The sequence below is a fragment of the Maricaulis sp. genome (genome assembly GCF_048270265.1).
Classification (GTDB): domain Bacteria; phylum Pseudomonadota; class Alphaproteobacteria; order Caulobacterales; family Maricaulaceae; genus Maricaulis.
On the sequence record NZ_JBLWTD010000002.1, the window covers coordinates 1 to 97,528 of the forward strand.

Consider the following 97,528-nt stretch of genomic DNA (forward strand, 5'->3'; position numbering starts at 1 on the left):
CGAAGTCCTGACCCAGGCGTTTGCCGACGGGGCTCCGGCTGACAATCCGCTCGATTTCTGGACCCATGCGCTCAAGCATGGTGGCGAGGATTTCAAGACCGACCTGCAGCGCCTGCTCCAGCGTCACCGTTTCTCATCCTTTGCGCGTGTGCTTGCGCGCCGGGTTCCCTGATCCAACATTTTCCCTGAAGGCAGTAGCATCTCATGACAAAAGGCAAGATCCTCATTGGACCCTCGAGCTATGGCGAGGCGAGCCCGGCGCCCGTGGAGCTGTTGCGTTCGGCCGGATATGAAGTCATCGACAATCCGTTCAAGCGGCGCCTGACCCGCGAGGAATTGCTCGACCTCCTGCCCGGGATCACAGGCCTGATCGCCGGCCTCGAGCCGCTCGACCGGCCGGTGCTGGAAAAGTCCGACCTCAAGGCGCTGGCCCGCGTCGGCTCGGGCATGTCAAATGTGGATATGCCGGCAGCGGAAAGCCTGGGCATCCATGTCTCCAACACGCCGGACGGTCCGGTTCTCGCTGTCGCCGAGCTGACCGTCGGCTGCCTGATGAACCTGCTGCGCCAGACCTCTGCCATGGATCGCGCCATGCGCGCCGGCGGATGGGACAAGCGGATGGGGCGCCAGTTGCGCGACCTGACCATCGCCATTGTCGGCTATGGCCGCATTGGCCGCAAAACCGGCGAGCTGTTCACGGCGCTCGGCGCCAAAATCCAGATCGTCGATCCCTTCGTTGATCCGGCGACCGTGTCAGCGCCGGTGGTCACGCTCGAGCAGGCCCTGGCCAGCGCCGATGCCATCTCCCTGCATGCCAGCGGCGAGACCTGCATCATCGACGCGGCGGCCTTCGTGGCCATGAAGCCGGGCATGTACCTGCTCAATGCCGCCCGTGGCGAGCTGGTTGACTATGATGCGCTGTTCGCGGCGCTGGACGATGGCCGCCTCGCCGGCATCTGGGCCGACGCCCACCCGCAGGAGCCCTACAAGGGCGATCTGCTGAAATACGATCAGGCCCTGCTGACGCCGCATGTCGGTTCCTACTCCCTGGAGGGGCGGATCAAGATGGAAATGGATGCGGCGGAGAACCTGCTCGCCGATCTCGGCAAGGCCTCCTGATGGCGGATCTCGCCGAACTGCGCGCCGTTCTGGCGGCGGCCGAAGATGCGGCCCGCGCGGCCGGTCAGGCCCTGCGCGATGGTGGCGGTGATTTCGAGGGCGTGGAGCGCTCGGAAGGGCGTGACATCAAGCTCAATGCCGACCGCGCGGCCGAACGCATCATTATCGACCGGCTCACCGCGCTGGTGCCGGCGCCGATCCTGTCCGAGGAAACCGGCTGGACCGCGGCGGCGGGCGACAAGGTCTGGGTCGTCGATCCGCTGGACGGCTCGGCCAATTACAATCGCGATATCGCCCTGTGCAGCGTCTCGATCGCCTGGGTCGAGAATGGACGCCCGGTCGCCGGTGTCATCTATGAATTCCTCAGCGACCGCCTCTATAGCGGCGCCGTCGGGCTGGGGGCCTGGTTGAACGGCAAGCCGATGAGCGTTGCCGACCACGCGCGGACCGAGGATTCGATCCTGTTTACCGGCCTGGCGATCAATCGCGATTTCAGTGCCCAGGCGCTGGGTGATTTCGCGGCCGGCTTTGCCCGCTGGAAGAAGGTGCGGATGATCGGTTCGGCCGCAACATCGCTGGCCTATGTCGCGCGCGGCGCTGCCGATGCCTATTTCGAGGACTCGATCATGTTCTGGGACGTCGCGGCCGGCTGCGCCCTGGTCGAGGCCGCTGGTGGCCGGTTCTCCATCGCCGGAGATTCAATGGACATGCCCGTTTGTGTGCATGCGGACAATGGCAAGCTCTGGACGCTCTGACCCTGATGGCATCGCGCAGGCGCTGGGTGCAGCGCGGGCCGAAGGCCGTGCGTTTGATCCGCTGCCGCGCTTCGGACCGCTGAGTCTGGAAGCCGGTTATGCGATCGCCGCCCGCCGCTGCGATCCCGGCCAGGCTGCGGCCTACAAGCTGGGCGGCACGACCGAGGCAACGCGGGAAGCCTTTGCGGTTTCCCGGGCCTATGCCGGGGCGCTTTGCGCCGGTCAATTGATCGAGGCCGGGCAGGACCTGCCACACGGATTGATCAATCCGGTGGTGGAGCCGGAAATCCTGCTCGCCTTCACACAGTCCTTCGCGCCGCAGCGGGCCCCGCGCAGCGAGCAGAGCCTGCGGGACGCGCTGGCCTGGGTGGGTATCGCCCTGGAAGTGCCGGCAACACCCGTCAGCGGCCTGCCGCAAACCGGGGTTGGCTGGCTGCTCGCCGATTGCTGTGCCGCCGGCGCCCTGGTCATGGGCGAACGCCTGCCGCCGGATCGCCTCGATGCCTTGTCGCAGGCCCGGGTGACGCTGCAGGTCGGCACGCGAACATCGCAGGGCGCCGCCTCGCGGCTGGTCGATGGCGCGCTCGGTGCGGTGTCGGATATCCTGGCTGTGTTCGGGGAACTGGACTGGGCCGTCCCGGCGGGCATTCCTTTTGCAACCGGCGGGCTTGCCCCGGCGCTGCCGATCGGCGCGGGCGAGACGGTGCTTGCCGGCTTTGCCGGTCCGGGGATTGAGTTGTCGATATCGACCCGCCTGTGCCAAGAAGGCTGAACGAGGCGGATCTGAACTGGTCAGGAGACACGGTGCATGTGCGGAATTGTTGGCGTAACCGGTAACCCCGATGCCCTGGATATCCTGATGGAAGGCCTCCATCGGCTGGAATACCGGGGCTATGACTCCGCCGGTGTGGCGATGATGGACGCTGCCGGCACGGTGCGGCGCGCCCGAGCTGCCGGCAAGGTGTCCAATCTGGCTGCTGAGCTCACCGGCGAGATCGTCGGCTGCACCGGGATCGCCCACACGCGCTGGGCCACCCATGGCGCGGCGACCCGCGACAATGCCCACCCGCACACCGCAGGCCGGGTGACGCTGGTGCACAATGGCATCATCGAGAATTACAAGACACTGCGAGCGGACCTGGCAGCCCAAGGCCGGGTTTTCGCAAGCGAGACGGATACCGAGGTGCTTGCCCATCTGCTCGACGCGGCCCTGGCCGGTGGCGCAGATCCGCAAACCGCCCTGCTGTCGACGGTGGCGAAGCTGGAGGGTGCCTTTGCCTTTGCGGCCATCATCGATGGCGAGCCCGACCTTCTGCTCGGCGCCTGCCGCGGCGCGCCGCTCATCGCGGCCCTCGGCCCGTCCAGTGGCTTCCTCGCCTCCGACATCATGGCGATCACCGGTGCCGCGCACTCGGTGATCTATCTGAATGTCGGCGATGCGGTCATCGTTCGTCCGAACCATGTCGAAGTCTTCGATGTGTCGGGCAAGCCGGTCCAGCGGCCGGCGACTGTGGCACCAACCTCGCTCGTCCTGGCCGAGAAGGGCAATTACCGCCACTTCATGCAGAAGGAAATCTACGAGCAGCCGGAAGTCGTCGGCCATACGCTCAGTGCGTATCTGGATCCGGTCGCCGGCGAGATACGCCCCCGTGACGGGGTTGATTTCGCGGCTGCCTCGCGCCTGCTGATCGTCGGCTGTGGCACCGCCTCCTATGCGGGGCAGATCGCCGAATACTGGTTCGAGGCCCTCTCCGGCCTCCCGGTCGAGGTCGATATCGCCTCGGAATTCCGCTATCGCAAACCGGCTTTCATGCCCAATGACATGGCGCTCTTCATCTCCCAGTCCGGCGAGACTGCCGATACGCTCGAGGCGATGCGGATGTGCAAGGCCGCCGGCCTGAAGACCGTGGTTCTGGTCAACTCGCCGCTGTCCACCATGGCGCGCGAAGCCGATATCGTGGCGCCGACCATGGCCGGTCCGGAAATCGGTGTCGCATCGACCAAGGCCTTCACCTGCCAGCTGGCCTCGCTCGCGGCCCTCGCCGTACTGGCCGGTGTCCAGCGCGGCCGTATCGATGCGGCTGACCAGGCCAGCCATGTCAGCCGCCTGATGGGCGTGCCCGGCCTGATGGCCCAGGCGCTGCGGATCGAGGACCAGATCAACCATCTCGCCGGCGAGCTCGCCCAGGCGTCGATCGTGCTCTATCTCGGCCGCAACGAATTCTTCCCGATGGCGCTGGAAGGCGCCCTGAAGCTCAAGGAAATCAGCTATATCCACGCCGAAGGCTATGCCGCCGGCGAACTCAAGCATGGTCCCATCGCCCTGATCGAGGACGATGTCGCCGTGATCGTAATCGCACCCTATGACGAGCTCTTCATCAAGACCCGCTCCTCAATCCAGGAAGTGCGTGCGCGCGGTGCCCGTGTCATCGCCATCACCGATCCGCGCGGTGCGGCCGAACTCGAGGGCGAGGCGAGCTCCATCATCACCCTGCCGCGGGCCGAAGGACTGGCAGCGCCACTGGTTGCGGCGGTCGCCGTGCAATTGCTGGCCTATTACGTCGCCGTCCATAAAGGCACCGATGTCGACCAGCCGCGCAATCTGGCGAAATCGGTGACGGTCGAGTAGGCGAAACCGGGGAATAGCGAAATCTTTCGTGACTTTGTCGGCGCTGTGCCCCGGTCTATAGGGCGAACAGTTTCAATGGCGTGGTGCGTTTGTGGCCCGCGCGTCTTTCAAATTGGGAAGCCCCATGACCGATATGATCCCCTTCATCGACCTCAAGGCCCAGCGCGGACGCATTGGCGCGAAAATCGATGCAGCCGTCGCCAAGGTGCTGGATGAAGGCCGTTATATTCTCGGGCCGGAAGTGGCGCAGCTGGAAGAGGATCTGGCGGCGTTCAACGGCGAGGGGCGGGCGCTGTCCTGTGCCAATGGTACCGACGCGATCCTGATCCCGCTGATGGCCTGGGAAATCGGGCCGGGCGATGCGGTCTTCGTGCCAAGCTTCACCTTCGCCTCGACCGCCGAAGTCGTGGTGTTGGCCGGGGCCTCGCCGGTCTATGTCGATATCGATCCGGATACCTACAACATGTCGCCGGCCAGCCTGGCCGCTGCGATCGACGCCGTGAAGGTCAAGGGTGAGCTGACGCCGCGCGCGGTCATCGCCGTCGACCTGTTCGGTCAGCCGGCCGATTATCCCGCGATCAACAAGATCACCCGCGCCCACGGCATGAAACTCATCGCCGACGGGGCCCAGGGCTTCGGCTGCACCCTCAATGGCCAGTCCTCCCTGCACTGGGCCGATGTGCTCACCATCAGCTTCTACCCGGCCAAGCCGCTCGGCTGTTACGGCGATGGCGGCGCGGTGATGTGCAAGGATGACGCGCTGTACGATCTGATGAAGTCGGTGCGCGTGCATGGTGAGGGCAAGGAGCGCTATGAGTATGCGCGCATCGGCCTCAACTCCCGCCTCGACACCATCCAGGCTGCTGTCCTGCTCGAGAAACTCCGCGTCTTCCGCGAGGAAATCGACATGCGCCAGCGTGTCGCTGATCGCTATGCTGCGGGCTTCGGCAACCAGGTCAAATACCCCCGCGTGCCGGACAATGCCCAGTCGACCTGGGCGCAATACACGATCGAGGTGGCTGATCGCGACGGTTTCCGTGCCCATCTGGCGGCGAAGGGTGTGCCGAGCGCGATCTATTATCCGATCCCGCTGCACCTGCATGAACCTTACGCGCCTTACCCTGCCGCGCCGGGCGGATTGCCGGTCACCGAGGCCGCGGCGAAGCGTGTGGTCTCCCTGCCGATGCATCCGGACATGTCCGATGCACATATCGACCAGGTGATCGAGGCGGTCTTGAGCTATCCGGAAGCCCATGTCTGAGCGGCTTATCTGAATCGATTGGGATTTGATGGCGCTTACGGGTGGTATTTGCGCGCTACCTGTCCTAAATCGCGCTGATGCGGTGCGCGCCCGGCTTTTTTCCTGCATTTGAAGCGTATCGGCCAGTGAGGACATGATGAGTACGATCCAGGAGAGCGTCCGCGCCTACGCGAAACGATTTCAGAGCGCCCGTCACCGGGAACGCCCGCTTTCGGCTCACCTCAAAGCCCTTGAATCCGAGAGCATGCACATCATGCGCGAGGTCGCGGCCGAGTTTGATCGCCCGGTCATGCTCTACTCCGTCGGCAAGGATTCGGCGGTCATGCTGCATCTGGCGATGAAGGCCTTCTATCCGTCCCTGCCGCCTTTCCCGCTGCAGCATGTCGACAGCACGTTCAAGTTCCGCGACATGATCACTTTCCGCGATGCGATTGCCGCCGAACTGGGCCTGGAAATCCGGGTCGAGGTCAATCAGGAGGGCGTCGAGCGCGGCATCAATCCGTTCGATCATGGCTCCAACCTGCACACCCAGGTGATGAAGACCGAGGCGCTGCGCGCTGCCATGACCCGGCACAAATATGATGCGGCCTTTGGCGGCGCCCGCCGCGACGAGGAAAAATCGCGCGCCAAGGAACGGATTTTCTCCTTCCGCGACGGCAATCATGGCTGGGACCCGAAGAACCAGCGGCCCGAGCTGTGGCGCAACTACAATACCAAGATCAAGCAGGGGGAATCGATCCGCGTCTTCCCGCTGTCCAACTGGACCGAGCTCGATATCTGGCAGTACATCCTCGAGGAAGAGATCCCGATCGTGCCGCTCTATTTCGCGGCTCACCGCCCGGTCGTCGAACGCGATGGCCAGCTGATCATGGTCGATGATGAGCGCCTGCCGCTCGCCGAGGGCGAGACCCCCGATCTGCGGCTCGTGCGGTTCCGCACGCTGGGGTGCTACCCGCTCACCGGCGCCGTTGAATCCGGTGCCACGACGCTTGAGGAAATCGTGATCGAAATGCTCACAGCCCGCACCTCCGAACGGTCAGGCCGTCTGATCGATCATGACGAGTCCGGGTCGATGGAGAAGAAGAAGCGGGAGGGCTATTTCTGATGGACGATCTCGATCCACAAGCCGCCGTCATGGAACGCCTGACCCAGTCTGGCGGACACGGTGTCCTGCGCTTTCTCACCTGCGGTTCCGTCGATGACGGCAAGTCGACCCTGATCGGCCGGCTGCTCTATGATTCCAAGCTCCTGTTCGAAGACCAGCTCAGTGTGCTCGCGCGCGACAGCCGCAAGCACGGCACGGTCGGCGAGGAGATTGATTTCGCATTATTGCTCGACGGTCTGGAAGCCGAGCGCGAGCAAGGCATCACCATTGATGTCGCCTATCGCTATTTCGCGACCGAGAAGCGCAAATTCGTCGTCGCCGACACGCCGGGCCACGAACAGTACACGCGCAATATGGCGACCGGTGCCTCGACCGCCGATGTCGCCGTGATGATGATCGATGCCCGCAAGGGCGTGCTGATCCAGACCCTGCGCCATACCTATATCGCGCGCATGATGGGCATTCGCCACATCGTGCTGGCGGTCAACAAGATGGATCTGGTCGAGCATTCGCGCGGCCGTTTCCATGAGATCGTTGCCGAATATCTCAAGAGCGCCGAGAGCCTGGGCTTCGAAACCATCACACCGATCCCGATGTCGGCACGCTTTGGCGAGAACGTCACCTCGCGCAGCGAGACCATGTCCTGGCACACCGGTCCGACCCTGATCGAACACCTCGAAGGGCTCGACGTCTCGTCCGATATCCAGAACGAGCCCTTCCGCATGCCGGTGCAGTGGGTCAATCGCCCCAATCTCAATTTCCGCGGCTATTCGGGCATTGTTGTTTCCGGCTCGATCAAGCCGGGCGATGCGATTGTCGTTGCCAAGTCGGGCACCGCCGCCAATGTCAGCCGTATCGTGACCGCCGATGGCGATCTTGACGAGGCGGTGGCCGGCGATTCCGTGACCCTGGTGCTCAATCACGAGATCGACATTTCGCGCGGTGACGTGATTTCCGCGGCCGAGGAACGGCCGGAAGTCAGTGACCAGTTCGCGGCCGAGATCCTGTGGATGAACCAGGAAGACCTGCTGCCGGGCCGCTCCTACCTGCTCAAGATCGGCACTGCGACCACGCCGGCGACCATTTCCTCGCTGCGCCACCGCGTCGACGTCAACACCTATGAGAAACAGCCCTGCCGCAAGCTGGAAATGAACGGCATCGGCATGTGCAATGTCTCGACCGCGCAACCGATCGCCTTCGACCCCTATCACAAGATCCGTGACATGGGCGCCTTCATCCTGATCGACCGCTTCACCAACCAGACGGTGGGTGCGGGCATGATCGAATTCGGTCTGCGCCGGGCGTCCAATATCCACCATCACGCCATGACGGTGACGAAGACCGAGCGTGCCCAGATCAAGGCACAAAAGCCTGCTGTGCTCTGGTTCACCGGATTGTCGGGTGCCGGCAAGTCGACGGTGGCCAATCTGGTCGAACAGAAACTGGCCCGCGCCGGTCACCACACCTATTCGCTCGATGGCGACAATGTGCGCCACGGCCTCAATCGCGATCTCGGTTTCACCGATGAGGACCGGGTCGAGAATATCCGCCGCATCGGCGAGGTCGGGCGGCTTTTCGTTGATGCCGGCCTGCTGGTGACCTGTTCCTTCATCTCGCCCTTCCGTTCGGAACGCCGGATGGTGCGCGAGCTGGTCGCCGAGGACGAGTTCATCGAGGTCTTTGTCGATACCCCGCTCGAGGTCTGCATGCAGCGCGACCCGAAAGGTCTCTACAAGAAGGTCAAGGCTGGCGAGATCAAGAATTTCACCGGTTTCGACAGCCCCTATGAAGCGCCGGAAAATCCGGAATTGCGCATCGATACCACCGAGATCTCGGCGGATGATGCGGCCGACCAGGTTATCGCCTATCTGCGCGAGACCGGACGTCTCGGCTGATCCGGGCTGACAGGCAGACACAAAAAGGCCGGGCATTTGCGCCCGGCCTTTTTCATGTCCGGTGATGGTCTAGGGGCGCTGGCCCCAGGCCACGAAGGCGCCGTTGAGGAATTCGGTTTCCGTCTTGGCGTAGAGGAAGGGCTCGCCATCGGGCATCAGCACAGCACCGCCGGCGGCATTGAGCACGGCGTGGCCGGCGCCGGTATCCCATTCGCGGGTCGGGCCGAAGCGGGGATAGACATCGGCCAGGCCTTCCGCGACCAGGCAGAATTTCAGCGAGGAGCCCGCCGAGGTGCGGTCGGTGACACCGACGGAATCGGCGAAGGCGAGGGTCGCCGCATCGGCGTGCGAACGGCTCATCACGCCGGTCAGACCGCCGGCCGGCCGCGCACGGGTGGTGATCGGGTCCAGCTGGTCGGGTTCGATCGCATCGCCGGCCTTCAATGCCCCGGCCCAGGCCTCGGTGCCGCCGATATAGACGCGTTCGCGCGCCGGTGCGTAGACACAGCCGGCCGTCGGGATCCGGTCTTCCACCAGGGCGATATTGACCGTGAATTCGCCATTCTTGTTGATGAATTCCTTGGTGCCATCGACCGGGTCGACGAGGATGAAGGTCTGGCCGACATCGGGCCGGAAGCCGGCCGAGAAGCTTTCCTCGGCGAGGACGGGAATGCCCGGCAGCAGTTTCTCCAGCCCGGCGAGGATGATTTTTTCGGCGAGCTCGTCGGCGTCGGTCACCGGGGAGGCATCATCCTTGGCGCGCGATGCGAAGTCGGAATTGTAGATTTCCATGATGGCGGATCCGGCTTCGCTGCACAGGCGGGCGAATTCGAAGGCGAGGGCATTCTTGTCATTGATCAGGGACATGAGAACTCCAGACGGGGTCAGAAATGCAGGATTGCCAGTGTGGCAATGGCGGCAATGGCGTAGGCGATGAGCACCACACTTCCCAGGCGCAGGAAATGGGAGAGGCGATATTGCCCCGGCGTCAGCACCATCAGGTGGGTCTGATAGCCGAAGGGCAGGAGAAAACTGGCACTGGCACCGAAGGCGGTCGCCAGCACGAAGGCATCTGCGGGCAGGGCCAGCTGGACCGCGGTTCCCAGGGCGACGGGCAGGGTGATCAGCGCGGCGCTGGCGTTGGAAAACAATTCGGTCATGCACCAGGCGAGCAGGAAAATCGAGGCCAGGGCGGCCCAGTCGGGCAGGCCATTGACCTGGTGGGCAATGAAGTCGGCCAATACATCGGAGGCGCCCGATTGCTGGATCAGCTGGCTCAGCAGCACCGCTCCCCACAGGATGATCACCAGCTCGAAGGGAAAGACCCGTTTGGTTTCACGCGGGGATATCCAGCCGCTCAGGACGCAGGTCGCGGCCATCAGGAAGGCGGCCAGGGCAAAGGGGAGAAGCTGAAACACGGCCACGATGAGAAAGACGGCAAAGCCGGCACACAGCAGAAGGCTGTTGCGGCGGCTGAGCGGGACCTGGCCGGGCTCCTCGACATCGAGGATATGCAGGTTGGTGCGCAGATTCCCGCGCGAGCGGAAATCGGGGCCCGCCGCCAGGATCAGGATATCGCCCGTCTTGAGCCGGATTTCGCCGAGTTTCCCCGACAGGCTCTCATCGCCGCGGCGCACCGCGACCACAGAGGCGTCGAAACGGGCGCGAAAATCGGCTTCCTTCAATGTGCGGCCGTCGAGGACGGAGTTGTTGGCGATGACCGCATGGAACAGCGTGCCCAGCCGCTCCGGCTGTGAGGGGCCGTCGATCGAGATGCCATTGATCGCATGCAGTTCGTCGACATGAACGAAATCGCCCACGAAGATCAACCGGTCACCTTCCTCGATCGCATGGCTCGGATTGACCGGGGAAATGATCCGCTCCTGCCGCACGATTTCGGCGAGGAAGAAGCTCTGCAAATGCCGCAGCTGGTTCTCGCCGATATTCCTGCCGATCAGTTTCGAGCCCGGCTGGACCCGGGCCTCGATGTAGTAGACCGCGCTGTCCGGACCGGTCGCGCCCTCGGGGCGCCGCAAGATGATCGGGGCGAACAGGACCAGCGCACCAAACACGGCCAGCGCGGCCATGGCGCCGGGCATGGCGAAATCGAGCACGGTCAGTTGCAATCCGCCGCGAGCCGCCTCGCCGACCACCATCAGGCTGGCGCTGGTCCCGAAAGGGGTCAGCATGCCCCCGGCGAGCGCCATGTAGGAGAGGGGCAGCAGCAGGGCGTGTGGCGGGATGGTCGGGTGGCGCGCCGCCGGTCCCATGAAGGCCCCGACCACCGCCGTATTGGGCGTGAAGGCGGAGACCAGGCCGGTCAGGCCGAGAAAGCGGATGAGGCTGGCGCGCATGCCGAGCCTGGCGCGTCCGAACAGGGCTTGTCCGATGCCGGGGATCTTGGTCAGGGCGGCGGCGACGATCACCAGGCTGGTGACGGCGATGATGGCCGGAGAGGTGATGGCGGTGACGGCGTCGGTGAATCCGATCTGCCCGGTGATGATGACGCCGATGATGAAGCCGGCAAAGGCGCGCGTTGTCCCGACCCGGCCCGACAGGAGCGCCGCGGCCAGCAGTGTAATCAGCACAAAATCGATGATCGTCGCGCTCAATCTTCCCCCCGGAATCCGTCTGCCCTTGCGGGCGAGCAAGTGGTAGCGTATCGCGAGCACAATCCAAATCCCTGCCTGCATTTACAGGACCGGTTTCCGCTCTGAAGCTGGGCGGGAACCCGCAAGGATGGTAACGGTGCGGCAGATTGGCTTCGATCCACGGCGCGGACCCCTCAATGACCGTCGACAACACACCCCGGCCACGTCCCCAGGCGCCGCAATCGCCGACGGCGGATATCGCCGTCCTGATCGTGGCCTATCGCAGCCGCGACACGCTGGGCCAGTGTATCGAGACGCTGGGTGCACAGACGGTGCGGCCGCGCCAGGTCCTGGTGCTGGAGAATGGTTCGCCCGAGGGCGAGCGGATCGATGCCGCGACGCTGCCCGACTGGGTCGAATTCATCGAGAGCGGGGAAAATCTCGGCTTTGCCGGCGGCAATAACCGGCTGGCCGCCCTGGCGAGGTGCGAATGGCTGGCCCTGCTCAATCCCGATGCCTTTCCCCGGCCGGACTGGCTGGAGCAATTGCTTGAGGGCGTGGCGCGCTATCCGGAGATTTCCCTGTTCGGATCGACGCAATACGCAGCCGGCTATCCCGGACAGCTTGATGGTGTCGGCGATGTCTATCATGCGACCGGGCTGGCCTACCGGGCCGGCTATGGACGCTCCGTCGACCTGCTGCCGCCCGATGGCGAGGTTTTCGCGGTGTGCGGCGCGGCCACCTTTGTCCGCCGCTCCCTGTTTGAAGCCCTGGGCGGGTTTGACGAGCGCTTCTTCTGTTACAACGAGGATGTCGACCTGGCCTATCGGGCCAGGCTGGCCGGACACAGGGCGATGCAGCTGCGCGATGCCGCCGTCGAGCATCTTGGCTATGCCTCTTCGGGGCGGCGTTCGGAATTTGCCACCTATTACGGTGTGCGCAACCGGCTCTGGGTGTTTCTCAAGAATACGCCCGGCTGGCTGTTCTGGCTGTTGATACCGGTCCATGCCGCCATCACCGCCCTGCTGTGGCTGTCAGCGGCGCGCTTTGGCCAGTTCACCGTGTTCGGCCGCGCCTTGCGCGATGCGCTCGGGCGGCGCGGGGAGATGATGCAGTCGCGGCGGGAGATCCAGGCCGGGCGCGTCGCCACGTCCTGGCAGATTGCACGCGCGATGAGCTGGAACCCCCTGCGGCTGCTGACCCGGGCACCGGATGTCCGGCCGCCCGGACGAAACTAGCAATCAGGAAGCTGGTCCAGCGGTGTCAGTTCGACGCGTTCGAGATCAATTGTGTTGCGCTCGAAAGCCCAGTCCGGCCACATGCCGATAAAGGCGAAATCCCAGCTGCAGGTCGGCGCGGCGACTTCGATGGTGAAGGCCTCGAACTCGCCGCTGACCTCGACATGTTCGCCGGCATTCTGCCCGACACCGGGAACGAAGAAATTGAGCCGGACACCTTCCGCGCCATGTTCCGGTGCGCTGCGCACGGTGAAGCTGAGCCGCACGCGCCGGCCCTGGATGGCCGCAACCTCGGCCGGTGACAGGGTGAAGAAAGCCCCGGCCGACTGGATCCCCTCGAAGGGGCCGCGCACCGCATCGATGCGGGCGAACATCTCATCGCCTTCGCTGAGGAATTGCGCTGTGAGGCCATTGCCGGTGGTCAGGGCGTTGAGGCTGTCGCCCTCGAACACGATGCCCTCGGAGAGGATTTCCTCGCGCGATCGCACGGCATTGTCGCCATAGCTCAGCGCACCGGCCACCATTCCGGCGGTGACGAGGGCGGCGATCGGGTAAAAGGCCCAGTCGGGCAGGCTGTACATCGTAGTTTTCGACCTGGACAAGCGATGGATGACGAAGGAAGTGTTTGGCGCGGATGCCGGGCCGGGTCAACGGCGGCAGCGCGGAATGCGCGCCATGAATTGTCACGGATATCGGCCTCGCTTTTGCCCTGATCCGGTGCGAGAAAACCCGGTATTGACCACGGGAGTCAAGGCGCGGGGCGGCAATCTTGAGAGAGTACTTGAACTTTGACGCAACGCAGCGGATTTTAGGACGATGACGGAACGACCCAATTCCGCTGACGATCCCCTTCTGGCGGCCGTAACCCGGTTGAACGGGGCGTTGGCGCGCATTGAGGGGCAGACCAAGAAGCTGCGCGGCCGCGTCGAACGCGCCGAGTCGGCGGCGATCGGTGCCCGTGATGCCGATGACGACAGGGCCCGGCTGGCCGATGCGCTCGATACGGCGCAGGCGCGTGAACAGGCCCTGCAACAGGTTGCGCAGGAAACATCGGACGCGCTCGACCGGGCGATTGGCGAATTGCGGCAGTATATGGATGAGGGGGGCTAGATCGGCATGTCGAAGGTAGCGGTCACACTCAATGGACGGGTCTATTCGATCGGCTGCGAGGAGGGGCAGGAAGCCTATCTGCGCGAGCTCGCCGGCTATCTCGACGGCAAGGTCTCCATCATGGCCAGCCAGGTCGGCCAGATCGGTGATCTGCGTCTGGCGGTGATGGCGTCCCTGATCGTTGTCGACGAGCTCAAGGATGCTGAGCGCCGTATCGCGACGCTTGAAGCCGAGCTGGAGGAATTGCGGTCCCGGGCCCAGGGCTCTGACAGTGAGTATGGCGAGGAGCGCCAGCATCTCGCGGAACACCTGCTCAAGGCGGCCCAGCGTCTGGAACAGCTCGCTGCCAGTCTCGACTTTCCCGAGCCTGATCTCGACGCCGAAACCAGGCCGGTCACTGAGCCGAAGATCAAATTCGCAGACGCGCGCACTTGAGCTGGGACCCGTTAGGCCTCACATAGGGACTGGCGGTTTCTGCAGCGTGCGATGGGGCATAAATCCCACGGACCGTACATCACCACGAGGGAGCTGCCTCTGCTAGGGACCCTGGTCCTCTGTATGCGGCGCCCACCTGCACCGTCGGGTCAGTGGGGATTTACATGTCTTGCCGGCGCAGGTGGAGCCGCCACATGAATTTGAATGCGCTCAAGGATGAGCTCCGGCGGCGCGCCCTCGCGGCGCGCCAGACCGCCCACGAGGCGGCGCCCGATGCCGGCGAGCGGCTGGTTGACCACTTCCCCTTTGAACTTCTGACGCCCGGCATGGTGGTCTCGGCCTATTGGCCGCTGCCCGGCGAGATCGATCCGCGCCCCTTGATGGCGGCGCTGGAGGCGCGGGGTGCCTGCCTCGCCCTTCCTGTCGTCATTGGCCCCGGCCACCCCCTGAAGTTCCGCGAGTGGCGCGCCGGCGATCCGCTGCAGCGCCGGGCCTTTGGCCTGATGGAGCCGCAGGAGACCGCCCCGGAACTTGTCCCGGATGTCCTCCTGGTGCCTCTGCTGGCGGTCGATCCCGACGGCAACCGCCTCGGCTTCGGCAAGGGCTATTATGATCGCACGCTGGCCGGGCTGCGCGCCAAAGGCGCGCCGCTGGCAATCGGGCTCGCCTATGAGGCGCAAATGGTGGCGGCGGTGCCGGTCGACGAGTTTGACCAGCCGCTGGAATGGGTGCTGACGGAGAAACGGGGCACCCCCTTATCCCCGCCCTCAGCCCATTATCCCACGTCATCCTGACGCAAGTCAGGACCCAGACGGGACAGGTGCGGAGCCCGGTCTATCGAGGTCCCGACTTGCGTCGGGATGACGGTAAATCATCAAACTTATCCCCGCCCCCCAAACCTGACGCATAATCCCCCCGTTCCGGTCGCACGGGAGGCGTGAGCTCAGTCACTTGCGGCGGCCGGGAGCGTGGAGCCCATCCGCACAAAGGCGTGACAGCCCGAGTTCCGGTGGGGCCATGATCGGGGAAGTGAGGCATTAGGGCTCGACCAATCTTCCACGGTCATTTCGAGGCAGGGCCCGCGAGGGACCTGAGTAAATCTCCACGTGCGGGACGTCTCGAATGTCTCAACTCATTATTGCGCTAAACGGCATTCGCCGCGTCCCGCACACCTCCCATTCCGGGGAGGAACCACTCAAACCTCCAGCCGCAAAGCGGCGTGGAGATATTCCTGCATCCACCAAAAAAAACGCCCCCGGCAAAACCGGGAGCGCTTTTCCATACGGTACGGGGCGTTGAGCCTAGTAGCGGTAATGATCGGCCTTGAACGGGCCGGTCTTTGGCAGTTCGAGATATTCGGCCTGCTCGCTCGACAGCTTGGTCAGCTTGGCGCCGAGCTTGGGCAGGTGCAGGGCGGCGACCTTCTCGTCGAGATGCTTGGGCAGGATGTAGACATTGTTTTCGTACTGGTCGCCCTTGGTCCAGAGTTCGATCTGGGCCAGCGTCTGATTGGTGAAGCTGGCGGACATCACGAAGCTCGGATGGCCGGTGGCATTGCCGAGATTGACCAGACGGCCTTCCGACAGCAGCACGATGCGATTGCCCTCGGGGAAGTTCACGATGTCGACCTGGGGTTTCACATTGGTCCACTCGAAATTCTGCAGGGCCTCGACCTGAATCTCATTGTCGAAATGGCCGATATTGCAGACGATCGCCATGTCCTTCATCGCCCGCATATGGTCGATGGTGATGATGTCCTTGTTGCCGGTCGCGGTGACGAAGATATCCATATCGCCGATCACGTCCTCGATCGTGACAACCGTGAAACCGTCCATGCAGGCCTGCAGGGCGCAGATCGGGTCGATCTCGGTGACGAAGACGCGGGCACCGGCGCCGCGCAGGGATTCCGCGGAACCCTTGCCGACATCGCCATAGCCGCAGACCAGGGCGGTCTTGCCGGCCATCATCACATCGGTGCCGCGACGGATCGCGTCGACCAGGCTTTCGCGGCAGCCATAACGATTATCGAATTTCGACTTGGTGACGCTGTCATTGACGTTGATGGCGGGGAAGGGAAGCTCGCCGCGCTTGTGCATCTGGTAGAGACGCATCACGCCGGTGGTGGTCTCTTCGGACACGCCCTGGATGGCGGCCTTGGCCTTGGCGAACCAGCCCGGGGTCGCCGCGATACGCTTCTTGATCTGGGCGAAGAGGGCGGTTTCCTCTTCCGATTTCGGATGGTCGAGCACGGACGGATCGGCTTCGGCCTTTTCGCCGAGGATCAGATACATGGTGGCATCGCCGCCATCATCGAGGATCATGTTGGCGGTTTCGCCATTGCCCCAATGGAAGATGGCGTCGGCGAAGTCCCAGTATTCCGCCAGTGTCTCGCCCTTGTGGGCAAAGACGGGCACGCCGGTGTCGGCGATGGCCGCAGCGGCATGGTCCTGGGTCGAGAAGATGTTGCACGAGGCCCAGCGCACTTCGGCGCCGAGGGCGGTGAGGGTCTCGATCAGGATAGCGGTCTGGATCGTCATGTGGAGCGAGCCGGCGATGCGGGCGCCCTTGAGGGGCTGTGCCTTGCCGAATTCGGCGCGCAGGGCCATCAGGCCCGGCATTTCGATCTCGGCCATGTCCATTTCGATCCGGCCCCATTTGGCCAGCGACATGTCTTTTACGAGATAGGGTTTGTCCGCAGCAAATTGCGTCATGACCATCAGGTCCTTCCATTGGGTATGTGTGTCTTGAAACAGTTGGGCAAACGGGCCGGTCGTGCCGGCCCGCTTGTATCAGATTTACGCCAGTTTGCGCAGTTCGTCGGCGAGGTCGGTCTTCTCCCAGGAGAAGCCGCCTTCATCGTCGGGCTTGCGCCCAAAATGACCATAGGCCGCGGTGCGGGCATAGATCGGGCGGTTGAGCTGGAGCCGGGTGCGGATGCCGCGCGGCGACAGGTCGGCCATCTGCCGCAGGGCGTCCTCGAGACGGGTTTCGTCGATCTGACCGGTGCCGTGCAGGTCAACATAGAGCGAAAGCGGCTTGGAGACGCCGATCGCATAGGAGACCTGGATGGTGCAGCGTTCCGACAGGCCGGCAGCGACAACATTCTTGGCCAGCCAGCGGCAGGCATAGGCGGCCGAGCGGTCGACCTTGGTCGGGTCCTTGCCGGAGAAGGCACCGCCGCCATGGGGCGCGGCGCCGCCATAGGTGTCGACGATGATCTTGCGTCCGGTCAGGCCGGCATCGCCATCGGGGCCGCCGATGACGAAGGTCCCTGTCGGATTGACGTAGAATTCGGCTTCCGGCGGGAACCAGCCCTCGGGCAGGACTTCGGAAACGATCGGGCGAACCAGTTCGCGGATCTGCTCCTGGCTGACGCCATCCTTGTGCTGGGTCGAGACCACGACGGATTCAACGCCGGCCGGCTGGCCGTCGACATAGCGCAGCGTGACCTGGGATTTCGCGTCCGGCTCGAATTCGGGACGTGCGCCGGACTTGCGCAGGAGCGCCATGCGCTTGAGGATCTGGTGCGAATACTGGATCGGGGCCGGCATCAGCTCTGGCGTCTCATTGGTGGCATAGCCAAACATGATGCCCTGGTCGCCGGCGCCTTCATCCTTGCCATCGCCGGAATCGACACCCTGGGCGATGTGTTCCGACTGGCCATGCAGGAAGTTCTGGAAGTTGGAATTCTTCCAGTGGAAGCCTTCCTGCTCATAGCCGATATCGCGCACGGCTTCGCGCGCGGCGGCTTCGATCTCTTCCGGCTCGACATCGACGGCGCAGCGGATTTCGCCGGCCAGGATGATCTGATTGGTGGTGGTGAGGGTTTCGCAGGCGACGCGCGCCTCGGAATCCTTGGCAAGAAGAAGGTCGACGACGGTATCGGAAATCCGGTCGCAGACCTTGTCGGGATGACCTTCCGACACGCTCTCGCTGGTGAAAATGTAGGATGAGCGGCTCAAGGACGACTCCTCATATAACGATTGCCTTATGTGATTTGGACACAAGCAGATTAGCGGTTGCGGCGCAAGGCAGCTGAGCTGCCGCGACGCGACCGCTTTGCCAGGGTCAGCTCCGTATCGCGGCCGATGGTGACCGCTGCAAGAAACAGGTAGCATCTCAGATCATATAAAGATATGTTTATGTCTTAGTATGAGTGTGGATGGCCGTGGCGGCGGGGCGAAGAGCCTGCAGTGCCAGGCCGGTCGGGATGCGAAATCATGAGTGCAGGCACGGCTTCCAGCGACGAACTCTCCGTCTCCTTCGAGTTTTTTCCGCCCAAGACGGAAGCGATGGAGGCGACGCTCTGGGACTCTATCCGCCGCCTTGAGCCGCTCGATCCGGCCTTTGTCTCGGTCACCTATGGTGCCGGCGGTTCGACCCGCGAACGCACCCACCGTACCGTCCACCGCATTGTCGACGAGACGGATATCCGGCCCGCGGCGCATCTGACCTGCGTCTCGGCGAGCCGCAGCGAGGTTGATGGTGTGATCCGCGACTACTGGTCCGCCGGCGTGCGTCACATCGTGGCGCTGCGCGGTGATCCGCCCCAGGGGCTGGGCGAGGCCTATGTCCCGACCGAGGGCGGCTATGCCAATGCGGCCGAGCTGGCGGCGGGCATCCGGGCCATCGGCGATTTCGAGATTTCGGTCGGCTGCTATCCGGAACAGCACCCCGAAAGCCCCAGCCTCGAGCATGATCTCGACCTGCTCAAGGCCAAGATCGATGCCGGGGCGACGCGCGCCATCACGCAATTCTTTTTCGAACCGGAGACCTTCCTGCGCTTCCGGGATCGCGCCGTGCGGGCCGGGATCTCCATCCCGATCGTTCCGGGCATCATGCTGCAGCCCAATTTCAAGGGGCTGACCCGCATCGCCGCCCTGTGCAACACCCATATCCCCAACCAGATGCACCAGCATTTCGAAGGGCTCGATGACGATGCGGCGACGCGGCAATTGGTGACCGCGCACCTGGCAGCGCAGCTGTGTTCGGATCTGCGCGAGGCCGGAGTCGAGGATTTCCATTTCTACACCCTCAACCGCGCCGAACTCGCGCTGTCGACCTGCCATCTGCTTGGCGTCAAGCCGCGGCCCGCGCTGACGGAGGCGGCGGCATGAGTGGGCGCAGCAACCGGCTCGCAGCCCTGGAACAGATCGCCCGCGAGCGCATCCTGATCCTTGATGGCGCCATGGGCACCCAGATCCAGGACCTCAGGCTCGACGAGGCCGGTTATCGCGGCGCGCGCTTTGCCGACTGGCCGGTGCTGATCAAGGGGAATAACGATATCCTCAACCTCACGGCCCCCGCGGCGGTGAAGGCGATCCATCACGCCTATTTCGAGGCCGGCGCCGATATCGCCGAGACCAATACCTTCTCCTCGACCTCGATCGCCCAGGCCGATTACCGGATGCAGGACCTGGCACCGGAAATCGCCCGCGAGGGTGCCCGGCTGGCGCGCGAGAGTGCTGACGAGCAGGAGGCACTGACCGGTGCGCCCAAGGCTGTGGCCGGCGCCATCGGTCCGACCAACAAGACCCTGTCGATCTCGCCCCAGGTCAATGATCCCGGCTTTCGCGAGGTCGATTTCGACCAACTCCGCACCAGCTATGCCGAACAGGCGCGGGCGATGGCGGATCATGTCGATTTCTTCCTCGTCGAGACCATCTTCGACACGCTCAATGCCAAGGTCGCGATCAAGGCGTTGATCGATTTGCGTGCCGATGAGGGCATTGACCGGCCCATCATGCTTTCGGGCACGATCACTGACCGGTCAGGCCGAACCCTGTCCGGCCAGACGGCGACGGCCTTCTGGTATTCGGTCCGTCACGTCCGGCCCTGGTCCGTCGGGCTCAATTGTGCGCTGGGGGCGGACGAGTTGCGGCCCTACATCGCCGAGCTGTCGCGTATCGTTGATACGCGCATTCTCGCCTACCCCAATGCCGGCCTGCCCAATGATATGGGCGAGTATGACGAGACGCCGGACCAGACGGCGGCGCATCTGGGCGAATGGGCCCGTTCAGGCCTGGTCAATATCCTGGGTGGTTGTTGCGGCACGACCCCGGCGCATATCCGCGCCATCGCCACCGCCGCCAAAGGCGCCCCGCCGCACCGGCCTGAGCCCCGCGAGCGCGCCATGCACCTCGCCGGCCTCGAGCCGTTCGAACTGTCAGCCTGAGATCGTTTCCCCATGACCACTCCCGTCTCCACCTTCGTCAATGTCGGCGAACGCACCAATGTGACCGGCTCGGCGGTGTTCCGCCGCCTGATCACAGCGGGCGATTACGCCGCCGCAGTCGCGGTCGCGCGGCAGCAGGTGGAGAATGGCGCCCAGATCATCGACATCAATATGGATGAAGGTCTGCTCGACAGCGTCGAGGCGATGACGACCTTCATGCGTCTGATCGCGGTCGAGCCCGATGTGGCGCGGGTGCCGGTGATGATCGACAGCTCCAAATGGGAGGTGATCGAGGCCGGGCTGAAGAACACGCAGGGCAAGCCGATCGTCAATTCGATCAGCCTGAAGGAAGGCGAGGAGATCTTCCTCAAACAGGCGCGTCTGTGCCAGGCCTATGGTGCCGCCGTCGTCGTGATGGCTTTCGATGAGCAGGGTCAGGCCGACACCGCCGACCGCAAGGTCGCGATCTGCAAGCGGGCCTATGATCTCCTGGTCAATACGGTCGGTTTCGCGCCGGAAGACATCATCTTCGACCCCAATATCTTCGCCGTCGCGACCGGGATCGAGGAGCATAATGACTATGCGGTCGCCTTCATCGAGGCGACGCGCCGCATCCGCAAGGAATTGCCCGGCTGCCATGTCTCCGGCGGGCTCTCGAATGTGTCCTTCTCATTCCGGGGCAATGAACCGGTGCGCCGGGCGATGCATACGGTTTTCCTCTACCACGCCATTCATGCCGGCATGGATATGGGTATCGTCAATGCGGGCCAGCTCGACATCTATGACGATATCGAACCAAGGCTGCGTGATCTGGTCGAGGACGTCATTCTCAACCGCCGGCCCGATGCCACCGACCGTCTGCTCACCGAGGCCGAGACCTATCGCGACAGCGGTGGCTCAAGGGCCAAGGAGCGCGATCTCGCCTGGCGCGAGGCGCCGGTGAATGAGCGCATCAAGCATGCGCTGGTCCACGGCCTCAATGAGTTCATCGTCGAGGATGCCGAGGAAGCACGCCAGCAGGCAGAGCGCCCGCTGCACGTCATTGAAGGCCCGTTGATGGACGGGATGAATGTCGTCGGCGACCTGTTTGGCGATGGCCGCATGTTCCTGCCGCAGGTGGTGAAATCGGCGCGCGTGATGAAACAGGCCGTCGCCCATCTCATCCCCTTCATGGAAGCCGAGAAGGAGGCCGCCGGCGAGGCGCAATCCTCGGCCGGCAAGATCGTGATGGCGACGGTGAAGGGCGATGTCCACGATATCGGCAAGAATATCGTCGGCGTCGTGCTGCAATGTAATGGTTATGAGGTGATCGATCTCGGTGTGATGGTGACCTGTGAGACCATTATCGAGACCGCCCTGCGCGAAAAGGCCGATGTCATCGGCCTGTCCGGACTGATCACGCCTTCACTCGACGAGATGGTCTTCGTCGCCTCCGAGATGGAGCGGCGCAATATCACCCTGCCGCTGATGATTGGCGGCGCCACCACCAGCCCGGCCCACACCGCCGTCAAGATTGATCCGGCGATCTCCGTCGCCCCGGTGATCCATGTCCTTGATGCCAGCCGCGCCGTCGGCGTTGTCTCCAAACTGCTGGGCGCTGACCGCGATGCCTATGCGCAGGGGGTGCGTGAAGACCTGGCCAAGATCCGAGAACGCCGTCTCGCGGCCCGCTCCAAGAAGGCGCGTCTGCCGCTGGAGAAGGCAAGGGCGAATGCCTGGGATTGCGACTGGTCGGCCTATACCCCGCCCAGGCCGGCCTTCACCGGCACGAAGAGTTTCTCGCCTTCGGTCGAGACGCTGATCGACTATATCGACTGGACGCCCTTCTTCTTCACCTGGGAGCTCAAGGGCAGTTATCCGGCGATTTTCGACGATCCCAAACGGGGGGCTGTTGCGCGCGACCTGTTTGCCGACGCCCAGGCCATGCTCAAGCGCATCGTTGCCGAGGAGCTGCTTGCGCCGAAAGCTGTCTGCGGCTTCTGGCCCGCCAATCGCGTCGGCGATGATGCCGTCCTCTACGCGGATGAGACGCGGGCGACGAAGCTCCAGACCTTCCATGGCCTGCGCCAGCAGGCGGCCAAGGATAATGACCGGCCGCACCTGTCACAATTCGACTTCATCGCGCCGCCCGGCCATGCCGACTATCTCGGCGGCTTTGTCGTTACAGCCGGCGACAATGAGGCGATCCACGCCCGCTTTGCCGCCGATAAGGACGATTATTCCTCGATCATGTTCAAGGCCCTCTCGGACCGGCTCGCCGAGGCCTGTGCCGAATGGCTGCACGAACAGGTGCGGCGAGAGCACTGGGGCTATGCGCCCGGCGAGGCCCTGTCACGCGAGGAGCTGATCGCGGAAACCTATGCCGGCATCCGGCCCGCAGCGGGCTATCCCTCCCAGCCGGACCATTCGGAAAAACGCACGCTTTTCGCCCTGCTCGATGCCACGGAAGCGACCGGCGTCAGCCTGACCAATTCCTTCGCCATGACGCCGGCCTCGTCGGTTTCCGGCCTGTATCTCTCCCACCCGGACAGTTGCTATTTCGCCGTCGGCCGCATCCTGCGTGACCAGGTCGAGGACTACGCCGCGCGCAGGGGCTGGTTGCTCGAGGATGCCGAACGGGCGCTGGCGCCGATCCTGGATTATGTTCCGGCATCGCCGGTTCCGGCCTGAGGCCGCGGCCACGATCATCAGCGATGATTTGGACTTTGCCGCCGATATGCGCCATATCCCGCGGCTTGATCTGGCCTGGAGCTCTGCATGCGTTTCGCTTTTTTCGGTGATATTGTCGGCAAGACCGGACGGCGGGCGCTCGAGGCACACCTGCCGGACCTGCGTGAGCGCCTGGCGCTCGACTTCGTCGTCGTCAATGCGGAGAACGCGGCGGCCGGTTTCGGCGTCACCGAGAAGATCTGCGAAGGCCTGTTCGATCTCGGTGTCGATGCGCTCACCCTGGGCAATCATGCCTGGGACCAGCGCGAGACCCTGACCTATATCGATCGCGAGCCGCGCCTGCTGCGTCCGGCGAACTATCCGGCCGGGTCGACCCCGGGCAAGGGTGCCAACCTCATCGAGGCGGCCAATGGTTCGCGTGTGCTGGTGGTCAATCTGATGGGGGCCCTGTTCATGGAAACCCTCGACGACCCCTTCGCGACGATCGAGCGCGAACTGGCGGCCGCACCGCTGGGGCAGGTTGCCGATGCGATCATCATCGATTTTCACGCCGAGGCGACCAGCGAGAAAATGGGCATGGGCGTCTATTGTGACGGCCGTGCCAGCCTGGTTGTCGGCACCCACACCCATGTCCCGACCGCCGATACCCGCATCCTGCCCGGCGGCACCGCCTATCAGACCGATGCCGGCATGTGCGGCGATTACGACTCCATTATCGGCATGGACAAGGAAGAGCCGCTGCGCCGCTTCACCACCCGGATGCGCACCGGCCGTTTCGAGCCGGCGACCGGTGAGGCCACGGCCTGCGGCGTCTTTGTCGAAACCGACGATGCGACGGGGCTGGCGGTCCGCTGTGAGCCAATCCGGATTGGTGGCCAGTTGAGCGAGCTGATTCCGCAAGTCTGAGCGGACCATTTTCAGTTGTGTCGTCCGGCACCTGCAAGCCTTTTGCGGTGCGGGCTGACTCTCGCCCCTTGAAAAATTACGCATTTGTCATGATCCTGATCACGGGAGACATGCCGCCGCATTTGCAAGAATGGCGAAACAGGCGCTGGCGTGATCGAGGACAGAAAGTCGTGGCCGAGACGAGCCGGACATCTGTCAGGCGCACCGAAAGGGAATGCCGTACACCCACTCGCGCGTGGGGTGCCGGTGCTTCGTTCAACGTGGCGCGCGTGGTATGCATCGACCATCGGGGGACGGTATGTTCAAGCAGACGATCCGGTTCGAAAAGGCGCAGGATGCCCTTGTTTTTGATCAGTATCTGGTCGATTTCCTGAGAACTTGCGAGGAAGACGGTACCGATAACCAGGCCTGTGTGTTCACCACCAGCCTGCAGGAATCCGAGTCCTATATTCGTGTCGTACAGACCGACAGCGCGAGCATGCTGGGGCAGTTTCTCAACTTCCTCACCATCCGCAATTTCCCGCCCGCCACACGCGCGGCGAGCGAAGGCAAGGTCGCCAATCTCTGACCAGCGCCGCGCCGCGCGGGGCCCCGGCCATCAATCGGTGGCCGCGTCTGCACCTGCCCGCATTTCGGGCTGGGTGAAATAGCCGATCACATCCTCGGTCAGCGAGCCGATCCAAAGGCCGCCATCCCCATCCGGCACGACATTGGCGATCAGTCCGAACCGCCCGTCCGGGTCGTGGAAGCTGTCCAGGTAATTGCCGTCTTCATCCATCACCAGGACAAAGCCCTGCGGTGTGCCGGCGCGCAGCCAGACCCAGTCGGGCAGTTTGGTGATCATCCGGGTCAGAACCGGATTGCGGTGCAGGAAGCGCAGCAGCGGAACGCGTTGCGTGTCCATGGCAATATAGAGCCGGCCCGCGCCGTCGCCCATCAGGCCATCGGGAATGCCCGGCAGATTGTCATCGACCACCTCCCAGCTCCCGGCCTGCGGTCCGTCCAGCCAGTAGCGGCTGAGCCGGAAGCGGTAGGTCTCCAGCACGAAGACAGACTGTCCGTCGGCCGCCATCGCGACTCCATTGGCGAAATAGAGATCATCCATCAGGACGCGCGTCTCGCCGCTGACGGGGTCCAGCGCGGCCAGGGCGCCATAGGGGCGGTTCTCGGCCATGTCATACTGGTAGGACGGGTGGTCGGCGGTATTGGCCCATTTCCAGCTCGCCTCGGTGAAATAGATCGTGCCGTCCGGTCCGACATCAAGATCGTCCGCAAATCCGAGCGGACGTCCAGCCAGCTGTGTCGCCAGCGTCTCCGTTGCGCCTGTCGCGACATTGACGGCATAGATTCCGTCCGATGCGGCGGCGATCAGCCGGCCATCGGCGCTCCATTGCAGGCCGAGCACGGGCAGATGGGTGAGCCGGGCAATCGTCTCGACCTGCCAGACGCCATCATGGCGCCAGAGCCGGACCAGCGAGCCATCATGCTGGCCGGTATAGATCGAACCATCGGCCGCCAGCGCGACGTCCTCGGCGCTGTCGAGCAGGCCTCGCCCGATCTCGACGGCCTGGGCCAGCCGGCCACGCGGCTCGAGCACGCCGGTCAGGGCCGGGGCCTCGGGCTCATCCCAGAAGGCCGGGTCCAGCCGCGCGGGCCACAGGATCCAGACGAGCGCCAGGGCGGCGATGCCGCCGAATGTCGCGAACAGAGGTGTCTTCATGCCAATCTCCCGGCTTGTCATGGTCCGGCCCGATGTTACAGGCCCGGATGGTGGCCGAACAGGATTAACCTGCGGGCAGGCCTGTGCATTGGCGGCGTGCAATTGTAGAGTTGCGTGCAGGCACGGCTGACCGGCAGGGGGCAGCTCAATGAGGGCGGGCGAATGGTAGTGCGTATTGTTCCAGTGATCATGTCGGGCGGGTCGGGGACACGCCTCTGGCCGCTCTCCCGCGCCGCCCATCCCAAGCAATTGCATCCGCTCGTGACCGAGCTGAGCATGGTGCAGGAAACCGCACGCCGCGTCGCCGCGACCTCGAAGGATTTCGAGTTCGAGCCACCGATCATCGTCCTCAATGAGTGTCAGTATGAGCGGGCCCGGGCGCAACTCGATGAGCTCGGCTGTGCGCCCTCCTGCTATGTTGTCGAGCCGGTTGGCCGCAATACGGCGCCCGTCGCGGCAGTGGCGGCCGAGCTGGTCCGGCGCGATCTGGGCGATGATGTGCTCATCCTGCTGCTGCCCGCCGACCATCATATTCGCGACATTGACGGTTTCCACCAGGCGATCGCGCACGGGGCAGCCCTGGCGGCCCAGGGGCAGCTGGTCACCTTCGGGATCGAACCGGACGCGCCGGAGACCGGCTATGGCTATATCCGCCGCGGTGCACCGGTCCTGTCAGGCTTTCACGTCCGCACCTTCACCGAAAAGCCGGATGCCGAGACGGCTGCGGATTTTCTCGCCAGTGGCGAATACTACTGGAATGCCGGAATTTTCCTGTTTGGTGCCGGCGCGCTGATCCGTGAGCTGGATGCGCATTGCGCCGAAGTCGCACGCTGCAGCCGCGCCGCCGTTGATCACGCCGCGATGGCCGGGACCAAGCTGACGCTCGATGCGGCAGCCTTCGGGGCCTGCCCGTCTATCTCCTTCGACTATGCGGTGATGGAAAAAACCAGCCAGGCGGTTGTCGTTCCTGCCGATATCGGCTGGTCGGATGTCGGATCCTGGGATGCGCTCTGGGCGATTTCCGACAAGGACGAAAACGGCAATGCCTCGCGCGGCAATGTCAGCATTCACGCCAGCGAGAATTCCTTCGTCATTTCCAATGGCGCCAAGGTGGCCATTCACGGGGTCAAGGACCTGATTATCGTCGCCACCGGCGACGCAGTTCTGGTCGTTCATCGCGACGATGCCCAGAGCGTCAAGAAAATCGTCGATGCGCTCAAGGATGGCGGACATCACGACCTGTTATGATCCGCCACACCCGTATGTGGCTAATCGAGTGGCCTTTCACGGTCATTCTGGGTAAGGAAAACCCCTCGAATTTGCAGGCATAGGGAAGCCAAACATGGCCGGACATTCCAAATGGGCGAACATCCAGCACCGCAAGGGGCGGCAGGACAAGCTTCGCTCCAAGCTGTTCTCCAAACTGTCCAAGGACATCACGATCGCGGCGAAGCTGGGTGGTGGTGATATTGATGCCAATCCGCGGCTGCGCCTCGCGGTCTCGATCGCCAAGGGCCAGTCGGTGCCAAAGGACAATATCCAGCGCGCCATCGACAAGGCCGCCGGCGGCGATGCCGACAGCTATGAAGACATTCGCTATGAGGGCTTCGGTCCCGGCGGTGTCGGCGTGATCGTCGAAGTCTCGACCGATAACCGCAACCGCGCAGCGGCGGATGTCCGCACCGCCTTCGCCAAGAATGGCGGCAATATGGGCGAGACCGGTTCGGTCGCCTTCATGTTCGACAATGTCGGCGAAATCCGCTTCCCGCTTTCGGTGGCCGATGAGGACACCATGATGGAAGCCGCCATCGAGGCCGGTGCCGAGGACGTCGCGGCCGAGGAGGGCGATGACGATAATGAAGGCCAGCACATCGTCTACACCGCACGTGAAGACATGATGGAGGTGGTCGGGGTGCTATCGGAGAAATTCGGCGATCCGGTCTCGGTCAATCTGATCTGGAAGCCGCAGAACCTGATTCCGGTGCCCAGCGATAAGGTTCCCGGCCTGATGAAGATGATGGATGCCCTCGACGACAGCGATGACGTCCAGAATGTGTATGCCAATTTCGATATCTCCGACGAGGACATGGCCGCGCTGGGTTGATAGATTGCCGTAAGCCAATTGATCGGGGTTCCGCGTGGACGGGGTAGGCAGAATTGCACATTGGGGGTTGCAGACGGCGCTGCCCTTCTGGGCCGCGCACGGCTGGGACGATGTGCATGGCGGATTCCGTGAATCTGTGGCGCTGGACGGCTCGGCGATCGCTGGCGAGCGCCGGCGGGTGCGGGTGCAGGCGCGGCAGATTTACGTCTTTGCCCGTGCACACCATGAAGGCTGGTTCGACGGTCTCGAGCGGGCCGAGGAGGCCGCGACCCTGCTGCGGCAACGCGCCTGGCAGGTCGACGGCAGTCCCGGCTGGGTCCACCAGCTCACCGAGACTGGTGATGTCGCCAGTTCGGTCCGCGACCTCTATGACCACGCTTTCATCCTGCTCGCCCTGGCCTGGCTCGGCCGCGCCAGTGGCGACGCGAGCTGGTACGAGCTCGCCGCCGAGACACTCGACTTCCTGAACACCACACTCGCCGACCCGGCCGGTGGCTATCGTGAATCGATTGCCGGACCACAATGGCCGCGGCGGCAGAACCCGCACATGCACCTGTTCGAAGCCCTGATGGCGCTGCACGAGGCGAGCGGCAGCCGGGAGGCGCTTGCCGGAGCTCACGCGATCAAGGCGTTGTTCGACCGGGTTTTCTACGATCCGGCGACCTCCATGGTGCATGAATTCTTCAATGCGGACTGGGAGCGGGCGACCGGCGATCTGGGCAAGGTCGTCGAGCCAGGACATTTGTGCGAATGGGCTTGGTTGCTGCACGAATACCAACGCATCGGGGGCGAGCCGATCGACCCGGCGGCCAACGCCATGTTCGAGACGGCAATGCGCGTTGGTATCAATCCGCGCACCGGACTTTTGAACGCCGCGATCAACCCGCTTGGCGAGGTGCTGGACGGCTCATCGCGGACCTGGATGCAGACCGAGTGGCTGCGCACGGCGGTGCTGTTGTGCCGGGCCGGCCGCCGTGAAAGCTGCGACCATGTCGAGCGCGCCGGGGCCGGTCTGCTGGGCTATCACCTTGGAGATATTGTCGCCGGCGGATGGATCGATCAGTTTGACGGAAATGGCCGGCCGCGTTCCGACCGGATACCTGCGAGCACGCTCTATCACGCCTTTGGTGGTGTCGCCGAATGTATCCGTTTCGCGCCGGCTCCGGCCGGCGTGTCCGGCGGGGCGAAATGAGCCCGCGACCCGGCTTCGCAGCGCCGGGCATTTCCTTGTGTTCCGGCATGGCGGGTTCTAGTTCCCCCTGGCCGCTATTGATGAGGACGAAATCGTGCTTCCTCCAGAACTGACAGCGCATGCGGCGCGCCTCGGCGAGGTCCGTCTGAGGGAGTTGATGGGCGCCGATCCCGGGCGCGCAGCTTCCCTGCTCATGGCGCATGCCGGTATTGAACTGGATTTTTCCAAACAGCGGCTCGACCCGTCGAGCCTGGCGGCGCTTGTGGCCCATCTCGAGGGATTGGGGTTTGCGGCCCGGCGCGACGCTTTGCTTTCGGGCGGGATCGTCAATGCCAGCGAAGGCCGGCCGGCGCTGCACACGGCTTATCGTCATGGCGCAAGGGTTCAGGGTTCGGACGCGGAACACCTCGTCGATGAGACCCAGGCCCAGACCCGCGCCTTTGCCACCCGGGTGCGTGGCGGGGATTTCCGGCCCGCGGGCAAGCCGGTCAGCCGGGTGATCAATATCGGGATCGGCGGATCCGATCTCGGTCCGCGTCTGGTTGCGGACGCGCTGGCCGACCATGCCGGGGCCGGGCCGGAACTGCGCTTTGTCGCCAGCCTCGACCCGACCGATCTGCAACACGCGGTCGCCGGTGCCGATCCGGAGACGCTTCTCTTCATCATTGCCTCCAAGTCCTTCTCGACCCAGGAGACCCTGATGAACGGGCAGGCGGCGCGCGACTGGCTGGCGGGCCATGTCGGAGCGGCCCAGGCCGGGCGCCATTTCGCGGCCGCCTCTGCCGCCCGGGACAAGGCCGTCGCCTTCGGGATCGCTTCTGACAATGTCTTCGACTTCCCCGACTGGGTCGGTGGCCGCTATTCGGTCTGGAGCGCCGTCGGGTTGAGCCTGGAGATCGGTCTCGGGCCGGATGTGTTTGCCGCATTCCGTGATGGCGCGCGCTCGATGGATGCGCATTTCGCGATCGCACCGCTGGCGCGGAACCTGCCGGTCGTGAAGGCCTTGGTGGATTTCTGGAATCGCAACCTGCTCGGCCATCCCAGCCGCTGTGTCGCCGCCTATTCGGCGCGCCTCGGCCTGCTGCCCGGCTATCTGCAACAGCTCGAGATGGAATCGCTTGGTAAATCGGTCACCGCCAATGGCGAACCGGCTCCCCTGCCGGGTGGCGCCCTTGTCTGGGGTGGCTGCGGTACCGAGGTCCAGCACTCCTTCTTCCAGTGGCTGCACCAGGGCGGTGATGTAACGCCGGTCGACTTCATCGGTATCGCGAGCCATTTCGCCAGTGACGACCCGCGCGAACGCGTGCTGGCCGCGAATATGGCGGCGCAGGGCGCTGCCTTGCTTGACGGGGTGCAGCTGCCTGCCGGAGATGATCCGGCGCTCGCCGCGCAACGCTCGATGCCGGGAGGGCGTATCTCGTCGGTGCTCCTGCTTGACGCGCTCACCCCCGGAACGCTGGGCGCCCTGCTGGCGCTGCACGAACACAAGGTTTTCGTCGAGAGTGTGCTTTACGGCATCAATCCGTTTGACCAATGGGGCGTCGAACTGGGAAAGGTGCTGACGAAGGGTATTCTGGACGGCGAATTAAGCCGCTATGACGCTTCGACCCGGGCAATGCTTGCCAGGACAGGCTTTGTATCGGATTGACAAGCAGGCAGGGCCGGGCGATCCGACCGTGACCATGACGCCAAGAGAGAGACAGATATGAACGCAATTCCCCGGACCCGTCTCGCTCAAATGGCCAATGCCATCCGGGCCCTTTCCATGGATGCGGTGCAGGCCGCCAATTCCGGCCATCCGGGCATGCCGATGGGCATGGCTGATGTTGCGACCGTGTTGTGGGCCAAACACATGAAATTCGATCCGGCGGCACCGGGCTGGGCCGATCGCGATCGCTTCATCCTCTCCGCCGGTCACGGCTCCATGTTGCTCTATTCGCTGCTGCACCTGACCGGTTTCGAGGATATGACGCTCGACCAGATCAAGCAGTTCCGCCAGCTCGACTCGCTCACGCCCGGACACCCCGAATACGGTCACACCGTTGGCGTTGAGGCGACGACCGGGCCGCTGGGGCAGGGCATCTCGATGTCGGTCGGTTTCGCGCTGGCCGAACGCATGCTCAATGCCCGCTATGGCGATGCGCTGGTCGATCACCGTACCTGGGTGATCGCATCGGACGGTGATCTGCAGGAAGGCATCAGCCACGAGGCCATCTCGCTGGCGGGGCATCTGAAGCTCAACCGTCTGTGCGTGATGTGGGATGACAATGAAATCTCGATCGACGGGCCGACCAGCCTCTCGGAGTCGACCGATACGCTGAAGCGCTTTGAAGCAGCTGGCTGGGCGACCAGCCGGGTTGATGGCCATGATATCGACGCGGTTGATGCCGCGATCGAGGCAGCCAAGACCAGCGACCGGCCGGTCCTGATCGCCTGCCGCACCACGATCGGTTTCGGCGCCCCGACCAAGGCCGGGACGGCCGGCAGCCACGGTGCGCCTCTGGGCGCCGAGGAAATTGCCGGAACCCGCAAGGCGTTGAACTGGCCCTATGGTCCGTTCGAAATTCCCGAAGACATCTATTCGGACTGGCGGGCCACGGCCTCGAGTGAGGCCCACGCCGCCTGGTGTGACCGTCTTTCGGCCTCGGAGCTGGCCGGCGAATTTGTGTCCCAGATTTCCGGCGATGCCGGCGAAGCCGAACGCGCTGCACTGACAGCCTGGCGCCGCAAGGTCGCCGAGGAGCGCCCCGACCTGGCCTCGCGTGTTGCCTCCAGCAAGGCCCTCGCGGCGATCATCGGCGACTGGCCGGGCCTTGTCGGCGGCTCCGCTGATCTGACCGGTTCCAATCTGACCAAAGCCCCCGGCATGGATGTCGTTTCAGCCGACTCCTATGCGGGCCAGTACATTCATTTTGGCGTGCGCGAGCACGGCATGGCCGCTTGCGCCAATGGCATCACCCTGCATGGCGGTTTCCGCGCCCATGTCGCGACCTTCCTCGTCTTTGCCGATTATTGCCGGCCGGCGATGCGGTTGTCCTCGCTGATGCAACAGCCGGTCATCTATGTGCTGACCCATGATTCAATCGGGCTTGGCGAAGACGGTCCGACCCACCAGCCGGTCGAGACACTCGCCTCGCTGCGGGCGATTCCGAACATGCATGTCTACCGTCCGGCCGATGCGCTCGAGACGGCAGAGGCCTGGGAGCTGGCATTGATGCGGCTCGAGGGACCGAGCGTGCTCGCCCTCTCGCGTCAGACCTTGCCATTCCTGCGTGATGATGATGGCCAGGAAAACCGGTCAGCGCGCGGGGCCTATATCCTCCGTGACACGGCTGGCGATCCCGATATCATTCTGGTCGCGACCGGCTCGGAAGTCGCTCTTGCGGTCGATGCCGCTGCGCAATTGGCTGAAACGGGCATCGCCGCGCGGGTCGTATCGGCTCCGTGTATTGATCTCTTCCTGGATCAGGGCCGGCGCTATCGCGACGAGATCATGGTGCCGGGCGTGCCCTGCATCGGGATCGAGGCAGCGTTGCGCTATGGCTGGGATGCCCTGATCGGGTCCGATGGTGATTTCGTCGGCATGACCGGTTTCGGTGCCAGCGCACCGGCCGGGCAGCTCTACAAGCTGTTCGGGATTACCGTCGAGGCGATTGTCGAGAAGGCCCGCACGCGTCTGGGCCGCTAGCCGGCAAAGGCGTGTAGGCGGGCGTGTCGCTCAGGGATCGACGGGCTGCTGCGTGTATTCGGGCGGAGTGAAGCGGCCGACGACGCCGCCGAAGGCGGAGCCGAACCACAACACGCCGCCTGGGCCAAGCGTGATGCTGGAGAGGTAATTGATCGCACTGTCCGGGTCGTGGAAGGTGTCGCGGATCTGCCCATTGGTCTCATCCAGACGCAGGATGAAACCCTGTGGTCTCGCCTCGTTCGGGCGGAGCCATTGCGGCAGCTTGATCAGGATACGTGTCAGGCCGGGATGGCGGTGTGCGTTGGTCAGAAGCCGCGAACGCCTGGTGGCCATGGCCACAACCACATGCCCCTTGCCATCAAGCGTGATGCCCGTTGGAATCCCCGGCAAATTCTTGGCGAAGATCTCGACCTCACCACTGCGCGGTCCGGCGATCCAGATGCGTCTGATCGTGTAGCGGAAGCTTTCGCTGACGAGCAATGACTGGCCGTCAGACGCGATGGCAATTCCGTTAGGATAGTAGAGACGGTCGCGCACGGGAGCCGCCTCGCCCGTGCGCGGGTTCCAGGCGTAGACGGTGCCATTGGGGCGGTTTTCCAGCATGTCGTAGAAATAGCCGGGGCGCGGCGAGGTGTGATCCCAGCGGGCCGATGAATCGGTGAAATAGACGGTTCCGTCATCGGCGACAGCGACATGGGTCAGATTGCCAAAAGGTGCCGCGGTGCTGCCCGCGCTGAGTGTCTCGACGGTCCGGCTCGTCAGGTTCAAGGCGTAGAGGCGGTCGGGGGTTGTGACCGCGAGTGTCGATTCATCGATCCAGCCGAGGCCGTAAATCGAGGCGTCGGCGATGTGGGCGACGCGCTCCGGCCTGACGCTGTCATCGGCGATGCCGGCCCTCAGGCGCATGATGTCGCCGAACGGCGTGCCGAAATAGACCATGCCGTCGGGCGAAACAGCGATGCCGCGCGCCACACCGGCGCCGCCGACCGGGTAGATGTCTGCAGCGCGCAGGGCGTCATTCGGCTCTGTGGCAGCGGTCAGTGGCGGCGTGGGCGCTTCATCCCAGCGGACAGGATCGATCGGCGAGGGCCACATCAGCCAAAGGATGAGAAATGTGACCAGGATGCCGAAGGGGATGGCGAGGTATCTGAAAATCATGAGCGGTCAGTTTTCCCCACATCGTAAGGGCTCAATGGCCCGTCAATGCATTATCCAGCCGCCATCTGGCGGTTGCGCGATTGAATAATGCATCGATTAGGGTAGCGAAATACTTACTGAAATCAGCGGACCGGCGTGCTGAGGCCGTAGGCGAAGAGTTTTTTCAGCGTATCTTGCACCTGATCCTCCGGCAGATCCGGGAAGCTGCTGTCAGAGATGTCTCCGCCATCGAGCAGTATCTGCAGTCCGGGCTCGGCTGCAGCCGGGAACCGGACCTCGCCGCCTGCGGTGATGATGACGATCTCGTCGCCATCCTCGGCCAGACGCCAGGGCACGAGCGGCCGCAGGCGGTAGCGTTGTCCCGCCTTGGTCGGCGTGTCGAAATTCACGATGGTTCCGCGCGTATTCGGCGTCCGGGACCGGATGAAGTTGTCGACGAACAGGTCGAAGGACGAATCGAGATCCGCCTCACTGGCGAGGGCTGCGACCAGGCTCTTGAACTGGGCCTCGGCATGGCTGCGGTCGTACTCGGGTTGGGCGAAGCCGACGGGCAGGGCGCGCCGGAACTCCGGACGCCGCAGGGCGACCTCGGAGACGACCTCAAGCATCAGGTCGGCCCAGGTCTTGACGATCAGGCCGACGGTGATGTGCAGAGAGACATCATGGCCGTGGGTTGAGGCATCATGCATCAGCCCGCGTGGCACGTAGGCACATTCCCCGGCGTGCAGGACAAATTCCTGTACCGGTTCGCCCACTTCATGGGCGCCGGGCTGAAAGCCTTCACCGCGATATGGGTTCTCGACCGGCGTGTCGTACAGACGCCAGGATTTGGATCCCTCCACCTGCAGCACGAAGACGTCGTGATCGTCGTAATGGGTCTTGAAGCCCTGGGCGTCCGGCGGCGTCAGATAGATATTGGTCTGGACGTGACAGGACAGCAGGGATTCGATTGAGCGGGTGAAGCCGGCGAGTGTCGGGTCGACCTGATGCAGCTGCGGCAGGACAATGGTGGCACCCTGCTGGAAATTCCGCGCGACGGCGCCGCGGTCGATCATGCCGCTCTCGAAACTGTAGTCGGCGCGTGAGATCGGCGGGTCCGAGCGGGCCATGTCGAGTGTGCCGGGCTGGAAATCCATTCCCGAAATCAGGTCGTCAATCCGCTGGATGGAGAGCAGGGGCCGGTAACGGCCCGGCTCGTTCCGGTGTGCGACGAAGGCCTTCTTTTCGTGGTAATCGGCGAAGAACTCTTCCGGTTTCATTGGGTCGAGCAGGTATCCGAGTACATCCTGCATCCACTGTTGGTCGCTCATTGGTCCCCGCTTGTTCCCGATCGCGCCTTGCATCGGAATCTTACATGTTTCTGGTTGTCCTGCATGCACTCCAGGTGACGGTGCAGGCGATGATGGCAGGTTTGACGGGCAGGGCGTTGCGGCCCTGCCCGTTCAATATCCTGGCCAGTTGAATCAGTGTCCGCGGCCGCGCCCGACGGGATCGGCATAGCTGCCGGTATCGCTGTCGGTTACATTGCGGCCTCGGCCGCTACGTCCACGTCCCCGGCCGACCGGGTCGGCATAGCTGCCGCTGTCATTGTCGGTGACGCCGCCACCGCGACCACGGCCAACCGGATCGGAATAGGCTCCGGTGTCGCTGTCAGTGACGCCGCTATTGCCACCGCGGCCACGGCCCGGCGGGTCGGCATAGCGGCCGGAATCGCTGTCGGTCACGCGGCTGCCGCCGCCGCTTCCGCCGCGTCCACGGCCAACCGGATCGGCATAGCTGCCGGTATCACTGTCAGTGATGCCGCTGCTGCCGCGACCGCGTCCGACCGGATCGGCATAATTGCCGGTGTCGCTGTCGGTCACGCCGCCGCCACGTCCCCGGCCGACGGGGTCGGCATAGCTGCCGGTATCGGCATCGGTGATGCCGGCGCCACGGCCATAGCCGACCTGGTCGGCATAGCGGCCGGTATCGCTGTCGGTGACACCGCGGCCACCATAGCCGCCGCCACCACCACCGACCGGATCATACGGGTCGGCATCGGTGTATCCGGTTGTCGCGCAAGCAGAAACAACGCCGGTTGCGCCGACCGCGAGCGAAGCTCCGGCGACACGGGTCAGGAATGAACGTCTGCTCAGTTTGCCACGTTTGGCCATTGCATGATCTCCCTCACGAGAAGGTTGGGCGTAAAGAAATTTGGGCGGGCCGCATGGTGCGGCCCGCCCGCAAATTCAGTCGCGAGCAATGGGCTCAATAGCCCGGGCGGCCACGGCCACCGGGATCCGAGCATCGACCGGAATCGCTGTCAGACGTGCCCTGGCGGACCGGCCCACGGCCACGTCCACCTGGATCGGCACAACTGCCGCTATCGCTGTCAGTGAAGCCGCGCTGTCCGCGACCATTGCCGACCGGATCATTCGGATCGGAATCCGTGAGACCGGTTGTGTTGTTCGGGCGACCGCGTCCGCGTCCGGCCGGGTCGGCATAGCTGCCGCTGTCGCCGTCGGTTACGCCTGTGCGTCCGCCGCGACCGCGATTGGCCGGGTCGGCATAGGCGCCGGTGTCGCTGTCGGTAACGCCGGTATTGCCGCGGCCACGTCCGGCCGGGTCAGCATATCTGCCGGTGTCGCTATCGGTATAACCTGTGCTGCCGCGGCCATAGCCGCCGCGATCCGCATTGGACCCGCTGTCGCTGTCCGTCATGCCGGTGCGTCCGTACCCGGCGCGATCAGCGTGGCTGCCGGTATCGCTGTCGGTACGGCCAGTATATCGTTGCGCTTCAGAACCGCCGGTGACGACGGCCGCTGCGCCGGTTGCGACTGCCGCGCCCGCCACGCTCGTCAGAAACGAGCGGCGGCTCAGCTTTCCCTTTTTTGCCATGCCAAATATCCTTTGAGATGAAGTCCGGCGCCTCCCCAGGGGCCGGTATGCTATCCCTCGCATGAAGGACGGGTCCGGACGCGCAGGCGCCCGGACCCGCAAATGACTGGCTTAACCGCCGCGTCCGCGACCGGCCGGATCGGAGCAGCTGCCGCTGTCGCTATCCGTATAGCCGGAGTTGCCGCGACCATGGCCGCCGGTGTCGGCGCAGGCGCCGCTATCGCTATCCGTGTAACCGGTGCTGCCGCTGCCGTGACCAGCTTGGTCCGCATAGCTGCCCGAATCGCTGTCGGTGATGCCGGTGCGTGCATTGCCCGCAGAATCGGAAGGATCCGCATCGGAGCTGCGCTGCAGCATCGTTGCGCCAGCGACGGTCGCGACAGCGCCGACGGCGACCGTGCCGCCTGCAACGCGCGTCAGAAATGAGCGACGGCTCATCTTGCCTTTTTTGGCCATTTTGAAATTTCCCCTTTTATACCAACGAACCCTGCGTTCGCGATGGTGCATAATGGCTATTACTGTAGCCGTGAGGCCGGATACCGGTCAAACAATACTGCGGATTATTAAAATAAGGTTTTTCAGTTGGTTAGCCAAAGTTTTTGCGATCAATTCGCATGAAATTTGAGACTGCGAAGCGCTCGCAGAAAAATTGTGCCGGAGTTGATCGCCGATGCGGACATTTCAGATCGGCAATTTTGCGTTCACCTCTTGTTCTTTTCTTTGGGTGAATGGTAAACCCTTGATCAAAGGCGGGCCTTGTTGTGAGCATGATTCGAATTCTGGGAATTGACCCCGGCCTGCGCCGAATGGGATGGGGCGTGATCACTGTGGATGGCAACCGCCTCGCGGCCATCGCGCACGGTGTTGTGACGCCGCCGACTGATGCCCCGCTCGCAATGCGTCTCAATCACATCTTTGACGCGGTGACCGAACTGGTCCGGCTCCATCATCCCGACGAATCCGCGATCGAGGAGGCTTTCATGGCCAATAATGCCTCATCGGCATTGAAGCTGGGGCATGCCCGCGCCGCGGCCCTGCTGGCGCCGGCCCAGGCGGGTTTGCCCGTGGCCGAATACGCTGCCCGCCTGGTCAAGAAATCCGTGGTCGGCACCGGTGCCGCCGACAAGGCCCAGATTGCGGCGATGGTCTCCGTCCTGCTGCCGGGCACCAAGGCCACGGCCGATGCAGCCGATGCGCTGGCCATCGCCATCTGTCACGCCCATCATCGCAGGGCACGAAGCATCGGGAGCGTCGCATGATCGGGATGTTGAAAGGGGTCGTCGAGGCCCTGGGCGCCGAGGAGGCGGTGATCGACGTCAATGGTGTCGGCTATCTGGTCGGCGCCGGGGCGCGGACGCTGTCGCGGCTGGAGCCAGGGCAGGCGGTGGTGCTGCATATCGAGACCCATGTCCGTGAGGACGCCTTCAAGCTCTATGGCTTTACTGATGATCTCGACCGCGCCTGGTTTGTCCGCCTGCAGGAAATCCAGGGCGTTGGCGCCAAGGCGGCGCTCTCCATTCTCGATGTGCTGCCACCGCACGAACTCGCCAATGCCACGGCGCTCGGTGACAAGGCCGCCTTCGCCCGCGCCAAGGGTGTCGGCCCCAAGCTGGCGACCCGTATCGCCACCGAGCTCAAGGACAAGGCGCCACCGCTCGGCCGCAGTTTCTCCATTGGCCTGCCCGTCCACGATGAGGCGGGAACCGCGCCGGACGCACCGGCGCAGCAGGCTGTAACGCCATCAGCTGGCGCGGCTCGCGATGATGCCGTCTCGGCCCTCCTCAATCTGGGCTATCCGGAGAGCATCGCCCGCCAGGCCGTTGCGACGGTGATGCGCGATGCCGGGGCCGATGCCCCGATCTCCGACCTGATCCGTCTGTCGCTGCGCGTGCTGGCGCCATGAGGTCGGCGCAGCCGGTCATTGCTGCCCGCGGGCAGATCAGGCTAAACCCGGTGCATCATGACTGACGCCTTCCCGGACCCCAATGCCGACCGTCTTGTCGACCATGCGCCGCAGCCGGGCGATAGTCGCGACAAGGCCCTGCGTCCGCTCTCTTTTGATGATTTCGTCGGCCAGAAAGCCTCAATCGCCAATCTGAAAGTCTTCGTGGACGCCGCCCGCCGACGTGAGGAAGCGCTCGACCATGTTCTGCTCTCCGGCCCACCGGGGCTGGGCAAGACGACCCTGGCCCAGATTGTCGCTCGCGAGATGGGCGTCGGTTTTCGCGCCACGTCGGGTCCGGTGATCGCCAAGGCTGGTGATCTCGCGGCCATCCTGACCAATCTCGAACCGCGCGATGTTCTTTTCATCGACGAGATCCACCGCCTGCCGCCCGTCGTCGAGGAAATCCTCTATCCGGCGATGGAGGATTACTGCCTCGATCTGGTGATCGGGGAGGGGCCTTCGGCGCGCACCGTGCGGATCGAGCTGCCGCCCTTCACCCTGGTGGGCGCCACCACGCGCGCCGGCCTGCTGGCCAATCCACTGCGCGACCGTTTCGGTGTGCCCGTGAGGCTGGAATTCTATGACGAGGCCGAGCTCGGCCTGATCGTCAGCCGCGCCGCCAACAAGCTGGGCATCAATGCCAGTCCCGACGGTGCCCGCGAAATCGCCCGCCGCGCCCGCGGCACGCCGCGCGTTGCCGGGCGGCTGCTGCGCCGGGTGCGCGATTTCGTTGAAGCCGATGGCAGCAATGAAATCACCGCCGAAACCGCCGACAAGGCCCTGCGGCGCCTGGAAGTCGATGCCCTCGGGCTCGACAGCCTCGACCGTCGCTACCTCAAGGCCCTGATGATGAGCTTCGCCGGCGGTCCGGTCGGCGTTGAAACCCTGGCGGCGGCACTCGCCGAAGCGCGCGATGCGCTGGAAGATGTCGTTGAACCCTTCCTGATCCAGCAGGGCTTCCTGCAACGCACGCCGCGCGGCCGCGTCGCGACAGCGCGCGCCTGGGAGCATCTCGGGCTCACACCGCCGGCCGCACCGGCGACCGGGCCAGCCAGCCTGTTCGGGAAGTGATGCCATGACCGATCCACTCCTCCCCACCTCTGGCGCCTTCGGTGCCGACCGCATCCATCGCCTGCCGGTGCGTGTCTACTACGAGGACACAGATTTTTCCGGCGTCGTCTATCACGCGCGCTATCTGCATTTCTTCGAGCGTGGCCGGACCGACAGCCTGCGCTGTCTCGGTATCAGCCATACCGAGCTTGCCACCCGGGCCGATCCGCTGGCGCTGGCCGTGCGGCGGATGAATGTCGAATTCGTGCGGGCGGCCAAGGTCGATGATGCACTGGTGGTCGAGACCATCTACCGGCCGCAGCAGGGGGCGCGCATGATGCTCGACCAGGTCCTGCGGCGCGGTGACGAGATTATCGCGACCGCGACCGTCCAGGCGGTTTGCATGGATCCGGCGGGCCGCGCCAAACGCCCGCCGAAGTCCATGGCGGAGGCCTGGCTCCCTTTCGTGATTTCTGAAGCCTGACGCTACCGGCTGCAGAAATAAATCAGCAAATTTTGAAATTGCAGTCCGCGAAGGCTTGAATTGGCGGCGATCTGCGTTGAGGGTCTGCGACGAAATTGCTGGCAGGGACGCCTGATCATCTGAAATTTGCCGCAATCGGGCGCCATAGCGCTTGGCTTGCGTCAGATGAGCCGGGCCTGCGATGGCCCGCAATGTGAATAATCGTGCGAAAGCCAACCGCCCCGCGTGTCGTGCCGGGACGCAAGTCGAGGAAATTTTCATGGATGCAACTGTTGTAGACGTGGCGCAGGCGGTCGAGGGCTTCAGCTTTCTCGCCCTGTTCCTCCGCGCCGACTGGGTCGTGAAGGGCGTGATGTGTGTTCTTGCCTTCATGTCGGTCTGGTCCTGGGCCATCGCCATCGACAAGTCGCTGCAACTGCGCAGCCTGCACGCCAAGGCGCGGGTCTTTGAACGGGAATTCTGGTCGGGCCGCTCGCTGGACGCACTGGCCGACCAGTTTGCCAAGAATGCGCGCGAACCCTTCAGCCGCGTCTTCGCGGCCGGGCTGCGCGAATGGAAGGGCGCCCATCCGGGCGGCCGCGTCGCCAAGGCTGCCGGTGCCGAAGCCGGCCGTCAGCTGACCGATACCGAAAGCGGCCTCGGCGTGCTTGCCACCATCGCCTCCTCGGCACCTTTCGTCGGTCTGTTCGGTACAGTCTGGGGCATCATGAATGCCTTCCGGGCCATCGCGGCCTCGCAGGACACCAATCTCGCAGTCGTCGCCCCGGGTATCGCCGAGGCCCTGTTTGCCACCGCGCTGGGCCTGCTGGCCGCCATCCCGGCGGTGATCTTCTTCAATACGCTCTCGGCCAACCTGGCCAAGTACGGATCGCGCCTCGATGGCTATGTCGACGAATTGTCGGCACTCGCTGACCGCGACGAGCATTGAGCGATGGCTGCTTCTCTCGATAACGGCCGTTCCGGCCGCGGGCGCTCCAAATGGAAGCCAAAGGCGGAGATCAACGTCACGCCTTTTGTTGACGTCATGCTGGTCCTGTTGATCGTCTTCATGATCACCGCACCGCTGCTGACCGTCGGCGTGCCGGTCGACCTGCCGCGCACCGAGGCGCGCAATCTGCCCGCCGGCGAGGAACCGCTGACGATCTCCATCACCACCGATGGCGAGATCTACCTGCAGGAAACCGTGGTCACGCTCGAAGAGCTGGCGCCGCGCCTGACAGCGATCGCCGGTACCGGCTATGCCAGCCGGATCTTCATTCGCGCCGATGACGGTGCGTCCTATGGTGATGTCGCCCGGGTGATGGCGCGGGTCAATGCGGCCGGCTTCACCAATCTGGGTCTCGTCACGGACCCGATAGAGCGATAGCGGTCGGCGCGTGCGTGGTTTCATCCTCTCCCTCTTTGTGCACGTCGGCATTATCGCCGCGGGGCTGATCTATCTGCCCCGTGCCGCGCAAATGTTCGATGTCGCGCCGATCATTCCGATCGACATCGTGACCCTGGGCGAGATGACCAGTGTCCGCGCCCGGGCCCCGGAGCCGGTACCGGAACCGGAGGAGGCGGTCGAGGAAGCCAGTATCGAGGACGAAATCGCGGCGCCGCCACCGCCTCCCGAACCGGAGCCGGAGCCTGAGCAGGTCGCGGAAGTGATCGATGCCGAACCGGAGACCGTGCCCGAGCCCGTGACCCCCGAACCCGAGCCTGAACCGGAACCGGAAGAGCCCCCGGCACCGGTGCGCCAGCCACCGCAGCGTATCGTGCAGCCGCCGGAAACCCGTCCGGCCGAGCCGTCCCTGGTTGACCTGCTGGGTGATCTCGAGCGCCAGGTCGCCGAGGCCCGTCAGGATGCCGGCGCGCCCGACCAGGGTTCCGAGCGGAGCGCTGTCGGAAGCGGTGCAACGGACACCGCCGATCTGGCGACGCTGATCCGGTCGCAGACCTATCGTTGCTGGCGCACGGTGGCGGATATGCCCAATCCCGAGAATCTGGGCGTCATCGTCGAGGTCCGCCTCAATCGTGATGGCAGCCTGTCCGGCCCGCCGCGCGTGAAGGATCTGGGCCGTATCCAGGCCTCGGGCAATTCGTTCTGGCTCACCGCGGCCGAGCGGGCGCAGACGGCCGTTCTCGATTGCGCACCCTACAGCCTGCCCGCCGACCGCTATTCGCAGTGGCGCCTTATAGAAGTCAATTTTCACGTCGATCTTGCGGCCGGTTAGTCCGCAGTCCTGGAGTTTGAGATCATGACCCGAGTATTCCGAGCCATTTCCGTTCTCCTCGTGAGCCTTGTGTTTGCGACGGCAGCCACGGCGCAGGAGCCGCTGCGCGTCGATGTCACGCAAGGCAATCTCGACCCCTTGCCGGTGGCGCTGCCCGATTTCATCGGCGCCAGCGACGAGGCTGCGATGCGCGGCGCCGACATCACCCGGGTCGTGACAAATGACCTGGCCAGTTCCGGCCTTTTCGCGCCGGTCGATCCGGCGGCCTATATCGAGGAAATCGAGAATATCGACCTGCGCCCGCGATTTTCCGACTGGCGGGTGATCAATGCCTCGGCGCTGCTGGCCGGCCGTGTCACCATCCAGGATGATGGCCGTCTTCTGGTCGCCTTCCGGCTCTGGGATACGCGCCTGGAAGACCAGCTCCTGGGCCTGCAATTCGTGACCGCGCCGGAGAACTGGCGCCGTGTCGCCCACAAGGTTGCCGATGCCGTCTATCAACGCCTGACCGGTGAAGCCGGCTATTTCGATACCCGCATCGTCTACGTCTCCGAGGGCCGTGGCAGCGAGGACGAGCCGGTGCGCCAGCTCGCGATGATGGACCAGGACGGGGCCAACCCGTCCTTCCTCACAGATCGCTCCTACATGGCGCTTCTGCCCAACTATTCGCCCAACACCCAGGAGATCACCTATGTCTCCTTCATCGAGGGCCAGGCGACGACCTATCTCTACGATCTTCAGACCGGCCGTCAGGAAGCCCTGTTCGCCTCTGGTGGCCGTGGTGCCGCGTCACAGGTCAATCCGGACGGCCAGAGCCTGTCGGCGCGGTTTTCGCCGGATGGGTCCCAGCTGGCCGTCTCGATCGAGACGCGGGGTGGGCATGACATCCACCTGTTCGATCTGCGGACCCGCAATCTGGTCCGTCTGACCGATCACCCCGCTGATGATGTCGAGCCGTCTTTTTCGCCTGACGGTCAACAGATTGTGTTCTCCTCCGCGCGTGGTGGCGGTTCGCAATTATATGTCATGAATGCTGATGGCACCGATGTGCACCGCGTCAGCTTTGGCGAGGGCCGGTACACGACTCCTGTGTGGTCGCCGCGGGGCGATCTGATCGCGTTCACCAAACAGAGCGGCAACCAGTTTTCGCTCGGTGTGGTAAGGGCCGACGGCTCGGGCATCGAGCGAATTCTCTATGAGGGCTACTACGTCGATACTCCGGCCTGGTCGCCGAATGGCCGGGTGCTGTTGTTCACGCGGGGCGAAGGCCGCAGCAATGGCACACGCTATGAAATCTGGAGTATCGACCTGGCCGGATTCAATCTCCGGCGGCTGGCAACGGGCGGTATGGCGTCGGATCCGGCGTGGTCGCCCTTGATTGAATAGCAGATATCTGCGTAACGTTTCGCCCGCAGCCTGGCGCCAAGGGGATTTCATCCTGATTGCGACGTGTTGTGTGTGCAGGGGAGAACACCAAGCGCCATACCGGGCTTGGTCGGATGAAGGTGTACCGTCATGAGAATGAAATTTTTTGCCATTGCAGCGCTCGGCGCATTTGCCACCGCCTGCGCCTCGACGCCGCCGGTGCAGCAGGAAACTGCTCCGATCGCGCAGCCGCAGGTCCAGCCGCAGGCTGATCCCTACCGGCCCTCCGGCCCGATTGCCGGTTCGGTCCAGGACTTCGTCCAGAATGCCGGCGACCGCGTCTTCTACGGCTATGACCGTCACGATCTGACGCCCGAGGCTCGCGAGACGCTGCGCCGCCAGGCCGCCTGGCTCGCCAGCTATAGTGGCACCCGCATCCTCATCGCCGGCAATTGCGATGAGCGCGGCACGCGTGAATACAACCTGGCTCTCGGCGCACGCCGGGCCAATGCCGCGCGCGATTACCTGATCAGCCAGGGTGTTGATCCTTCGCGGATTTCCACTGTCTCCTACGGCAAGGAACGTCCGACCTGCCGCGAATCCGGTGAGGCCTGCTGGGCTGTTAACCGGAATGCGACCACGGCGATCACCGGTGGATACACCAACTGATCGTGAGTCAGGTCCCGGAATAAAGAGACGCCCGTGGCCACCATGTCACGGGCGTTTTCCTTTGATACGCGGCAAGCCCTGCCAGACGGGGCGAACGCCGTAATTTTGCCGTCCTCTTGCATTAGGTCCGCATCATGATCCGATCTCTTTGTCTCTCCGCCCTGGCCGCCACATTGCTTGTGGCCGCTCCCGCTCACGCCCAGTCCCGCCGGGAAATGACCGAGCGCATCGATGCGACCGAAGTGCGTATCGGCCGGCTCGAAGAGAGTTTCCTGGCCGGTGATCCTGTCGCCGACACCCTGATGCAACGCCTCGACGCCCTCGACTACCAGGTGCGCGAGATGACCGGCGAGATCGAACGCCTCTCCTTCGAGAACCGGCAGCTGCGCCAGCAGGTCGAACAGCTCCAGCGCCAGCCCCGGACTGTGGAGCCCGCGCCGGTCGCTGCCGGTGCTGTCGCGCCTGATGACGAGGCCGCCGCCTGGATGCAGGACGGTCTCGACCGTGCCGCCGATGGCGACGATCCGGCCAATCTGGCCGTGGTCAATCCTGACGATCCCTTCGCCGGGGAACGCGCTGCAGCCACGGGCGTGCTCGGTGGTGCGCCGCGGGCGCCGGCGCTGCCTGCCGCCGACCCGTCCGCGATCTATGACGATGCCCGTGCCCGGCTGCTTGATGGCGATTTCGACGGTGCCCAGGCCGGTTTCGAGACTTTCGTGACCGATCATGGCGATGATCCCCGTGCCGGTGAGGCCTGGTACTGGCTGGGAGAAACCTTCTTCGTCCGCAATGATTTCACCCAGTCTGCCGACGCCTATATCGCCGCCCTGCGGGCCCAGCCGGAGGGCGCGCGCGCGCCGGACGCGCTGGTGCGTCTGGCAGCGTCGCTGCACGGGCTCGGCCGCACCGAGGATGCCTGCAGCACGCTGGCCCGCTTCGGACGCCAATTCCCCAATGCCTCGGCCGCTTCGCGTGACCGGGCAAGCCGGGAATCGGTTCGCGCCGGCTGCCAGTGACAGCGGGCGCGGCACTTCCCAAACGACTGCATGCATGGCTCGATCAGGCGCATCCCGGATCGGGGCCGATCGGTCTGGCCTATTCCGGCGGCGGTGATTCCCATGCCCTGCTCTGTCTCGCTGCGCAGTGGGCCAGCGCGCGCGGGGTTGTCCTGCATGCGCTGACCGTCGATCACCAGCTGCGTCCCGAGAGCGGCGACGAGGCCGAACGGGCCCTGGAGGCTGCACGCAGGCTCGGTGCCGAGCGGGTCCTGTTGCGCTGGACCGGCGACAAGCCATCCACGGGTATCCAGGCCGCCGCGCGCCAGGCGCGGCATGTCCTGCTGGCGGAAGCCTGCCGGGTCCGCAAGATTGATCAATTGCTTCTGGCGCATACGCTCGATGACCAGGCCGAGACTGTGTGGATGCGGCTGCAGGCCGGCGGTGGCTGGCGTGGCTGTGCCGCGATGGCGCCACGCGCCGCTTCACCGGTCTGGCCCCAGGGGCGCGGCATTGTACTCCTGCGGCCCCTGCTCGATGTGCGCCGGGCGGAGCTTCGCGACTATCTGACCGGGGCGGGCGAAGGCTGGATCGAGGATTCATCCAATACCGATCCGCGCTATACAAGAATTGCCGTGCGCCGGCGTCTGGCAAGGCTGGAACCGGCGGGCCTGCAAATCGACCGGTTCACCGGCTGGAGCCGCGATATCGCGGGCATTGAGCGCAGCGAGCGCAGTGCCGCTGCGGCGCTGGGTGAGACAGCTGTCCGCTTCCATTCCTGGGGTGGGGCGGAGCTGGACGTGGAATGCCTGGCCCGTGCCGCACCCGTGATCCGGAGCCGTCTGGTCGAGGCGGTGACCCTGGCGCTGTCAGGCCGTGCCGATACGCCGCGCCGGGCCGCGCTGGACGGGCTGGTTGATGCCCTGCTTCGGCGGCGCGCCGGCAGTGCTGCCGGCGTGCAGACCCTGCAGTGGCGCGGTGCGAGCTGGATCATTCGCGACCCCGGCGCCGTCCTCGGGCGGGTCGACCGGCCAGGCCGCAAATCCTTCCCGGTGCTGCAAAATTCCGTGCTGGTCTGGGATGGTCGTTACGAGATTGAAACCTCCGGCGTGAATATCATCGCCGAACCTTTGGGCAAGGGGTATAAGGGAGTTGGTGATCGCGCCGATCTGGAGGCCATTCCGGGCCTGGCGCGAAGCGGTTTGCTGACGCTGCGTTCCCGGGGCGAGGTGTTGGCTATTGCCGGTGTACGGCATCATCCTCAACTGAGGATCGTGCCATTGATGGCGCAGAGGTTTCAAAGCCGCCTGCTCTATGATGCGCCACCAAAACAGGGTGTGAGCCAACCGGCTCCGGCCTGACAGGGCTTGCGGGCTGCGCCTGTGACTCGCACTTCGCGCCCTGAGTGCCCATATCTGGTCTCAGATGACCGCTAGATTGAACGGATGATCCGCATGCAAACGAGAAATATCCTGATTTGGGCCGTTGTGTTCGTGCTGTTGCTGGCACTTGTGCAGCTCGTCAGCCGTTCCGGCGAAGCCGTCGCCCCGACCAGTCAGGTGACCTATTCGGAATTTCTCGGCCGTGTGGAACGCCATGAAATCTCGTCGGTGACGATCCAGGGCGACACCATCCGTGCCGAGAGCGGTACCGGTCAGACCATCGAGGCCATGCTGCCGCCGCAGGACAACCAGACGGTTGAGATTCTGCGCGAAGCCGGCATCAATATCGATGTCGAGCCGGTCGATACGGACGGTAATTTCTTCGTCAATATCCTGATCAACTACTTCCCCTTCCTGCTGCTGATCGGTGTGTGGATCTTCTTCATGCGCCAGATGCAGGGCGGCGGTCGCGGCGGTGCGATGGGGTTTGGCAAGTCCAAGGCCCGGCTGCTGACCGAGACCCATGGCCGCAAGACGTTTGAGGACGTGGCCGGTGTCGATGAGGCCAAGGAAGAGCTGCAGGAAGTCGTCGAATTCCTCAGGGATCCGAGCAAATTCCAGCGCCTCGGCGGCAAGATCCCCAAGGGCGTTCTGCTCGTTGGCCCTCCGGGTACCGGCAAGACCCTTCTGGCCCGCGCCGTGGCCGGCGAAGCCAATGTGCCCTTCTTCACGATCTCCGGGTCTGATTTCGTTGAAATGTTCGTCGGTGTTGGTGCCAGCCGGGTCCGCGACATGTTCGAACAGGCCAAGAAGAACGCGCCCTGCATCATCTTTATCGACGAAATCGATGCTGTTGGCCGCTCGCGCGGTGCCGGTATCGGTGGCGGCAATGATGAGCGCGAACAGACGCTGAACCAGCTCCTGGTCGAGATGGACGGGTTCGAGGCCAATGAGGGCGTGATCCTGATCGCCGCGACCAACCGTCCCGACGTGCTCGATCCGGCGCTGATGCGTCCGGGCCGTTTTGACCGCGAAGTCGTGGTCGGCAATCCCGACATCATCGGCCGCGAGAAGATCCTCAAGGTTCACATGCGTGATGTCCCGCTGGCGACCGATGTTGATCCGCGCGTGATCGCGCGTGGCACACCCGGTTTCTCCGGGGCTGACCTCGCCAATCTGGTCAATGAGGCCGCCTTGCTGGCCGCGCGCCGCAACAAGCGTGTCGTCTCGATGGCCGAATTCGAGGATGCCAAGGACAAGGTCATGATGGGCCCCGAGCGGCGCTCGATGGTCATGACCGATGAGGAAAAGAAGCTCACCGCCTATCACGAGGCCGGTCACGCCCTTGTCGGCCTCAACATGCCGCAGCATGATCCGCTGCATAAGGTCACGATTATCCCGCGTGGCCGTGCTCTGGGCGTCACGTTCAACCTGCCGGAATCCGACCGGTTGAGCTATACGCGCCAGTATTGCGTCTCCCGACTGGCTTCCATGTTCGGCGGGCGGGAAGCGGAAATCATCGCCTTCGGTCCGGAAAACGTCACCAATGGCGCCACCAGCGACATCCAGCAGGCGACCAGCATGGCCCGGGCCATGGTGATGGAATGGGGCATGTCCGAGAAACTCGGCCGCGTGCGCTACCAGAACCAGTCTTATGAGGCGCCGAATATCTCGCCCGATACGGCCGAATTGATCGACAAGGAAGTCCGCACTCTGATCGAGGAAGCCGAGACCACGGCGCGCCGCATCCTGACCGAGCATCGCAAGGAACTCGATGTGCTGGCCGAAGGCCTGCTGGAATTCGAGGTCCTGACAGGCCAGGAGGTCCGTGACCTGCTCGACGGCAAGCGCCCGACGCGTCCCGACGAGCCGGCCGCACCATCTTCGCCGCCGCCGGCAAGTGCCGTCCCGACGACTGATGACGGCCCGGCGATCGATCCGGAGCCGCAAGGCGCCTGATCCGGTCATTGAACTGAGTAATGAAAGCTCCCGGTGTCTCGCATCGGGGGCTTGTTCTTGCCTGACAGGCGCAGCAGTGCGCGCTGCGCGTCTTGCCATTCCGATACGGGCGGACTAGCACGGCAGGATGCGCAATATCCGATCCCGCCGCCAGTCCGGCATCCCCTTCATCATGGGCGTTCTCAACGTCACCCCCGACAGTTTTTCCGATGGCGGTGATTTCATCGACCAGCACGCCGCCGTCGAGCGCGGGCTGGAGATGCTGAAGAATGGCGCCGATGTCATCGATATCGGTGGCGAGTCGACGCGGCCCGGTGCTCAGCCTGTCGATGCGGCCGAGGAGATGCGCCGCGTCATCCCGGTGATCAAGACCCTGCGCGAGCAGACGGCGGCGCGTATCTCGATCGATACCTGCAAACCTGACGTTGCCCGCGCCGCGATCGGAGCCGGGGCTGATATCTGGAATGATGTCATGGCCCTCCGCGCGGAGGGTGCTGTCGCCACCGCTGCCGAACTCGGTGTGCCGGTGATCCTCATGCATATGGCGGGCACGCCCACGACGATGCAGAAGGCGCCGCAATATCGCGATGTCGTCAGCGAAGTGTGCGAATTCCTCACCGAGCGTGCCGATATCGCCATGGCCGGCGGCGTCGATGCCGGCAGTATCTGGCTCGATCCGGGGATCGGTTTCGGCAAGTCACTCGACCATAACCTCGCCCTGATGCACGATCTCGATCAGGTCATCGCCCTGGGCTATCCGGTGTTGTTCGGCGCCTCACGCAAGCGCTTCATTGCCGCAATCGATGACGGCGCCGACGAGACCGAACGGCTCGGCGGCTCGCTCGCCGCCGCCCTGCGCGCGGCCCAGGCGGGAGCTGCCATGGTGCGCGTTCACGATATCCGCATGACTGTGCAGGCGCTGAAAGTGCAGGCCGCCATTCGCGAGGGCCGGGCATGAGCTATACCCTCTACGGCCAGCACGGCTTCGGTTCGACCTGTGTCGAGGCGGCGCTCGAACTGCACGGCATCCCCTATGATTTCGAGATCGCCGACCCGCTCGACGGCGTTGAAGGTCTGGCGCGGGTCAAGTCGGTCAATCCCGCCGGTCAGGTGCCGGCGCTGATCCTGCCCAATGACGATGTCATGACCGAAAGCGCCGCGATCCTGATCTGGCTCGGCGATCTGGACGGTCAGTATCGCTGGGCGCCGCGTCCCGACGCACCCGAGCGGGCCGAATACCTGCGCTGGATGGTGTTCATGTCGTCCAGCTTCTATTCGACGCTGGCGATATCCGACGGTCCGGCGCGCTTCCACCCGGATCCGGCGACCCACAAGACCCTGCTGCACCAGGCCAATGAACGGCGCAAGCAGATGTGGCGCATCATCGACAATGCTTTCAAGGGCGCGCCGAAACCCTATCTGCTCGGTGAGAAGATGAGCCTGCTCGATGTCTATGTTGCGATGATGAGCCATTGGCCGCCGCGCGGCGGCTGGTTCCTGGAACATTGTCCCAATCTGGCCGGCGCTGTGCGGGCGACGGAGAAACATCCCGTCATTCGCGAGGTTTGGCGCCGTAATTTTGATCTGGAGGTACAGGCATGATGGCCTTTTTGACCGGACCCTGGACGCTGCTGGTGATGGGCGGGATTTTCGAAATGGCCTGGGCGCTGGGCTTCAAATATGTCGACCGCCAGGCGCCACTCTGGCAGCACGCCGCCGTGCTCGCCGCCCTGGCTGCCTCGATGGTCTTGCTGTTCGCGGCGATGAAGCATCTGCCCGCCGGCACCGCCTATGCGGTGTGGACCGGTATCGGAACGCTCGGCGTCGCCACGATCGGGATCCTTGTGTTCAAGGAGCCGGTGACGATTGCGCGGATACTGTTCCTGACGCTGATCATGATCGGCATACTCGGCCTGCGGCTGAGCGGCGACGGGTCACACTAGCCGAACGGATCCTCGATCGATTTCGACGGCTCGGTGAACCAGCGCGGGCCATCGGCGGTCATGTAGAAATGGTCCTCGAGCCGGATGCCGAATTCGCCCGGCACGCAGATCATCGGCTCGTTGGAAAAACACATCCCCGTTTCGAGCGGCGTCTCGTCACCGCCGACCAGATAGGGCGCCTCGTGGATGTCGAGCCCGATTCCGTGCCCGGTGCGGTGGGGGATGCCGGGCAATTGATAACCCGGCCCGAAACCACGCGTCTCCGCTTCGGCGCGCGCCGCCGCATCGACACTGGCGCAGCTGCGGCCCAGTTGCGCGGCCTCGAAAGCCGCGAGCTGGCAGGCCTTTTCCGCATCCCAGACCTCACGCTGGCGCGCCGTCGGCTCACCAAACACATAGGTGCGGGTGATGTCGGACTGATAGCCATGCATGGCGCAACCGGTATCGATCAGCACCACATCGCCGTCCTCGAGTGACTTGGGCCTGGCGACACCATGCGGAAAGGCTGTGTCGGGCCCGAACAACACAATGCAGAAGGTCGACCCGCCCGGCGCCCCGATCCGCTTGTGGGCGGCATGGATGAATTCGGTCACTTCGGCGGTCGTGATGCCGGGCCGCAAGATAGCGCCGGCCGCCTTGTGGACTTCGATCGTCGCGGTCTTGGTTGCCTGCATCAGGGCCAACTCGGCAGCCGATTTGCGGGCGCGGGCCTGCAGGACGGCATTGCCGGCATTGCTGACGCCGCCGCCCAGCGCATCGCTGAGCCCGGTGACGGCGAAGTAGGGCGCTGCCGGATCGACTCCCAGCTTCGCACCAGAGGGCAGGAGGCTCGCAACAAGCGCGTAGGGGCTCTCATGCTCCTCCCAGCCGCTCAAGGGCGCCTCGATGCCCATATAGAGCCTGAGTGTGCCTTCCTCGAAGGCGGGGCCGACATAGGTGAGCCCGCCATCGGCCGTAACCACGGCGCCAACCAGACGTTCCGAGGCCCGCCAGCTCATGCCCGTGTAGTAGGTGAGATTGGTTCCGGCATTGAGCCAGACAGCATCGAGCCCGGCAGCGCGCATGCGCCCGGCCAGACCGGCAAGCCGCGCCCGGTGCTCGTCATGGCTGATAGGCTGGCAATCGCTCAACATCGGTTTGAGACGAGCGAGTCCTGCCTCGGCGGTCGAGCCGCCAACACCGCGTGTGAATTTCGACATGATCGAGCACTCCTTCAGACCTCCGGCCATAAAGGACTGAAGGCACGCCCGCCGTCCATGCCTTCGATCAGGCGCCCTGACGGGGATTGCCGATTGAGGGGCGTGCCCTAGCGCGCGGCCTGTTGCGTCGACGCGTCGTCAAACAGATGGCTGATCAGATTATAGCGCACGCCCTTGGTCGTCTCCTCGACCTCATGCAGAAGGCTGGAGGAAAAGATGAAGGCCGTGCCCGGTTCGCCGCGATAGCCTTGACCGGCATATTCGCGGAAGACCAGCTCGCCGCCCTCATAGTCATCATTGAGGCTGACCGACAGCGCGAAGCGGCGGTATTTGGTGTTCGGACTGGTATTGTCCCGATGCCCCACCTTGATGCCCTCACGCGGTCCCTCATAGCGCGCCACATGCAGCAGTTCCCGGCGGGTGACCTGGAAGGCGAAGGCCTTCTGAATTTGCGGCGTGATGCGTTCGGCGATGCGCTGGTCGAGCCGGGCGAGCAGGGCCGGGTCTTTCAGCACGTGGTCGACCCGGTCCTGCCGGTGATAGTCGGAGGCCATGAACTTGTATTCAGCAGGGTCCTGCGGGTCGGGCCGGTCGACGCGAAATCCGTCAGTCGATTCGAAGCGGTCGATCAACATGCGGCACTCATCTGGGTCGAACGCGCGCGGGATGATGAGGACGGGCGGGTGACCCGGGATCCAGCCCTGCTTGTCCGCCTCCGATTCCTGCAGCTCCAGACCGCGGACGGTTTCCAGTGACTGGTCGATAGCGTCGGGATTATGATTCATGATGCGCCTGACTTGTCCGTTCGCTGAGATGACAATGATCCGGCTGGCGCCGCTCGCCTGCAGGTCATGGCCGTGCTGAGGCCCGAAGCGCGCCAGCAGTGTGCCGTTCGGATCGCCACAGATCGGCGCCCCCAGTCCGGCTTCGCGCTTGATCGCCTGGGCACTTGCCGCATCGGAGTCACTGGTTATGAAAATCAGATGCGCGCCCGCGCTTTTGATACTGGCTTCGCGACCGGCCCACGCCTTCATCCAGGCCGGTAACGCGTCATCGGTCAGCCGGCCGGTGAAAACGAGAATGAGCGGGCGCCCGGCATAGAGGTCGCTACGCAATCGGAGTGACCGGCCGGTTTCGTCGAGTGTTTCGACATCCAGCAGGAAGTCGCCAGCGGTGAGGGCCGAGACGTACCGGCCGAGCAGCGGCGTCGCTCTTTGCATCGCCGGGGTTTTGTGGCTTTCCATTCAGCCACTTTAGTTGCGTGTGCGAACTGAAACAAGCAATATGAGGCTAGAGGCGTTCCAGCACGCGTTCCAGTTCCTTCATATCATCCGGCAATTCGCTCTCGAAGCGCAGAGCCTCGCCGGTCACAGGGTGTTTGAAACCCAGGACGGCAGCATGCAGCGCCTGGCGCCGAAAATCCCGCAGGAAGGGGTCGCAGATCTCAGAACCGAGCAGGCGTCCGCGCTTGGAGCCATAGACCGGATCGCCCAGAAGGTGGCAGCCGATATGGGCCATGTGGACGCGGATCTGGTGCGTGCGGCCGGTCTCGAGGCGGCACTCGATCTTGGCGGCGAGGCCGGCGCCGATCGAGGCGTGCGGATCCTGGCCATAGCGCGCCAGGGTGACGTAATTGGTGATGGCGTGCTTGCCGGCGGTGCTGTTGGGGTCGTGCGGTACTTCAAACTTGGTCCGGTCGCGTGAGGAACGCATCAATTGCGTCTCGATACGTCCGTCCTTGGGATTGGGGGAGTGCCGGGTGAAGGCGATATAGGCGCGCTCGACCGAGTGGCGGGAGAACTGGATCGTCATTCCCTTGTGCGCCGCGTCCGACTTGGCCGCGACCATCACGCCGGATGTATCCTTGTCGAGCCGGTGGACAATACCTGGCCGCTCGACGCCGCCAATGCCTGACAGCGAGCCGGCGCAATGATGCAGCAGGCCGTGCACCAGCGTGCCGGACCAGTTTCCCGGTGCCGGATGCACCGCGAGGCCGACCGGTTTGACCAGTACGACGAGGTCATCGTCTTCATAGAGGATATCGAGATCCATCTTTTCCGGGGTCGGATCCGCGGCGACGGGGGGCGGGACAGTGAGGACATAGACCGCACCGGCCATCACCTTGGCCGAGCAATCGCTCAACACGATGCCGTTGCAGGTCAGCTGTCCGCTATCAACCAGGGTTTTGAGCCGCGACCGGGACAGGGTTTCGAACTGGGCGGTCAGCCAGCGGTCGACGCGCTGGCCGCGCGCCTCGTCATCGGCTGTCGCGGTGAGAGTGTCTTCGGGTCGATTCATGGCCGGACAGTCCCTCAGGCGTAGCAGGAATGCAACGCACGCCTTTTTGCTGCGGTGCGTCAAATACCTGTCATTGCTTTGTCGGGGAAGTGTCATATCCAGCGCGTAGGCCAAGCGGGAACCAGATATGGCTGGCTTTTCCGTACCGTGAACAGGGGACGTTCCATGACTTTCAAGGCCCATCTACTTTGCGCAGCTGCTGCGACTGCCACGCTCGCTTTTGCTGCAGGTGCTCAGGCGCAACAGTCCGAGGCAGCGTCCGCGGGCAGCCATGTCGAGGTTATCCGCGTCACGACCCAGTTCCGCGAACAATCCCTCGCTGACGTGCCGGTGAACGTCGCAGCCTTCGATGCCGAATTGCTTGCCGCGCTCGACATCCAGGATTTCGAGGATCTCGCCGCCTTCACGCCCGGCCTGATTGTGCAGGAACAGAGCCCCAACAATACCGGCTATTCGATTCGCGGCATCACCACCGATAGTGGCGAAGCGACGTCCGAGACCCGCGTTGCTGTATTCCAGGACGGTGTTTCGGTCACCCGCTCGCGCGGTTCCTATATCGAATTGTTCGATATCGAACGCGTTGAAGTCGCCAAGGGCCCGCAACCGACCCTGTTTGGTCGCGGCGCACTGATTGGCGGTATCAATATCATCCAGAACAAGGCCGATGACGAGTTCTCTGCCTCGGCCGAAATCGGTGTCGGCAATGACGGTCAGCGCGAAGCGCGCGGTCATGTCAATTTCCGACTCGCCGAGGACTACGGGCTTCGCTTCGCGCTCGTCAGCCGCGAACGTGATGGCTATATCGATAATGTCCTCGGTGGCCGTGACCTGCAGGGCCGTGACACCTGGGCTGCACGTGCCGTGCTCTCGGGCCAGCCCAATGAGCGCTTCTCATTCGATCTCGTCGCCAACTACCAGGAAGACACGCCTCCGGGGACGTCCTTCAAATCGGGCACATTCCTGGTTCCCGGTGGCGATACCAATCCGTTTACGCCTGCAGCGCTGAACTCGATCGCCGGGTTCGAGGGCGACCGGGAACTCGGCCTCGAGCGGACGGTGCGCGGCGTCACGGTGCTGGGCACCCTCGACCTCAATGACGCCTGGACGCTGTCCTCGATCACCGGCTGGCGCGATTTCGACTCGGTCGAGATATTCGATCCCGAAGGTTCAGCCCTGCCAATGGTGGTGCTCGGTGAAGACGCGACCGGCGAGCAGGCGAGCCAGGAATTCCGCTTCTCCTACGACAATGGCGGTCAGTGGACCGGCTCGGTCGGCTTGCTCGCCTTCCACGAGACCGGCACCCAGCGCATCCCGGTCGGGCTCAATGAAGCCCAGATCCAGGCGCTGCTGGCCCCGACCCTGGCGGCCGGTTTCGGTGCCAGCGTGGCGGAGCTGGAAGGTCTGCTGGCGCTCAATGGCTTTCCGGGCGTGCAGCTTGCCAACCCCTACAACCCCTTCCCCTATTCAGTGGCGGCCCTGCTGGGTCAGGGCCAGCTGGTGCCGCTGCGCGATCTTTATCTCGAAGAGGGCTCCAACTCCGGCGAGACGACCTCCTATGATATCTTCGCCGATGCCTCCTATGAGGTGAATGATCGTCTGACGCTCACCGCGGGCCTGCGCTGGACCCGCGAGGACAAGACCTCTTCCGGCTATGGCCGCAATATCGCGGGGCCGAACTTCGTCACCTTCGCCGACACCCTCATCTTGCCCGCCACGCCGGGTGGCGCGGAAGTGTCGGATTCGGGCGAGTTCGATGACTTCACCTGGCGGTTCGCCGCGTCCTACGCGCTCACCGATCAGGCCAATGCCTGGATCAGCTATGCCCGTGGGCGCCGACCCGACGTGATCTCTCTCGACAGCTCGTCGGCGACGATGTTCTCGACTTCTCCGGCGGAGATTGTCGACTCGATCGAGGCCGGGGCTTTCTGGACCTTTGGTGCCGGTTCGGTGTCGGGATCGATCTTCTATTCGGAATACGAGAATTTCCAGACCACCCGTTTCGACCCCAACCAGGTCAGTTTTGTTGTCGACAACGCCGGTAGCGCGACCCAGTACGGGCTTGAGCTGCAGGGCGAATACGCGTTCGGTGACCGGATCAGTCTCTACGCGACCTATGCCTATAACTCGGCGACCTTCGACGACACCGATGATGCCGGCAATGCCCTCGAGCTGGCGGGCAATACCTTCCGCTATGCACCGGAGCACTCCGCCTCCTTCGGTCTGAATGTGAACCTCGCCGAGGGCGATTGGGGCCGGGTGAGTTTCCTGCCGAGCTATAGCTGGCAGTCGCGCATCTATTTCGACAATGACAATGACCGGTTCGGCGGTATTCTCACCCAGGAGGCCTATGGCCTGCTCAATGCCCGCATCCGGTTCGAGACCGCTGATGAGCGCTATCATGCCGAGATTTACGGCTCCAACCTCACCGATGAGGACTATCTGATCGATGCCGGCAATACGGGCGGCTCCTTCGGTATCCCGACCTTCATCGCCGGCTCGCCACTGCTCTGGGGTGCGCGTATCGGCATGGAATTCTAGGCGCGCGCATTCGGCCGCCAAGTACAGGGGAGGGTATGCCACTCGCAGGCTTCGCGTGGGCACGCCCTCCCATGGGACTTGCAAAACCAACTGGCCTTGCTGCCGTGAACACGCAACAATCCCTGCAGGGTTGGTATAGGCAGCGGACAAACTGTCGGTACGGGAGAATGAGATGAGCAAGATCAAGCTGACGCGGCGGGCCGCGCTTATGGGCGCCGCGGGTGCCTCACTCGCAGTCGGCGCCTGCTCGCCGCGCATCGAAGCCTTTCAGCCGGCGAGCCAGGATGGCCCCTTCCGTCACGGCGTTGCCTCGGGTGATCCGGACCAGACCAGCGTGATGTTATGGACGGCCCTGACCAATGATGGCGGCGGCTATCGCGGCGTCGAGGTCGCAACCGATCCCGGATTCGAGACCATCGTGTTCGAGAGTGGCGAGGATATCCGCTATGTCATGATGCAGCCGCTGGGGACGCTGAAAATCCTGGCGACCGGACTTCGGCCGGGCCAGACCTATTTCTATCGCTTCCGTCTCGACGATGCCTATTCCCCGGTCGGGACCACGCGCACCCTGCCGGTTGGCGCGGTCGGCACCTACACGATCGGCATTTTTTCCTGCGCCAACTTCCCGGCCGGGCATTTCAATGTCTATCGCGAGGCGGCGGAAAATGGCGGGCTCGATCTCGTCCTTCACCTCGGCGATTATCTCTACGAATACGCCATGGGCCAGTATGCGACCGGCAATGCCGAGGCGCTCAATCGTGTGCCCGACCCGGTCCATGAAATGATCTCGGCGGCCGATTACGTCGCCCGCCACGCCCAGTACAAGTCCGATCCCGACCTGCAGGCCCTGCACGCCGCTGCGCCCTGGATCATGACCTGGGATGATCACGAGACGGCCAATGACAGCAATCGGGACGGTGCGGAAAACCACAATGAAGGTGAGGGCAGCTGGGATGATCGCCGCACGGCGGCCTTGCGTGCCTGGTATGACTGGACTCCTACACGCGAGCCCGAGGGCGATAATCGCCAGCGCTATGGCGCCTATGAGATCGGTGACCTGGCCACGCTGGTGATGCTGGAATCCCGCCTGACCGACCGCGACCCGCAAGTCTCGCTCGACAGTTTCCCGGTCGCGTCCGATGCCGATGACAGCGATCCGGATGTGCTGGCCGCTGTCGCCGCCTGGAAGCGCGACGTGGTTGGTGATGAGAGCCGGACCCTGGTCGGGGAGCAGCAGATCGCCGGCATTCGTGATGCCTGCGCTGCCTCGCTGGCGGCGGGCAAACCGTGGCGTATTCTCGGTAACCAGGTGATCATGGCGCGGGTGAACTTCCCGAACTTCGCGGAAGAAATGCCCGGCTGGTTGCGCTGGTACGCCACGCGCGACAGCGAGTTTGCCCGCAATTTCATCATGCGCACCCGCTTTGAAGTCCCCTTCAATCTCGACATGTGGGACGGCTACCCCGCCGAGCGCGAGCGGCTCTATGCCGCCCTGCGCGAGGTCGGTGCCGATGTCATCACCGTTACCGGCGATGTGCATTCCTTCTGGGCCAATGACCTGGTCGACAATTCCGGTCACCGGATCGGCACCGAACTGGTCGGTGCCTCGGTCACCAGCCCGTCGCCATTTTCCGGCTTTGCCGCACCGGGGGTCGATTACGGCAAGATGATGCGCGAGGCCAATCGTGATGTTGCCCAGTGCAATATGGTCGATCACGGCTTCATCAGGCTGACCCTGACGCCGAATGAGGCGCTGGCCGATTTCGTGACCGTCTCGACAATCGACAGCCGTGACTACCGCGCCGGGATCGACAGTCAGTGGCGGATGCAGCCTGCCCAGGGCGGCGAGGCTCCGGTGGCCGAGCGGGTCGGCTAGCGCGTCAGAACTTCAGTCTGAAACCGGCCCGGGCGCGCTGTGCGAGCGTGTCCGGGACACCGGCCGCACTGGCGTGAGCGGGCCAGTTATGTGCCGCCGCGAGGATATCGCCCAGCATCCGCTTGAGCTTGGCCGGCTTGATATCGGCATAGCGTCCGAAGGCCATGAGATCCTCCAGAGTGAAATCGCGGGTCTTGCCGGCCAGTGACATCTGGTGCTGGTGCGTCCACTGGCCGTCGGGATTATGGGCATAGACCACGTCGAAGGCGGGCGCGAGCCGCCATTGGCCGGTCTTGTCCATCAGATAGGCGATATTCTTGACGTGATCATCCTGGTTGCGGATGACGATATTGAGCAGGGCGCGGCGCACCTGCTGCTCAATCGCCTCAGGGCCGAGACCGAGCATGCGGATCGTCTCGATCGCCTGTTCATAGGAATAGGCGCGCGGCAGGTTGAAATCGAAATGGCGCATCGCGCAGAGCGATTGCATGTGCAGCTTGCCGCCGGTTTCGGTGCGGTCAAAGCGCCGGGTCATGAAATGGGCGCGGCCGCCTTCTTCGTGCAGGCGTGAACGGCTCATCTCGACGCCGGCCTCCAGCGCCAGCCGGTAGCAGGCATATTCCAGCCGGCCATAGCCGAGCGGGTCGGCGACTTCCTTGTCGGCATTGCCGCTGACGCCGTCGAATTTCATCAGCCAGTGGGTAAAGCCCGATCCGGTCTCGACCTGGCCGGAATTAAATTCCCCCGTGCTTTCATTCCAGGCCAGCACAGCCTTGGCGCGGGCGCCGCCAGCGGAGGTCCCGACGCGCAGGATATCGCGCAGGGCATCGCGATCATCCTCGCCATCAAGGCTTCCGCCGAGTGCTTCGCGATCCTGGATAACCCTTTGCGCCAGCTCGACCAGCGGCGCGATATCAAGCGCGCGTCCGGCCCGGCCCGGCGTTCCCCGCGAGGGCTCGAATTCCAGTGCGCCCATGCCGCGCGTGCCGGTATAGCAAAGGCGCTCGACCGAGTTGAAACTGCCGGGCGTGCGCCCCTGTTCCGCCAGCCAGCGATCGATCAGAAGATTGCCGAACTTGTCCGGCAGGCTGTCGGCGAGCAGGCCGGGTAGGCCCTTGAAGGTCTCGCGCGGCAGGGCGGGGAAATCGTAGACACCGCGTCGCAGCGGCATGGTCAGCGGGGCGACCTCGATGTGCGAGGCGGCGAATTCGGGCGTGTATTCAAACACGCCGACATCGCGGCTCGCATCCCAGACAACGGCACCGATCATCCGGCCCCACAGATTGACCTTCGCGCGCGTGTTCGGCGTTTCACCCATTGCCCGGCTCGTCATCCCAGCTCCAGGGTGCCGGGTCGCTCTTGCGGTCGCGCACGCGCAGGCGGCGCTGGCCGGTCTCGCTCATCGGGTCGAGCGGGCTGAGACTGGCATCGGGGACAAGTTCGAGAACGCGGTCGGTCAGGCCCAGGGCCCGCAAGACCCGCACCAGCGTCTCGATCGTGCCGCTGGTGCCGGCTTCGAGACGCATCAGGGTCGAGCGGGAAATCCCGGCGCTGGACGCCAGGTCCGCCTGCTTGATGCCACGCGATATCCGATAGGCCTCGATCCGCAGCCCCAGGGCTGCAATGATCTCGGAGACAGGTTGGAGGGATTCTGTGTCAGGGCTCATATCTGATACTTTACAGCGTTTATTGGCCGAAAGGTATCAGATATGACGCATTATAACAACCGATATAGAGGTGCAGATTTGACGCATTAGACTTACATTGCGCTATAATGCATCAAATTTGCGACTTTATCAGAGTCTGGCGTTTTCAGCCAGGCGCATGAAACGGTCACGCAGATTGGCGTCGGTCTTGAATTCGCCGGTAAAGGTCGAGGTGATGGTCGACACATTCGGGTGATGCACACCGCGCGTGGTCATGCACTGGTGTTTGGCGTCGATCAGGATCGCGACTCCGCGTGGCTGCATCGCCTCCATCAGCGCATCGGCGATCTGGGCGGTCATGGTTTCCTGGGTCTGCATGCGTTTGGCGAAAATCTCGACGACGCGGGCGATCTTGGAAATGCCGACTACAGCGGCCGAAGGCAAATAGGCGACATGCGCCACGCCCATGATCGGGGCGAGGTGGTGTTCGCAATGGCTCTCGACATCGATATTGGTCAGCATGACCATGTCGTCATAGCCCTGCACATCCTCGAAGGTCTTGCCGAGCGCGGCGGCCGGATCGGCGCCATATCCGGAAAACCATTCTTCCCAGGCCTTGGCGACGCGTTTCGGGGTGTCGAGCAGGCCTTCACGGGCCGGGTCATCGCCGGCCCAGGCGATCAGCGTGCGAACGGCTTCCTCGGCCTCATGGCGCGAGGGGCGGCCGGTCTCGGTGTCGGGCAGGCGAGCAGAATCAGGTGTCACAGCGTCCATCTCCATGGATCCTTTCGTTGTCGGGTCGGCTCTGCCAGCAGGGCAGATTCCGTAGTGCCGGTTTCCGGATCGGGGATGGTCCGGTGGGTGCTTTCGCAACCAAATCCGTATACCCACCGTGTCCACGCTTTCGCGTATGGAAGCATTTAGGCCTTCCCTGCGGCAATTCCAATGATATGACCGCACCCGAATGATACTTTTTTCAGCATCGACCTATTGAGCGAACGGAATTTTCCCATGGCATCCCTCACCCTTTTCGACACGATGGCCCGTCACAAGCGCCCGTTCGAACCGATCGATCCGGACCGGGTGACGATGTATGTCTGCGGCCCGACGGTTTATAATTACGCCCATATCGGCAATGCGCGTCCGGTCGTCGTGTTCGACGTCCTGTACCGTATCCTACGCCGGGAATTCGGCGTGGATCACGTCGTCTATGCGCGAAACATCACCGATGTTGACGACAAGATCATTGCGGCCGCGAAGGAGCTCGGCGAGCCGATTTCCGAGATCACGGAAAAATTCGCGGCGATCTACAATGCCGACATGGCCGCGCTGGGCGCCCTGCCGCCCACCATCACACCCAAGGCGACCGAGCATATCGGCCAGATGATCGGCATGATCCAGTCGCTGGTCTATGGTGGCCATGCCTATGAGGCGGACGGGCATGTCCTGTTCGATGTCGATTCCTACGAGAAATACGGCAAGCTCTCCAATCGTGATCTCGACGAGATGATCGCCGGCGCCCGGGTCGAAGTGGCCTCCTACAAGCGCAATCCGGCCGACTTCGTGTTGTGGAAGCCGGCTGCCGATGACGAGCCGGGCTGGGACAGCCAGTGGGGCCGCGGCCGTCCGGGCTGGCACCTGGAATGTTCAGCGATGACGGCGGCACATCTCGGTGACACGATCGATATCCATGGCGGCGGCGTTGATCTCGTCTTCCCGCACCATGAAAACGAGATTGCCCAGTCGGTCTGTGCCCATGACGGCGCGCCGATGGCCAATTACTGGCTCCATAACGGCTTTCTCACAATGGGCACCGACAAGATGTCGAAATCCCTCGGCAATGTTCAGCTCGTCCATGATCTCACGGAACGCTATTCCGGCGAGGTGCTGCGCTATGCCCTGCTGACGGCGCATTATCGCGCGCCGCTGACCTGGACGACGGATCTTCTGACCAAGACCCGCCGGGCGCTGGACCGCGTCTATGGAGTCCTGCGCCGGCTCGGCGCTGTCGAAGCGGCACAGACCGAGGCGCCCGAGGCTTTCCTTGAAGCGCTCTATGACGACCTCAACACGCCCAAGGCTCTATCGGAACTGTTCCAGATCGCCGGCGAGGCCAACAAGGCAGAAACCGGTGAAGACAAGGCCCGCGCCAAGGGCGAACTGCTCGCCGCCGGTGCCTTGCTCGGGATTGGCCAGGGCGATCCGGACGAATGGTTCGGTCTCAATGAGCTTGATGCCGCCGAGCGTACCGCGATCGATGATCTGATCGTCAAACGCCAGGTCGCTCGCGAGACCAAGGACTGGGCTGCCGCTGACGCGGTGCGCGCCGAGCTGACCGCGCTCAATGTCCAGGTCGATGACGGCCCGGAAGGCTCGACCTGGCGCAAGCTGGATCAGGCCTGATGGCGCTCACCGGCTTTAATGTCCTGGTCCAGGTCGAGGATGCGGTTGGCGAGGGCTTCGTCACCTATGGTGTCGTCGCCGCCGACAAGGACCAGGCCTGCAAGCTCGCAGCCGGCGCAGCGCAGGCGGAAGGCTTCTGGAATGTCGAGATCGACGAGGCCTGGTGTCCCGAGGGCGTGGATCCGGCCGATCTCGGCGATATCCCCGAAGTGCTGGGCCGGACCGAGCCGACCTATCTTGACGAGGATGAGCTCGACGAGGCCGATGAGCCGGCCCCGGATGATGACGAGGAATAGGGTCGCCAAAAGCATTGACGCCCCATACATGTAGTGTCACTCTTTACGTATCTCACGAAATGTGGTATGAGGCCCTGTCTTTTAATCCGGCGCGAACAGCGCCTCGACCAAAGGTCGGATTAAAAGACAGGGCCTCATCGCGTAAATGCCATTTGCGCGCCAAAAAGTTCAATATTTTCAACATGTTACTGATTCCCGTGGTTTGGTTTCTAACGACAGTTGCCGATTCGCTCGGGCAACTCTTGAACGCTTGGATTATGCACTATTTTGGCCCGTAAGCCCATGTTCAATAAGCGACTTTCTCGATATTAGGGGCGTGTTCTTCCTTGCCCGGAGGGCGCGGGCGTTTTGGAGTGTAGTGTGATGTCTGCGAGCCGCACGACATCTGGCGGCCACCAACAAAAACCCCTATATTCCCGTCAAGATGACAGACGATCTCTACTCCAACGCCGTTTTGCGGCTCGCGGCGGACATTCCGCGCATCGGACGCCTCGCGCATCCGCAAGCCTCCGTGCGCAAGGTGTCGCGCCTGTGCGGCTCGGAGATTGAACTCGACATCATCGTCCAGTCCGGCCATGTCGCCGATCTCGCCTTGCGGGTGAAAGCCTGCGCCTTGGGGCAGGCCTCGGCCTCGATCCTGGCCCGCGCCGCCGTCGGCGCCTCGCTGCGCGAACTGGAACTGGCGCGCGACAGTCTCAAGACGATGCTGAAACAGTCCGGCCCTGCGCCGCGCGGCCGTTTTGCCGAATTGCAGCTGCTGCAAAGTGCGCGTGCCTATCCGGCGCGGCACCAGTCTATCCTGCTGGCCTTCGATGCCGCCGTCGAGGCGGTGACCCGCGCGACTGCGACCCGCCTCGCAACCCCGCTGACCGGCTAGGGTTGTTCGTACCTGCCCAGCCGGCAGGATGAAGCGGACAGCCCGGAAAAAGCAGACAAACCCAACCTCATTTCAATGCGGCCGGCCGCGCGCCTCTCATCTCGACAGTGGACAGGGCGCAGTGCGGCGTTAAAAGGCTTGAATCCAAATGCGTTCGAGCGACGGGATAAACAAGGCCAAGGGGCCGATGGGATGGTTGATGGTCGGCGCGATCCGCGTCTATCAATACAGCCTGTCACCGGTTTTTTACGCCTTTGGCGTGCGGTGCCGCCATGAGCCGACCTGTTCGGCCTATGGCATCGAGGCGATCCGCGCCCAGGGTGGCTGGCGCGGCTTCTGGCTGACCTTTGGTCGGCTCGGGCGCTGCCGACCGGGTGGGAGCCATGGCTTCGATCCGGCCCCGACTGTTCGCACGCAAGTGCCCTGGTGGGCGGTCTGGCGTTTCAGATCCCGCCCGATGCTCGACACTTCGGACCCGCTTCCGCCGGCAGGCCGCGCCGACGACAAGGACGTAGACCAATGATCAATATTACGCTTCCCGATGGTTCCAGCCGCGAATTGCCCGATGGCGCCACGCCGATGGATCTGGCCGAGAACATCTCCAAATCCCTCGCCAAGGTGGCGATGTTCGCCAAGGTGAATGGAAACGACTGGGACCTGACGCGGCCGCTGCCCGGCAGCTGCTCGGTTTCGCTCGTGACGCGCAAGGATGAGGAGGCTCTCGAGATCATCCGCCACGATACGGCGCACATCCTCGCCCAGGCGGTGCAGGAGCTTTTCCCCGGCACGCAGGTCACGATCGGCCCCTCGATCGAGGACGGTTTCTATTATGACTTCGCCCGCGACGAGCCCTTCTCGACGGAGGATTTCGCCGCGATCGAAAAGCGCATGGCCGAGATCGTCGATGCCGATCTGCCCTTCGAGCGCGAGGAAATGGACCGCGATGCCGCCATCGCCATGTTCGAGAAGATGGGCGAGAGCTACAAGGCCGAGCTGATCCGCGATCTGCCCGAGAGCGAGACGATCACGATCTATCGCCAGGGCGAATGGTTCGATCTCTGCCGCGGGCCACACCTGCCCTCGACGGGCAAGATCGGCAAGGCGTTCAAGCTGATGAAGGTGGCCGGTGCCTATTGGCGCGGCGATCATCGCAACGCCATGCTGCAGCGGATCTACGGTACGGCCTGGGGCGACGACAAACAGCTCAAGGCCTATCTCTTCCGTCTGGAAGAAGCCGAGAAACGCGACCACCGCCGTCTCGGCCGCCAGATGGAATTGTTCCACTTCCAGGAAGAAGCCCAGGGCCAGGTGTTCTGGCATCCGGCCGGCTGGCGTCTCTATCGCACGGTGACGAGCTATATGCGCCGGCGTCTGGAAGCCAATGGCTATCAGGAAATCCGCACGCCACAGCTGATGGACCGGAAGTTCTGGGAGGCCTCGGGCCATTGGGACAAGTATCGCGAGAACATGTTCATCTCCTCGATCGACCAGGAAGAGAAAATCCTGGCCGTGAAGCCGATGAACTGCCCCTGCCATGTCCAGGTGTTCAACCAGGGCCAGAAATCCTATCGCGACCTGCCGCTGCGCCTGGCCGAGTTCGGCTCCTGCCACCGCTATGAGCCGTCCGGCTCCCTGCATGGCCTGATGCGCGTGCGCGGCTTCGTGCAGGATGATGCCCATATCTTCTGTACGGTCGAGCAGATCGTCGATGAGGTGAAGGCCTTCTGTGACCTGCTGAAATCCGTCTATTCCGATTTCGGTTTCGAGGAGCCGCGCGTCAAATTCGCCGACCGGCCCGACCAGCGCGTCGGTTCCGACGAGGTCTGGGACAAGGCCGAGGCGGCGCTGCGCACGGCGGCCGAGGCCTCCGGTCTCGACTTCGAATACAATCCCGGCGATGGCGCCTTCTACGGGCCGAAACTCGATTTCGTCGTCAAGGATGCAATCGGACGCGAATGGCAGACGGGCACGATCCAGTGCGATTTCAACCTGCCTGAACGTCTCGATGCCCACTATATCGGCGACGACAATGACAAGCACCGCCCGGTCATGCTCCACCGCGCCATCCTCGGCTCGCTGGAACGTTTTCTCGGTGTGCTGCTGGAAAACTACTCCGGCAAGCTGCCCTTCTGGCTGGCACCGCGCCAGGTCGTGATCGCGACGATCACTTCCGATGCGGATCCCTATGCGGAAGAGGTTCTGGCCGCCATGAAGGCCGCCGGACTGAATGCCGAGACCGATCTTCGCAATGAGAAGATCAACTACAAGGTCCGCGAACATTCGGTCGGCAAGATCCCGGTTATTGCCGTGATCGGCCGCAAGGAAGCGGAGGAGGGCACGCTCGCCCTGCGCTTCCTCGGCGAAGAGGGCAACAAGCAGGAAGTCCTGCCGCTGGCCGAGGCGATCGCTCGCCTGTGTGATGATGCCCGGGCACCGGACCTGAAGCGCGGCTGATGTGAGGCAGGCGGCACCCATGATGGCGAAGGGGCAGGGCAGGGTCGGCTGGGTGGCGGTCCTCGCCTTCGTCCTTGCCTTGCCCTGGTCCATCGCCGGTGCCGGCCTCTTGCCGCCCATGCTGGTGCTGCTGGCGATCATCGCATTTCCTGTCGATGCCAGGTTCTGGCGGCTGCGCGCCGTCTCGATGCCACTGGTGTTCAGCGGGCTGTTCCTGGCCTGGGTCGGTATCAGTTTTCTGTGGTCGCCCTATGACAATCCGGAGCAATTGCCCAAAACCCTGATCGGCATCCCGCTCTATGTCCTGCTGGCCTTGCGGATCGGCGGCCTGCGCGGCCGCTGGCAGGCCCGCACTGAGGCGGCGATGATCTTCCTGGTGATCGCGCTGGGCCTGTTTCTGTTCGCCGAGAGCCTGACCGGCGGCGCCATGACCCATGCCTTCAAGGTCGCGGTCGAGGGCTATGACGCGCTGCCCGAAGCGGATGTGATGATCTACGTCAATCGCGGGCTTGGCCATGCGACGGTACCGCTTCTGCTGCTGGCCGGACCGGCGGCCCTGATTGCCTATCGCGCCGGCGGGCTTGTCGTGGGCGTGGTCGTGATGCTGCTCGCGGGCGTCGCCGCCTTCAGCTTTGGCACCGAGGTCAATGCGGTTGCCCTCCTGCTGGGGCTGGCCGCCGCGGTCCTGACCTTCTTCTGGCCGCGGCCAATGATTGCCGGCATTTTCGGCTCCGTCGCCGGCGGGGTCATGATCGTTCCCGTGGTCCTGCCGGGCCTGATCGCGATCATGCCGCAGGCCCTGCGCGATGCCCTGCCGCTGTCCTGGGTCTGGCGGCTTGAGATCTGGACTTATGTCAGCGGTCTGATCCGCGCGAAGCCGCTCTTCGGCTACGGGCTGGACGCATCACGGCCGCTGAACAGTGAAATGGAGCTGGCGGGCTACCAGATCGAGATGCTGCCCATGCACCCGCACAATGCCAGCCTCCAGGTCTGGCTGGAGACCGGCCTGATCGGGGCGGCGCTGCTGTCCTGCGCCCTGGTCTTCCTCGGCGGACGTATCGCCAGCGCACCGCGATTGACGCGCGACCAGGCGGTCGCGGCCGCTTGGGTGCTGGTCACCTATGTATCTCTGGTTTTGTTTTCCTATGGTGTCTGGCAAGAGTGGCATCAGGCTGCCGCCGCCCTGGCGGCGACCGCTGTCCTGTTCCTCGGTGCCCGGAAGCCCGCCTGATGAGTGATTTGCGTCTTAGTGTCGTCACCGTTTCCTGGATGACCGGATCGCACCTCATGGACGCGGTCACCGCCGTCCTGGCCGCTCCTGGTGTCGACGAGTTCGTGATGGTCAGTCACGAAAACCCGCCGGAGGTGGTGCAGGGGCTGCGCAATCTGGCGGCGGCGCATCCCGAATTTGTCCTGATCGAGACGGATGCCAATCTCGGCTTCTCCAAGGGCTGCAATATCGGCGCCCGGGCTGCGAGCGGTGAGCTGGTGCTGTTTCTCAACCCCGATGCCATCCTCGCGCCAGGCTCGGCCCTGCAGCTCAAGCAATCGGCCTTGGCCGTCAAGCAGCGGCCCTGGATTATCGGCGCGCGCATTCTCAATCAGGATGGCAGCGAGCAGGCCGGCGGGCGGCGCGGCGAACTCACCCCGCACACCGCCGCCGTCAGCTTCCTGCGCCTCGACCGTCTTATACCCGGCTTGCAGAGCCTCCACTGGGAGCGCCGGGCCTTGCCCGAGGCGATGGAGCGGGTACCGACCGTGTCGGGTGCCGCCCTGATGATGCGCCAGGCGGATTTCCTCGCGATTGGCGGGTTCGACGAGCGCTATTTCCTGCATGTCGAGGATATCGATATCTGCCGCACAGTCCGTGAGGCGGGCGGCGAGGTCTGGTTCGAGCCGCGCGTGGATATCCTGCATTTTGGCGGCACCAGCCAGTCCAGCCCGATGCGGGTCGAGACCCACAAGGCCGCCGGCTTCGTCAAATATTTCTGGAAATTCTATCCCGGACCGCTGCAAAGGCTGACAACCGTGCTGGCCATCGTGCCGATCTATGGCGCGATCTGGGCGCGCGTCATTTGGCTGTCGCTTCGCGGCCGGATGCGCGTTGTACTCTTCAAGCTCAGGGCCCGCCTGCGTCTGTCGCGCCAGCGCCGCGCGCGCGGCGCTGGCGACGATCAGGCCTGAGGCTTCGGAAACCCGCCGGCGCGCTTGAGGGCTGAGTCGACGGGGTGTTTCAGCGCCACATCCTCCAGCCATTTCGCCGTTGCGATCATCCGGTCAAGATCGATCCCGGTATCGAACCCGCCGCGCTCGAGCATGTAGACTACATCTTCCGTGGCGACATTGCCGGTCGCCGCCGGCGCAAACGGGCAGCCGCCAATCCCGCCGCACGAAGCATCGATCACATCGACGCCGGCATCGATTGCCGCGGCGATATTCGCCATCGCGGTGTTGCGTGTGTTGTGGAAATGCATGCGCAGCCGCATATCGCCGCTCTGGGCGCGGACAATATCGAGCGCCTTGCGCACGCTCCACGGATCAGCAACGCCGATCGTATCACCCAGCGCGAACTCGCAGGCGCCGGCCGCTTTGGCTCGCGCCGCCAGCTCGCCGAGAATTTTCGGATCGACCTCGCCATCGAACGGGTCGCCAAAGGCCACAGACACCGTCACCGAGACCGGTACGCCCTCGTCATGGGCGAGGATGGCGATCTTGTCGAACAGGTCGGCGGTCTGCTCCGGCGTTGCGTTCTGGTTCCTGAGGCCAAAGCCGGCCGAGGCGACCATGACATAATTGATCTCGTCACAGCCCGCCTCGAGGGCGCGGCGCAGGCCGCGCTCATTCAGCGCCAGCCCGATATATTTCACCCCGTCGAGCCGCGGCGCCAGCGCCATCACCTCGGCACTGTCGGCCATCGCCGGCACCAGTTTGGGATGGACAAAGCTCGCCGCCTCCATCCGGTTGACCCCGGCATCGATCAGCCGCGAGATGAATTCGATCTTCATCTCCGTCGAGAGCAGGACCGGGTCATTCTGGAGCCCGTCGCGCGGCCCGACTTCAACGATTTCAATCTTGCGGGTCATTCAAGGGCTCCGGAAGGCAGCGTGTGAAGAGGAGCAGCAATGTCGTTTCATCGCCACGCGAGTAATTGGTTCCTGACGCCAGTCCCTCATGACAAACGCCCAGATTCTGCAGCCTGTCAGCGATCGAGTCCGCGTCAGGTGCTTCGGACGTCATCAAGCCATCGATCAAACCTGGGGCGCGGGATGTGTCCAGTACAAGTAATATGGGCTCCTCCCGGCTTTCCGCAAACGCCAGCACCTCTTCCGCCGTGCCCAACACCGTGTCGGTTCCCAGCGAGAAGACCAGGCTCGGCTCGGTGTAGGAGGACGCCGTGACGATCTCCTCCGGCGCGATGCCGGCAATCGTCTGCGAATAGCTGCGCGCGGCACGGACCTGGTCGGCCAGCCGTACGGCATAGGCATTGGGTGCTGCGGCCCCGCGCGCCATCACTTGCCAGCCGAGGCCGGACGCGACGGCGAGGCAGAGCACCAGCGCGACCGAGCGTCCGCGCGCCGCCACCAGCGTCGCACCGGTCAGTCCGGCGAAGATCGCTGCGGTGAGGAAGACGATGGCCGCAGTCGCCGGATCAAGCCCGAGCTGGAAACCACCTTCAAATCCGCCCAGCGAGAGCCGCACCGCATCCCAGCTCGCATTATTGCCATAGACGACAAACAGCACCGGCAGGGCGATCGCGAACACCAGCCCGGCAAAGGCAAACAGGGCCCAGCTGACCCATTTTTGCCAGGCCGCAGCCTTGGTGAGCTGCATCAGACCCCAGCCCGCCATCAAGGCTAGTGCGGGATAGGCGGGCAGGACGTAGTGGGGGAGTTTGGTCGGCAGGAATTCGAACACCAGCCAGACCGGGATTGCCCAGGCGATGAGGAAGCGCGCGGCGCCGGCGGCCTGATCGCTATCCTTGCCGCGCAGCGCATTGGCAACGCGGCCGGCACCGGGGATCAGGAAGAGGATGGCGGGGAAGAAGAGCAGGGGCAGCAGGAGGAGGTGATAGCCGAATATGCCGCCATGGCGCTCGGCGGCGCCGACCAGTTTGGGGGCCATGTCATCGCCGATCGCCTGGCGCAGGAAACCGCCATCGGTGGCGATCTGGATCGAGATCAGCCAGGGCAGGACCATGGCAATGGCCAGCAGCGGGCCGGGCCAGAACAGGAGCGGCTTCATCCAGCGCGCCTTGCGCTCCCAGGCGAACAGCACGATCAGCGCCAGCCCGGCGGCCATCGGTGTCACCGGGCCCTTGATCAGCGCGCCCAGGCCGATGGCAAACCAGAACAGGATGGCGGTCTTTCTGCCACCCTCGCCAAAGCGCAAATTCGCCAGCGCCGCCATGGCCAGTGTGGTGCAGCCGACCAGCATGGCATCGGTCTTGGCAATGCCACCCTCAATGCCGAGCAGGACCGTCACTGCGAAGAGGGCTGCGCCTGCGAAGGCCGCCTCGCGCCCGATCAATCTCTGCCCGCCCCAGAAACAGGCCAGTGCGGCCAGGATCACACCTAGCAAGGAGGGCAGGCGATAGGCCCAGATCTCGCGTGCTTCGGCGCTGGAGAAGGCCGCAACGCTGACCGCCTGCATCCAGTGAATGCCGACCGGCTTCTTGTTGCGCGCTTCGTCGAGGAAATTGATGCGGACGAAATCGCCGCTTTCCAGCATTTGCGCCGTCGCCTGGGCGAAGCGGCTCTCATCACGGTCGAGCGCCGGCATGGTGAAAATACCGGCCAGAGCCGACAATGCTGCCAGCAAGCCTATGATGATATAGGCGCGAATTCCCTTCGCCAGCTCGGCCATGAAAGTCTCCAATGGTCGCGGGGCTGTGAAACCCCTCGCGTCATGTGCTAGACGCGTATGTAAAGCAGACCCCGTTTTCCGCAAGCGCAAGCAGAAACCCTTATGAGCCAAACCCCTGATATCTCCGTCGTTGTGCCCGCCTATAATGAGGCTGGCAATGTCGTGCCGCTGGCGCGCGAAATTGCCGAGGCGCTCTCGGGGCGCAATTTCGAGATTCTGTTCGTTGATGATTGCTCGACCGACGGGACGCGCGAGGAACTGATCGCGGCCAAGGGCGAATTGCCGATGCTGCGCGTGATCGGGCACCGCCATAACGCCGGCCAGTCGCGCTCGGTGAGGACCGGGGTGATGCATGCGCGCGGTGCCGTTGTCGCGACCCTGGATGGCGATGGCCAGAACCCGCCGGATGGTCTGCCGATCGTAATTGATGCCCTGACCCGCGCCGATGCGCCGGAAAACCTGGCACTTGTCGGTGGCGACCGGAGCCAGAACCGTCAGGATTCAGCCTGGAAGAAATTCGCCTCGCGTTTCGGAAACGGCATCCGCAAGCGCATGCTCAACGACAATTGCAATGATACGGGCTGCGGCCTCAAGGCCTTCAAACGGCAGGCCTATCTGGAACTTCCCTTTTTCGATCACCAGCATCGCTTCCTGCCGGCGCTGATGAATCGCGAGGGTTATTTGTGCGAATTCAGGCCGGTCAGCCACCGTCACCGCACCATCGGATCGTCGAAATATACGAATTTTGGCCGTCTTTTCGCCTCTTTGACAGACATGATGGGAATGATGTGGTTAAATTCGCGTGCGCGGAACCCGCGTGGTTCAGACGAGTTATAGTGAGGATCTGATTATGTCAGGTGGCGGGGATAACGGTGTAATGTTGGGTATGATGGCTGCCAATCGCGCACAGCGAGGCGGCCCTGCCAAGGGGAAGAGTTCCATGTTCAATGTATTTCCACTGATGACCGTTCCGGTCATCGTCTATGTGATTATTGCCTTCACGCTCGGTGGCGCGGACCAGACTTCCATGGTCGCGGCGCTCAACGGGCCGGTCTTCCATATTCCGATGGCGTCGGGTCAGTGGGCCCTGCCGCTGGGCGATCTGATCGTCATTCTCGGCATGCTGTGTCTGTTCATCGAACAGATCAAGGCCGCCGGATCGGGCACTGCGACGATCATCAATCATGGTCTGTCCATGATGGTATTCGTGGTCGCGATGGCGCTCTTCCTGCTGGTCGGGAAATTCGGCACTTCGGCCTTCTTCCTGCTCACCCTGATGACGCTGATGGATACGGTTGGCGGTTTCGTGGTGACCGTGGTTGCAGCCCGGCGCGACCTCGCGGTCGGCGGCGAAGGCTAGACCTCGCGCAAACAGTCTGGAGCCGCTTCAGCGCATATCAATGTGGTGAAGCGGCTTTAGAACAGCACGAAGACCAGGCTGGCACCGACGACAGCGTCGCACCAGAAGCCAAGACGGCGCAGGGCAGGTCCATCCAACATCAGGCGCGTCGCTCCCACATCGGGGGCGGCGCGCTTTTTTGTGTCGCGTCCTGATAGGCGCGGCGATAGCGGGCCTGCTCGCTGGTCTCGGCCCGGATGCCGCGGCGCGGCGCTCCGGAGATGATCTGCACAATGAGTTCAGCCGGGGCGAGCTGCGCCCGCACATGCGGCTGCGAACGGGTCGCGGCAACGTGTGGGGTCGGGACAGGAGCTTGGGCGCGGTCTTGCCGCGGCTGACGATCATTGGATCCGCGTGCCGAACCAGCCGGTTCAATGCGCCGGTTGGCCAGGGTCGGGACAGGATATGGGCTGCGGATCGTGATCATATCAATACCCTCGCAAGGGCGATGCCAGACTTTAACACCTCATTAACCATGATTCTGGTCGCAAAAGCGAACTGGATGCTGTGTTTTTGCCCCGATCGGGGCCATCAGCGTCCGGCACTGGTCTGAAATGATACGAAAGTCTTAACGTGGCCCGGCCCCGAATTGGCGGTATCGCCAGGGTGCCGGCGCTTGGTAAGCTCGGCGCCGCTGGGACCATGGCCGGGAGATGGGCAATGAAACGGGATGTCGCGACGCTTGCGCATGAAATGCTGCACAGCGATCTGGATGATCTGACCAAGACCGAGCGCCGCGTGCTCGATCGCATCGCCGAGCGGCGTCAGATTTCGAAAAACCTCAACCGGGATGATGATGAAGGCAATTCATTCGGTGATCGCATGGCGGACCGGGTCGCCGAATTTGGCGGATCCTGGGTCTTCATCGGGATTTTCGCCGTCGTCCTGTTCGGCTGGATCGGCGCCAATCTCGTGCTGGCCAGATTCCAGGCCGAGGCCTTCGACCCCTATCCCTTCATCTTTCTCAATCTGATCCTGTCGATGCTCGCGGCCGTGCAGGCACCGATCATCATGATGTCGCAGAACCGCCAGGCGGCCAAGGACCGGGCCGCCGCCGCGCACGACTATGAGGTCAATCTCAAGGCCGAGCTCGAGATCATGGAATTGCACGACAAGCTCGACGGGGTGCGCCAGAGCCAGCTCACCAGCCTGCTGCAACAGCAGGGACGCCAGATCGAGATGATCGAGGCCTTCCTCGCGGCCAATGGCCATCCGGCCAGTCCGTCAAAGGGCTGAGTGGCCGGTTTCTGTTAGGGTCAGAAGGGGCAGCCTATTTCTGCGTCTTCAGCAGCTGGTCGAGCTTGGCGCGCATATCGTCGAGCTCTTCACGCATCTTGGCCATATCGGCTTCGCTTTCCTTGCCGGTATCCGGCTCGGCCGGTGCTTCGGCGGCTTCCGCTTCCGGCGTTGCTGCGGCCACGAAGGGGGTGAACATGCGCATGGTCTTGCCAAAGGCTTCCATATTGCGCCGCGTCTGTTCTTCGATCAGCGCCATGGTCGCCTGGGGCGACATCATCGCATCGCCGACCTTGGTGCGATATTCTTCCTGCTGCTGCGTGAAGTTGTTCATCGACATCTGCAGATAGCCCGGCACGACATTTTGCAGGCTGTCGCCATAGAAACCGATCAGTTGCCGCAGGAAGTCGACGGGCAATAGATTGGTGCCGCGGGATTCTTCTTCAAAAATGATCTGCGCCAGCACGCCGTGGGTGAGGTCTTCGCCGCTCTTTGCATCGATCACCTGGAAATGTACGCCCTTCTTCACGAGGTCGCGCAAGTGGTCGAGGGTCACATACTGGCTGGTCGAGGTGTCATAAAGGCGCCGATTGGCGTATTTCTTGATGACGATTTCGCCTTTGCCGCTTTTCGTTTTGGTCACAGCGCATTCCTCGTGCTGGTGTAAAATGCGTAGTCCAATGTCGCAATTCGCTCGACATGGGCGCGCACCTATTTCATTACGGTTTACGCTCAGCAAGCGGTGTGCTGCAAGCGCGAAGACTTAAGATGCAATGCCAGATCAAGAAATTGGGGATTGGATATGACACGCACAGCACTGGTTACAGGCGGCACCCGGGGTATCGGCGCTGCCATCTGCGTTGAACTCCAGGCTGCGGGCCATACGGTCGTTGCCAATCATGCGGGCAATGAAGAGGCCGCCCGGGCCTTTCACGCCGAAACCGGAATCGCCACGGCCAGCTGGGATGTCGGCGACTACGACTCCTGTGTGCGGGGGCTGGCCGAGGCCGAGGCCCTGGCCGGCGGCCCCTTCGATGTCCTGGTCAACAATGCCGGCATTACGCGCGACAGCATGTTCCACAAGATGACACCCCAGCAGTGGAATGATGTCATCCGGGTTGATCTCAGCTCGATGTTCAACATGACCCATCCGGTCATCGAGGGCATGCGCGAGCGCGGGTTCGGCCGCATCATCAATATCTCCTCGATCAACGGTCAGAAGGGCCAGATGGGCCAGGTCAATTATTCTGCCGCCAAGGCCGGTGTGATCGGGTTCACCAAGGCGCTGGCGCAGGAGACGGCCCGCAAGGGCATCACCGTCAACTGCATCGCGCCGGGCTATATCAATACCGACATGGTGGCGGCCGTGCCGGAGAATGTGCTGCAATCCATCATTGGCGCCATTCCGGTCAACCGGCTCGGTGAAGCCTCGGAAATTGGCGGCCTGGTTGCCTATCTGGCCTCCGATGCAGCCGGTTTCATGACCGGTTCCGTCCTGACCATCAATGGCGGGCAGTACATGGCATGACGGTATTGCGGGCCTCTGCCCAAAAAATGCCGTCTTGCCAGTGTCAATGCTGACCTCGATGACCCGTTTCCTGATCGTAATACTGACCGCGGCCCTGTGCGCCGGCGCTGCCATCGGGTTCCAGAACCCGTTGCGTGACCGCTTGTTGCGCAATGAGCGCGCCGAGGAAACCGTCGGCTGGTACCAGCGTGCCGATACCGGCGAGTTCTTCCTGTTTGACCGGTCAGGCACGGTGGCCCTGCTGCGCGAGCGCGATGACCCGACCCGCGAAGTCCTGGCCCTGTTCGCAAACCGGGCTCCCGGCGGCGGCACTTCCTATGTGACCGATACCGGCCGTGAGGTTGTTCGTCTGACCGCCCTGGGCGGCGCCACCTATTTTCCCGCTGACGCCCCCAACGGGGTGATCGCGGACTTCGCCAGCGAGGCGGGCGGTCTCGCGCCGGCACCGCGTTCGGCAGAGGAAGTCCGTCTGCAGGCCGAAGAGCTCGTCAACGAGCTCACGGCCGATCTGAACCGGACCATCTCGGTCGGCTATGCGCCGGCGCCACGGGCCGGGCTGGGCGTGCAGTATGACAGCCTGCACATGATTGCCCTGGCCTTCCGTTCGCTGCGCAATGATCGCCGGCGTCTGCGGGGCATTGACCGCGTGGACATCTCGATCGGTGATCAGCCGGCGGCCTATCGCCGCGACAACAGCCTGATCGTCGTCATCGCGCCGGAATACGGCTTTGCCGGCCGGTCCTCCTCGGCCTATATCGCGCGCGCTCTTCTGGCGGACGACCAGGCGACCTGATCAACCGGTTTCCGTGCCAGGGCCGGTTCCGGGGGCCCAGCCTCGCGGCGCCATCTCGAATCCCGAAAATTCAAAGCCCGGCGTGACCGTGCAGCCGACCAGTGTCCAGGCACCGCGCGAGCGGGCACTCTGCCACACGCCCGGCGGTATGATCTGCTGCGGACGCTGACCGGCGGCGATATCCGGTCCCAGGTCAAGCCGGCCCTGTTGCACCCCGTCGGCACTGATGCCGAGTTCCAGCGCCGCACCCCCATACCAGTGCCAGATTTCCGTGGCGTCGACCCGATGCCAGTGTGACCGCTCGCCCGCCTCGAGCAGGTAGTAGATCGCCGTTCCGCGCGCCCGACCGTCGGGGCCCGGCTCATCGCGCCAGGTCTCGACATACCAGCCGCCTTCCGGATGCGGCTGCATGCCCAGCGTCTCGATAATCTCTGCGGCGCCGGCCATCAGAAGACATCCTTGCGGCGGCGGATTTCGGCGAACACGGCCTCGTCGCTCGCATCCAGCAGGCCGAGCCGGGCGCGGATGCCCGGGTCGCGGGCCCGCAGAAAGGGATTGGCGGCCTTTTCGGCCGCGATGGTCGTCGGCACGGTCGCCTCTTCGCGCAGCCGTTTGGCGTCGACGTCGGCGGCATAGGCCTGCAGAGCGGCATTGTCCGGGTCCACCGACAGCGCGAAGCGGGCATTGGCCTGGGTGTATTCGTGGGCGCAATAGATCACGGTATCGTCGGCCAGCGCGGCCAGGCGCGACAGGCTGTGCCACATCTGCTCCGGCGTGCCTTCGAACAGGCGCCCGCAGCCCAGCGCGAACAGGGTGTCGCCGACGAAGGCGACATGCTCGCCCGGCAGGCTGTAGACAATATGGCCGCTGGTATGGCCGGGCGTGAAGATCACCTTCGCCTCGATCTTGCCGAGCCAGACGCTGTCGCCGTCACGGACGGGCTGGTCGATGCCGGGAATGCGGTCGCTCTCATAGGCGGGTGCCACGATGCGGGCTCCGGTCGCCGCCTTGATCGCGGCATTGCCGCCAGCATGATCGAAATGGTGATGCGTGTTCCAGATCTGGGTAATGGTCCAGCCGGCCGCCTTCGCCTCGGCGAGGATGCGCTCGGGATCGGGGGTGTCGATCGTCGCAGTCTCGCCGCTTGCCGCATCATGGATCAGGAAGCCGTAATTGTCGGACAGGCATGGAAACTGCCGGATGCTCAGTTCGCTCATTGTCGATTTCGCCGCTTTGGTTAGTGTTGCGCTCATCGCCCCATGATCGGGCCAAACGAGGAGTGTGTGAAGGGTGCGCCGCGAAGCTCTCGAACTGGACCGCTTCTACCGCAGCCGCCAGGGCCTGGTGGCGCGTGAGATGATCGGCCGCCGGCTGACTGCGATCTGGCCTGACGCCAAGGATCTGGATCTGCTTGGCCTCGGCTTCGCCACCCCCTATCTCGAACCCTACCGGACAAGCGCCCGGCGCAGCATATGTTTCATGCCGGCAGCCCAGGGTGCGGTCGTCTCCGCAACCGCCTGTTCAGGCATTGCCCTGGGCGATGAAACGCATCTGCCCTTTCCCGAGGCCTTGTTTGACCGCGTCCTGCTGGTCCACGCGCTGGAGGAAGCGGATTCGCTCCAGGCCACGCTGCGCGAGATCTGGCGGGTCCTGGCACCGGAAGGGCGGGTCGTGATCGTTACGGCCGCGCGCTCGGGCATCTGGGCCTGGCTGGACTCGACGCCCTTCGGGCATGGCCGGCCCTTTTCCAGGGCCCAGCTGTCGCAATTGCTCGACGACGCCCTGTTCGAGCCTACCGCCTGGTCGCGCGCGCTGTATGCGCCGCCCTGGAAGTGGAGCACGCATACGCGCATCGCACGGATGTGGGAGGAGACCGGTGAGCGGGTCTGGCCGGCGCTTGGCGGGGTCATTCTGGTCGAGGCCGTGAAACGGACCATGGCGCTGCGCCCGCGCCCCTCAACTGCGCCCGCCCGCCGCAAACCCCTTGAAGCGCAAAGCCGCCCCGCGCTATCCCGTCACGACAATCCTTCCGACCTTTCGGACAGCTGAGGTAATTACATGGCCATCGAACCGCGTTCCGGCATTCTCGACATCCAGCCCTACAAGCCGGGCGCTGCCGATGCGCCGGGCGTGGCCAATCCGGCCAAGCTGTCCTCCAACGAAAATGCGCTGGGCTGCTCGCTCAAGGCGATTGACGCGTTCGAGAAGGCGGGTTCACGTCTGCACCGCTATCCCGACGGCGGCGCCACCCTGCTGCGTGAGGCGATTGCCCGCGAAGAAGGGCTCGATGCCGACAATATCGTCTGCGGCACCGGTTCGGACGAGATCCTGCAACTGCTCGGCCGCGCCTATCTCAATCCCGGCGACAAGGTCGTACAGTCGCAATACGGCTTCCTGGTCTACCGCCTGGTGGCGATGCAAAGCTGTGCGCGTCTCGTCTCGGCTCCCGAGCGTGGCTACACCACGGATGTCGATGCGGTCATCGCAGCGGCTGGCGAAGATACGAAAATCGTCTTCATCGCCAATCCCAACAATCCGACCGGCACCTATATCTCTGACGCCGAAGTGCGGCGTCTGCGCGATGCCCTGCCGCCGACGACGCTGCTGGTGCTGGACGCGGCCTATGCCGAATTCGTTGACGCCGAGGACTATGATCCCGGCATGGCGCTGGCGCGCGAGCGCGACGATGTCTTCGTGACGCGGACCTTCTCCAAGATTCATGGTCTGGCCGGGCTGCGCCTGGGCTGGGGTTATGGCTCGAAGACCATCGTAGACGTGCTCAACCGCGTGCGCGGCCCGTTCAATGTCAACCTGCCGGCGATCGAGGCCGGTGCCGCAGCGATTGCCGACCGCGACTTCATGCAACGCTCGGCGCAACACAATGCGACCTGGGTGGATTACCTGCGCCAGCAACTCGGTGGCCTGGGGCTGGAGGTTACGCCCAGTGTCTGCAATTTCGTGCTGGTGCACTTCCCGCAGACAGCCGGCAAGACAGCGGCCGATGCCGATGCCTGGCTGACCCGGCATGGCCTGATCGTCCGCGGTGTTGCGCCCTACGGGCTCAATGATGCGCTGCGGATTACGGTGGGCAAGGAAGCTGACAACCGGCGGGTCGTCGAGGTGCTCTCCGAGTTCATGGGGCGCTAGACCTCAATCGCTCAGATCGCCAAGCCTGACCGGGCCGAGATAGACACCGCCATCGCGAACACGGAAGGGCAGGGCGACACCGTCGGGGCCGCGCGGTGCCATCATGGCAGCGAGGCGCAGGGCCTGCTCGTTTTCGGCCGGCACCAGCCGGGCCTGGACCAGTGCGTCGGCCAGGGCGTCCGGGTCGGTAATGTGCAGCGACAGGCGGCCATCGGGCTGCGCCGACCGGTCGAGGGTGAATTCGCCAACCCCTGACAGGTGGGCCGGGCCCCATTCCAGCGCCGACTCGGCGATCTGCAATTGGCCACCGGCGCGGCTCCATGCCCCGGCATCGGCATCATTGGCCAGTGTCGACCATTCGGTCACGGTCAGATCCATGCGGGCGAGATCGGCGTCGCGGCCGAATGTCCGCCCGACTTCCGGCGAGACGGCGTCTTCGCTGATGGACAGGCCAGTTGCCTCGAGGCGGATGCGCAGCGTGTTGTCTTCGGCGACCAGTCCCGAGAACAGGAGTTTTTCGACCGCTTTCACGCCCGGCGCATCGCCGGTGCGGGTCTCGATCAGGAGGTTGTCGATCTCGGCGCCGATACGGATCGTCTCGCCGACACTATTGCTGACCAGGCTGACAAGGGCGAGTGTGGCATCGATTTCGAGCGAGGTGGGCGTGCCGGCGTCGTAATCGAGCCAGAGCGGCCCGTCGAACTCGATGATCCAGTGGCGGAAGTCATAGAACAGGGCATGGGCCTTGAGCATGTCGAGCCGGGCGGTCCAGCCGCCATCACTCTGCGGGGCCTGGAATTGCGGGGCGGTGACTTCGACCTGGAAGCGGTAGGGAAAACCGGTGACGCGCAGGCGGTCCTGCTCAATGGCATATCCGGCGCTTTCCTGGCGGGCGATCCAGACGCCGACTTCACGTTCGATCGTGCTCTTGGCGTGCAGCCAATAGGCTGTGTAGAGCACCAGTACCGCGAGGACACCGAGTGCGGGAAACAGAAAACGCTTTGGAACTCTCACGCAAGGCTCTCCCGGCTTGGGGCTTCGGCAGGCTGCTCCACCAGGGCATCAGCCGCCGTATTGATCCGTTCATGCAGGGTTTGCATGAATTGGGCCTTGGGCAGTCCGGGCGCGATCGGCTCGAGGAATTCGACGACGATCAGGCCGGGTTTCTTCAATCCGCAATAGGGATGCAAATGGACGCCGGAATTGAGCGCCACAGGGACGCAGGGCAGGTTCATCGAGCCGTAAAGGCCGGCAATTCCGGGCTTGAATTCCGGGTGCTCGCCGGGGTCGACGCGCGTGCCCTCCGGGAAGATCAGCACCTGGCGGCCTTCGCTGCCGCGCGTGGCGGCATCGCGCAGCATCTTGCGCAGGGCCTTTGAACCGGCGGTGCGGTCAACATTGATATTGCCCAGCTTGACCGCGAACCAGCCGAAGAAGGGCATGAAGATCAGGGAGCGTTTCAGGATGATCGCCGGATCGTCGAGAATGCCCCAGAAGGCCAGGGTCTCCCACATGCTCTGGTGTTTCGAGGCGATCAGTGCGCCGCCGGCGGGGAGGTTTTCGCGGCCGCGAACCTCGAAGCGGACGCCGCAGATCCAGCGCAGGCCAAACCAGATGATGGCGAGATAGAGCCGCAGATAATTGCGTGCCCAGCGGCGCGGCCCGAGCAGGAGCGGCGTGCCGGCCAAGCCCATGATGGCCATCAGACCATACATGTAGATCTGGAAGATGATCGATCGGACGGCGTTCATGACACGTCGCCAGCCGCCGGGAACAGGGCACGGCCGATCCAGACCGTGGTGTATTTGGCGTATTCCTGGACCCATAGCCGGGCCGCACGCGGATTGCGCCAGGGCGGCGTGGTGCGCACGGGGTAGGGAATGAATTCAATATCGGGCATCACCATGTCCATCTCGATCAGACTGCGGGGCAGATGATAGTCTGAGGTGACGATGATCAAGCGGCTATAGCCGTTTTCGCGCACCCATTGTGCAGTCTCGCGGGCATTGCCGACCGTGTCGGTGGCCTGGCGTCCGAGTTCCACGCAGCAGGTGAATTGTGCATCGGAGAGGCTGGTATGGGCCCGCAATTCCTCGGTCGTCACCGATGGGTGGACGCCTGAAATCAGCAAATGCGCCGAGCGCCCGTCCTGCAATAATTGCGCGCCGGCCGTCAGCCGGCCCTGGTCGCCGGTCAGCACGACAATGCCGTCGGCGTTGAGGGTGTCATCGGGCAGGGCGTAGCCTGAAACGGTTCCGGCATAGGCGACAAAGCCGATAATGCTGGCGACCAGGGCCGAAAACGCCAATGCCCGCAAGATGCCGATGCCATGTTTCATGCGTTCACTCGCCCTTGCGTGACGGCATGAAAGGTCATGCCCGGGCCGGCGGCAATGCCGGAACACCACTTATTGCTGCGATTGAGGCCGATTTTGGCCATTACCACCGCCCCCGCAAGTCGGCGGCGACAGCGAGCCGGGCCGAAACGGCTGCGGTCAGCCCCGCCAGGAGCGGGGCGAGCAGCAGCAGGGCGAGCTCAAACGGATCCATTGCCCAGTGCGGCAGGAAGAAAGCCATGTCGGCCGGGCCCTGCCCAAGACTGGCGGCGATGGCGACCAGCCCGGCGCAGACGGCACCGGCGATGCCGGCCTTCAGCCCGAGCATGAAGAAACGGCGTTCGAACAGGCCGGCGACGAACCGGTCCTCGGCGCCGCAAATATGCAGGGCATCAATCACATTGATGCGCGCGGCCAGGCTGGCGCGGGCCGCGAAGGCGACCACGGCAGCCGCCGCACCGGCGAGCAGAAGCATCATGGAGAGACCGAGCGTCTGGGCCGTGCGTGCGGCGCGGCGAACCGCGCCGGCCCAACGGCTGTTGTCATCGACCGTGGCGGTGAGACCGGCTGCGTCGAGTGCGGCCTGCAGACCTTCGCCTGGCGCTGGCAGGGCCGGGTCGAGCCGGACCTCCACCATCAGCGGCAGGGGCAGGTCGGCGGGCAGGTTTCCGGTCCCGAGCCAGGGCGCCAGCAGCGCCTCGGCATGCGCCCGGTCGTGGGCTGTCGCAGCGATGATGCCGGGTACGGTGAGGGCGATATTCGCGGCTTCCTCGGCGTCGAGCTGGGCGTCGCGTCCCTCGACGGGCCGGATCTGGATGGTGATGCTGCTCTCCAGATCCGAGGTCCAGCGCTGGGCCTGAAGCCAGGCGCCCCGTGCGCCAAGCGCGGCGATGCAGGCGAGGAAGACCAGGATGGCGGCGACGACGAAAAGTGGCCGGTCGCGCCCCGAGTCCGGCGGCAACAGGGCACCGGACCCTCCGGGCGGTGGCGGGGGAACCCTGTTAGTCATGGCTGTCCGCCTCCGTGCCGTTCGTTTCGGGAGTGGATTCAGCCCCGGCGGTGTCGGCATTGGCCTGCGCCTGGCGCTGGCTGCGCGGCGCACGGATATGCAGATGCCCGTTTGACAGCGACATCACCGGCGCATCGAGCATGCGCACCAGGGAGAGATCATGTGTGGCGATGATGATGGTGGTGCCCAGCTTGTTGAGTTCGGCGAACAGGCGCAGCAGGCGCATGCCCATTTCCGGGTCAACATTGCCCGTCGGTTCGTCGGCAATCAGGATTTCCGGCTGTCCGACCACGGCGCGGGCAATGGCGACGCGCTGTTGTTCACCGCCCGACAGTGTGGCCGGCACGACATCCATTTTTTCTCCCAGCCCGACCCAGGCCAGCAGTTCGGCAACGTCCTCGGCATAGTCCGCGCGCCGTTTTCCGGCGATGCGCAGGGGCAGGGCGACATTGTCGAAAACGCTGAGATGATTGAGCAAACGGAATTCCTGGAAAACCACGCCGATACGCCGTCGCAGCAGGGGCATTTCCTTGCGCGTCAGCCCGGCGGCATCGCGCCCGAAATAGGAAATGCGCCCGCTGGACGGTTTGGCGGCGAGATAGATCAGCCGCAGCAATGATGTCTTGCCGGCTCCGGATGGTCCGGTGAGGAATTGGAAAGAACCGCGTGGTAAATCAAATGAGAGATCGCGCAGGACTTCGGGACCGTGCCCATACCGCATTCCGACATTGTCGAAGCGGATGACCGGTTCTGTGGCGCTGTTGGGCGATTGGGCAAGGCTCGGGTCGATGGAATTTCTCCATGGGCGCGGGTGAAGCGGACAAGGCGTAAGCGACTCAGATGAGCATAGTACTCAGCTGCCCCTCATGTTCTACGCGCTATCGCGCCGATCCGCATGCGATTGGTTTGAATGGCCGGCGTGTGCGCTGCGCATCCTGTTCCCATGTCTGGACCGCTGAAGCCGAAGATCCCTCGGATCTGCCTGCGCTGCAACCAGCTCCGCCAGAGGGCGAGCCCGGGGCGGACAGCAAGCCACACACTGCATTTCGCGAGCGCCAGGCCAAGAAGCGCCGCACCCTGTCTGCCGCCGCCGCCGGTGGTGCCTGGGGCGGGCTGGCGATTGCCTGCGCCCTGTTGCTGACCGCGTCCTGGATGTTCCGGGTTGATATTGTCACCCTGTGGCCGCGGGCGTCCTCGGCCTATGCGGCCATGGGCGCTGAAGTGAACCCCTATGGCTTCACGGTCGGTGAATTGACCGTGACGCGCGACAATGCCCACGGCGTTCCCTTGCTGGTCATTGAGGGCACGATCAGCAATCTCGATCGCCGCGCCCGTACGGTGCCGGCCCTGCGCGCCATCCTGCGCGACGAAGACAGCGAATCCCTGCTCGAGTGGAGCGTGGGGCTTCAGGGCCCCGCGGTTCCCGCCGGCCAGGAACGCGCCTTCCGTACGGTCGTCAGTGATCCGCCACCAGCCTCGGCCCAGGTCGAAGTGGTGCTGGTCGCCGATGCGGCGCCGGTCCATGGCGTGACCCCGGAAGCGGGGCATGACCCGGCCCATGCGGCCGATAACGCGGTTGCCGCCGATGCACATGCGGCCCCGGCCAGCGCCCACGCTGCCCAGCCGGATGCCGGTCACCATTGATTTTTGAGCAGCGTTTGCCGCCGGTCTAGAACCGGTCGAGCAGGCGTTCGATATAGTCGAGCTCGTCCTGGGGGCGGCCGGCTTCTGCTGCGCGCCGGCGCAATTCCTCGAGAATGCTGCGCGCCCGTGCCCGCGCCATTTCATCGGGGATTTCCACGCCACTGCCATCGGCAAACGCGCCCTCCGACGGGCGTCCGAGCGGATCACGCTCTTCCTGGCCCTGGCCGGCCTCACCCTGAGCGTCCTGCATGCGCTCCAGCAGCTCCTGCGCCAATTGTTCGGCACCGGCCCGCAATCCGGCCAGCGCCTCCTCCTGGGCCTCCAGCGCGGCTGCGGCATCGCCTTCACCGAGCGCATCCGCTGCGGCACGCATCGCTTCGCCGGCCTGGGCGAGGGATTCGCTGCCACCATTGGGCAAGGCCTGCTGTGCCTGGCCCAATTGCTCTGCCAGTTCGCCCTGCATCGTCCCGAGCGACTGGGCACTGGCCCCGCCGCCATTCTGGTTCTCGGCCAGGCTTTGGGGCATATTGCCGTCCTGCTGGCCGGTCTGTCCGCCCGATTGCGGTGTTGATGAGCCGCTCGATTCCTGCTCCTGGCCGAGCCCGAAGGTCTGGTCCTGAAGATCGCGCTGGCTGCCGATGACATCGCCGAGTTCCTCAAGCGCGTCCTGGATGGCTTCATTGATCGGATCGTCCTGCTCGCCCTCGCCGGAACCCTGACCCATCTGCATCTGCATATTGCGCAGCAACTCGCTCAATTGCTGCAGCGCCTGACGCGCATCGGCGGTATCGCCCAGCTCGGCGGCCTCACGCAGGGCATCGAGCATTCCCTGCAGCGATGATGTGTCAAGTTCCTGCGCGTTCGGATCCGGTGTCTCGCCGCTGCGGGCAGCCTCAGCGGCCATCGCGGCCATGTAATTGTCCATCGCCTCCTGGAAGGCGTCGAACAGGCCGGCCAGTTCGGTCTCGTCGGCGCCGCGGGCCAGCGCTTCCATCAGGGCGCGTTCAGCCGCGCGCAAGGCAGCCTCGGCGTCGGCGAGCGAGCCGAGCTCGGCGCGCAGCGCGATGTGCCACAGGTCTTCCTGCAGGCCCGCCAGATCGGCCTGTTCGCGCGAGCGGCGCAGGCGTTGCACACTTGCCCGCAGGCCCAGATAGACGACGGCATCGTCGAAGAACCGCGCCGGTGCGTCGGTGATCGCATCAAGGGCGCGGGCGGCGAATTGCAGGCCTTCCGGTGCGCGCTCGATCCGGCGCTCCGGCTCGTCGGCAAGATAGGCCATGCCCGGCGCGACATCTTCGGCATACAGGACCGGCCGCGCCGTCAGCGGGGCATAGGCCTGGTCTGCATTGAGGACATTGCGGCGCTGCTCGGCGACGGCACGGGCCAGGGCGTTGAGGAAAATCCGGTGCGGCAGGGTAATGCCCAGTTCGGGCGAGCGCCCGGTATTGCCGCCAGCATCCCCGGCAGCGACACGGATCGTCACCCGGCTGCCGGCCAGTGGATGCCGCGCGGTTTCCAGCAGGGTGCGCACACCATTTTCGGTGTCCAGCGTCGTGATGCCCGCCGGTGTGATCTCGATGCGTTCCCATTCCGCGTCGGGATCGGTCTCGGGACGTAGCTCGAGCGCATAGGCGGTCGCGCCATAATCATCGACGACGGAGAATTGCAGATCGAGCTCGCCGCTCGAATTGGAGTCGGGCACGGCCAGCAGGCGCACGATCGGCGCCCGGTCGGGAATGACAGTCAGCGTCCAGCTCTGGCGGGTCGGGCCGGCGGCGAGGCGGATATTGGCATCGACGGGCACTGTCAGCCGCGCATCCCAGACACTGTCGCCGATCGAGCTGGCGGTGGCCCGCTCGGAGCCACCGGAATCGCGGCGCGTCAGCGTGGGCGCACGGCGGCTGCCGGCAATACGGCTGACAAAGGTCGAGCCTGCGGGCACTTCAACGGTGCGGGTCTCGGCGGTCAGGAAAATCGGGGCGCGGCCGGTATAGGCGGGCGGGTCGATCCAGGCATCGACGCTGACATCAAGACCACCGACCTGGATCGGGGCCAGGCTGAAGGCTTCGCCGAGACGGTCCTGCGCGGCCGGGCCGGCGAGGAACCAGGAGACACACAGGGCCAGGGCGAGGCTGCCGCGCAGGGCCCAGCGGTCCTGCCGTGCCCATGCGGCCCGGGGGCGGCGGGCTTTGGCGCTCTCGAGACGCCGCGCCATGCGCGCCTGGTGCTCATGCCAGACCTGCAAGGCAACGGGGTCATCGGTCGGCGGGGTGTCGAGCAGGGCCTCATGAGGGCGGGCCGTGATGCCGGAATCCTCCTCGACCCGGCGGGCGAGGTCTTCCACCTGTGGCCAGGCGAAGCGTGCGAGCCCCTTGCGGGTCAGCCAGATCGCGCCGGCCAGGCTGGCGAGCGCATAGATGGCGCGCCAGGGATCGCCGATCACTTCCCAGACGCCCAGCAGAGCGAGCACGGCAAAGCTCACTGCCCAGGCAAGGCCTGGCCAGACCACGGGCACAGCGCGCTCCCACATCAGAGCGCACCATGCGACGATCAGGGACCGACGGTGCATCAGATAAATCTAGCACGCTGCGACGCGCCGGATAGCGCGGTAAGCATTACGTTTTGTTGAAGTGCGCAGCGTGCGGAGACAGCCCTAGTCACCGGTTGGGGCAGCCGCAGGCTCGTCTGCCGTGCCGCCGGGCGCTTCAGCGTCCTGTGGATGGCCCCACATCGGCTCGGGACGTTCCAGATCGCCGCGCAGGCCGCAGGCGCCGAGCACGCTGGTGACAAGGAGGATCAGGGTCAGGCTGGACAGGCGTTTCATCATGCTTTCCTTCATGCCGACAGGCGGGCTTTCCAGGCTTCGACCTGCTCGCGGACCCGCACGGGCGAAGTGCCGCCAAAGCTGGTCCGGCTCTGCATCGAGGCGCGAGCACTCAACACCGAATAGATGCGTTCGTCGAGGCCGGGCTCGACCGATTGCATGGTCTCCAGCGGCAATTGCGCCAGCGGCACGGCCGCAGCTTCCGCAAGGCGGACGATGGAGCCGGAGATGTGATGTGCGTCGCGGAAGGGCTTGCCCAGTTCGCGCACGACGAAATCGGCCAGATCGGTGGCGTCGGAATAGGCTTCGCCGGCGGCTTCTTCCATGGCGTCGCCATAGAAGGTGAGGTCGGCGGCCATGCCGGCCATGGCTGCCAGGGCCAGTTCCAGGTCATCAACGGCCTGGAAGGCGGGCGCCTTGTCTTCCTGCAGGTCCTTCGAATAGGCGAGCGGCAGGCCCTTCACCACAACGAGCAGCCCGGTCAGCGAACCGATAATCCGGCCCGGCTTGGCGCGGACCAGCTCGGCGGCGTCCGGATTGCGTTTTTGCGGCATGATGGAGGAGCCGGTCGACCAGGCGTCCGACAGGGTGGCAAAGCCGAAGCGGCGCGTGCACCAGAGCACGATCTCTTCGGCAAAACGCGACAGGTTGACGGCGCAGATCGCTGCTGCGGCCATCACCTCAAGCGCGAAATCGCGTGCGGCCACGCCGTCGAGGGAGTTGGCCATCGGGCGGTCAAAGCCGAGCGCCTTGGCGGTCATGTCGCGATCGATCGGGAAGGCCGTGCCGGCGAGGGCGGCGCAGCCGAGCGGGCTCTCATTGAGGCGCTTGCGGGCGTCGCGAAAGCGGCCGCGATCACGCTCGGCCAGTTCGACATAGCTGAGCAGGTGATGCGCCAGCGAGACCGGCTGGGCCGTCTGCAGATGGGTGAAGCCGGGCATGACCTGGTCGATATGCTTTTCGGCCTGTTCCACCAGGGCACGCTGATAGGCCTCGAGCCGGGCATCGATACGGTCACAGGCGGCGCGCAGCCAGAGGCGGAAATCGGTCGCGACCTGGTCATTGCGCGAGCGTGCCGTGTGCAGGCGCCCGGCCGGTTCGCCGATAATGTCCTTCAGGCGGGATTCGACATTCATGTGCACGTCTTCGAGCGCCGCCGACCAGGGGAAGTTGCCGGCGCGGATCTCTTCACGCACTTGTGTCAGCCCGCGCTTGATCTCGGCGGCATCGGCGCTTGAAATCACGCCCGTCGCAGCCAACATCTCGGCATGAGCGAGCGAGCCGGCGATATCTTCTTCGGCCATGCGCTGGTCGATATCGATCGAGGCATTGATCGCCTCCATTACCGCCGAAGGACCGGCCGCAAAACGGCCTCCCCACATGGCGCTGGCACTGGATGTTGGTGTCGTTTTGGTGTCGTCTGACATGGATGACCCGCCGATCAGGAGAATGAAATGCAAATAACGCCCATCAAAGCCGGTATTGCGACCATGCTCGTTATCGGACTGATCTGGCTTGTATACGTGTTCATCTCCGGCACGGGCAAGAGTGAAACCGGTACGCTGGACAGCTATGCACGTGGTGAGATGGGGGCTTTCGTCACCCTCGCCGATGCCCCGGCGCAGCCCGCCATGCCCTATACCGACCCGGATGGCGGCGAGCATTATCTCTCCGATTATCGCGGCAAGGTGATCCTGCTCAATCTCTGGGCCACCTGGTGCGGTCCCTGTGTCGAGGAGATGCCGGCCCTCAACCGTCTGCAACAGCAGTTCGGCGGCGAGGCGTTCGATGTCGTCACCATCAGCTTTGACCGCGAGTTTGCGCCCATCACCGAATTCTTCGAGCGTGAGCAGATCGATGCCCTGCCGGCGCTGCGTGATGCCAGCTTCACCAGCCACAATCTTGTCGGTGCGCTCGGCCTGCCGATGTCGATCCTCTATGACGGCCATGGGCGCGAGATCGGCCGCATGCCGGCTCCCGCTGACTGGGACAGCGAAGATGCGCACCGCCTTGTGCAGGCGGCGATCAATCGCGGTTAGGAAAAAGGGGCCGCCCCGAAGGACGGCCCCGAGCGTGTGTTTGCCTCGGAGGGATGCCGGGCTGTGAGACTGATCCGGGGAGGGACAGTTTCGCCGCTTTCTCTACGGGGCCGGCACGACGGATTGATGACAACAGGGCGACGCTTTTACGGCGTGTGCAGACAGGGGTGGCACCGTCTCTCATCCTGGGCGATCGATCCCGGCTGCTGGCCCGCAAGGATGGGGACGACACGGGGGGACAGAATTTCGGACGTGTCGATTTGCGGCCGGTGATCGCAAGGATTGAGGCGAGTGCCGCCGCGGACTAGACAGTCGGGATGGCCCTGCTCGCCCCGATAATCCTCGTCCTGATCCTGGTCTTCCTGGCCCTGCGCTATCGCGCGCGCGATGGGGGGCTGAAGTCCTGCCTTGCGCGTGTCGAACAGGCTCTGCTTGGTGCGGCGGAACATGGCGCGACCATGGAGCTGGCGGAGTCCGATGCCGACAATCTGCGCGAGGCACCGGAACATCTCTTTCGACTGGTCATCCTGGCTATGGATGACGAGACCCCTCGCACGAGAGCGCGAGCGCTCACTGCGATCCGCGAGTATCGCGACTTCCGGGGCTGGAAAGCTTGACCGCCGGAGATTGCCTTCAAACCGGGGGCGGCTAGTCTCTCCTTATGACCCTGTTCGCTGTCAATCTCCTGCAATTTGCCCTGATCGCGGTGGCCGGTCTGGGTGTCGCTCTGACCGTGACCCAGCCGCGATTGCGGGCCGTGTCGGCCGTGCTGGCCATGTCGGCGATCTGGATGGTCTTCAATTTTCTGGAAGAGACGTCGGGCTTTCGCGACATCTGGCTGGTGACGCCGGCCTTCCGCCTGGCCTATCCGCCTCTGCTCTATCTCGTCGTGCGTGGCGTGATGATTGCCGGGCCGGCCCTGCGCTGGCGCGACTGGCCACACGCCCTGCCATTCCTGGCCGCGCTGGCGTTCACGTCGCAGATCGGGCTGGTCGAACACGCCGCCCGGATCAGCCTCTTTGTCTATTCCGCTGCGGCACTCCTGCTGGTCCGCCGTTTTCACCGTGCGACCCGGGACATGCGATCTGATGCGCAGACCATCCAGTTGAACTGGATGGTCGCCTTGATCGCCTTCTACGTCATCGACGGCGTGTTCGATATCCTGCGCATGGACGCGCACTGGCTGCACCCGTACTGGCCCTGGCTGGGAACGTCGTCGGCCTATGTCTTCCAGATCGCCGTGTCGCTGGTCTTCGTGTGTGTGCTGGTCGTTCTGGCCGTTCAGCACACCCGACTGTTTTCGGGCCTCGATGACCGGGTGCTGGACGCTTGGGCCGAAGGGCGTGCGGCGGCTCGATCACTCGATGACGCGGCCCTGGCCGACGCGGCCGCGATCGCCGATTTCAAGCGGGTCGAAACCGCTGTCCGCGATGGGGCGCTCTACACCGAACCCCGGCTGACACGGCAGGAGGTCGCGGTGGCCTCCGGCCTCACCGAACGCGCCGTGACCCTGGCCATCAAGTCGGCGACGGGGCGCAATTTCAATGATTATATCAACTCGCTTCGGATCGAGGATGTTTGCGCGATGATGCAGCAGGATGCCCGGACGGGGACGCGCCAGCGTGTGATTGACCTCGCCTTCACGGCCGGCTTCAGCTCCAAGTCCGTTTTCAACGCGGTCTTCAAGCGCGAGACCGGCCAGACGCCATCGGCCTTCGCCGCTGCCATGGATGTCCCGCCAGCAGGTGCGGAATCCGGTCCGGCCGACACCTGACGCATTCCGCACGTCCGGAATCCGGATATCGGGCGATCCGTCCGGACGCCCGTGATCCTGTCATCCGGTCATCAATCGGGAGACAGACATGCTTCGACTTTCCATGGCCTTCGGGCTTCTCGTCAGTATCGCCGCCGCGTTGCTCGTCGCTTGGGCGCATCAATTGCCGGGGGTGATGCGTCCGGATCGTGAGGCGCCGCGATCCTACCTGATCACCAATGCAAGCCTGCTCGATCCCGCGACCGGGAGTGTTCAGGTGAATGGTCATGTCATGGTGATCGACGGGCGGATCGAGCAAGTCGGGACAGGGCCCTTGCCGGCACGGCCCGACGGTGTCGAGCTGATCGATGCAGGCGGGCGCGTCCTGATGCCGGGCCTGATCGATGTGCATGTCCATGTCTTTGACGAGACGGACCTGGCGGCGGGCCTGGCCCACGGCGTCACGACGGTGCGCAATATGGGCGGCTTTCCCTTTCACCTGCCGCTTGCCTCGCGCATTGAGCGCGGCGAGATCCTCGGACCACGCCTGTTGACGACGGGTGCGATCCTCAATGAGGTTGGCGGTCGCAATGGCAATCTCCTGCACGAGTCGGTCGACGGTGCGGACGAGGCGCGGGCCAGCGTGCGCCGGCAGTACGCGGCCGGTTTCCGCCACCTCAAACTCTACTCGAACCTGTCCCGGGAGAGCTTCGCGGCGATCCGCGACGAGGCGGCCGTTCTGGGCATGACGATGAGCGGGCACCCGGTCGAGGGCATGGAGGCCGATCCGGTCGATTTCGCGGCTTCGCTGGATGCCGGTTTCCAGACGCTCGAACACACCGAGTCGATCATCTGGCATGCGTTGAATGATGAGACTGACCCGCAGGGCGTGCGTCAGCTTGCCAGGCAGATCGCTGCCTCCGGCACGATGATCGACCCGACATTGGTGGTGCATGAAAATCTGGCGCGGATCGTCGAGACCGGGGGGGGGCATATCACCCGCCCCGCCATGGCGAGCTATAATCCGGTGGTCGCCGGGTTTGAGCAGGAGAGTTTCGAATTCTGGTCGCAATACCCGCATGATGACCGCTCGCGCATGCAGGCCTTCTATGTCGAGGTCACCGGCGCCCTGCACGCGGCCGGTGTACGCCTGACAGTCGGGACGGATTCCGGTGTCATGGTCACGCCGCACGGCATCTCGACCGTGCGCGAAATGGAGATACTGGTCGAGGCCGGCCTGACTCCCTCCGAGGCGATCCGCGCCGCGACGCTGAACGGGGCGGAGGCGCTGGGACTGGACGGGCAGATTGGTTGCCTGGCGCCGGGTTGCGCCGCCGACCTAATCCTGGTCGCTGGCGATCCGACGCAGGACATCGCGTGGCTCTACCAGGTCGACGCAGTGATGCGCGATGGGCGCTGGCTTGATTTTGACATGCTCGCGGCTCTCGAAGAGGCGGGACATCATCCCTCATCGCTGCGCACCTGGTGGCGCCTGGGGCAACACCTCCTGGCGATACGCTGACGGCAATCGCCAGAAAAAAGGCCCGGCTGATCCAGCCGGGCCTTTGATCGGTCTGCTTGCGGCGTGATGCCTAGCCCAGGGCTGCATCCAGCTCGGGCAGGGCCACGAACAGGTCTGCCACGAGGCCGTAATCGGCCACCTGGAAGATCGGGGCTTCCTCGTCCTTGTTGATGGCAACAATGACCTTGGAATCCTTCATGCCGGCGAGATGCTGGATCGCACCGGAAATGCCGACCGCGATATAGAGGTCAGGCGCGACGATCTTGCCGGTCTGGCCGACCTGGTAATCATTCGGCACGAAGCCGGCGTCGACGGCAGCGCGCGAGGCGCCGACGGCAGCGCCGAGCTTGTCGGCGATCGAATCCAGCAGGTGGAAATTGTCACCCGACTGCATGCCGCGTCCGCCGGAAATGACGATCTTGGCCGCGGTCAGTTCCGGACGGTCGGACTTGGACATTTCTTCCGAGACAAACTCGGATTTGAACGGGCCGGAAGAGGCCGCCATATTGTCCTGGCTTGCCGAACCACCATCGCCCGCCTTGGCGAAATTGGTCGGGCGCACGGTGATCACCTTCTTGGCGTCTGTGGACTTGACCGTCATCAGCGCATTGCCGGCATAGACCGGGCGCACGAAGGTGTCCGCGCTGACGACTTCGATGATTTCCGAGATCTGCATCACGTCGAGATGGGCGGCGATACGGGGCATGAAATTCTTGCCCGTCGTGGTCGCAGCGGCCAGCACGGCGTCATAATCGCTCATCATCGGGGTGATGAGGGCGTCGAGCGCTTCGGCGGTCGGCTTGGCGAAGACATCGGCTTCGGCGTGGATCACCTTGGCTACGCCATCGATCTTGGCCGCTTCATCGGCCACAGCCTGGGCGCCGGAGCCGGCGACGAGGATATGGATATCCCCGCCCAGGGCCTTGGCGGCGGTGACAACGGCGCGGGTCGCGTCATTGAGCGCTTGATTGTCGTGTTCGGCAAATACGAGAACAGCCATATCAGATCACTCCCGCTTCGTTTTTCAGCTTGTTGACCAGTTCGGCGACGGATTCGACCTTGATGCCGGCCTCGCGCTTCTTCGGTTCGGTCACCTTGACCACTTGCAGACGCGGCGTGAAATCGACGCCGTAATCGGCCGGGGCCTTCATGTCGATCGGCTTGCGCTTGGCCTTCATGATATTCGGCAAGGACGCATAGCGCGGCTCGTTGAGGCGCAGATCGGTGGTGACGATGGCCGGCAATTGCAGCTTCACCGTCTGCAGGCCGCCATCGATCTCGCGGGTGACGCTGGCAGCGCCATCGGCGACTTCGACGACCGAGGCGAAGGTGCCTTGCGGCCAGTCGAGCAGGGCAGCGAGCATCTGGCCGGTCTGATTGCTGTCATCATCGATGGCCTGCTTGCCGAGAATGACGAGCTCCGGCTTTTCTTCCTCGACAATGGCCTTGAGGGTCTTGGCGACACCGAGCGGTTCGACGAGATCATCGGTCTGGACCAGGATGCCGCGGTCGGCGCCCATGGCGAGCGCGGTGCGGATCGTTTCCTGTGCCTGGGTCGGTCCAACCGAGACGACGACGATTTCCGTCGCGATTCCCTTTTCCTTGAGACGGATCGCTTCTTCGACCGCAATCTCGCAGAACGGGTTCATGGACATCTTGACGTTGGCGAGGTCGACACCTGTATGGTCAGGCTTCACGCGGACCTTCACGTTGTAATCAACGACCCGTTTGATGGGGACGAGAATCTTCATGCCGGAGCTCCGAATTTGGACGCGCACGGGGGAGAGCGCACCTTGAAAGGACAGGCGCCGAACCTGCCTATGCCTGCGCTCTAAGTCAATGTGAGGCGGTGGCTGACGTGCGCGTCAAATCACAGCAGGTCTCAATCCTTCATCCAGGCCGAGACCGCGCCTCCGGGCGCAACCGCGAAACGCCACAGCGCGTAGAGGCCGGCCGAGACGAGGGCGCATGTTGTCAGCATGGCCGGGATGAACCAGCCGCCGAGCACTTCCTCGGCGCCGTCCTGCGCTTCGTAGGACAGGGCCCAGTCGCCGCTCGCGAAGTGCCACAGGCCGACGCCCTGCGCATTGAAGACTTCCATCACCGCCATGTGGAGAAAGATCAGCACGAAGATTCCGGCGAGGCCGAGCGCCAGGATTGAGCCGTAGTGGAGGAGAATGGCGGCCGGACGGCGCCAGGCCGGCGGCGCGGCGGGCAGATCGCCATAGCCGGCGATGGCGGCCTGCAGCCGTGTAAACTCGTCACCCTCGGTCAGCTCCGCCATCGCGTCGCGGATATGGGCGGCGGCTTCGGCGCGAAGATCGGCACGCTCGACAGCGTCGAGATCGCGATTGGCCCAGTCGAGACGGCGCTGGAAATCCTGCCACAGGCGGCGCGCCTGCGGCGTCGAGAATGTGAGAAGCCCGGTCATGACGTCACCTCCTGGGCGTCCAGCGCGGCACTCATCGCCGTCCAGATCGCCTTCATTTCGGCGAGCACTTCGGCGCCGAATTGCGTGGTTGTGTAATATTTGCGCGGCGCACCGCTGTCCTCGGCCACCCATTCGGCGGTGACCAGTCCGTCATTCCGCATGCGGGTGAGGACCGGATAGACCGTCCCCTCGGCGAGGTTTTCGAAGCCGGGCACCTGTTTCAGGCTGGCGACGATCTGGTAGCCATAGGCGCGGCCGGCCTGCAGGCGGGCCAGCAGCAGCATCTCGAAATACCCCTTGCGGGCCTGGGAAATCCAGCGTTCGAGCACGCCTGCCTTGTCCGTCATGTCCGCCATCAATGCCTCGCCGATTCGGTATGCCTAATGGTATCCCTTGTGTTCCGTTATAGCAATGTATATAGCAATGCATAGTAGTTGCTATAGCCAAGGAATTTCAAACATGCGAACGCTCAACCTTGTCCGCCTCATCGCCGCTTTGGCGGCGCTGGGCTGGATCGCTTTCATCGCGGCCGAGCTGCGCCCCTTCACCGGCATTGGTCCGGATGCACCCCCGGCAGAGATGGCGGCTGAACTCGACGGTGTGCTCGACCGGGCGATGCAGCGATACTCGATCGCCGGCGTGGCTGCCGGGGCGCTGCGTGATGGCGAGGTCATCTGGTCAGCCCGCCGCGGCATGGCGCGCGAAGACGGCTCGCCCGTCACCGGCCAGACGGCTTTCAATCTCGGTTCGATCTCCAAACCGGTCACGGTCTGGGCCGTCCTGGCCCTGGCCCGCGACGGCCACATCGATCTGGATGCACCGATCCAGTCCTATCTAACCCGCTTCACCCTGCCCGACAGCGAATTCGACGTTTCCGGCGTCACCGTGCGGCGGCTGCTGCAGCATGTCGCCGGCATCAATATCCATGGCTATGGCGGCTACAGCCCGGAAGAAGACCAGCCCGCCGATATCGTCGAGCTGTCTCAGACCTATGAACCGCTCCAGCTGGTGCGCGAGCCGGGCACTGATCCGAGCTATTCTGGCGGCGGCTATGTGATGCTGCAGATGATGATCGAGGATGTCAGCGGGCAGACATTCGACGCCTATGTCCGTCAGCAGGTCTTCGCGCCGCTGGGCATGACGGACAGCGGCTTCGTCGAGGCCGATCTTCCCACCCGTTCGGCGGCGTTCAATTATTATCGCAGCGAGATCACCGATCTGCGCGATGTCGCCCTGGCAGCGGCCGGTGTCTATGTCTCGGGCGATGACATGGAAAACTTCCTTCGCGCCCATCTTGATGGCGGCGGCGTGCTCCCGATGTCATGGCTCGACCAGGCCTTCGCGCCGTCCGAAGGCACGCCCGGTATCGGTATGAGCTATACCCGCACCGAGACGCCGCGCGGGTTGATGATCGGGCATGGCGGCAATAATTCCAGCTGGAATGCCCAGATCTATATCCGGCCGGAAACCGGTGACGGGTTCTATTTCATGACCAATGCGACCTCCGGCGCCCAGCTCGATTTCGATCTCAGCTGCAGCTGGTTGTCGGCGGCGCGCGAGCTGCCCGTGGAGGAAGTCTGCGCCGAGGCCTATGAGCTGACACACCAGATCAGCCTGGCGGCGGCGATTGCCGGCCTGCTCGCAATCCTGATTGCCTATTGGTTGCTGGCCGGTCTTGCCGCCCGGCGGCGGCGCTTCAGCTGTCCGCCTGTCGCGCGTGGCCCGTTGCGCCTGACAGCGCGGCTGGGATCAAGCGCTGTGTTCGCGATCGGGGCGGGTGTTGCCGCCTGGTTCTTCTACACCAATTCGGTGATGTGGCGCACACAGGTCATTCTGATCGACGAGATGCCGGTTGATGAATTCGAGCAGCTCATGCCGGCGGTTCTCGCCGTGCTCATCGGGCTGGCCCTGAGCCTGTGGTCGAGCCCGGTCTTGCGCGCTGCTGGCGCGGGTCCGAATTCCCGGCAGGTCTGATCCAGGCATAGTGCGGCAGACGCGCCGGGCGCGTCTGCCGCATCAGTCTCGGATGCCTATTCGGCCGGGGCAGGAACCGCCATTTCGGTCGAGATGAACAGGTCGATCTCGTCGGAGACGTAGGGGACGGCATAGCCCATATCCCATTGCGAACGCAGCAGCGTGCCGGTGGCCGTGAAGCCGAGCTTGGAGCGGCCATCGCGGGTTTCGCCGCTATTGTTCAGCGTTACTTCGAGGGAGACAGGGTGGGTCTGGCCATTCATGGTCAGATCGCCGGTCATCACGCCGGTCTCGCCATCTTCGGTTTCGAAACTGGTGCCGACAAAATGTGCCGTCGGGCTGACCGCGGTGTCGAAGAAATCGCCGGAATTGAGATGGCCGACGAAGGCCTCGTGATGGGCACCGGCCCAGATGCCGCTGATCAGGTTGAAGGTGATGTCGACGGTCGAATTGGCCGGCGTTTCCAGATCAAGGTCGAGTGTGCCGTCGAAATCGGTGAATTGCAGCGATTGCCGCGAATAACCCTGGTGCACCCAGCTGGCGCTGACCTCGGTATGGCTGAGGTCGAATTCATAGGCGACGGGCTCGGCCTGGGCGCTGGACAGGGCCAGCAGGACGGCGGGGGCGGCGGCAAGAAACATGCGCATCATGTCGGTCAACTCCGGGATGACTTGAAAACAGTTCTCAATACATAGGGCATCGATCCGCGAAATCGAGCCTGCTCGCGGGAAGTTGATGTTTCCGGGCGGGAAACAATAGGGCCTGCCTAGCGTTCGCCGCCGGGAACCCAGAGCACATCGCTGCGGCC

General features: G+C 64.0%; 93 protein-coding genes and 1 pseudogene. 58 read left to right on the forward strand and 36 right to left on the reverse strand.

What is annotated here, in order from left to right:
* Window positions 1-204: 204 nt before the first annotated feature.
* The 7 genes from ACN0YF_RS01670 to cysN all read left to right on the forward strand — a co-directional run bounded on the left by ACN0YF_RS01670 (window position 205) and on the right by cysN (window position 8,764).
* A complete protein-coding gene (locus tag ACN0YF_RS01670) occupies window positions 205-1,119 on the forward strand; it encodes an NAD(P)-dependent oxidoreductase (RefSeq protein WP_417493083.1) in 915 nt (304 codons plus the stop codon).
* Window positions 1,119-1,874 carry an inositol monophosphatase family protein gene (locus ACN0YF_RS01675; protein WP_417493084.1) on the forward strand — a complete coding sequence of 252 codons (756 nt, stop codon included), beginning with the start codon at window positions 1,119-1,121 and terminating at the stop codon, window positions 1,872-1,874. The genes ACN0YF_RS01670 and ACN0YF_RS01675 overlap by 1 nt, the downstream gene beginning before the upstream one ends.
* Window positions 1,852-2,646, forward strand: coding sequence for a hypothetical protein (locus ACN0YF_RS01680; RefSeq protein WP_417493085.1), 795 nt, complete (start codon window positions 1,852-1,854; stop codon window positions 2,644-2,646). The genes ACN0YF_RS01675 and ACN0YF_RS01680 overlap by 23 nt, the downstream gene beginning before the upstream one ends.
* Before the next feature lie 36 nt (window positions 2,647-2,682).
* Window positions 2,683-4,503, forward strand: coding sequence for a glutamine--fructose-6-phosphate transaminase (isomerizing) (glmS, locus tag ACN0YF_RS01685; protein WP_417493086.1), 1,821 nt, complete (start codon window positions 2,683-2,685; stop codon window positions 4,501-4,503).
* 124 nt (window positions 4,504-4,627) lie between these two features.
* Complete coding sequence (locus tag ACN0YF_RS01690; protein WP_417493087.1) at window positions 4,628-5,764, forward strand: DegT/DnrJ/EryC1/StrS family aminotransferase; 1,137 nt, start codon at window positions 4,628-4,630, stop codon at window positions 5,762-5,764.
* A 136-nt stretch (window positions 5,765-5,900) separates the two neighbouring features.
* Complete coding sequence (cysD, locus tag ACN0YF_RS01695; protein WP_417481990.1) at window positions 5,901-6,869, forward strand: sulfate adenylyltransferase subunit CysD; 969 nt, start codon at window positions 5,901-5,903, stop codon at window positions 6,867-6,869.
* Window positions 6,869-8,764 (forward strand): sulfate adenylyltransferase subunit CysN, encoded by a 1,896-nt coding sequence (cysN, locus tag ACN0YF_RS01700; RefSeq protein WP_417493088.1) that lies wholly within the window; start codon window positions 6,869-6,871, stop codon window positions 8,762-8,764. The genes cysD and cysN overlap by 1 nt, the downstream gene beginning before the upstream one ends.
* Before the next feature lie 69 nt (window positions 8,765-8,833).
* On the opposite strand, the gene cysQ is transcribed toward cysN, so the two are convergent.
* Both cysQ and ACN0YF_RS01710 read right to left on the reverse strand, forming a co-directional pair.
* Window positions 8,834-9,631: a 3'(2'),5'-bisphosphate nucleotidase CysQ gene (cysQ, locus tag ACN0YF_RS01705; protein ID WP_417481992.1), complete on the reverse strand. Its 798-nt coding sequence runs from the start codon at window positions 9,629-9,631 to the stop codon at window positions 8,834-8,836.
* 17 nt (window positions 9,632-9,648) lie between these two features.
* A complete protein-coding gene (locus ACN0YF_RS01710) occupies window positions 9,649-11,376 on the reverse strand; it encodes an SLC13 family permease (protein WP_417481993.1) in 1,728 nt (575 codons plus the stop codon).
* A 176-nt stretch (window positions 11,377-11,552) separates the two neighbouring features.
* Here ACN0YF_RS01710 and ACN0YF_RS01715 point away from each other — a divergent pair, with 176 nt between their 5' ends.
* Entirely contained in the window at window positions 11,553-12,593 is a 1,041-nt protein-coding gene (locus ACN0YF_RS01715; protein WP_417493089.1) for a glycosyltransferase family 2 protein, read from the forward strand.
* On the opposite strand, the gene ACN0YF_RS01720 is transcribed toward ACN0YF_RS01715, so the two are convergent.
* Window positions 12,590-13,174 (reverse strand): hypothetical protein, encoded by a 585-nt coding sequence (locus tag ACN0YF_RS01720; protein WP_417493090.1) that lies wholly within the window; start codon window positions 13,172-13,174, stop codon window positions 12,590-12,592. The two genes, ACN0YF_RS01715 and ACN0YF_RS01720, sit on opposite strands and share 4 nt — an antisense overlap.
* Window positions 13,175-13,409: 235 nt before the next feature.
* Between ACN0YF_RS01720 and ACN0YF_RS01725 the strand changes: the two genes are divergently transcribed.
* From ACN0YF_RS01725 to ACN0YF_RS01735, 3 genes are all read left to right on the forward strand, one after another.
* Window positions 13,410-13,703 (forward strand): DUF4164 family protein, encoded by a 294-nt coding sequence (locus ACN0YF_RS01725; protein WP_417481996.1) that lies wholly within the window; start codon window positions 13,410-13,412, stop codon window positions 13,701-13,703.
* A gap of 6 nt (window positions 13,704-13,709) precedes the next feature.
* On the forward strand, window positions 13,710-14,138 hold the full coding sequence (gene zapA, locus ACN0YF_RS01730) for a cell division protein ZapA (protein ID WP_417481997.1): 429 nt from the start codon (window positions 13,710-13,712) through the stop codon (window positions 14,136-14,138).
* Window positions 14,139-14,332: 194 nt separating this feature from the next.
* Window positions 14,333-14,932, forward strand: coding sequence for a 5-formyltetrahydrofolate cyclo-ligase (locus ACN0YF_RS01735; RefSeq protein ID WP_417493091.1), 600 nt, complete (start codon window positions 14,333-14,335; stop codon window positions 14,930-14,932).
* Window positions 14,933-15,439: 507 nt separating this feature from the next.
* Here the strand turns inward: ACN0YF_RS01735 and ahcY are convergent.
* Both ahcY and metK read right to left on the reverse strand, forming a co-directional pair.
* On the reverse strand, window positions 15,440-16,849 hold the full coding sequence (ahcY, locus tag ACN0YF_RS01740; RefSeq protein WP_417493092.1) for an adenosylhomocysteinase: 1,410 nt from the start codon (window positions 16,847-16,849) through the stop codon (window positions 15,440-15,442).
* An 84-nt stretch (window positions 16,850-16,933) separates the two neighbouring features.
* Complete coding sequence (gene metK, locus ACN0YF_RS01745) at window positions 16,934-18,100, reverse strand: methionine adenosyltransferase (protein WP_417493093.1); 1,167 nt, start codon at window positions 18,098-18,100, stop codon at window positions 16,934-16,936.
* A gap of 258 nt (window positions 18,101-18,358) precedes the next feature.
* Between metK and metF the strand changes: the two genes are divergently transcribed.
* The 5 genes from metF (at window position 18,359) to ACN0YF_RS01770 (ending at window position 24,457) form a co-directional block, all read left to right on the forward strand.
* A complete protein-coding gene (metF, locus tag ACN0YF_RS01750; RefSeq protein WP_417493094.1) occupies window positions 18,359-19,255 on the forward strand; it encodes a methylenetetrahydrofolate reductase [NAD(P)H] in 897 nt (298 codons plus the stop codon).
* Entirely contained in the window at window positions 19,252-20,313 is a 1,062-nt protein-coding gene (locus tag ACN0YF_RS01755; RefSeq protein WP_417493095.1) for a homocysteine S-methyltransferase family protein, read from the forward strand. The genes metF and ACN0YF_RS01755 overlap by 4 nt, the downstream gene beginning before the upstream one ends.
* A gap of 12 nt (window positions 20,314-20,325) precedes the next feature.
* Window positions 20,326-22,983: a methionine synthase gene (gene metH, locus ACN0YF_RS01760; protein WP_417493096.1), complete on the forward strand. Its 2,658-nt coding sequence runs from the start codon at window positions 20,326-20,328 to the stop codon at window positions 22,981-22,983.
* A gap of 87 nt (window positions 22,984-23,070) precedes the next feature.
* Complete coding sequence (locus tag ACN0YF_RS01765) at window positions 23,071-23,889, forward strand: TIGR00282 family metallophosphoesterase (protein ID WP_417493097.1); 819 nt, start codon at window positions 23,071-23,073, stop codon at window positions 23,887-23,889.
* A 298-nt stretch (window positions 23,890-24,187) separates the two neighbouring features.
* Complete coding sequence (locus tag ACN0YF_RS01770) at window positions 24,188-24,457, forward strand: hypothetical protein (RefSeq protein WP_417493098.1); 270 nt, start codon at window positions 24,188-24,190, stop codon at window positions 24,455-24,457.
* Window positions 24,458-24,487: 30 nt separating this feature from the next.
* Here ACN0YF_RS01770 and ACN0YF_RS01775 read toward each other — a convergent pair whose 3' ends face one another.
* Window positions 24,488-25,609 carry an SMP-30/gluconolactonase/LRE family protein gene (locus tag ACN0YF_RS01775; protein ID WP_417493099.1) on the reverse strand — a complete coding sequence of 374 codons (1,122 nt, stop codon included), beginning with the start codon at window positions 25,607-25,609 and terminating at the stop codon, window positions 24,488-24,490.
* 162 nt (window positions 25,610-25,771) lie between these two features.
* Here ACN0YF_RS01775 and ACN0YF_RS01780 point away from each other — a divergent pair, with 162 nt between their 5' ends.
* From ACN0YF_RS01780 to tkt, 5 genes and pseudogenes are all read left to right on the forward strand, one after another.
* Window positions 25,772-26,857 (forward strand): mannose-1-phosphate guanylyltransferase/mannose-6-phosphate isomerase, encoded by a 1,086-nt coding sequence (locus ACN0YF_RS01780; RefSeq protein WP_417493100.1) that lies wholly within the window; start codon window positions 25,772-25,774, stop codon window positions 26,855-26,857.
* 94 nt (window positions 26,858-26,951) lie between these two features.
* A complete protein-coding gene (locus ACN0YF_RS01785; protein ID WP_417493101.1) occupies window positions 26,952-27,713 on the forward strand; it encodes a YebC/PmpR family DNA-binding transcriptional regulator in 762 nt (253 codons plus the stop codon).
* 67 nt (window positions 27,714-27,780) lie between these two features.
* Window positions 27,781-28,905 (forward strand): AGE family epimerase/isomerase, encoded by a 1,125-nt coding sequence (locus ACN0YF_RS01790; RefSeq protein WP_417493102.1) that lies wholly within the window; start codon window positions 27,781-27,783, stop codon window positions 28,903-28,905.
* Between the two features lie 94 nt (window positions 28,906-28,999).
* Window positions 29,000-30,553 (forward strand): glucose-6-phosphate isomerase, encoded by a 1,554-nt coding sequence (gene pgi, locus ACN0YF_RS01795; protein ID WP_417493104.1) that lies wholly within the window; start codon window positions 29,000-29,002, stop codon window positions 30,551-30,553.
* A gap of 3 nt (window positions 30,554-30,556) precedes the next feature.
* A pseudogene (tkt, locus tag ACN0YF_RS01800) lies at window positions 30,557-32,593 on the forward strand (transketolase); the annotation flags it as partial.
* 30 nt (window positions 32,594-32,623) lie between these two features.
* Here the strand turns inward: tkt and ACN0YF_RS01805 are convergent.
* The 5 genes from ACN0YF_RS01805 to ACN0YF_RS01825 form a co-directional block, all read right to left on the reverse strand.
* On the reverse strand, window positions 32,624-33,751 hold the full coding sequence (locus ACN0YF_RS01805) for an SMP-30/gluconolactonase/LRE family protein (protein ID WP_417493105.1): 1,128 nt from the start codon (window positions 33,749-33,751) through the stop codon (window positions 32,624-32,626).
* Window positions 33,752-33,873: 122 nt separating this feature from the next.
* Window positions 33,874-35,061 (reverse strand): cupin domain-containing protein, encoded by a 1,188-nt coding sequence (locus ACN0YF_RS01810; protein WP_417482852.1) that lies wholly within the window; start codon window positions 35,059-35,061, stop codon window positions 33,874-33,876.
* Window positions 35,062-35,214: 153 nt separating this feature from the next.
* Window positions 35,215-35,904, reverse strand: a complete 690-nt coding sequence (locus ACN0YF_RS01815; RefSeq protein WP_417493106.1) for a hypothetical protein — start codon at window positions 35,902-35,904, stop codon at window positions 35,215-35,217.
* A 94-nt stretch (window positions 35,905-35,998) separates the two neighbouring features.
* On the reverse strand, window positions 35,999-36,628 hold the full coding sequence (locus ACN0YF_RS01820) for a hypothetical protein (RefSeq protein WP_417482854.1): 630 nt from the start codon (window positions 36,626-36,628) through the stop codon (window positions 35,999-36,001).
* 111 nt (window positions 36,629-36,739) lie between these two features.
* Window positions 36,740-37,135, reverse strand: a complete 396-nt coding sequence (locus ACN0YF_RS01825) for a hypothetical protein (protein ID WP_417493107.1) — start codon at window positions 37,133-37,135, stop codon at window positions 36,740-36,742.
* 260 nt (window positions 37,136-37,395) lie between these two features.
* On the opposite strand from ACN0YF_RS01825, the gene ruvC reads away from it, so the two are divergent.
* The 15 genes from ruvC (at window position 37,396) to ACN0YF_RS01900 (ending at window position 50,636) form a co-directional block, all read left to right on the forward strand.
* Window positions 37,396-37,887 carry a crossover junction endodeoxyribonuclease RuvC gene (gene ruvC, locus ACN0YF_RS01830; RefSeq protein WP_417493108.1) on the forward strand — a complete coding sequence of 164 codons (492 nt, stop codon included), beginning with the start codon at window positions 37,396-37,398 and terminating at the stop codon, window positions 37,885-37,887.
* Entirely contained in the window at window positions 37,884-38,531 is a 648-nt protein-coding gene (gene ruvA, locus ACN0YF_RS01835; protein ID WP_417493109.1) for a Holliday junction branch migration protein RuvA, read from the forward strand. The genes ruvC and ruvA overlap by 4 nt, the downstream gene beginning before the upstream one ends.
* A gap of 57 nt (window positions 38,532-38,588) precedes the next feature.
* Window positions 38,589-39,644 carry a Holliday junction branch migration DNA helicase RuvB gene (ruvB, locus tag ACN0YF_RS01840; protein WP_417493110.1) on the forward strand — a complete coding sequence of 352 codons (1,056 nt, stop codon included), beginning with the start codon at window positions 38,589-38,591 and terminating at the stop codon, window positions 39,642-39,644.
* A 4-nt stretch (window positions 39,645-39,648) separates the two neighbouring features.
* Window positions 39,649-40,107 carry a YbgC/FadM family acyl-CoA thioesterase gene (locus tag ACN0YF_RS01845; protein WP_417493111.1) on the forward strand — a complete coding sequence of 153 codons (459 nt, stop codon included), beginning with the start codon at window positions 39,649-39,651 and terminating at the stop codon, window positions 40,105-40,107.
* A gap of 259 nt (window positions 40,108-40,366) precedes the next feature.
* A complete protein-coding gene (tolQ, locus tag ACN0YF_RS01850) occupies window positions 40,367-41,035 on the forward strand; it encodes a protein TolQ (protein WP_417482860.1) in 669 nt (222 codons plus the stop codon).
* Between the two features lie 3 nt (window positions 41,036-41,038).
* Window positions 41,039-41,473 carry an ExbD/TolR family protein gene (locus ACN0YF_RS01855; protein ID WP_417482861.1) on the forward strand — a complete coding sequence of 145 codons (435 nt, stop codon included), beginning with the start codon at window positions 41,039-41,041 and terminating at the stop codon, window positions 41,471-41,473.
* Between the two features lie 10 nt (window positions 41,474-41,483).
* Window positions 41,484-42,323: a hypothetical protein gene (locus ACN0YF_RS01860; protein ID WP_417493112.1), complete on the forward strand. Its 840-nt coding sequence runs from the start codon at window positions 41,484-41,486 to the stop codon at window positions 42,321-42,323.
* Window positions 42,324-42,347: 24 nt separating this feature from the next.
* Complete coding sequence (gene tolB / locus ACN0YF_RS01865) at window positions 42,348-43,709, forward strand: Tol-Pal system beta propeller repeat protein TolB (protein WP_417482863.1); 1,362 nt, start codon at window positions 42,348-42,350, stop codon at window positions 43,707-43,709.
* Between the two features lie 129 nt (window positions 43,710-43,838).
* The gene (gene pal, locus ACN0YF_RS01870; protein ID WP_417493113.1) at window positions 43,839-44,357 is read left to right on the forward strand and encodes a peptidoglycan-associated lipoprotein Pal; all 519 of its coding nucleotides are present in this window, start codon (window positions 43,839-43,841) and stop codon (window positions 44,355-44,357) included.
* A gap of 134 nt (window positions 44,358-44,491) precedes the next feature.
* On the forward strand, window positions 44,492-45,373 hold the full coding sequence (gene ybgF / locus ACN0YF_RS01875; RefSeq protein WP_417493114.1) for a tol-pal system protein YbgF: 882 nt from the start codon (window positions 44,492-44,494) through the stop codon (window positions 45,371-45,373).
* On the forward strand, window positions 45,370-46,713 hold the full coding sequence (tilS, locus tag ACN0YF_RS01880) for a tRNA lysidine(34) synthetase TilS (RefSeq protein ID WP_417493115.1): 1,344 nt from the start codon (window positions 45,370-45,372) through the stop codon (window positions 46,711-46,713). Before ybgF ends, tilS begins: the two co-directional genes overlap by 4 nt.
* Before the next feature lie 93 nt (window positions 46,714-46,806).
* Window positions 46,807-48,693: an ATP-dependent zinc metalloprotease FtsH gene (gene ftsH, locus ACN0YF_RS01885; protein WP_417482867.1), complete on the forward strand. Its 1,887-nt coding sequence runs from the start codon at window positions 46,807-46,809 to the stop codon at window positions 48,691-48,693.
* Window positions 48,694-48,820: 127 nt separating this feature from the next.
* The gene (gene folP / locus ACN0YF_RS01890; RefSeq protein WP_417493116.1) at window positions 48,821-49,651 is read left to right on the forward strand and encodes a dihydropteroate synthase; all 831 of its coding nucleotides are present in this window, start codon (window positions 48,821-48,823) and stop codon (window positions 49,649-49,651) included.
* Entirely contained in the window at window positions 49,648-50,295 is a 648-nt protein-coding gene (locus ACN0YF_RS01895) for a glutathione S-transferase family protein (protein WP_417493117.1), read from the forward strand. Before folP ends, ACN0YF_RS01895 begins: the two co-directional genes overlap by 4 nt.
* Window positions 50,295-50,636 carry a DMT family transporter gene (locus tag ACN0YF_RS01900; RefSeq protein WP_417493190.1) on the forward strand — a complete coding sequence of 114 codons (342 nt, stop codon included), beginning with the start codon at window positions 50,295-50,297 and terminating at the stop codon, window positions 50,634-50,636. Before ACN0YF_RS01895 ends, ACN0YF_RS01900 begins: the two co-directional genes overlap by 1 nt.
* On the opposite strand, the gene ACN0YF_RS01905 is transcribed toward ACN0YF_RS01900, so the two are convergent.
* From ACN0YF_RS01905 to ACN0YF_RS01915, 3 genes are all read right to left on the reverse strand, one after another.
* Window positions 50,633-51,835 (reverse strand): M24 family metallopeptidase, encoded by a 1,203-nt coding sequence (locus tag ACN0YF_RS01905; protein WP_417493118.1) that lies wholly within the window; start codon window positions 51,833-51,835, stop codon window positions 50,633-50,635. The two genes, ACN0YF_RS01900 and ACN0YF_RS01905, sit on opposite strands and share 4 nt — an antisense overlap.
* A 107-nt stretch (window positions 51,836-51,942) precedes the next feature.
* Window positions 51,943-53,079 carry a 2OG-Fe(II) oxygenase gene (locus tag ACN0YF_RS01910; protein ID WP_417493119.1) on the reverse strand — a complete coding sequence of 379 codons (1,137 nt, stop codon included), beginning with the start codon at window positions 53,077-53,079 and terminating at the stop codon, window positions 51,943-51,945.
* A 46-nt stretch (window positions 53,080-53,125) separates the two neighbouring features.
* Complete coding sequence (locus ACN0YF_RS01915; protein ID WP_417493120.1) at window positions 53,126-54,133, reverse strand: RluA family pseudouridine synthase; 1,008 nt, start codon at window positions 54,131-54,133, stop codon at window positions 53,126-53,128.
* Between the two features lie 165 nt (window positions 54,134-54,298).
* On the opposite strand from ACN0YF_RS01915, the gene ACN0YF_RS01920 reads away from it, so the two are divergent.
* Both ACN0YF_RS01920 and ACN0YF_RS01925 read left to right on the forward strand, forming a co-directional pair.
* Window positions 54,299-56,671 carry a TonB-dependent receptor gene (locus tag ACN0YF_RS01920; protein ID WP_417493121.1) on the forward strand — a complete coding sequence of 791 codons (2,373 nt, stop codon included), beginning with the start codon at window positions 54,299-54,301 and terminating at the stop codon, window positions 56,669-56,671.
* Window positions 56,672-56,843: 172 nt separating this feature from the next.
* A complete protein-coding gene (locus tag ACN0YF_RS01925; RefSeq protein ID WP_417493122.1) occupies window positions 56,844-58,547 on the forward strand; it encodes an alkaline phosphatase D family protein in 1,704 nt (567 codons plus the stop codon).
* A 4-nt stretch (window positions 58,548-58,551) separates the two neighbouring features.
* Here ACN0YF_RS01925 and ACN0YF_RS01930 read toward each other — a convergent pair whose 3' ends face one another.
* From ACN0YF_RS01930 to folE, 3 genes are all read right to left on the reverse strand, one after another.
* Entirely contained in the window at window positions 58,552-59,880 is a 1,329-nt protein-coding gene (locus ACN0YF_RS01930; protein WP_417493123.1) for a type II toxin-antitoxin system HipA family toxin, read from the reverse strand.
* A complete protein-coding gene (locus tag ACN0YF_RS01935; RefSeq protein ID WP_417482876.1) occupies window positions 59,858-60,214 on the reverse strand; it encodes a helix-turn-helix transcriptional regulator in 357 nt (118 codons plus the stop codon). Before ACN0YF_RS01935 ends, ACN0YF_RS01930 begins: the two co-directional genes overlap by 23 nt.
* 129 nt (window positions 60,215-60,343) lie before the next feature.
* Window positions 60,344-60,967 carry a GTP cyclohydrolase I FolE gene (gene folE, locus ACN0YF_RS01940; protein ID WP_417482877.1) on the reverse strand — a complete coding sequence of 208 codons (624 nt, stop codon included), beginning with the start codon at window positions 60,965-60,967 and terminating at the stop codon, window positions 60,344-60,346.
* Window positions 60,968-61,204: 237 nt separating this feature from the next.
* On the opposite strand from folE, the gene cysS reads away from it, so the two are divergent.
* From cysS to ACN0YF_RS01975, 7 genes are all read left to right on the forward strand, one after another.
* The gene (cysS, locus tag ACN0YF_RS01945) at window positions 61,205-62,596 is read left to right on the forward strand and encodes a cysteine--tRNA ligase (RefSeq protein ID WP_417493124.1); all 1,392 of its coding nucleotides are present in this window, start codon (window positions 61,205-61,207) and stop codon (window positions 62,594-62,596) included.
* Window positions 62,596-62,892: a hypothetical protein gene (locus ACN0YF_RS01950; protein WP_417482879.1), complete on the forward strand. Its 297-nt coding sequence runs from the start codon at window positions 62,596-62,598 to the stop codon at window positions 62,890-62,892. The genes cysS and ACN0YF_RS01950 overlap by 1 nt, the downstream gene beginning before the upstream one ends.
* A 424-nt stretch (window positions 62,893-63,316) precedes the next feature.
* Entirely contained in the window at window positions 63,317-63,769 is a 453-nt protein-coding gene (locus ACN0YF_RS01955; RefSeq protein WP_417482880.1) for an iron-sulfur cluster assembly scaffold protein, read from the forward strand.
* 148 nt (window positions 63,770-63,917) lie between these two features.
* Complete coding sequence (gene yidD / locus ACN0YF_RS01960) at window positions 63,918-64,292, forward strand: membrane protein insertion efficiency factor YidD (RefSeq protein WP_417467247.1); 375 nt, start codon at window positions 63,918-63,920, stop codon at window positions 64,290-64,292.
* A complete protein-coding gene (gene thrS / locus ACN0YF_RS01965; RefSeq protein ID WP_417482881.1) occupies window positions 64,289-66,223 on the forward strand; it encodes a threonine--tRNA ligase in 1,935 nt (644 codons plus the stop codon). Before yidD ends, thrS begins: the two co-directional genes overlap by 4 nt.
* A gap of 19 nt (window positions 66,224-66,242) precedes the next feature.
* Window positions 66,243-67,454 carry an O-antigen ligase family protein gene (locus tag ACN0YF_RS01970; RefSeq protein ID WP_417493125.1) on the forward strand — a complete coding sequence of 404 codons (1,212 nt, stop codon included), beginning with the start codon at window positions 66,243-66,245 and terminating at the stop codon, window positions 67,452-67,454.
* Window positions 67,454-68,407, forward strand: coding sequence for a glycosyltransferase family 2 protein (locus tag ACN0YF_RS01975; RefSeq protein WP_417493126.1), 954 nt, complete (start codon window positions 67,454-67,456; stop codon window positions 68,405-68,407). The genes ACN0YF_RS01970 and ACN0YF_RS01975 overlap by 1 nt, the downstream gene beginning before the upstream one ends.
* On the opposite strand, the gene ACN0YF_RS01980 is transcribed toward ACN0YF_RS01975, so the two are convergent.
* Complete coding sequence (locus tag ACN0YF_RS01980; RefSeq protein ID WP_417493127.1) at window positions 68,398-69,306, reverse strand: hydroxymethylglutaryl-CoA lyase; 909 nt, start codon at window positions 69,304-69,306, stop codon at window positions 68,398-68,400. The two genes, ACN0YF_RS01975 and ACN0YF_RS01980, sit on opposite strands and share 10 nt — an antisense overlap.
* Window positions 69,290-71,086 (reverse strand): ArnT family glycosyltransferase, encoded by a 1,797-nt coding sequence (locus ACN0YF_RS01985; protein ID WP_417493128.1) that lies wholly within the window; start codon window positions 71,084-71,086, stop codon window positions 69,290-69,292. Before ACN0YF_RS01985 ends, ACN0YF_RS01980 begins: the two co-directional genes overlap by 17 nt.
* Before the next feature lie 102 nt (window positions 71,087-71,188).
* Here ACN0YF_RS01985 and ACN0YF_RS01990 point away from each other — a divergent pair, with 102 nt between their 5' ends.
* The gene (locus tag ACN0YF_RS01990; RefSeq protein WP_417493129.1) at window positions 71,189-71,923 is read left to right on the forward strand and encodes a glycosyltransferase family 2 protein; all 735 of its coding nucleotides are present in this window, start codon (window positions 71,189-71,191) and stop codon (window positions 71,921-71,923) included.
* 103 nt (window positions 71,924-72,026) lie between these two features.
* A complete protein-coding gene (locus tag ACN0YF_RS01995; RefSeq protein ID WP_417482887.1) occupies window positions 72,027-72,446 on the forward strand; it encodes a hypothetical protein in 420 nt (139 codons plus the stop codon).
* 139 nt (window positions 72,447-72,585) lie between these two features.
* On the opposite strand, the gene ACN0YF_RS02000 is transcribed toward ACN0YF_RS01995, so the two are convergent.
* On the reverse strand, window positions 72,586-72,912 hold the full coding sequence (locus ACN0YF_RS02000) for a hypothetical protein (protein ID WP_417493130.1): 327 nt from the start codon (window positions 72,910-72,912) through the stop codon (window positions 72,586-72,588).
* A gap of 233 nt (window positions 72,913-73,145) precedes the next feature.
* Between ACN0YF_RS02000 and ACN0YF_RS02005 the strand changes: the two genes are divergently transcribed.
* Window positions 73,146-73,721, forward strand: coding sequence for a DUF1003 domain-containing protein (locus ACN0YF_RS02005; protein WP_417482888.1), 576 nt, complete (start codon window positions 73,146-73,148; stop codon window positions 73,719-73,721).
* A 34-nt stretch (window positions 73,722-73,755) separates the two neighbouring features.
* Here the strand turns inward: ACN0YF_RS02005 and phaR are convergent, their stop codons facing one another.
* On the reverse strand, window positions 73,756-74,364 hold the full coding sequence (phaR, locus tag ACN0YF_RS02010; RefSeq protein WP_417482889.1) for a polyhydroxyalkanoate synthesis repressor PhaR: 609 nt from the start codon (window positions 74,362-74,364) through the stop codon (window positions 73,756-73,758).
* Between the two features lie 159 nt (window positions 74,365-74,523).
* On the opposite strand from phaR, the gene phbB reads away from it, so the two are divergent.
* Together phbB and ACN0YF_RS02020 are read left to right on the forward strand one after the other, a co-directional pair.
* Window positions 74,524-75,249, forward strand: a complete 726-nt coding sequence (gene phbB / locus ACN0YF_RS02015) for an acetoacetyl-CoA reductase (RefSeq protein ID WP_417493131.1) — start codon at window positions 74,524-74,526, stop codon at window positions 75,247-75,249.
* Window positions 75,250-75,307: 58 nt separating this feature from the next.
* Window positions 75,308-76,042 carry a DUF4908 domain-containing protein gene (locus ACN0YF_RS02020; protein WP_417482891.1) on the forward strand — a complete coding sequence of 245 codons (735 nt, stop codon included), beginning with the start codon at window positions 75,308-75,310 and terminating at the stop codon, window positions 76,040-76,042.
* Here the strand turns inward: ACN0YF_RS02020 and ACN0YF_RS02025 are convergent, their stop codons facing one another.
* Window positions 76,043-76,489, reverse strand: coding sequence for a cupin domain-containing protein (locus tag ACN0YF_RS02025; protein WP_417493132.1), 447 nt, complete (start codon window positions 76,487-76,489; stop codon window positions 76,043-76,045). It abuts the gene before it with no gap.
* On the reverse strand, window positions 76,489-77,259 hold the full coding sequence (gloB, locus tag ACN0YF_RS02030; protein ID WP_417493133.1) for a hydroxyacylglutathione hydrolase: 771 nt from the start codon (window positions 77,257-77,259) through the stop codon (window positions 76,489-76,491). The genes ACN0YF_RS02025 and gloB overlap by 1 nt, the downstream gene beginning before the upstream one ends.
* Window positions 77,260-77,332: 73 nt before the next feature.
* Between gloB and ACN0YF_RS02035 the strand changes: the two genes are divergently transcribed.
* Both ACN0YF_RS02035 and hisC read left to right on the forward strand, forming a co-directional pair.
* Window positions 77,333-78,091, forward strand: coding sequence for a class I SAM-dependent methyltransferase (locus ACN0YF_RS02035; protein WP_417493134.1), 759 nt, complete (start codon window positions 77,333-77,335; stop codon window positions 78,089-78,091).
* A 9-nt stretch (window positions 78,092-78,100) separates the two neighbouring features.
* Window positions 78,101-79,189 carry a histidinol-phosphate transaminase gene (gene hisC / locus ACN0YF_RS02040; RefSeq protein WP_417482895.1) on the forward strand — a complete coding sequence of 363 codons (1,089 nt, stop codon included), beginning with the start codon at window positions 78,101-78,103 and terminating at the stop codon, window positions 79,187-79,189.
* Between the two features lie 3 nt (window positions 79,190-79,192).
* On the opposite strand, the gene ACN0YF_RS02045 is transcribed toward hisC, so the two are convergent.
* The 5 genes from ACN0YF_RS02045 to ftsE all read right to left on the reverse strand — a co-directional run bounded on the left by ACN0YF_RS02045 (window position 79,193) and on the right by ftsE (window position 83,323).
* Window positions 79,193-80,203 (reverse strand): DUF2125 domain-containing protein, encoded by a 1,011-nt coding sequence (locus tag ACN0YF_RS02045; protein ID WP_417482896.1) that lies wholly within the window; start codon window positions 80,201-80,203, stop codon window positions 79,193-79,195.
* The gene (locus ACN0YF_RS02050) at window positions 80,200-80,940 is read right to left on the reverse strand and encodes a lysophospholipid acyltransferase family protein (protein WP_417493135.1); all 741 of its coding nucleotides are present in this window, start codon (window positions 80,938-80,940) and stop codon (window positions 80,200-80,202) included. The genes ACN0YF_RS02045 and ACN0YF_RS02050 overlap by 4 nt, the downstream gene beginning before the upstream one ends.
* Window positions 80,937-81,527 carry a YdcF family protein gene (locus tag ACN0YF_RS02055; protein WP_417482898.1) on the reverse strand — a complete coding sequence of 197 codons (591 nt, stop codon included), beginning with the start codon at window positions 81,525-81,527 and terminating at the stop codon, window positions 80,937-80,939. Before ACN0YF_RS02055 ends, ACN0YF_RS02050 begins: the two co-directional genes overlap by 4 nt.
* Window positions 81,528-81,627: 100 nt before the next feature.
* Window positions 81,628-82,533, reverse strand: coding sequence for a cell division protein FtsX (locus ACN0YF_RS02060; protein WP_417493137.1), 906 nt, complete (start codon window positions 82,531-82,533; stop codon window positions 81,628-81,630).
* The gene (ftsE, locus tag ACN0YF_RS02065) at window positions 82,526-83,323 is read right to left on the reverse strand and encodes a cell division ATP-binding protein FtsE (RefSeq protein ID WP_417493191.1); all 798 of its coding nucleotides are present in this window, start codon (window positions 83,321-83,323) and stop codon (window positions 82,526-82,528) included. Before ftsE ends, ACN0YF_RS02060 begins: the two co-directional genes overlap by 8 nt.
* 50 nt (window positions 83,324-83,373) lie before the next feature.
* Here ftsE and ACN0YF_RS02070 point away from each other — a divergent pair, with 50 nt between their 5' ends.
* On the forward strand, window positions 83,374-84,177 hold the full coding sequence (locus ACN0YF_RS02070; protein ID WP_417493138.1) for an MJ0042-type zinc finger domain-containing protein: 804 nt from the start codon (window positions 83,374-83,376) through the stop codon (window positions 84,175-84,177).
* A gap of 25 nt (window positions 84,178-84,202) precedes the next feature.
* Here the strand turns inward: ACN0YF_RS02070 and ACN0YF_RS02075 are convergent, their stop codons facing one another.
* The 3 genes from ACN0YF_RS02075 to argH all read right to left on the reverse strand — a co-directional run bounded on the left by ACN0YF_RS02075 (window position 84,203) and on the right by argH (window position 88,428).
* Window positions 84,203-86,746 carry a DUF4175 domain-containing protein gene (locus ACN0YF_RS02075; RefSeq protein WP_417493139.1) on the reverse strand — a complete coding sequence of 848 codons (2,544 nt, stop codon included), beginning with the start codon at window positions 86,744-86,746 and terminating at the stop codon, window positions 84,203-84,205.
* An 84-nt stretch (window positions 86,747-86,830) separates the two neighbouring features.
* Window positions 86,831-87,004, reverse strand: a complete 174-nt coding sequence (gene lptM, locus ACN0YF_RS02080) for an LPS translocon maturation chaperone LptM (protein ID WP_417493140.1) — start codon at window positions 87,002-87,004, stop codon at window positions 86,831-86,833.
* 8 nt (window positions 87,005-87,012) lie between these two features.
* Window positions 87,013-88,428 carry an argininosuccinate lyase gene (gene argH / locus ACN0YF_RS02085; protein ID WP_417493141.1) on the reverse strand — a complete coding sequence of 472 codons (1,416 nt, stop codon included), beginning with the start codon at window positions 88,426-88,428 and terminating at the stop codon, window positions 87,013-87,015.
* Window positions 88,429-88,455: 27 nt separating this feature from the next.
* On the opposite strand from argH, the gene ACN0YF_RS02090 reads away from it, so the two are divergent.
* The 4 genes from ACN0YF_RS02090 (at window position 88,456) to ACN0YF_RS02105 (ending at window position 92,315) form a co-directional block, all read left to right on the forward strand.
* Window positions 88,456-89,040 carry a TlpA family protein disulfide reductase gene (locus ACN0YF_RS02090; RefSeq protein WP_417493142.1) on the forward strand — a complete coding sequence of 195 codons (585 nt, stop codon included), beginning with the start codon at window positions 88,456-88,458 and terminating at the stop codon, window positions 89,038-89,040.
* A gap of 317 nt (window positions 89,041-89,357) precedes the next feature.
* The gene (locus ACN0YF_RS02095) at window positions 89,358-89,657 is read left to right on the forward strand and encodes a hypothetical protein (RefSeq protein ID WP_417493143.1); all 300 of its coding nucleotides are present in this window, start codon (window positions 89,358-89,360) and stop codon (window positions 89,655-89,657) included.
* A gap of 44 nt (window positions 89,658-89,701) precedes the next feature.
* Window positions 89,702-90,814 carry a helix-turn-helix transcriptional regulator gene (locus ACN0YF_RS02100; RefSeq protein ID WP_417493144.1) on the forward strand — a complete coding sequence of 371 codons (1,113 nt, stop codon included), beginning with the start codon at window positions 89,702-89,704 and terminating at the stop codon, window positions 90,812-90,814.
* 88 nt (window positions 90,815-90,902) lie between these two features.
* Entirely contained in the window at window positions 90,903-92,315 is a 1,413-nt protein-coding gene (locus tag ACN0YF_RS02105) for an amidohydrolase family protein (protein ID WP_417493145.1), read from the forward strand.
* A 70-nt stretch (window positions 92,316-92,385) separates the two neighbouring features.
* Here ACN0YF_RS02105 and ACN0YF_RS02110 read toward each other — a convergent pair whose 3' ends face one another.
* The 4 genes from ACN0YF_RS02110 to ACN0YF_RS02125 all read right to left on the reverse strand — a co-directional run bounded on the left by ACN0YF_RS02110 (window position 92,386) and on the right by ACN0YF_RS02125 (window position 95,093).
* Window positions 92,386-93,315, reverse strand: coding sequence for an electron transfer flavoprotein subunit alpha/FixB family protein (locus ACN0YF_RS02110; protein ID WP_417482908.1), 930 nt, complete (start codon window positions 93,313-93,315; stop codon window positions 92,386-92,388).
* A gap of 1 nt (window position 93,316) precedes the next feature.
* The gene (locus tag ACN0YF_RS02115) at window positions 93,317-94,066 is read right to left on the reverse strand and encodes an electron transfer flavoprotein subunit beta/FixA family protein (RefSeq protein WP_417493146.1); all 750 of its coding nucleotides are present in this window, start codon (window positions 94,064-94,066) and stop codon (window positions 93,317-93,319) included.
* Between the two features lie 131 nt (window positions 94,067-94,197).
* A complete protein-coding gene (locus ACN0YF_RS02120; protein ID WP_417493147.1) occupies window positions 94,198-94,746 on the reverse strand; it encodes a hypothetical protein in 549 nt (182 codons plus the stop codon).
* Window positions 94,743-95,093: a PadR family transcriptional regulator gene (locus tag ACN0YF_RS02125; RefSeq protein ID WP_417482911.1), complete on the reverse strand. Its 351-nt coding sequence runs from the start codon at window positions 95,091-95,093 to the stop codon at window positions 94,743-94,745. The genes ACN0YF_RS02120 and ACN0YF_RS02125 overlap by 4 nt, the downstream gene beginning before the upstream one ends.
* Before the next feature lie 112 nt (window positions 95,094-95,205).
* Between ACN0YF_RS02125 and ACN0YF_RS02130 the strand changes: the two genes are divergently transcribed.
* The gene (locus ACN0YF_RS02130) at window positions 95,206-96,720 is read left to right on the forward strand and encodes a serine hydrolase domain-containing protein (protein ID WP_417493148.1); all 1,515 of its coding nucleotides are present in this window, start codon (window positions 95,206-95,208) and stop codon (window positions 96,718-96,720) included.
* Window positions 96,721-96,776: 56 nt separating this feature from the next.
* On the opposite strand, the gene ACN0YF_RS02135 is transcribed toward ACN0YF_RS02130, so the two are convergent.
* A complete protein-coding gene (locus ACN0YF_RS02135; RefSeq protein WP_417482913.1) occupies window positions 96,777-97,370 on the reverse strand; it encodes a YceI family protein in 594 nt (197 codons plus the stop codon).
* Between the last annotated feature and the right edge of the window lie 158 nt (window positions 97,371-97,528).

What these genes read in the sequence shown, in the direction of transcription:
- ACN0YF_RS01670 (WP_417493083.1), top strand. Translation starts at nt 205, where the DNA reads ATGACAAAAGGCAAGATCCTCATTGGACCCTCGAGCTATGGCGAGGCG.
- ACN0YF_RS01675 (WP_417493084.1), top strand. Translation starts at nt 1,119, where the DNA reads ATGGCGGATCTCGCCGAACTGCGCGCCGTTCTGGCGGCGGCCGAAGAT.
- ACN0YF_RS01680 (WP_417493085.1), top strand. Translation starts at nt 1,852, where the DNA reads ATGGCAAGCTCTGGACGCTCTGACCCTGATGGCATCGCGCAGGCGCTG.
- glmS (WP_417493086.1), top strand. Translation starts at nt 2,683, where the DNA reads ATGTGCGGAATTGTTGGCGTAACCGGTAACCCCGATGCCCTGGATATC.
- ACN0YF_RS01690 (WP_417493087.1), top strand. Translation starts at nt 4,628, where the DNA reads ATGACCGATATGATCCCCTTCATCGACCTCAAGGCCCAGCGCGGACGC.
- cysD (WP_417481990.1), top strand. Translation starts at nt 5,901, where the DNA reads ATGAGTACGATCCAGGAGAGCGTCCGCGCCTACGCGAAACGATTTCAG.
- cysN (WP_417493088.1), top strand. Translation starts at nt 6,869, where the DNA reads ATGGACGATCTCGATCCACAAGCCGCCGTCATGGAACGCCTGACCCAG.
- cysQ (WP_417481992.1), bottom strand. Translation starts at nt 9,631, where the DNA reads ATGTCCCTGATCAATGACAAGAATGCCCTCGCCTTCGAATTCGCCCGC.
- ACN0YF_RS01715 (WP_417493089.1), top strand. Translation starts at nt 11,553, where the DNA reads ATGACCGTCGACAACACACCCCGGCCACGTCCCCAGGCGCCGCAATCG.
- ACN0YF_RS01720 (WP_417493090.1), bottom strand. Translation starts at nt 13,174, where the DNA reads ATGTACAGCCTGCCCGACTGGGCCTTTTACCCGATCGCCGCCCTCGTC.
- ACN0YF_RS01725 (WP_417481996.1), top strand. Translation starts at nt 13,410, where the DNA reads ATGACGGAACGACCCAATTCCGCTGACGATCCCCTTCTGGCGGCCGTA.
- zapA (WP_417481997.1), top strand. Translation starts at nt 13,710, where the DNA reads ATGTCGAAGGTAGCGGTCACACTCAATGGACGGGTCTATTCGATCGGC.
- ACN0YF_RS01735 (WP_417493091.1), top strand. Translation starts at nt 14,333, where the DNA reads ATGAATTTGAATGCGCTCAAGGATGAGCTCCGGCGGCGCGCCCTCGCG.
- ahcY (WP_417493092.1), bottom strand. Translation starts at nt 16,849, where the DNA reads ATGACGCAATTTGCTGCGGACAAACCCTATCTCGTAAAAGACATGTCG.
- metF (WP_417493094.1), top strand. Translation starts at nt 18,359, where the DNA reads ATGAGTGCAGGCACGGCTTCCAGCGACGAACTCTCCGTCTCCTTCGAG.
- ACN0YF_RS01755 (WP_417493095.1), top strand. Translation starts at nt 19,252, where the DNA reads ATGAGTGGGCGCAGCAACCGGCTCGCAGCCCTGGAACAGATCGCCCGC.
- metH (WP_417493096.1), top strand. Translation starts at nt 20,326, where the DNA reads ATGACCACTCCCGTCTCCACCTTCGTCAATGTCGGCGAACGCACCAAT.
- ACN0YF_RS01765 (WP_417493097.1), top strand. Translation starts at nt 23,071, where the DNA reads ATGCGTTTCGCTTTTTTCGGTGATATTGTCGGCAAGACCGGACGGCGG.
- ACN0YF_RS01770 (WP_417493098.1), top strand. Translation starts at nt 24,188, where the DNA reads ATGTTCAAGCAGACGATCCGGTTCGAAAAGGCGCAGGATGCCCTTGTT.
- ACN0YF_RS01775 (WP_417493099.1), bottom strand. Translation starts at nt 25,609, where the DNA reads ATGAAGACACCTCTGTTCGCGACATTCGGCGGCATCGCCGCCCTGGCG.
- ACN0YF_RS01780 (WP_417493100.1), top strand. Translation starts at nt 25,772, where the DNA reads ATGGTAGTGCGTATTGTTCCAGTGATCATGTCGGGCGGGTCGGGGACA.
- ACN0YF_RS01785 (WP_417493101.1), top strand. Translation starts at nt 26,952, where the DNA reads ATGGCCGGACATTCCAAATGGGCGAACATCCAGCACCGCAAGGGGCGG.
- ACN0YF_RS01805 (WP_417493105.1), bottom strand. Translation starts at nt 33,751, where the DNA reads ATGATTTTCAGATACCTCGCCATCCCCTTCGGCATCCTGGTCACATTT.
- ACN0YF_RS01810 (WP_417482852.1), bottom strand. Translation starts at nt 35,061, where the DNA reads ATGAGCGACCAACAGTGGATGCAGGATGTACTCGGATACCTGCTCGAC.
- ACN0YF_RS01815 (WP_417493106.1), bottom strand. Translation starts at nt 35,904, where the DNA reads ATGGCCAAACGTGGCAAACTGAGCAGACGTTCATTCCTGACCCGTGTC.
- ACN0YF_RS01820 (WP_417482854.1), bottom strand. Translation starts at nt 36,628, where the DNA reads ATGGCAAAAAAGGGAAAGCTGAGCCGCCGCTCGTTTCTGACGAGCGTG.
- ACN0YF_RS01825 (WP_417493107.1), bottom strand. Translation starts at nt 37,135, where the DNA reads ATGCACCATCGCGAACGCAGGGTTCGTTGGTATAAAAGGGGAAATTTC.
- ruvC (WP_417493108.1), top strand. Translation starts at nt 37,396, where the DNA reads ATGATTCGAATTCTGGGAATTGACCCCGGCCTGCGCCGAATGGGATGG.
- ruvA (WP_417493109.1), top strand. Translation starts at nt 37,884, where the DNA reads ATGATCGGGATGTTGAAAGGGGTCGTCGAGGCCCTGGGCGCCGAGGAG.
- ruvB (WP_417493110.1), top strand. Translation starts at nt 38,589, where the DNA reads ATGACTGACGCCTTCCCGGACCCCAATGCCGACCGTCTTGTCGACCAT.
- ACN0YF_RS01845 (WP_417493111.1), top strand. Translation starts at nt 39,649, where the DNA reads ATGACCGATCCACTCCTCCCCACCTCTGGCGCCTTCGGTGCCGACCGC.
- tolQ (WP_417482860.1), top strand. Translation starts at nt 40,367, where the DNA reads ATGGATGCAACTGTTGTAGACGTGGCGCAGGCGGTCGAGGGCTTCAGC.
- ACN0YF_RS01855 (WP_417482861.1), top strand. Translation starts at nt 41,039, where the DNA reads ATGGCTGCTTCTCTCGATAACGGCCGTTCCGGCCGCGGGCGCTCCAAA.
- tolB (WP_417482863.1), top strand. Translation starts at nt 42,348, where the DNA reads ATGACCCGAGTATTCCGAGCCATTTCCGTTCTCCTCGTGAGCCTTGTG.
- pal (WP_417493113.1), top strand. Translation starts at nt 43,839, where the DNA reads ATGAGAATGAAATTTTTTGCCATTGCAGCGCTCGGCGCATTTGCCACC.
- ybgF (WP_417493114.1), top strand. Translation starts at nt 44,492, where the DNA reads ATGATCCGATCTCTTTGTCTCTCCGCCCTGGCCGCCACATTGCTTGTG.
- ftsH (WP_417482867.1), top strand. Translation starts at nt 46,807, where the DNA reads ATGCAAACGAGAAATATCCTGATTTGGGCCGTTGTGTTCGTGCTGTTG.
- folP (WP_417493116.1), top strand. Translation starts at nt 48,821, where the DNA reads ATGCGCAATATCCGATCCCGCCGCCAGTCCGGCATCCCCTTCATCATG.
- ACN0YF_RS01895 (WP_417493117.1), top strand. Translation starts at nt 49,648, where the DNA reads ATGAGCTATACCCTCTACGGCCAGCACGGCTTCGGTTCGACCTGTGTC.
- ACN0YF_RS01900 (WP_417493190.1), top strand. Translation starts at nt 50,295, where the DNA reads ATGGCCTTTTTGACCGGACCCTGGACGCTGCTGGTGATGGGCGGGATT.
- ACN0YF_RS01905 (WP_417493118.1), bottom strand. Translation starts at nt 51,835, where the DNA reads ATGTCGAAATTCACACGCGGTGTTGGCGGCTCGACCGCCGAGGCAGGA.
- ACN0YF_RS01910 (WP_417493119.1), bottom strand. Translation starts at nt 53,079, where the DNA reads ATGGAAAGCCACAAAACCCCGGCGATGCAAAGAGCGACGCCGCTGCTC.
- ACN0YF_RS01915 (WP_417493120.1), bottom strand. Translation starts at nt 54,133, where the DNA reads ATGAATCGACCCGAAGACACTCTCACCGCGACAGCCGATGACGAGGCG.
- ACN0YF_RS01920 (WP_417493121.1), top strand. Translation starts at nt 54,299, where the DNA reads ATGACTTTCAAGGCCCATCTACTTTGCGCAGCTGCTGCGACTGCCACG.
- ACN0YF_RS01925 (WP_417493122.1), top strand. Translation starts at nt 56,844, where the DNA reads ATGAGCAAGATCAAGCTGACGCGGCGGGCCGCGCTTATGGGCGCCGCG.
- ACN0YF_RS01930 (WP_417493123.1), bottom strand. Translation starts at nt 59,880, where the DNA reads ATGACGAGCCGGGCAATGGGTGAAACGCCGAACACGCGCGCGAAGGTC.
- ACN0YF_RS01935 (WP_417482876.1), bottom strand. Translation starts at nt 60,214, where the DNA reads ATGAGCCCTGACACAGAATCCCTCCAACCTGTCTCCGAGATCATTGCA.
- folE (WP_417482877.1), bottom strand. Translation starts at nt 60,967, where the DNA reads ATGGACGCTGTGACACCTGATTCTGCTCGCCTGCCCGACACCGAGACC.
- cysS (WP_417493124.1), top strand. Translation starts at nt 61,205, where the DNA reads ATGGCATCCCTCACCCTTTTCGACACGATGGCCCGTCACAAGCGCCCG.
- ACN0YF_RS01950 (WP_417482879.1), top strand. Translation starts at nt 62,596, where the DNA reads ATGGCGCTCACCGGCTTTAATGTCCTGGTCCAGGTCGAGGATGCGGTT.
- ACN0YF_RS01955 (WP_417482880.1), top strand. Translation starts at nt 63,317, where the DNA reads ATGACAGACGATCTCTACTCCAACGCCGTTTTGCGGCTCGCGGCGGAC.
- yidD (WP_417467247.1), top strand. Translation starts at nt 63,918, where the DNA reads ATGCGTTCGAGCGACGGGATAAACAAGGCCAAGGGGCCGATGGGATGG.
- thrS (WP_417482881.1), top strand. Translation starts at nt 64,289, where the DNA reads ATGATCAATATTACGCTTCCCGATGGTTCCAGCCGCGAATTGCCCGAT.
- ACN0YF_RS01970 (WP_417493125.1), top strand. Translation starts at nt 66,243, where the DNA reads ATGATGGCGAAGGGGCAGGGCAGGGTCGGCTGGGTGGCGGTCCTCGCC.
- ACN0YF_RS01975 (WP_417493126.1), top strand. Translation starts at nt 67,454, where the DNA reads ATGAGTGATTTGCGTCTTAGTGTCGTCACCGTTTCCTGGATGACCGGA.
- ACN0YF_RS01980 (WP_417493127.1), bottom strand. Translation starts at nt 69,306, where the DNA reads ATGACCCGCAAGATTGAAATCGTTGAAGTCGGGCCGCGCGACGGGCTC.
- ACN0YF_RS01985 (WP_417493128.1), bottom strand. Translation starts at nt 71,086, where the DNA reads ATGGCCGAGCTGGCGAAGGGAATTCGCGCCTATATCATCATAGGCTTG.
- ACN0YF_RS01990 (WP_417493129.1), top strand. Translation starts at nt 71,189, where the DNA reads ATGAGCCAAACCCCTGATATCTCCGTCGTTGTGCCCGCCTATAATGAG.
- ACN0YF_RS01995 (WP_417482887.1), top strand. Translation starts at nt 72,027, where the DNA reads ATGTTCAATGTATTTCCACTGATGACCGTTCCGGTCATCGTCTATGTG.
- ACN0YF_RS02000 (WP_417493130.1), bottom strand. Translation starts at nt 72,912, where the DNA reads ATGATCACGATCCGCAGCCCATATCCTGTCCCGACCCTGGCCAACCGG.
- ACN0YF_RS02005 (WP_417482888.1), top strand. Translation starts at nt 73,146, where the DNA reads ATGAAACGGGATGTCGCGACGCTTGCGCATGAAATGCTGCACAGCGAT.
- phbB (WP_417493131.1), top strand. Translation starts at nt 74,524, where the DNA reads ATGACACGCACAGCACTGGTTACAGGCGGCACCCGGGGTATCGGCGCT.
- ACN0YF_RS02020 (WP_417482891.1), top strand. Translation starts at nt 75,308, where the DNA reads ATGACCCGTTTCCTGATCGTAATACTGACCGCGGCCCTGTGCGCCGGC.
- ACN0YF_RS02025 (WP_417493132.1), bottom strand. Translation starts at nt 76,489, where the DNA reads ATGGCCGGCGCCGCAGAGATTATCGAGACGCTGGGCATGCAGCCGCAT.
- gloB (WP_417493133.1), bottom strand. Translation starts at nt 77,259, where the DNA reads ATGAGCGAACTGAGCATCCGGCAGTTTCCATGCCTGTCCGACAATTAC.
- hisC (WP_417482895.1), top strand. Translation starts at nt 78,101, where the DNA reads ATGGCCATCGAACCGCGTTCCGGCATTCTCGACATCCAGCCCTACAAG.
- ACN0YF_RS02050 (WP_417493135.1), bottom strand. Translation starts at nt 80,940, where the DNA reads ATGAACGCCGTCCGATCGATCATCTTCCAGATCTACATGTATGGTCTG.
- ACN0YF_RS02055 (WP_417482898.1), bottom strand. Translation starts at nt 81,527, where the DNA reads ATGAAACATGGCATCGGCATCTTGCGGGCATTGGCGTTTTCGGCCCTG.
- ACN0YF_RS02060 (WP_417493137.1), bottom strand. Translation starts at nt 82,533, where the DNA reads ATGACTAACAGGGTTCCCCCGCCACCGCCCGGAGGGTCCGGTGCCCTG.
- ACN0YF_RS02070 (WP_417493138.1), top strand. Translation starts at nt 83,374, where the DNA reads ATGAGCATAGTACTCAGCTGCCCCTCATGTTCTACGCGCTATCGCGCC.
- ACN0YF_RS02075 (WP_417493139.1), bottom strand. Translation starts at nt 86,746, where the DNA reads ATGCACCGTCGGTCCCTGATCGTCGCATGGTGCGCTCTGATGTGGGAG.
- lptM (WP_417493140.1), bottom strand. Translation starts at nt 87,004, where the DNA reads ATGATGAAACGCCTGTCCAGCCTGACCCTGATCCTCCTTGTCACCAGC.
- argH (WP_417493141.1), bottom strand. Translation starts at nt 88,428, where the DNA reads ATGTCAGACGACACCAAAACGACACCAACATCCAGTGCCAGCGCCATG.
- ACN0YF_RS02090 (WP_417493142.1), top strand. Translation starts at nt 88,456, where the DNA reads ATGCAAATAACGCCCATCAAAGCCGGTATTGCGACCATGCTCGTTATC.
- ACN0YF_RS02095 (WP_417493143.1), top strand. Translation starts at nt 89,358, where the DNA reads ATGGCCCTGCTCGCCCCGATAATCCTCGTCCTGATCCTGGTCTTCCTG.
- ACN0YF_RS02100 (WP_417493144.1), top strand. Translation starts at nt 89,702, where the DNA reads ATGACCCTGTTCGCTGTCAATCTCCTGCAATTTGCCCTGATCGCGGTG.
- ACN0YF_RS02105 (WP_417493145.1), top strand. Translation starts at nt 90,903, where the DNA reads ATGCTTCGACTTTCCATGGCCTTCGGGCTTCTCGTCAGTATCGCCGCC.
- ACN0YF_RS02110 (WP_417482908.1), bottom strand. Translation starts at nt 93,315, where the DNA reads ATGGCTGTTCTCGTATTTGCCGAACACGACAATCAAGCGCTCAATGAC.
- ACN0YF_RS02115 (WP_417493146.1), bottom strand. Translation starts at nt 94,066, where the DNA reads ATGAAGATTCTCGTCCCCATCAAACGGGTCGTTGATTACAACGTGAAG.
- ACN0YF_RS02120 (WP_417493147.1), bottom strand. Translation starts at nt 94,746, where the DNA reads ATGACCGGGCTTCTCACATTCTCGACGCCGCAGGCGCGCCGCCTGTGG.
- ACN0YF_RS02125 (WP_417482911.1), bottom strand. Translation starts at nt 95,093, where the DNA reads ATGACGGACAAGGCAGGCGTGCTCGAACGCTGGATTTCCCAGGCCCGC.
- ACN0YF_RS02130 (WP_417493148.1), top strand. Translation starts at nt 95,206, where the DNA reads ATGCGAACGCTCAACCTTGTCCGCCTCATCGCCGCTTTGGCGGCGCTG.
- ACN0YF_RS02135 (WP_417482913.1), bottom strand. Translation starts at nt 97,370, where the DNA reads ATGATGCGCATGTTTCTTGCCGCCGCCCCCGCCGTCCTGCTGGCCCTG.